Raw genomic sequence first — 113,497 nt, forward strand, 5'->3', positions numbered from 1 at the left:
TCGCCGCAGGCTCGGGTAATGCCCTGGCAGCGGGTTTTCAATGTCATGGGTTGCATCCTGCAAAAATGAGAAAAGGCCGCATGATGCGGCCTTGTCCGGGGTGCTGCGGGCGATCAGTGTTGCTCGGCCAGCTTGTGCTCCAGGTAGTGAATGTTCACTCCCCCTTTGCAGAAGCCTTCGTCGCGGGTCAGGTCGCGGTGCAGCGGGATGTTGGTCTTGATTCCGTCGACGACGATTTCGTCCAGCGCATTGCGCATGCGCGCCATGGCTTCGTCACGGGTTGCCCCGTAGGTGATCAGCTTGCCGATCAACGAATCGTAGTTCGGTGGAACCGCATAACCGCTGTACAGGTGCGAATCGACGCGTACGCCGTTGCCGCCTGGAGCATGGAAATGCTTGACCGTGCCTGGGCTCGGCATGAAGGTTTTCGGGTCTTCGGCGTTGATCCGGCATTCCAGTGAGTGACCGCGGATGACTACGTCGTCCTGGCTGATGGACAGCTTGTTGCCAGCGGCAATGCTGAGCATCTCCTTGACGATGTCGACACCGGTGACCATTTCCGATACCGGGTGCTCGACCTGTACGCGAGTGTTCATCTCGATGAAGTAGAAACGACCGTTCTCGTAGAGGAACTCGAAGGTGCCGGCACCGCGGTAGCCAATGTCGATGCACGCCTTGACGCAGCGGGCGAAGACTTCCTGGCGGGCGGTCTCGTCGATGCCTGGAGCCGGGGCCTCTTCGAGGACCTTCTGGTGACGGCGCTGCAGCGAGCAGTCGCGATCGCCCAGGTGGATGGCGTTGCCCTGGCCGTCGGACAGGACCTGGACTTCCACGTGACGTGGGTTGGTCAGGAACTTCTCCAGGTAGACCATCGGGTTACCGAACGCCGCGCCAGCTTCGGAGCGGGTCAGCTTCGCCGAGGCGATCAGGTCTTCTTCCTTGTGCACCACGCGCATGCCGCGACCACCACCGCCGCCGGCGGCCTTGATGATCACCGGGTAGCCGACTTCACGGCCGATGCGCAGCGCGGTCTCTTCGTCTTCGGGCAGTGGGCCGTCGGAACCTGGGACTGTCGGTACGCCGGCAGCGATCATGGCGTGCTTGGCGGACACCTTGTCGCCCATCAGGCGGATCGTCTCGGCTTTCGGGCCAATGAAGGCGAAGCCGGAGTTCTCCACCTGTTCGGCGAAGTCGGCGTTTTCCGCCAGGAAGCCGTAGCCAGGGTGGATCGCCGTGGCGCCAGTGACTTCAGCGGCCGCGATGATGGCCGGGATGTGCAGGTAGGACTGCGCAGCTTGCGCCGGGCCGATGCACACCGATTCGTCAGCCAGGCCCAGGTGCATCAGCTCCTTGTCGGCCTTGGAGTAGACGGCTACGGTCTTGATCCCCATTTCCTTGCAGGCACGCAGGATCCGCAGGGCGATTTCGCCGCGGTTGGCGATCAGGACTTTTTCCAACTTCGCAGGCTTCATCAAAGACTCTCCGCGGTTCAAACGATGGTGAACAGCGGTTGGTCGTACTCAACCGGCTGGCCGTCTTCGACAAGAATGGATTCGATCACACCGCTGGTTTCAGCTTCGATGTGGTTCATCATCTTCATCGCTTCGACGATGCACAGGGTGTCGCCTTTCTTCACGCTCTGGCCGACTTCAACGAAAGCAGGCGAGGTTGGCGAAGACTTGCGGTAGAAGGTACCGACCATCGGCGAGCGGGCCACGGTGCCGTTCAGGGCAGGTGCGGCGGCAGCGGCAGGTGCGGCAGCGGCAGCAGGAGCGGCGGCCGGGGCAGCCACTGGAGCAGCGGCCACAGGAGCCGGTGCGTAGTATTGCTGGGCTGGAGTCTTGCTGTGACGGCTGATGCGTACGGACTCTTCGCCTTCCTTGATCTCCAGCTCGTCGATGCCGGACTCTTCCAGCAGTTCGATCAGTTTCTTGACTTTACGGATATCCATGAATCATCAACTCCCAGGGGTCGGTCAGGGGCGTTTAACGCTTGTTGTTCAAGCTGTTGCCTGTCTTTCAAGCTGTTCCAGGGCGGCCTCCAGGGCCAGTCGGTAACCGCTGGCGCCAAGGCCGCAGATCACTCCTACAGCGACATCTGAAAAGTAGGAGTGATGGCGGAAAGGTTCGCGTTTGTGCACGTTGGACAAATGCACTTCGATGAATGGGATGCTCACCGCCAGCAACGCGTCACGTAATGCGACGCTTGTATGTGTAAAAGCTGCTGGATTGATCAGGATGAAGTCCACGCCCTCGTCTCGCGCGGCGTGGATACGCTCGATCAATTCGTACTCGGCATTGCTCTGCAAGTACTGCAGGTGATGCCCGGCGGCACGGGCCCGCTGCTCCAGGTCCTGGTTGATCTGGGCCAGGGTGGTTGCGCCATAGACCCCCGGTTCGCGGGTGCCGAGCAGATTCAGGTTGGGGCCGTGGAGAACCAGTAGGGTGGCCATCGGTTGTTCCTTGTTATCGGGGCGGTTGTCAGAACCCGGCGACTATGCCGGAAAGACTTTGTGACTGTCCAGTTCCCAGCAATAGCCAGCACGATGACCGATGTTTGCGCGAAATATATGACTGAGCAATGAAATCCAGTCATTTGCCTGCGCAATACGAGGCGGATGGGGGGATGGTGCCGGTTTCGCCGATGTTGGCGTGACCATGGTGGCCGTCGGGGGCTGCAGATCGTTGCGACCCCAAGGTAGCTGCTGGCCCCGAAGACCAGGTCGCAGCCCGTGGCCGCGGAGCCAGGGTCAGACGCGGAAGGCCTGGACCGCGGTATGCAGTTGTCCGCCCAGGTCCAGCAGGTTCTCGCCCTGGGCCCGGCCTTCGCCAATGCGCAGCAGATTGTCGCCTCCCAACTGATGGATACGCTCACTGTGGTCGCGGATCTCGCTGACGGCGCCACTTTGCTGGGCTGTGACGTCGGCGATCCGCACCGCGGTGTCGGCGATGGTCTGGATCGCCCCGACGATTTCGTCCAGGGCGCCGTCGGCAGCCTGGGCCTGGCTGGCGGTGGCTTCGGCATGCTCGACCTGCGCCCGCATGCCTTGTACCGATTGTTGGGCAGCGCTCTGCAGGCCGGCGATCAGGGTCTGGATCTCTGCCGTGGCGCCGGCGGTGCGCTGGGCCAGGGAGCGTACTTCCTCGGCGACCACGGCAAACCCCCGGCCCATTTCACCGGCCCGGGCCGCTTCGATGGCGGCGTTCAGGGCCAGCAGATTGGTCTGTTCGGCAATCGAGCGGATCACCGTCAGCACGCCGCCGATGGTGGCCGATTCCTGGGCCAGGTGCTCGATCATCTGTGCATTGCCCTGGACTTCCCCGACCAGTGCATGCAAGCCCGTGAGGCTCAGGCCGATGACTGTCTGGCCCTGCTGGACGGCCAGCCCGGCGCTGCGGCTGGCATCGGCGGCCTGGCTGGCATCGCCCGCTACTTGCTGGATCGTCGCTTCCAGCTCGCCAAGGGCGTCGCGGATCTGTGCGGTATCGCCCGCCTGGCGCTCGGCCCCGCTGTGCAGGCCGCTGCTCAGGTCGGCCAGGGCCCGGCTGCTGCCGGCTACCTGTTCGGCGTTCTGGCGAATGGTGCCTACCAGGTCCACCAGGTAGGCCCGCAGGCGGTTGAGGGATTCTTCGATGGCGTGCAGCTCACGGTTGGTCTTGCCCAGCTGGATCGGTTGGCTGAAATCACCCTGGGCCCAGGTCGATAGGGCAGGGGCGAGATTGGTCAGGACCCGTGCCAGCTTGCGCTGCAAAGTGTCGATCACCAGGGCGATCAGCAGGATCAGGCCGATCATCAGGCCTTGCATCAGGCGCACCTCGCCCTGGATCTGTCCATGCTGGGCGCGCACCTCAGGTTCCAGCTCGGCAATCGCCTGGCGCACGGCCGTGATCTTCAGCAGGGTGGCCGCACTCAGGTCGGCGCGCTTCTGGATCTGTTCGCGGGTTCGCGCCAGTTCGGCTGGGTAGCGATTGAGCAGGCTGTTGAGCTCGCGCTTGAGGCCGATGCCGGCGTCTTCAGCAGCGCTTTTCTGGGTGTTTTCCAGGCCCATCATGGCGGCGAAATCATCGGTGCTGGATTCGTTGCTGGCTGCCACGCCCAACAGCGGCAGGGCCTCGATCTGTTCGGCCTGGGCGCGGATGTTGTGCAACTCGCGCTCGACATCGGCCGCCAGTTCGCTGCGCCCGCTGCTGACCAGCTTGTCCCGGGCCAACGAGAGTTTGCCCAGGTGCTGCGAAGCGGCCAGCAGCAGGGGCAGGTAGGCATTGGCCTCGCCGGTCTTGGCACCGCTCGCGTATTGGCTCAGTTGTTCGAGACTGGCGCCCAGCTCGCGTTCGGCCTGCAACAACAGGGCCTGGGGATCGCCCGCCAGCTTGCCGGCGGCCAGCAGGTCGGTCTTGCTGAACTCGTCGAGGCTGGCCAGGCTCGGGCGCAGACTGTGTGCCAGTTGAGGGGGCAGCTCGGGCAGGGCACCTTGCAGGGCTTCGATGGCTTGGGTGGCGCTGCTCAGGCGCAGGGCGTCGCCGCTGGCCAGGTAATCCTCGATGTTGCGTGCGGCCTGGTTCTGGAACTGTTGGGACAGGCCCAGGTAGCGCTCCATCAAGAGGTAAGGGCGCTCCAGGGCACGTTGCGACCACCAGAGCGTCGCGCCCAGGGCCAGGCAGACGGCGACAAGCAATAGCGTATTGAGATTGGTCAGCAGCTTCAGGCGCATCGGGGCTCTACCAACGACTTAAATGGTAAGCGCCTGAATTTATTGCGTTTGTATTACAAGGTTATGACCGAATCGGTGGATTCGGATGAAAAGGTGGCACTTTGACTTGACTGCCGGGCGCTCTGCACCCGGTTGCGCCCGCTGTGCTTGGCACGGTACAGGGCCTCGTCTGCCTGGCTGGCCATCAACAGGCTATCGGAGCCCTCTTCCATCTCGACGACCCCGGCGCTGAAGGTGCACCACAGGTCCTGGGGCTGGGCCGGGTAGTGGATCTCGGCGAAGCGTTGGCGGATTTCGTCCAGTACCTTGCATGCCGCGTCCTGGTCGGTGTCGGGCATGACGATGGCGAACTCCTCGCCGCCGTAGCGGCCGATGAAGTCGGTCTTGCGCAGGCGCTGCTTGAGGAACAGCGCAAGGCTCTTGATGACCCGGTCGCCCATGGGGTGGCCATGGCTGTCGTTGACCCGCTTGAAGTGGTCGATGTCCAGCATGGCGAAGCTCAGCGGCTTGTTTTCGCGACGGGCGCGGAAGCAGCAGTCCTCCAGTAGTTGCAGGATATGGGTGTGGTTGTACAACCCGGTCAGGCTGTCACGGACCATCCTCGCCTTGAGATTGCGGGCCCTGGCAGCGCGGTTGCGTACCGTGGTGATCAGGTGGCGCGGCTTGATGGGCTTGGTGAGGAAGTCGTCACCGCCTTCGCTCATGGCGTCCAGTTGCTTGTCCAGGTCGTCCTCGGCGGACAGGTAGATGATCGGCACGCTGACGTAGCGGTCATTGTGGCGGATCACCTTGGCCAGCTCGGTGCCGGTACAGGCCGGCATGTACATGTCGAGGATGATCAGGTCCGGCTGGAAGTCCGCCAGTTCGGCCATGGCCTGGATCGGTTCGATCAGGGTGCGGGTGACGATCCCGGCGCTGTTGAGCAGGCGCTCGGTGTGCAGCGCCTGGGCCCGGGAGTCATCGATGATCAGCACTTTATAGGGTTCGTACTGGGCCACGCAGGTCAGCACCTCGATCTTCTCCAGCAGGCTGGAGGCTTCCAGGGTGCCGGTGAGGAACTCCTGGCCACCGGCGCGCACCGCGGCCAGGCGGGTCGGGGTATCGGTTTCGTGCAGGCTGAAGAACAACAGCGGCAACTTCTGCTCCAGGCCGACCTGGGCCTCGGCGGCCAGGGTCAGGCCCATGCCGGGACCGCAGAAGTCCACGTCGATGACGATGGCCGCCGGCAAGCGCTCCACCATGGACGAGCGAAAGGCGCCGATGCTGTCCAGGGATTGGGCGCTGAGGCCAAAGAATTCCAGCTGCTTGGCCAGGCGCTCGGCCCGGTCGTGATCCTGCAGCATCACGTAGATCGGCTTGCGCAGCGGCGGCAGGAAGGTCTGCTCCAGTTGGTCGCCATGGCGTAGCCCGGTGCGCGACAGGCGCTGCATCAAGCGATTGAGGTCGGTGATCAGGTGGCTGCTCAGGCGCCCGCGATTGGCGTCCACGGCTTCCAGCGATTGGCTGATGCTACGGGCCAGTTGCGTGTGTTCGGGCTGTTCGAAGCGCTCGGCGAAACGCAGCAGGCGCAGGTTGGCCTCGCAAAGCTCCGACATATCGGTGGATGACCACTCGCTGCGCTGCAGCCGCTGCCATATCTCAAGGATCTGACGTGCCTGATGAATTACCCGCTGGGCAAAGTGGTGCTTGAGGCGCTCACGGCTGGGGTCTTCTGGCTCGGTCATATCCTGACTACTAGTTAGGGTGCATGCTGAGATCGACTGGTGGCTCTATGCTAGCACCACTTTCGAGTCCCATGAGTGTCGTACGTCAATAATGTGCAAAGCGACGTGATCGGGTTTTGCACCGACTGCTCGCATAGGCTCTGGAGTGTGCTTCATTTATAGTGGCCGCCTGATTCGCAATCATTGCGCGGCGCGCATTTGCCGGGAGATTTCTCCCGCCAGGGCAAGGCACGATGGAGTAGGGTTGTGGTCGAACCGATGAACCCAAGTGATTGAAAGGATATAGCCATGCTGGATTGGAAGAACCGCGCAGACAGCGCGCCGGAACGTGCAGCCCAACCCAAGTCGGCGACGCGCAGTTATTTCGGTAGCCTGCTGTTCAGTCGTGCCCTGGCTACCTTGCTGGGCCTGTACCTGCTGGTCACCGGGGCCCTGGGCTGGTATTGGAGCCAGGAGCCCGCGCTGTTCCCCGTCCAGCAGAACGCCCAGCTCGCCGCCGAGAAGGACGGCCGGCAGATGGTGGTGGGCTACACCACCGTGGAAACCCTCAAGACCGTGGTCAGCACCCTGCTCGACAAGCCGGGCGGCTATATCTCCAACGACCGTTTTCCGCCGGGCATCTGGCTGGACAACATGCCCAGCTGGGAATACGGGGTCCTGGTCCAGGTTCGCGACCTGACCCGCGCCTTGCGCAAGGATTTCGCCCGGTCCCAGTCGCAGTCCGCCGAGGACGCTGACCTGGCCAAGGCCGAACCGCGTTTCAACTTCGACAACAAGAGCTGGATCCTGCCCTCCAGCGAGTCGGAATACCTGGAAGGCATCAACTCCCTGAGCCGCTACCAGGCCCGGTTGTCGGACCCCAACCAGAAGACCGCGCAGTTCTATGCCCGTGCCGACAACCTGAACAATTGGCTGGGTGACGTGGGTACGCGCCTGGGCTCGCTGTCCCAGCGGCTGTCGGCCAGCGTCGGGCGGGTCAAGCTCAATACCGCGCTGAAGACCGAAGTCCCGGCTCCGGGCCAGGTTCCGCAGGTGGGCGAGGAAATCGAAGAAACCCCATGGATGCAGATCGACAACGTGTTCTACGAGGCACGTGGCCAGGCCTGGGCGTTGTCGCACCTGCTGCGGGCGATCGAGGTGGACTTCGCCGACGTGCTGGCGAAGAAGAACGCCACGGTCAGCGTGCGCCAGATCATTCGCGAGCTGGAGGCGTCCCAGGAGACCGTCTGGAGCCCGATGATCCTCAACGGTAACGGCTTCGGTATCCTGGCCAACCACTCGCTGGTCATGGCCAACTATATTTCCCGAGCCAACGCAGCGGTCATCGACTTGCGCCAACTGCTCAACCAGGGCTGATCCATGGTCGCAACCACCAATGAGGCGGCGCACCGCGCCGCCTCCGATGCCGAACAGATCGCCTGGGTCGATGGCGAGGACCAACTGCTGGGCGCCATGGCCCGCTCGGAGCTGCGCGAGCGTGGCCTGATCGGTCGTGGTACCTACATCATGCTGTTCAATTCCGCTGGTGAGTTGTGCGTGCACCGGCGCACCTTGAGCAAGGCCATCTATCCAGGATATTGGGATGTCGCGGCTGGCGGCATGGTCCTGGCCACTGAGAGCTACGCCGAGTCGGCGGCCCGTGAGCTGGAAGAGGAGCTGGGGGTGAGTGGGGTCGAGCTGGCCGCCCACGACCACTTCTTCTTCGAGGACACGGACAACCGCCTGTGGTGCTCGGCCTTCTCCGCCGTATGGGACGGACCGCTGCGCCTGCAGCCGGAAGAGGTGCTGGAAGCGCGCTTCATTCCCCTGGACCAGGTGCTACGGGAAATCCACGAGAAGCCCTATTGCCCGGACTCCCTGGCCGCCTTGCAGCGCTATCTGGCACGACGTCGTTAAAGTTGCATAAATTGACGCCGATTGGCTCTTAGCAAGTCGGCTTTTTGCCGTTACACTGCGCGCCTTTTCAAGCTGAGCCAGCGCTATCCCCGCAAGGGACCTGGCCCAGTAGCGCTGCCCCTGCCTGAGTGGGGCTTCGCGGTCGGTGCACGGTCATGTGCCCCGACCAGTCTTTGTCCTCCCAAGAGGATTGCCGGTGGCCAAAAAAGCCGCATCCTTCGCCGCCCTTGGTGGCCTGGTGTTTTCCACCGACGCAGGTCGACATTGCCCGGACTGTAGCCAGCCGGTGGCCGCCTGTATCTGCAAACAAACCGTGATTCCGGCCGGTGATGGCATCGCCCGTGTGCGTCGCGAAAGCAAAGGTCGTGGCGGCAAGACGGTGACCACCATCACCGGCGTGCCCCTGGCCGAAGACGCCCTCAAGGAACTGGCCACGACGTTGAAGAAACGTTGCGGTACCGGTGGCGCCTTGAAGGACGGCGTCATCGAGATCCAGGGCGACCATGTCGAGCTACTCTTGGCGGAACTGGTCAAGCACGGTTTCAAGGCGAAGAAGTCCGGCGGCTAGCAGCCTCTGTGAAAACCACCTCTGACTGGATGCTGTCCTGATCGATTCAGGACCCTGGCGTCGTCTCCATGGTTTTCACAGAGCCTGTTCAAGAACGGTTTCTAAACTCAGCACTGCATGCGCGGTCTATAGCGCCTGCAGGCTAATCGTCATTTTCATTCTTTAGACTGCGCCGGCCCCGGATCGGGGCGGCGCTCTATGACTTCTTTATAGGGGACTTCGATGTCCGTACGACGCACACGTAAAGACGATGGCAGCCAATGGACAGTTGCGGACAGCCGCAGTGTTTATGGGATTCGCCATTGGGGGGCCGGATATTTCGCGATCAATGACGCCGGTCGCGTCGAAGTTCGCCCGAATGGTCCGAGCAGTTTGCCGATCGATCTGTTCGAACAGGTCCAGGAATTGCGCAAGAGCGGCTTGTCCCTGCCTTTGCTGGTGCGTTTCCCGGATATCCTCCAGGATCGCGTGCGCCAGCTGACCGGTGCCTTCGATGCCAACATCGCGCGCCTGGAATACCAGAGCAAATACACTGCCCTGTACCCGATCAAGGTCAACCAGCAGGAAGCGGTGATCGAGAACATCATCGCCACCCAGAATGTCTCGATCGGCCTGGAAGCCGGCTCCAAGCCCGAGTTGCTGGCGGTCCTGGCCCTGGCACCGAAGGGCGGCACCATCGTTTGCAACGGCTACAAGGACCGTGAGTTCATCCGTCTCGCGCTGATGGGCCAGAAGCTGGGCCACAACGTATTCATCGTCATCGAGAAAGAGTCCGAAGTGGGCCTGGTGATCGAAGAAGCGGCGTCGCTCAAGGTCAAGCCTCAAGTCGGTCTGCGGGTGCGCCTGTCGTCCCTGGCTTCGAGCAAGTGGGCCGACACCGGTGGCGAGAAATCCAAGTTCGGCTTGTCGGCAGCGCAGTTGCTGTCGGTGGTGGAACGCTTCCGTGATGCCGGGCTGGACCAGGGCATTCGCCTGCTGCACTTCCACATGGGGTCGCAGATCGCCAACCTGGCCGACTACCAGCACGGCTTCAAGGAAGCCATCCGCTACTACGGCGAGTTGCGCAACCTCGGCCTGCCGGTCGACCACATCGACGTCGGCGGCGGCCTGGGCGTGGACTACGACGGTACTCACTCGCGTAATGCCAGCTCGATCAACTACGACATGGACGACTACGCCGGCGTGGTGGTGGGCATGCTCAAGGAGTTCTGCGACGCGCAGAGCCTGCCGCATCCGCACATTTTCTCCGAGAGTGGCCGCTCGCTGACCGCCCATCACGCCATGCTGGTGGTGCAGGTGACCGACGTCGAGAAGCACAACGACGACGTGCCGGCCATCGAGAACAAGGACGAGTTGCCGGAAACCGTACAGTGGCTGGTGGACCTGCTGGGCCCGACCGACATCGAGATGGTCACCGAGACTTATTGGCGCGCCACCCACTACATGAGCGACGTGGCCGCGCAGTACGCCGACGGCAAGCTGACCCTGGCCGAGAAAGCCCTGGCCGAGCAGTGTTACTTCGCCGTGTGCCGGCGCCTGCACAATTCGCTCAAGGCCCGCCAGCGCTCCCACCGCCAGGTGCTGGACGAACTCAACGACAAGCTCGCCGACAAGTACATCTGCAACTTCTCGGTGTTCCAGAGCCTGCCGGACACCTGGGCCATCGGCCAGGTGCTGCCGATCCTGCCGCTGCATCGCCTGGACGAAGAGCCGCTGCGTCGCGCGGTACTGCAAGACCTGACCTGTGACTCCGACGGCAAGATCAAGCAGTACGTCGACGAGCAGAGCATCGAGACCAGCTTGCCGGTGCACTCGGTCAACGAGGGCGAGGACTACCTGCTGGGTATCTTCCTGGTGGGCGCCTACCAGGAAATCCTCGGCGACATGCACAACCTGTTCGGCGATACCGACTCGGTGAACATCTACCAGCGGGCCAATGGCAGCGTGTACCACGCCGGCATCGAGACCCACGACACCATCGAGGACATGCTGCGCTACGTGCACCTGTCGCCCGAAGAGCTGATGACCCACTACCGCGACAAGGTGGCCAGCGCCCGGATCAGTGCTGCCGAGCGCACCCAGTTCCTGGACGCCCTGCGCCTGGGCCTGACCCGCTCGTCCTACCTGTCGTCCTGACGCCGGGGCATCCCTGGTGATGCCTTCAGGCCAATGAAAAACGCCGTTTCCCTTGCCGGGGAAACGGCGTTTTTTCATGCCTGGCGCCTGGCGCTCAATGAGCCTTGGCGAACCAGCCGTTTGTCTGTTCCAGACGCCAAGCGAAGACGCCCAGAGTCAGGCTGCGTAACAGCATGAACAGCAGAAAGCTCAGCCACAGGCCATGATTGCCCAGGCCCTGCAGGGCCCAGGCGCAAGGCAACAGCAGGAGCACGGTGAGCAGCATGCCGTTGCGCATCTCCCGCGCTCGGGTCGCACCGATGAACAGCCCGTCCAGCAGGTAGCTCCAGACCGCGATCAACGGCAGTACGGCAAGGTAGGGCAGGTAGGTGAAGGCCGTCTGGCGTACGTCGGCGATATCCGTCTGCATCTCGATGAACAGGTGTCCCGCCAAGAGAAACAGCGCTGTGAACCCCAGGCTGGCCAGTAGCGACCAGCCTCCGGCGACCACCAGGGAACGGCGCAGGGCCCGATGATCACGGGCGCCGATGGCGTGGCCGCACAGGGCTTCCACCGCATGGGCCAGGCCATCCAGGGCATGGGCGGTGAGCAAGAGGCCGTTGAGCAGCAAGGCGTTGGCCGCCACCGTGGCATCGCCCAGGCGGGCGCCTTGTACGGTGATCAGGAAAAATACCGATTGCAGGGCCAGGCTGCGGATGAAGATGTCGCGATTCACCGCCAGCAGTGGGCGCCAGTTCTGCCAGCGCCGCAGGGCAGCCCAGGCGATCTGTCCTGGATAGGCGCGCAGAGCCGGGCGGGTCATGGCCAGGCCCACCAATGCCCCGGTCCACTCGGCGATCACCGAGGCCCGTGCCGATCCCGCGACGCCCCAATCCAGGCCGAGGACGAACCACAGGTTCAGGGCGATGTTCACCAGGTTGGTGCTGAGCAGGATGGCCAGCGGCGCCCGGGCGTTCTGGGTACCGAGGAACCAGCCCACCAGGGCGAAGCTGGCCAGGGCGGCAGGCAGGCCCAGCAGGCGGGTATGGAAGAAGGTCCGGGTCATCTGGTCCAGGTCTGCCGAGGGCTGCATCAGCTGCAGGGCGGCACCGCTGAGCGGCACGCCAATGATCCCCAGCAGCACCGCCAGGCCCAGGGCCAGCAGCAACCCCTGGAGCAGGACTTGCCGCAGCGCGGCACCGTCGCCGCGGCCGGCGGCCTGGGCGGCGAAGCCGGTGGCCCCCATGCGCAGGAAACCCATGGCCCAGGCCAGGAAGGTATAGAGGCTGGCACCCACCGCCACCGCCCCCAGTTGATGGGCGTGGGGCAGGTGGCCGATCACCGTGCTGTCCACCAGGGCGACCAGGGGCACGGAAATGTTCGACAGGATCATCGGCGCGGCCAGGGCCCAGACGCGACGATGGGTGGGGCGATGACGCCAATCGGTGATCAGGGGGGACATGCGGGCTCCTTGCGAGAGCCGGCATTGTAGCGTCGCTATACGGCGCCGCCGAGGCCCGGAAGGGGTGGGGCAATAACCTGCAGGGTCAATGGATGATCCAGCTCAGCAGCCAGAGGCCGATGACCAACCAGATGAGCCCGAGGATGATCGAGGCGCGCATGAAGGCGCGGATGGCCGAGTAGAGGAACATCAGGCCGATGAGCAGGGTGATGATGCTGATGATCGAGGTGTCCATGCCCAGCGCGCGGGACAGGCCGTCGACAAAGTTGCCGCCGGCGTGGGTCAGGGTATTGAACAACCCGCTGAGCAGGTCGACGATGAAGCGGATGACCGAGCCGATGGCCTGGCCAAGCCATTCGAAGAAGCTTTCTACCTGCATGTGCATATCCTGATGAAAGATGAGCCGGTCACCCGGGAGCAACCTTGGGCCGCCAACGAGGGCGACGAGTTCCCTATCAGCATAGAAGCTGTCGGGTGCCGCACATTCTGGAGCACCCCGCTTGCCGGCGAAAGCGCTCTTGCGTCCCACGGCCAACCCCCGGAAGCTATACGCCTTCAGGAGACCTCGATGAACCTAGACCAACTGACCCAACGCTTGCATGCCATTCGTGACCACAACGACTGGCGGCAATTTCACAGCCCCAAGAACCTGGCCATGGCGGCCAGTGTCGAGATGGCCGAACTGGTGGAGATCTTCCAGTGGCTGACCGAGGACCAGTCGCGGCAGCTGCCGGCGGACAAGCTGGCCCATGCCGGGCAGGAAGTGGGCGATATCGTCCTTTACCTGCTGTTGCTGTGCAGCGAACTGGGGCTGGACATGGATCAGGTGGTGCGCAGCAAGCTGGCGGACAGCGAACGGCGGTTCTGCTCATGAGCGACCGGCACTTCGACCAGTTGGCGACACGTTTCGCCGAGAAGATCTATGGCGGCGCCAAGGGGGCGATCCGTCTCGCGGTGCTCCAGGCCGATCTCAAGGAGGCCCTGCCCGAGCGCCCGTTGCGGGTGCTGGATATTGGTGCGGGCCTGGGGCACATGTCCTTGTGGCTGGCACAGCATGGGCACCAGGTGACGTTGGCCGAACCAGCCGCACCCATGCTCGATGGGGCCCGCCAGCGGTTTGCCGACGCCGGGCATCAGGCGACCTTCATCCAGGCGCCCTGGCAGGAGCTGCTGGGACAACTGACCGAACCCTATGACCTGGTGCTGTGCCATGCGGTGCTGGAGTGGTTGGCCGAACCCCACGCGATCCTGCCGGTACTGCATCAGTTGACGGCTGCCGGAGGCTGGTTGTCGCTGGCCTTCTACAACCGCGATGCGCTGGTCTATCGCAACTTGCTCAAGGGGCACTTTCGCAAGTTGCGCAAGAATGACATGGCGGGTGAAAAACAGAGCCTGACCCCGCAACAACCGCTTGATCCTCGCGAGCTGGCGGCGCAACTTGATGGCAAGTGGCGAGTCGAAACCCAAAGCGGGGTGCGGGTATTCCACGACTATATGCCCGTGGAGTTCCAGTCCCGTGCCGAGCTCACGGATCTGCTGGAGATGGAGCTGGCTCACCGCCGACACCCAAGTTTCGCCGGGCTTGGGCGTTATCTGCATTGGCTGTGCCGGCCGGTCTGACGGAGTACTCGATGAAACGCCGCCTGGGTTTGATCCTCTTGTGTTCGGGGCTCGCCGCCTGCCAGGGCAGCAACCCCTATGTCGCCAGTTCCAGGCCCTTGCCACCGGCGCCAGCCCAGGCGGCCGGTACCTTCGACCGCAGCGCCTATCCAGCACCGCCCCGGGACTATGGACGCTATCGCAGCTGGGCCTGGCTCAATGGTCGCTTGCCCGCGGGCACGGCCTGGGCCGACTCGGCGCAGGTCGCAGAAGCCGTCGGCGATGCCCTGGACCAGCGCGGCCTGCGTCCATTGCATGACAACCGGCCCGCCGACCTGTGGGTCAGCGCCGACCTGCACCTGGAGAAGCGCTTGCGCCAGGTTCAGGAGGACTACGGCTATGGCGGTGGTTATGGCTACAACCGCTACAACCGCTACGGACCGGGTTATGGCATGTATGGCAGTGCGCCCATAGTGCGCACTTATGAAGTGGAAGTCGTCGTGGTACGGGTCAACCTGTTCGATGCCGGCAATGGCCAGCCGGTATGGAGCGCCAGCGCCGAGACCAGCAGCCGAGGCACCCTGGGCGAGCGCGCCGATGCGCTGCGCGAAGCCGTGCACAAGGCCCTGGCTGCTTATCCTCCCAGTTAGTCCTTTACCTGGAGAAACGCCATGTTCCATCGAATTGCATTACTGGTGTGTATCGCCTTGCTCAGTGCCTGTGCCACCGACCAGGTCAATCACGACTTCGATGCCAGCAGGGATTTTGGCGCCTACCGCAGCTGGAGCTGGAAGGAGCCAGCCCTGCAATACCGTCCCAATGATCCGCGGATCGAAAGCGACCTGACCGAGCAGCGCATCCGCCAGGCCGTAGCCGAGCAGCTGGACCAGCGTGGCCTGCGCCCGGCACCGGCGGGCGGGCGCGCCGACCTGAACGTACAGGCCTACCTGATCGTCGAGGACCGCCAGCAGCAGGTCACCACCAACTACGGTGGTGGCTGGGGTGGCCCGTGGAATGGCTATTGGGGCGGTCCGATGTACAACGAGACACGCAACATCACCTACAAGGTGGCGACCATCCAGATCGACCTGCTCGATGGCAAGGACGGCAAGCTGGTGTGGCGCGGCAGCGACGAGCAACTGCTCAGCAGTTCGCCCAAGCCCGCCGATCGCAGTGCTGCTGTGCGTGCCACGGTGACGCATATCCTGCAGAACTATCCGCCACGCTAGTTCCTGCAAGGGCGCTCGATTCGCCCAGCCGCCGGGTCCGGGCGGCTGGGCGAATCGCCGTCAGTCAGCCAAGCTGGCACCCTGCCAGCGTCGCGGCAGGCTCTTGACTACACTGCTGGCATCGATGGAGATAGCGCTCGGCCTGCGCGCCGGTAAAGGAGTGCCTCGATGTCTCCCCTCAAGCGGTTTTCCGGTCCGGCTCGCCAGCGCGGGGCCATTGGCCTGATGGCAGCGGTCACCCTGGGCCTGGCGTTGCTGTTGATGTTGCTGGTGGTGGATAGCGGTCGGTTGTACCTGGAGCAGCGCCGGTTGCAGCGGGTTGCCGACACCGCGGCCCTGGAAGCCGTCAGCCGTGGCGGCACTTGCCAGGCGGGCCTGACGGCCGCTGCCTATGCCGGGCAGAGTGCGGCGCGCAACGGCTTCAGCGTGGCGCCGGGCAGTACCCTGGCCGCCAGCTGCGGGTTCCTGACGACCGGCGCCAACAACCTGCGCAGTTTCAATGTCGACCCTACGCAATCGGCCGCTGTGCGAGTGGTGGTCAGCAATACCGTGCCCATCAGCGTGGCGGCGGGTATTGTCGCGCTGTTTTCCCCGGGGCCGACCAACCTCACCACCCCGTTGAGCGCTACGGCGGTCGCCGCGGCGCCCTTGCCGACCGTGGCACAACTGAGCATCCAGAGCACCCTGGGGACGGTCAGTACCGCGCAGTCGAGCATTCTCAACCCATTGGTGGGAGGCCTGCTGGGAGGCAGCCTGACCCTCAGTGCGGCAGGCTGGAACGGCTTGCTCAATACCAACATCAACTTGCTCAGCTATCTGAACCAGTTGGCGATCAACCTCAATGTGGCGGCGGGCAACTACACCCAGTTGCTCAATACCACCACGACCCTGACTCAGCTGATCCAGGCGGCCATCACCGTGGTCCAGGCCAATGGCGCCACGGCCGACATACTCACGGCCCTGGGCAACCTGCAGATCGCCGCTCTGAATGCGGTACCGCTGAAGCTGGGGGACATCCTGCAATTGCAAACCGGACTGCCCACTACCGCCCTGGATGCCAGTGTGCAGTTGTTCCAGTTGCTGCAGGCGATGATCCAGCTGTCCAACAGCAATAGCGCGGTGGCGGCGACGGTGCCGATCAATGTCCTGGGCCTGGCCAACATCACCGTGAAAACCAAGGTCATCGAACCACCGCAGTTGTCCGCTATCGGCAACCCGGCACTGGCCAAGGCGAGCCCCCTGGGAGCCAATCGGATCTACGTGCGCACTGCGCAGATCCGAACCCTGGTGCAGATCAACCTGTCGCTGCCGCTGGTGTCGGGGCTGAGTTCGGCTGTGGGCAACCTGGTGGCGCCGCTGACGCCGGTATTGAACAGCCTATTGAGCTTGAACCTGGTGCAGACCCTGGGCTCGGCGTTATGCCTGCTGGGCGCTGGCTGCGAGCAGCTGTACCCCAATCTGGCGCCGTCCTCGGAGATCGATCTGAGCCTGGATGCCGGTGGCGCAGTCGCCTACGTCACTGACTACAGCTGTCCGGTGAGCAACAGTGGAAGCAAAAGCCTGACTGTCCACACCGTCAGTTCCATTGCCGATTTGAAGGTGGGGCAGATCGATCCGACCAATGCCTTCTCATCGTCCGCCGAGCCCACAGTGACTCCCTTGCCGCTGGTGGACCTGGGGATTCGTACCTGCTACCAGTTCCTGGTCCTGCCGGGCCGTTGCGATCCAGTGGTGCATTATGCCGGTGGCGGCATCGCCATCATGGTCGATTCCAGTGTCGGGCAAAGTTCCCAGGATCTGGTGTATACCAGCACGACGGTCCCCTATCCGATACCGCCCAACCTAAAGCAGCCCCCCAGCTACCAGACCGCTGCTCCCACCAGCAATATTGTCAACAGCCTCGCGGGTACCTTGGCGGGTATCAACCTGGTGGTCTACAAGCCGGTCAACAACACTCCGTTGGGCAGCATCGTCACTGGCCTGGCCTCGGCCATCAGCGGCGTGAGCAATCTACTCATGCCAGTGATTACCGGGTTGTTGAGTCCGTTGCTGGACCCGCTGCTGAACAACCTGCTATCGGCCCTTGGCATCAACCTCATGGATGTCGAGGTCGGTGCCAACATGACCTGTGGCGACACCGGCAAGGCCTACCTGGTGATCTGATCCGCCGGGACTATCGGTAGCTCGATGCAGAAGCGCGCGCCTTCCTGGCCGTTGCTGACACTGAGGTGGCCCCCCATGTTCTCGATGATGCCGTAGCTCACCGACAGCCCGAGCCCGGTGCCCACGCCCACGGGTTTGGTGGTGAAGAAGGGTTCGAAGATCCGCTCCAGCAACCGTGGGTCGATACCGCCCCCGTTGTCCTCGACCCACAGGCGTATCCGTTGCTCGTCGCGCTGGCCATGGATGGCGATCCAGGGCTTGAAGTCATTCTGGGCCTCGCGTTTTTCCAGCAGGGCGTCCCGGGCATTCACCAGCAGGTTGATCAGGACCTGTTCCAGCTGGTCGACGAAACCCATGACCTGGACCTCGAAGCCCAGTTCGCTGATCCGCAGGTCCAGGCCCTTGCCGCGCATGCCTTCGGCCATCAGCGACAGGGTGCCCTCGATGGCCTGGGCCGGATTGAAGGGTCTCTGCTCGACTTCCGAACGCCGGCCGAATACCCGCATGTGATCCACCACCCTCGCTGCCCGCTGGACCTGGGCATCGATGCGGTTGAGCTTGTCGGTCAGGTAGTCGATCTGGATATCGCCGTTACCCAGGCGCTTGAGGACGTTGACGATGGCCATGCGCATCACGTTCAGCGGCTGGTTGATCTCGTGGGCCAGCCCGGTGGCCATTTCCCCGAGGGTCGCCATCTTCGCGCTTTGCGTGAGCTGTTGCTGGGAGCGCCGGACTTCGGTGTTGTCGCGGCCTACGGCCTGGATCTCCAGCAGTTGCCCTTGCTCGTCGAACACTCCGCGATCGGACCACACCCACCAGGCATGTTCACGCCCGGGCAATTGCAGGCTGATTTCAGCGGTACTCACCGGGAACTCCGGGCTCAGCAGTTTGAGCCGGCGCTCGAAGCCTTCGCGCTGCTCGGCCGACAACCACTGCCCGAGGTTGCTGCCGGGCAGGTCCTGGGCAGCACATTCCAGGTAGGCCGCCAGCGGTCGGTTGCCAAAGGTCAGGGTCAGGTCCGGGCGGTAGCGGCAGATCATCGCTGGCGAGTCCTCCACCAGAATCCGATAACGCTCCTCGCTCTGGCGTACCTGCTCGGCGGCCAGGGTCGCCTCGGTGACATCCAGCCACAGGCCGACGGCCTCCACTGGCAAGCCCAGGTCGTTGCGCAGCAGCCTGGCCTCGTCCAGCACCCAATGGAAATTGCCTTGGCGGTCCTGCAGGCGGTAGCGGCTATGGACGCTGCCTTCGCGCAGCAACTGTCGGCAGCGTTGGAAGTACAGGTCGCGGTCATCGGGATGGATCCATTGCACCCACTGGCCGTCGTTGCAGTCCTCCAGGGTCCAGCCTAGCAGTGGTTGCAGACTGGCGCTGAAGAAGCTGGGCAACAGCGCCCCTTCGACATAACGCTGGACGTAGATCACTGCAGGCGAGCTGGCGATCAGGTTGTCCAGCCGGGCGTGGGCTGCCGCGGCCTGTTGTTGCTGGTTCTTGATATCGCTGATGTCCAGCATGAAGCCCACCAACCGCTGTTGCGCCCCGCGGCCCAGAGCCTGGCCCTGCAAGCGGTACCAGCGGGTGGCGACGCCTGGCTCGCTCTGGTGCAGGCGCACGCAGAGCAGCAGCGGCTTGCCCAGTTTCAGCTCCTGCAAGCGGCTGGCGAGTTCAGCGCGATCGGCTGGATGCATCAGCTCCAGCCAGGCCTCGACACCCAGGCGGGTATGCCCTTCGGGCAGGTCCAGGCTGGCGGCCAATTGACTGGCCAACTGGACCTCGGCGGTGTCCGCCAGTAGTTCCCACCAACCCGCGCCCAGCAGTCCCTGCAAGGCATCCAGGCGCTCCATCTGCAAGTGATTGCGGTACTCGCGCAAGCGCCCCAGCAAGGGGCCGGCCAAGGCTGCGGCCAGCATCAGCCAGTCGCGCTCGAGCAGGCCAGGGGCATGCTGCTGCACCGGGTAGTCGCCACACAGCAACCAGGCGGCGACGCCATGATCGTCGCGGTAGGGCACCAGGAGCCCCTCGCGGTGGGCGAAGATCCCTTGCAAGCGTGGGTGTTCGTTGAGCCCATGGATCTGGTTCAGGCGCAGTACGGTGTTGCCGCCCAGGCTGTCCAGGCCACTGCCCAGGGTCTGGCCGTCGTGCCAGAGCCGGGGCGCGTCATGGGCGTGATAGCAGCACTGGATCATCCAGCCCTGCTCCTGTTCGTCCAGCAAGGCCAGGCCGACGCAGGGTATGCGCCAGCAACGTGCGAGGTCGCCCAGTGCATCGTGCAGTACCTCTTGCAGGCGCGACATGGTGCACAGGCGCAATTGTTCGCTGACCTGGGCTGCCAGCACCTGGCATTGCTCGCGGTTGAGGGTTTGCTGGCGCTGCTGGACCAGGTCACCGATGTCCAGCAGATGCAGGAGCCATTGCTCGCCCTGTCGCTGGACTCCACCGCGCAAGTACAGGGTCTTGCCGGCCAGGCCACGCAGTTGCAGGTCCAGTACTTGCCCGCTCCAGTCTGCAGGGCGGCCTTCCAGGGCCTGGGTGCTACCGGGCACTACGTAGTCGACCAGGTCGCAAGGTTCGGCGCTGGGCGGCAACTGGGCCAGGGCATGGCGCAGTTGCCCACTGCTGGCGAGGATCCGTCCCTGCTCATCCAGCACCAGCAGCAAGCCGATGCCCTGGAGCGCCTCGACTGGCGGGCGTCCTTCGCTCGATTGTGACGGGCGCGCGAGGAAACGCCCGAAAAGCTTGTCGCCAGGGTTCAAAATTGCAGGCTCGACTGGACGCTGAGGTTGTCGGGCAGGTTGGGCACCGGGCCGATCACCGGCAAGACCAGCTGGGGCACTACCCGGGTCAGCTTGCTGGTGGAGTAGTTCACCGTCACCGTCAGCACGCCGCTGTTGTAGACCGAGGAGTAGTCGGTGCTGGTGAAGTTGAAAGGCGCCGGAATCCACCCGGTCTGGGCTTGCACCACGCTGTTGGCGATGTTCTGTACCGTGGTGCCATAGTTGGGCGTGTTGGGGTCGACCTTCAGGGCCTGGCGCAGAGCCTCGGCGGTGGCCTGGTGGAAGGATTGCATCATCAAGAGCGGCACGCTGTAGCTGACCAGGCCGTAGAACACCGCGAAAAAGATCACGAAGACCACCGCGAACTCGATCGCTACGGCGCCTTTCTGCTTTCTAGGGAGGCCCAGTTTCATGAGTGCGTCTACCCTGACAACCACTATGTCCATTGAGCATAGGATCATTCCGCTGAAAGGGACTGTTCTGGCTGATGCATTTCTTGGTTTTGTGGTTCTGGTTGGCAATTTGTGCGCTGCAGGACCTGCACCAGCGGCATATCGCCAATCCCCTGACCCTGGGGGCCGCATTGCTGGCGGCGCTGTACCTGTCATGGACGGGCAGTAGCTGGCTGGGGGGCTCAGTTTCCGAAGCCGGCTGGGCATTCGTGCTGGCCCTGCTGCTGACCCTGCCCGGTTACGCCATGGGCAAGATGGGGGCCGCGGATGTGAAGCTGATGGCGGCCCTGGGCCTGGCCTCCGATATCCCGCATCTGCTGGGGGCGTTCATTGGCGCGGGATTGTTCACGGCGTTGTGGTGGCTGCTGGTTTCCTGGCTCAAGGCACCACGGAAACAGGAGCTTGGCCCGCCTGCGCCAGAGGGTGCTTTGAACTCGTCAAAAAAATATCCATTTGCCCCTTTTGTCCTGGCCGGAATGGTCTTAACTGTCATCGTGCTCCATTAGTCGCCAGGCCGATTAATGCTATGTACATAGTCGGAAAGTAGGTCTAGGTTTTAGCTCAACGGCCTGGATTATGCGAGACATCACAAGGAGTGGCCGGTCGGCGCCGGGCCCGCACGGAGTAACACGTGAACAAGCTCACCTCACCGATGAAAGTGCTCGTGGTCGACGATCAACCGCTGATCGTCGAGGAGCTCTGCGAGTTCCTGGAAAGCAGCGGTTATCGCTGCGTGCCTTGTGAGTCCAGTCGCCAGGCGCTGGATAGCTTCAACAAGGACCCGGATATCTCCCTGGTGCTTTGCGACCTGCACATGCCTGGCCTGGACGGCATCCAGCTGGTGCAGGAGATGCAGCGGCTCGCAGGCAAGCAGCGGGTATTCGAAGCCATCATGCTCACCGGCCAGTCCGACAAGCAGGATGTGATCAAGGCCCTGCGTGCAGGCATCGCCGACTACTACCAGAAGCCCATCGACCTGGATGAGCTGCTTGAAGGCCTGCAGCGCCAGGAAGTGGCCCTGCAGGAGCGGCAGAAGAACCTGCAACTGGGGCAACTGAACCAGAAGCTGCAATTTCTCTCGGAGTCCATCGACGACCTCTACCAGGACCTGGACAAGGTTCGCCGCTCGCCTGAGGCCAGCCAGCCCCAGGATTCCTCGGGCGAGCAGGGCATCGATACCGACGCTATCGAGATCCCGGCGATCTTCAACCAGCTCTCGCCCCGGCAGTTGGATGTGGCCCGTCTGGTGGGCAAGGGCCAGACCAACTATCAGATCGCCTGCGAGCTGGGGATTACCGAGAACACCGTCAAGCTCTATGTGTCCCAGGTACTGCGCCTGACCCATATGCACAACCGCACGCAATTGGCCCTGGCCTTGTCGCCCAGCAGTTCGGGTTTACGCCAGCGGGTGACGGCGCACTGATCGCAAGAGGCGGTGACCGACGTGTCGCCGCCCGTGCGCCAGGCCTACTTCTTGACCTCCACCTTGCCTCCGGCATCCGGGTCGTAGAAATCCGGAATCTCGTACCGATACTTCTTCAGCCAGCGCTGCAATGCCAGCTCCCGCTCGGTGGGCGTTGCCGTTTGTGGTTGCGGCGAGGCCGCCAGGTTGCGGCTTTGCAGCAACAGCCAGCCTTCGGTTTCCTGCTGCTGGGGCGAGGCCGGGCCGGCATCGATGGCTTGCGCCAGCAATGGCAGCGCCAGCAGGAGGGGGCAGCAGAGCATGGACAGTTTCATCATCAGTGCTCCTGGGTGGAGGTGGCGGCAGCCTGTAGAGGGGGGGACCCGCTAGCGACCTGGGTACCCTTGGCCGTTGTCTTCGACGGCACCTTGAGTTCTTCGGCGCGTGCCTGGGCCTGGGCGAATTGCTGTGGTGTGAGGCCAGCCTGGCTGACCACTTCGGAAGCTTGTTTCCAGTTGTCCTGATAGAGCAGCAGGGTCACCAGGTTCATGGCGGCCAGGGGGTAGGATTGCTTGAGCTCGATGGCGGTGAGGAACTCGAAACGTGCGTCCTCAAGACGCAGTTGATTGAGGTAGACCACGCCCAGGTCGTTGCGGATCTTCTCGTCGGTGGGCGCCAGCTTCGAGGCCCGTTGCAGATGGGCCTGGGCCAGGCCGTTGTCGCCCCGGGCGGCCGCCAGCTGGCCCAAGCCGTGTTCGCCTTCGGCGGCCAGGCATGAATTGAGCAGGCTGCGATACAACGGCTCGGCTTCACTACGGCCCAGCAAACGGTAGACCCGTGCCTTGCGTACCCTGACTTCGGCGAGGTTCTCCGGCAGGTTTTGCAGGTTGGCCAGGCCTGCATGCAGCTTGCCGTCGTTGACCATTTCATCGGCCAGGTTCACCGCCAGTTCCTGCTCGGAACTGAGCTTGGCGCAACTGGTGGAGCTGGTCAGGGTGGCCCACGGCGCCTGGCCGTTGCTGGCGCATCCGCCGAGCAGCAACAGGCCGGCGACGACTATCAGTGCTTTCATCAGGTTCCCTCTAGGAAGCAAAGGCCCGGACAATGGCGGTGAAGCCCGGTCCGGCCAGGACGATCAACAAGGCGGGGAAGAGAAACAACATCATCACCACCGACATTTTGGCCGACATTTTCGAGATGTATTCCTGCAGGCGTGTCAGGCGCCGGTCGTCCAGCAACTGCTTGAGTGCCTGCAAGGACTTCATCGCGCCGCCACCCTGCAGGATCAGTTGCTGGAGAATCACACAGGTATCGGTGAACTCATCCACCGCCAGCAGGGTCGCGGTCTGGTTCAACTCCTGGCCCAGCTCCAGGCCCGAGTCGACCCGGGCCAGGATCAGGCGCAGTTCATGGGTCAGCTCCGGCAAAAGCTTCTGGGCTTCGCTGCCCAGCACCCGCAGGGCTTGTTCCACGGCCATGCCCGACTCGAACAGAATGCGCAGCAGCGGAATGAAAGTGGAGATCTCCAGGGCGATCTGTTTTTGCCGCCGCTGGGCCGCATAGGCCAGGGCGCGTTTGGGCAGCAGGTAACCGGCGCCGGCGGCGAGCATGGGCAGCAGCCATTTGTTCCCGGCCTGGGGGTAGGCCACTTCCTGGACGAACAGCACCAGGCAGACGGCCACCAGCGGCGTGGCCAGTTGCAGGGCGGCAAACAGCGAGCGCTGGTTGGCACGGCGCCAGCCCAGCCGATTGAGGAGGGTCTGGGTCTCGCTGTCCATGCTCACCGTGCGCTGGCCGAAGCGGCTCTCGCCCAGCTGGCGTAGCCAGCTGCGCAAGCGGCTGTCACGGGTCATGTGGCCTTGCAGCCGCTGGGCGACCTGGCGTTCGCGCCGACGTTGTTCCAGCAGCAGGTTGCCGAGCAGGAGCAGGGCCCCCAGGAACAGCAGTGCCGCTGCCAGTAGAAGCATCTCAGATACTCCTCAGCATGCGCCAAAGGGCCAGGCAGCCGAAGACCTGCAGGGCCACGGCGGCGATCAGCATCTTCTGTCCACCGGAGTCATGCCACATGCCAAGCATGTAGCTTGGATTGGTGAGCATGAAGTAACCCACCAGGAGCAATGGCAGAAGCCCCAGAACCCAGGCCGTCATGCGGGTTTCCCCGGTCATGGCGCTCAGTTGCCGCGCACCTTGCTCGCGCTCGCGGATCAGCTTGATGAGGTTCTCCAGCAGTTCGCTGGCGTTGCCGCCGTAGCGATGGTTGACCTTCAGCCCCAGGGCGAACATGCGCAGTTCATCCTGCTCGTAGAACTCGGCGAAGTCGCTGACTGCCTCCGGCAGGTTGACCCCCAGTTGCACGTTGCGCTGTATCCGGCCCATGGCTCCCTTGAGCGGGTCGTTGCTGGAGTCGATGGCTCCCAGTACCGCATCGGCCAAGGTGCGTCCGGACTTCAGGCTACGCACGCTGTGATCGAGCAAGGGGGGTAACTGTTCGATCATGCGCTTGAGCCGACGCTGGTACAGCCAACTGATGTACAGGCGCACCAGCAAGGGGGGCAGGAAGATCCCGGCAAGCAACCCGAACCACTGGGCCAGCCAATAGCCCAGCAACATGAGCATGGCCCACCCGGCCAGCCACAGCCCCAGGCGCTCGCCGGGCTGGCCGAGGCCGGCGCGGGCAAAGGCGCGTTCCAGGCCGCTCCATGAACTGCGCTGGGGGGCCGGGTCCGGCTGTCCCTGGGCAAGCCGCTGGAGCACCCGCTCACGCTCGGTCTTGCGCACCCCGTGATAGAACATCCAGCCGGACAACCCCAGCAGGAGCAGGCAGATCAAGGTAAGCAGCAGACCGATCATGGGCCACCTCGCCGGTTCAATTGACGCCCAGGCCGATCTCGCGGCGCAGTTTGTCTCCCGCCGGGTTCATGGCCTCGCGCAGGAACCCGAAACCGCTGCGCCGATCCAGGCGGAACAGGGTATTGGTGACATAGATGTCGTCGCGCAGGCCTACCACCTCCACGACTTCGCTGACACAGCGCCGGCCATCGGGCATGCGGGTCAACTGGATCACCACATCCAGGGCCGCGCAGATCATTTGCCGCAAGGTGCGCTCGGCCACATGACGCCCGGTCAGGCCCACCAGGGTCTCCAGTCGCAGCAAGGCATCCTGGGCATTGTTGGCGTGCACCGTGCTCATGGAGCCGTCGTGGCCGGTGTTCATCGCGGTCAGCACATCCAGCACTTCGACGCCGCGAATCTCGCCGAGGATGATGCGGTCCGGGCGCATCCGCAGGGCGTTGCGGATCAGGTCGCTGGCCTTGACCTCGCCATGGCCTTCGGCATTCGGCGGGCGGGTTTCCAGGCGGACCACATGGGGATGGCCCAGTTGCAGTTCGGCCACGTCCTCGATGGTGACCAGGCGTTCATAGGGATTGATCAGTTGGCTGAGAATGTTCAGCAAGGTGGTCTTGCCGGTGCCGGTACCGCCGCTGATGAGGATGTTGCAGCGCTTGCCCACCGCGTCCTGGAGAAACTCGAAGATCGCCAGGTCGATGGTCTGCATGGCGATCAGGTCGCTGCTCTTGAGCATGTCCTTGCGGAACTTGCGGATCGACAGGCAGGGGCCGTCCAGGGCAATGGGCGGGATGATCGCATTGACCCGGCTGCCATCGGGCAGGCGGGCATCGACCATCGGCGAGGATTCATCGAGGCGGCGGCCCAGGGGCGCAAGGATGCGTTGCATGACCCGCTCGACGTGATGCGCATCGATGAAGCGCAGGTCGCTCTGGTGCAGGACCCCGTCACGCTCGACGAAGACCCGATGCGGGCCGTTGACCAGGATCTCGGTCACCGCCGGGTCGCGCAGCAGCACTTCCAGGGGACCGAAACCGGTCAGCTCATCGACGATTTCTTCCGCCAGCCGCTCCATTTCATAGCGGGAAATGGCCAGGTGCATGCGCGCGATGTACTCCGCCACCTTGTCGGTGACGAACTGTGAAAGGTTCTGCCGCGAGCTTTCCAGCAGGTTTTTCCCCGACTCTTCGATGGCATCGATGATGTAGCGATGCAGGACCAGCTTCAGGCCCTCGTGGTCGCTGTTGCCGGTGCCCGAACGGTTTGGGGCACCAAAGAGTTTCTCGCCGCTCATCGGCCCCCCATGATTCGGTTGAGCCAGCCCGTCTTGGGCGCAGGCAGCCCCTGGGAACGCTTGGCCAAGCGTTCGCCCAGGGTTCGCAGGCTTTGCGTCAGGCTGTCGCGCGGCGCCAGTTCGAACAAGGTGACGCCCTGGTTCTTGGCATTCAGGCGCAGCTCTGGGCTGTAGGCCAGCACGGCGATCACCTCCAGGCCGAAGGTCTTGCCCAGGGTGTCGGAGTCCGGGGCCACGGCACGCAGGTAGCGGTCCACCAGAAGACGTGCGTGCTCAAGCTTCATGCCTTTTTCCCGCCAGCGGTTGAGCACCTCCAGGTTGCGCCGGCAGTCGAGAACGTTCTGGTCGGTGCACCAGATCAGCTTGTCGCAGTGGCTGACGAAGGTGCGCAGGGCTTCGCTGTCCGGCTGCCCGACGAGGTTCACCACAATGTGCTGGAAGTGCTGGCGCAGGGCGCTGAGCAGCATGTACAGCTCTGCCGCGCTGGTGTGTTCCAGGGGCTCGTCGTGGTTAGCGTAGGCGAGGATGCGCAGGCCGGCCTCGGCGCTGGTGAACGCACTGTCGATCAGGGTGGCATCCAGGCGACGCAGGTGGCGCAGGGCGTCGCCGAAGTGGAACGAGCTTTCCAGCCCCAGCAGGGCCAGGCTATCGCCCCGTGGCAGGCCCAGGTCCAGCAGCAGGGTCTGCTGCCCGCTCTTTTGCACCACCAGCGCCATATGCCCGGCCAGCAGCGCACCATCGCCGTCGCCCTGGACGCCATAAAGCACGGTCAGCCCGCCTAGCTGGGTATTGGGCGTGACCGCTGGCAGGCGCTTGCTCAGGCGTCGGACCAGCCCGGCGACTTCGCTGGAGCGCGAACCATAGGCGACAAAGTCCCTGGCGCCGGCGCGCATGGCATTGAGGACCAGCTGGTTGTCCATGCCATCGCCGAGGGCAACGATCGCCAGCATCGGCTTGGCCTCCAGGGCGCCTTCGATCAGCGCGGCCTGGGCCACCACATGCTCGCGGTCCAGGCCAATGAACACCAGGTTGGCGAAGGTCACGTCCACCAGGGCCAGCAGTTCGTCCAGGCTGCCGTCGGCCCCCACCACCTGGCCCAGGGGGGCAAGGGCGCCTTGCAGCCACTCCAGGTCGGTGCTGTTGCGGGTGATGGCAAGGAAGGTCTGGCTCAGGTTCTGGTTCATTGCGACAGCCCACTGCGCTTGTCGAAGTTGCCGTTCTCGAGAAGGAACATGCGGTAGAAGTTCGGATCGTAGTTGCGCAGGCGCTCACCGGGCAGGGAGGGCAGCTTGGCGTCGGCCGCCAGTGGCTGGACCAGGTGCGGAGTGACCACCATCAGCAACTCGCGCTCTTCGCGATTGATCGTGCTGTCGCGGAAAAACGCGCCGAGTACCGGTATGTCTCCCAGCCCCGGGAATTTGTTCACCTGGGAGCTGTTGCGAGTGCTGATCAAGCCACTGATGACGAAACTCTCGCCATCGGCCAGGGAGATGCTGGTGTCGGTGCGGCGGATGGTCAGGGCCGGTACCTGGGCCCCGGCGATGCTCACGACGTTGCTGTAGTCCAGCTCGCTGACCTCGGGGGCGACCTTCAGGGAGATGCGCTTGCGGTCGACGATCGTTGGCGTGAGGGTCAGGCGAATGCCGAACTCCTTGTACTCGATGGTCACGCTGTTGCTGCCGGTGCTGGGGACTGGAATGGGGATTTCACCGCCGGCGAGAAAGCTCGCGCTCTGGCCACTGAGGGCCACCAGGGAAGGGCGGGCCAAGGTATAGGCGAAACCACTGCCCTCCAGGGCGTTGATCAGGGCCAGTACCCGGCCATTGCCGATGCCGATGTTGAAGGAGTTGTTGTTCAGCGGAATGTTGGTGCGTGCGCCACCGAAGGTGGGGGGAGTGCCCGAGGAGGTGCCGCCGCTCGTTGGTGCAGTACCAGGCGAACCGAACAGGAAGTTGTGCCCGCGGCCGAAGATCGAGACGCTGGCCTCCTTGAGCTTGGTGCGGCTGACTTCGACGAAGCGGATATCGGTCTGTACCTGGCTGGGCATCAGCGGATCGTCGCTGTCCGGCAGGGTGGAACCGCTCATTTGGGTGCTGGCCCGGCCCTGGACGAACACCATGCTCTGGCGTGGGGTAGTGGAGCAGGAGGTCCAGACCATCAGGCTGGTAGCCCCCGCTCCCATGCCGGTGAGCAGGAAGGCCTTGTTGCCGGTGGCTTGGACGTCGGCGATCTTCGGATCGCCAACCGCCAGCCGAGTGATCGCCACCGCAGACTGCAGTTCCTGTTGCATGCCTTCGCCGACTTCCAGTACCGCCGGCAATGGTGGCAGGCCCGAGCACCCTGTTGCCGGGGCGGCCAGGACCTGGCCGCAAAACAACGGGCCCAGGCTCAAGGTCAGCAGTACGGTGAAGGTCGGGATGGAGCGACTGCGCATGTAGTACATCCTTGCTCGATCAGGGGGTCTGTTGGGTGACCTGGTTGCCGCGGATCACTTCCACCGCCGGCCGCGTGCCTGCGCCCGCGGCCCCTGGGCTGCGCGGTGCACTGCCCAGGGCCAGTTGGGTGAACTGGAACAGGTTGCTGTCGGCAGCATCCAGATGCTCGATCGCCTCTTCGCTACCGGCCCAGTAATGGGCCAGGCGCTGCTCTTCGCTGCTGCGTACCGCCAGGCGCAGGACGCCGACCTGGGTGGCCAGCATCATTCGGCTCAGGAGCTGTTCGGGGACGGCCAGGACCACGGTGCGAGCATTGATCCGACGCTGGTCCTGCTTGAGCTTTTCATCGTTGTTCAGGGCGGGCGAGGCGGGCTGGCCGTCGTTGGTCAGCCCGAGCTGATCGCCCACGGCCAGCACCCGCATGGCCGGCACCGCGATCTGCGCCGATTGTTGCGGGTTGGCACTGTCCTGGCGCAGGAACAGCAGCACATCGACGTAATCGCCCGGGCTCAGCTGCCCTGCCGCGCCGATCACCTCGTCCACCGCCACGGCCAGGGCGCGTTCGTCGCTGTGGATCATTCGGGCCAGGGCTCCGCCCGTGGCGAAGCTCTGCTCATTGAGCCAGGTCCCGGCACTCAATTGCCGCCATGGGGTGCGTCCCACCGCCTGGTTGATGGCACTCAGGCTGCCGGGCGGCGCGGTGCGCAGTTTTTCCAGCGCCAGATCCGTGGCGGCCAGGGGGACGAAAGGGGGTACGTCGTGCACCAGTACCACGACCGGTTGGCGGGTCTGGTCTTCGGTGCTGGACACGGTGGATTCGACGACATTGGGAGCGACTGGTTGTGCTTGCACGGGGGCGGGTTCGGGCTGGCGACTGAGCACCAGGCCCCAGTAACCGAAAAACACTGCAGCCATCAGTAGAAGCCCTGCCAGAGCCATGGTGACGCGACTGTTCATGAAGGCTCTCCCTTTCCTACTGCGCCACCGGCCCGTGATTCCAAACGCGTTAACTTCGCAATCAGGCAGCTATGAACATGCAACTATTTCGCTATGTGAAGGTAGTAGAGCTAGGACGAAATGCCATTAACTGGCCAAAAAATTGCGAACAAAAGTAGGAGGCTCTCAATTGTGGTTGTACTTTTGGCGTCTTCTTCCAATTAATACTTAGTGATTAATCAGTTCTTACAGTTGCTGGGTGGTGGTTTGTTGACAATGCTCAAATGGCATTGGGAGTTCTATCCCGGTGCCATTCCGTCGGCGCCGTCTGGCGCAAAGGAGAGCTAGGATGATCCTTCAATATTTGTGGCTCAGGGCGCGCCTGTTTTTTGACCGCACCGAAGGTGCCTCGGCCATCGAGTACGCGATCGTGGTCGCCATGGTCGCCGTGATGGTGGTGGCGTTCGTGACGCCGTTGGGTAACAGGGTACTTGCCATCTTCAACAACATCCTGATCGCCCTTGGAGGCGCTGCTGTCACCCGCCCTGTTCCGTGAACCGGCGGTCAACTGCATGGCTGTCTAGTGTTGCAACCCCTGGCGGAGGTGCATGATGCTGCTTGAGTATCTTTTACTTCGTGCTCGACTGTTGCTGGCCCGTACCGAGGGTGCCTCGGCTATCGAATATGCGATCGTGGTGGCCATGGTCGCGGTGGTCGCGGTGCTGTTCGTTACCCCGATGGGCGACCGGGTCATGGCGATCTTCAACAATATTCTCGTGGCCATGGGAGGTGCTACGGTCACACGACCTGTACCTTGAGGCCTGCGATTGCACCTGCAGCGAAGGCCGCCAAATAGCCCGTTCAAGGTAAGTTTCATGAACACTCCTCCCACCCTACGCCAGCAACTGCTTCTTGTGGACGACGAAGAAGATGCGCTGATGGAGCTCGCCGAGTTGCTGGAAGGCGAGGGTTTCTGCTGCTTCACCGCGACATCGGTGAAGCTGGCCTTGAATCATCTCACCCGCCACCCGGACATCGCGCTGGTCATCACTGACCTGCGCATGCCGGAGGAGAGCGGCATGTCGTTGATCAAGCGCCTGCGTGAACACACTTCGCGCCAGCACCTGCCGGTCATCGTCATGTCGGGGCATGCCGACATGGACGATGTCAGCGACTTGCTGCGCCTGCAGGTGCTGGACCTGTTTCGCAAGCCGATCTACCACGTGCGCTTGCTGGAAACCCTCAACAATCTATTCCCCGAGCCGCGGCTACAAGTCGTCGGTCCCTGACCCGCTTGCCGGTACAGCTCCCGCCTGGCGGCCTGCTGTTTTCCGGTAGCAGCAGTCCATGTTGCAGATGTTCCTCGCAGGTAAAAAAAGACCCGCCGAAGCGGGTCACAGTCACGCAACTGTTCAGAGTTGATAGCTGAAGCTCAGGCTATAGCGCGGCTTGCGGTTGTAGGTGTCCAGGGCTTCGTCGGACAGGGCCTTGGCGGCCTCCAGGGCGATGTTGTAGTGCTTGGTATCGCCAAAGCGCAGGCCGAAGGCCGCCGATGACAGGCTGCTGCCCTTGACCGGTAGCTCGTTGAACCAGGTCTTGGCCCGGTCCAGGACCACATAAGGTTGTACGACCCTGACCCAGGGACCCTCTCGGTTGAAGCTGTAGTTCACTTCATAGGCCACGCCCCAGCCCTTGTCGCCGGTGGTCTGGTCATCGGGATAGCCGCGTGCGAAGTTCTGTCCACCAAAGCTGGCCCGCTCACTGTCAGGCAGGTTGTCCCGGCTCCAGTACAGGGCCCCGGACAGCACGCCTTGCCAGTTGTCGAGAAAGCGATTGCTCTGGACCCCGGCCAGGCGCACGCGGAAGAAGTCCAGGTCATAGAGGTCGTTGTTGGTCTTGGCGCCCATGCTATCGAGGCCACGGTACAGGCCGGCACTGAGAATCCTCAGCTGGCGCTGGTCGGACTTGCTCCAGTCGCCTTCCAGGGCCAGGGCGCGGATGTCGGTCTTCACGTCCACGCTCTGCGGGCTGTTGACCACCTTGTAGCGAGTCTTGTCGTTCACTGCATACAGGCGTGTGCCGAGGGTGAGCATTTCATTGGGCGACGCGATGAAGGGGTGGCTGACACCGATGGAGAAGCGATCGTTCTCGCGATGGGGTTCGAGTTCCAGGCCATTGTCCAGCTGCACGTTGCTGTGGGGCTCACTGCGATAACGTGCACCGTAAAGGCTCAGTTGCGTGCCCTCCGAGCCCAGCAACTGGCTGTAGTCCAGGCGGTAGTAGTGCTCCTTGTCCTTGCCCGGGGGAAACAGGCCGCTGAGGGTGAGTTGTTCGCCCAGGGAGGTCTGCGAGTTGCTGGAGGCCCCCACTAGGGCCTGCAGGCCATTGCGATTGTCCTGGGTACTGTTGAGTGTGGTGGTGAAGGGCTTGCGGCTGGCGGTCGCCACCAGCCGGGTGGCGCCGTCGGTGGTGCCCGGTGGTGGCACCACGGCTTGCAGCGTCACCCCGGGCACGCGGCTCATCAGGGTGGTGTAGCGCTCGAAGGTCTTGCGGGTCAACGGGCGCTCGGCCTTGAGCTTGGCCACCAGCTTGTCCAGGTAGGCCGACACCGGACCGATGTCGCCCTGTAGCTGGTAGTCCTTGACATAGCCTTCCACCAGCACCACCCGCAGCACGCCTTTGTCGAAGCTCTGCTGTGGCATGAAGGCATAGGAGAGCAGGTAACCGTCGTCCTGGTAGCGCCGGGTGATGCTGCGAGTGGCCTCGATCAATTGGGCGAGAGTGGTTTCATGGCCGATCAGAGGCTGGTAGATCGTCGCCAGCTGTTCCAGTGGGTAGATGGTGCCGCCCTCGATCTGCACCTGTCGTACGGTGACCTTGGTGCCCATGGTCAGCGGTTGTTGTCCCTGGGGGGCAGGCTGTTCGGGGAGCTGCAGTTTCGGGGTTGCCGGGCGATAGGCATCCACTGGCAGGTTGGGCGTGGGCAGGTTACGGATGCTGTCGTTGCTGTTGAGAAAGCGGGGAAGAGAGTCGGCATAGGCGCTTGAACAGCACCCGAGTAACAACAAGCTGGCCAACGTACGCATAGGACACTCCATGGTCGAACTGCGGTGGTGCTGGGAGCTCCCGCCCTAAATCTTTCGCTCGGTGCTGGAACCGAGGTTGACGCTAGGTTGCAGTGCTCCTGATAACAAAAAGGCGAGAGACTCTTCTGAATCCCTCGCCTTCAACCAAGCGTAGGCGCTGTAGGTGGGGCCGTCGAATCGGCCAGGTGCAAATTATTTTGAGGTGCCGCCCAGGGCTCCGGTCAGGCCGCCGACGACACCGCCCAGGCCGGTAGCGGCGCTGCCGTTGGTGGTGCCGGTGGCACCCAGGCCGCCCAGCAGGCCGCCACTGGTAGTGCCTCCACTGGGGGTGCCGCCGGTTACCAGGCCACCCACCGAGGCCACGGTGCTGCCCACCGCGTTCACGGTACCGCCCAGCGCGGCGCCGACTTGGTTGCCTCCGGTGCCGCCAGCGATAGCGGTGCCTACGTTACTGACCGCTCCACCCACTTGGCCCAGCAGGCCGTTGACCGGAGTACCGAGGCCGGTGGCCGCTCCGACTTGCTGGGTCACGCCGCTTACTTGAGTCGTGACCGGGTTCAAGGCTGCACCGACATTGGCGCCGACGGTGGCCAGTGGTGCAGTGGCTGCCAGGTTGGGAGTACCGCTGCCGCCCAATGCACCACCGACCGAAGCCACCAGGCCGCCGCCCGAGGCACCGGTGACGCCACCGGCGCTGACGGTACCGTTGGTGTTGCCGGCATTCAGGCCGTTGCTCAGGTTGGCCACTGCGCCACCCACGGTTTCCAGCAGGCCAGTGTTGCCACCGACACCCCCTGTACCGCCTGTGCCGCTGCCCGAGGTGCTTACATAGCCACCAGCGGCCCCGACTGCGGTGCTGGCATTGCTCAAGGTGTTGCCCAGCAGGCCGGTCACGGGATTGCCATTGCCCGCACCGGAGACCTTGCCACCGGTGGTGTCGACTGCCTGGGCCACGCCATTGAGCAGGCCGCTGACGGGGGTACCCAGGCCTGTAGCGCTGCCGACCTTGCCTGTCAGGCCTTCTGCCAGGCTGACCACGGGCACCAGGACCTTGTTGCCCACATCGTTGGTCAGGGTGCCTAGCGGGCCGCTACTGGTGGCCGTGCTCAGGGTGTTGCCGAGCATGGTCACTTGGGTGCCGACGCCTCCCAGGGCCGGTGCGACCCGGCTGACCAGGCCTCCAACCACCGGCACGCTTTGGGTGGTGGTGGCCAGTTTGCCGCTGAGGTCGGTGACACCGGTGCCGACGTCACTGACGACGTTGCCAGCGGTGGCAGTCGTGGTACTCAGGGCGTTGGGATTGGTGCCGAGTGTGCCCAGGCCATTGGTCAAGCCGCTGCCGACGCTGTCCACCACATTACCGGCGGTGTTGGCGGCGCTTTGCACTATTCCTCCTACTACCGGGGTACTGCCCAGGGAATTGCCCACGCCGCTGACGCCGCTACCTACGCCACTGACAGTGGTACCCAGGTCCGACACCAGGCTGCTGGTCGTCAGGGGGGTGCCTGTGCTGCCAGTGCCACCGCCCGTACCGCCGGTTCCGCCACCCGTGCCTCCGGTGCCGCCGCCAGTACCGCCGGTTCCGCCACCGGTGCCTCCGGTGCCGCCGCCAGTACCGCCAGTGCCGCCACCTGTGCCTCCAGTGCCGCCACCAGTACCACCGGTTCCACCGTCAGTGCCTCCGGTGCCGCCGCCAGTACCACCGGTTCCACCATCAGTGCCACCAGTGCCACCACCGGTCCCGCCGGTTCCACCACCAGTACCGCCCGAGCCGCCATCTGTGCCGCCGCTTGCGGCCGGGGATGAGGAGCTGCTGCCACCGCTCTTGTGGCCGCCACCGCCGCTGCAGCCTGCCAGGCTGAGGGTCAGGATCATGGCCAGGGCTGTTGCTGTTTTCCAAGCGAATTGAGTTTTCATGTCAGTTATCCCTTGCACCCGATACAACGGTTGTTGTTTTCGATAGCTCTCCAGTTCTTGTGCTGGAGATGTTTTCGTCCGTTGTCTAGATGAAAGGCCCGGGAGTAACTTTGAACAATTATGAACTTGGTATTAATGACTTATTTTTTTGAGCACCAGGGCTGTTGTAAAGGATTAGTCTTAAAGTGTTTTTAATGATGTATTTTGTTTAAAAGCCATTTAAAACAACATGTTGTATTTTCCTAAAAAAATAAAAGCCCGCATAAAACGAAAGTTATATACACACAATTAATAGTCATCCTTGCGGTTCTTCAATACCCCTGAAGCCTGCTGTCTGGTGCTCACTACCGCCTGCTTGTGGGCTCGAAGGCCTGGCCTATAATGCGCGCCCTAAAAACTCCAGGAGCTTGTGATGCCCAATCCCGTCTGGTGGCTGTTGTGCTTGCCGTTTGTCGCGGGTGCCTTCCTTGCCTTGCAAGCCGGTATCAATGGCCAGTTGGCCAAACAGGTCGACAGCGTGCTGGCTGCGGCCATGATTTCCTTCTTTGTCGGCACGATGGCACTGCTGGCGCTGGTGCTGCTGCAACGTGAGGTGCCGTCGCTCAATGCCCTCAAGGGTTTGACCTGGTGGCACTTGTGCGGCGGCTTGTTGGGGGCGTTCTTCATCACCGTTGCGGCGTATACCGGGCCACGGATCGGGGCCTTGCTGTTCATGGCACTGGTATTGGCCGGCCAATTGAGCATGGCCCTGGCTGTGGACCACTTTGGCTGGGTGGGATTTCGTGAAGCGCCGATCAGCCTCGGCAAGATTGCCGGATTGCTGCTGATCGTTGCCGGGGTGGTGCTGATCCGCCGCGGCTGACGGAGTTCAGGCAATCGGTTGCCAACCTCCTTGCATGTGCTGCAACTCGCCCTTGCCCAGCAGTTGCAGTTCGCCGCTGGACCCGGCGGCACTGGCCAGGAGCCGGAGCGGCGAGGGCAGCAGCACGGGCTTGATGAAGCGCACCGTGATCTCAAGGTTCGCTGTGGGCAGATGTTCCTGCAACGCCGCCAGGGTTCGTGCCTCGCTCCATAGCCCATGGGCGATGGCCTGGGGAAAACCGAACAAGCGGGTGCTCCAGGCGCTCAAGTGAATGGGATTGTAGTTGCCGGATACCTTGGCATAGAGGCGACCGATATCGTGTTCGGCCGTCCAGTGATCGGTTTCCAGCAGCCCCTGGTGGCTGGGCAGGGATAAGCCCGGCGGTTCTCCTGCCAGCTTGATGCCCCGGCAGAGGAATCGGCTCCGGGCTTCCCAGAGCGGGCCCAGCAGGTCGTCGATGCTGGTCACCAGGTCGAAGCTCGCAACCAGGCGCTTGCCGATGACCGAGTTGGCGAAGGCGAAGTCGATTTAACGATCGGACATGGAACGCACTCCGCAAGCTGGGGTTCAAAGAGTGGACCGCGAATGGCCCCGGGGTGTTCGCTCAGAGGCTTTGTCCTGCCGCTACCAGGGGAATACCTACGCTGCGTTAGGGGGGCAGCGCAGTAGCACTTACAAAACAAGGCGCTTTCCGTGACTTGGCTACGTCGCGTTGCGAGCATCGGCGGCAGTTGCCGCCCAGGTGCTCTGCACGCTCAAGGCGTGGCAGGACCCGCAATACTGCAAGACCCGGCTGGGGCTCGATGCGCTGCTGGGCGATATCGATCGTTCGCGGCTCAACGTCAAGGGCCGTTCCCTGGCGGCCGGTCACCCCTTTGCCGCCACGGGCGGGCGCATCGTTGCCAACTTGGCGAAGTTGTTGAGCGTGGCTGGCGGGACAGGGGCGCGGGTTGATTTCGATCTGTGCCGCGGGAGGGCAGGGCGTGACGGCGATCATCGAGCGTTGAAGGGTGTTGGTCTGCTTATTGACTGCATTGTAGAGGGGCGTTGATCGGCAGCTCTTTCCCGGCGTGGGAGGATTGCCGTATAACGAGTGACTTTCGCGTGTTTGGTAACAAGGGAACCAGAATAAAAGCTGATGAAGACTCCAAAACGCATTGAACCGCTGATCGAAGACGGTCTGGTAGACGAGGTGCTGCGCCCACTCATGAGTGGTAAGGAAGCAGCTGTGTATGTGGTGCGCTGCGGGAAGGAGATACGTTGCGCCAAGGTCTACAAGGAGGCTAACAAGCGTAGTTTCCGCCAGGCGGCGGAGTATCAGGAAGGGCGCAAGGTGCGCAACAGCCGCCAGGCCCGGGCGATGGCCAAGGGCTCCAAGTATGGGCGCAAGGAAGCCGAGGAGGCCTGGCAGAACGCCGAGGTGGCCGCCCTGTTTCGCCTGGCCAATGCCGGGGTCCGGGTACCCAAGCCGTTCGACTTCCTCGAAGGCGTGCTGCTCATGGAACTGGTGGCCGACGAGTATGGCGATGCTGCGCCACGCCTGAACGATGTGGTGCTGGAGCCGGAGCAGGCGCGTGAATACCACGCCTTCCTGATTTCCCAGATCGTGCTGATGCTGTGTACCGGCCTGGTGCATGGCGACCTCTCCGAGTTCAACGTGCTGCTGGGGCCGGAAGGACCGGTGATCATCGACCTGCCCCAGGCCGTGGATGCTGCCGGTAACAACCATGCCTTCAGCATGCTCGAGCGCGATGTGGGCAACATGGCCGCCTACTTCGGGCGCTTTGCCCCGGAGCTCAAGCGCACCCGCTATGCCAAGGAAATGTGGGCGCTCTACGAGGCCGGCACCTTGCATCCGGACAGTGTGCTCACGGGCGAGTTCGCCGAGGCCCAGGAGCAGGCGGATGTCGGTAGCGTGATGCGTGAAATCGAAGCGGCGCGTTTCGACGAGGAGCGTCGCCGGGCCGCTCGTGCGGAGGACGAAAGACCGCCGGGCAAATCCGACGAGCCACCGCCTCCGCCCTGGATGCAGTGACCCATGAAAAATCCGGCCCAGGCCGGATTTTTCATTTCTGCAGACCACCTTGGCACCCTGTAGTCGCTGTCGAGCCTGCGAGGCTGCGCCAAGGCCCGCAGGACCTTCAGGACTCGATCTTGCGAGTGCTGCGCGCCTGTGCGGCAGCGGCTACACGAAGCATTTCACACTCAAGGCCCGCAGCAACTGCCGGAGGCCAGTTCCTTGAGGATCGGGCAGTCCGGGCGGTGGTCGCCATGGCAGTGCTCCACCAGGTCCTGCAGGGTGTCGCGCAGGCCTGCCAGCTCGCGGATCTTCTGGTTCAACTCATCGATGTGCTGGCGGGCCAGGGCCTTCACATCGGCGCTGGCCCGCTGGCGGTCCTGCCACAGGGTCAGCAACTTGCCCACTTCCTCCAGGGAAAAGCCCAGGTCCCGGGAGCGCTTGATGAATGCCAGGCTGTGCAGGTCGTCATTGCCGTACAGGCGATAGCCGCTGTCGCTGCGGTGGGCCGGCTTGAGCAGGCCGATGGACTCGTAGTAGCGGATCATCTTGGCGCTCAGGCCGCTCTTGCGCGCTGCTTGGCCGATGTTCATCCGGCGTTCTCCAGGTCTTTGGGTTTCCAGGTTTTCAACAGTAGCGCATTGCTCACCACACTGACGCTGGACAGGGCCATGGCGGCGCCGGCCAATACCGGGTTGAGCATGCCGAAGGCTGCGAGGGGGATGCCGATCAGGTTATAGACGAAGGCCCAGAACAGGTTCTGGCGGATCTTCGCGTAGGTCTTGCGGCTGATCTCCAGCGCGGCGGGAATCAAGCGCGGCTCGCCACGCATCAAGGTGATGCCGGCCGCGTGCATGGCCACGTCGGTGCCGCCGCCCATGGCGATACCGATATCCGCGGCGGCCAGGGCCGGAGCATCGTTGATGCCGTCGCCAACCATTGCCACTACGCCGCTTTTCTTCAGTTCGGCCACGGTGGCGGCCTTGTCGGCAGGCAGCACTTCGGCGTGCACGTCGCTGATGCCCAGGGCCTCGGCCACCACCCGAGCGCTGCCGCGGTTGTCACCGGTCAGCAGGTGGCTATCGATATGCCGGGCCTTGAGTTGCTGCACCGCTTGCAGGGCGCCGGGCTTGAGGGTGTCGCCAAAGGCGAACAGGCCCAGCACGCGCGGTTGGGCGCCCTGTTCGATCAACCAGGACAGGGTTCGTCCTTCATGTTCCCAGTCCTTGGCCACCTGGGCCAGGTCACCCGGGTTCAAGCCGCTTTCCTCCAGCAGGCGGCGATTGCCCAGGGCCAATGGGCGGCCGTCCAGGGTGCCGGCGATGCCGCGGCCGGTCAGGGCCTGGCTGGCGCTGACATCGGCCACTGGCAACTGGCGCTCCTCGCACAGGTCCAGCACGGCCTTGGCCAGGGGGTGTTCACTGCCGCGCTGCAGGGCACCGGCCAGTTGCAGCAGGGTGTCTTCGCTACCTTCCAGGGCCTGCAGGTGGGCGATACGAGGTGTACCCGAGGTCAGCGTGCCCGTCTTGTCGAAGACCACGGATGTCACCTCATGGGCCCGCTCCAGGGCTTCGGCATCCTTGATCAGGATGCCGTGGCGGGCCGCGACGCCGGTACCGGCCATGATCGCGGTGGGGGTGGCCAGGCCCAGGGCACAAGGACAGGCGATCACCAGTACGGCCACGGCATTGATCACGGCAGTTTCCAGGGGCGCACCGTACAGCCACCAACCCACCAGGGTGATCAGCGCCAGCACCAGCACGGTGGGCACGAACACCTGGCTGACCTTGTCCACCAGTTTCTGGATAGGCGCCTTGCCGGCCTGGGCGTCTTCCACCAGGCGGATGATCCGGGCCAGCACGGTTTCCGCGCCCAGGGCCTGGGTGCGCACCAGCAGGCGGCCTTCGCCGTTGATCGCACCGCCGGTGACTTTGTCGCCAGGCTGCTTGGGCACCGGCAGGCTTTCGCCGCTGATCAGGGCTTCGTCGGCATGGCTCTGGCCCTCGACGACTTCGCCGTCTACCGCAAAGCGCTCGCCGGGCTTGACCAGCACCAGGTCGCCCAGGCGCAGGGCGCTGATGGCCACTTCCTGTTCGCGGCCGTCGATCACCTGGATCGCCCGTTCCGGCCGCAAGGCTTCCAGGGCGCGGATGGCGCTGGCGGTCTGGCGCTTGGCGCGACTTTCCAGGTACTTGCCCAGCAGCACCAGGGCGATGACCACCGCCGAGGCCTCGAAGTACAGGTGCGGCATGCTGCCCGGCGTGGCGCTGGCCCATTCGTACAGGCTCAAGCCGTAGCCGGCGCTGGTGCCCAGGGCGACCAGCAGGTCCATGTTGCCGCTGCCGGCGCGTACGGCTTTCCAGGCCGCCACGTAGAAGCGTGCGCCGAAGATGAATTGCACTGGGGTGGCCAGGGCGAATTGGGCCCAGGCCGGTAGCATCCAGTGCAGGCCGAAGGGTTCTACCAGCATTGGCAATACCAGCGGCAGGGCCAGCAGGATGGCCAGTACCAGGCTCCAGCGCTCGCGGCGCAGGTGTTGCCCGGGATCGCCGTCATGGCGTTGCTCGGCCTGCCACAGGCTGGCGGAATAACCGGCTTTGGTTACGGCTTCGATCAACTGCGCCGGATCGACCTGGCCCAGCAGCTCGAGGTGGGCACGCTCGGTGGCCAGGTTGACGCTGGCGCTGCGTACTCCCGCCACCTTGTTCAAGGCGCGCTCCACGCGACCGGTGCAGGTGGCGCAGGTCATGCCGCCGATGCTCAGTTCCAGGCTCTGTACCGGCACGCTGTAGCCGGCGTTCTCCACGGCGGCCAGCAAGTCCGGGAGACTGCCGTCCGGTGCCTCGATACGGGCCTGTTCCGTGGCCAGGTTGACGCTCACCGCACGGGTTCCGGCGACCTTGCCCAGGGCGCGCTCCACGCGTCCGGCGCAGCTGGCGCAGGTCATGCCGGCGATCGGCAGGTTGAAGGTGATTGAATCGGACATCGGGAGCACTCCCTGTAGACAAGTGGCCACAGGATCAACCTTGCCATGCAGGCAAGGTCAAGGGGCATTGCAGGGGTGCTTCATTTTGTCCCAGGAGCGGGACGGGAAAGGCCTGGCGCCAAGGGCACCAGGCGGGCGGTCAGTATTCCAGGGCCGCGGGCTTGAGGTACATGCCCGAGGGGCTGGTGGCGATGCGGAACTTCAGTACGTCGCCGGCCTTGAGGCTGATCTCCTGGGTGTTCGGGGCCAGCATGCCGGCGCTGCATCCCGGTGCCTGGCTCGGCAGCAGTTTCAGGCTCAGCGCTACTTTGCCCGCAGGCAGGTTGAAGGACGTGCTCTGCTCCTGGAACAGTCGACCGGCGAGCTGGTCCTGGATATACAGGCCGATTTCGCAGGAGGTGGCAACCTCCAGTCGCTCCCTGGAAATGATCAGTACGCCGTAATCCTCTCCGGCGGCCAGTGCCGGTGGCGCTGCCGCGAAAAGGCCCAGCAGGCCGACGAGACTGAAAGTTGACCAGCGCATGGCTGAATCTCCGCTGTGATGACATTAATGGTGCAGCTTGGCCGAGCGCGGCGCTGATTTCCAGCCCGGCAGGTCGATCAGGAACTTGACCTTGCCATGGTGGCAAGGACAAGACTCTTGCCCAACCTCAATACAGGAGAAGCGCAATGCAAGTATTCAACGTTCAAGGCATGTCCTGCGGCCACTGCGTGCGAGCCATCACCCAGGCCCTGCAGAGCAAGGACCCTGCGGCCACGGTACGGGTGGACCTGGCGGCCAAGGAAGTGGGGGTCGAGAGCCGGTTGTCCAACGATGAGGTGATCAGCCTGATCAGCGAAGAAGGTTATGCAGTGCAGGTAGCTTGAGTCTTTTTAATCGTTAGCGACCTACCTGAATGTTCAAGGCGTCCAAGCGCGGATAAACTGTCGGACCGCTGACCCGACGTTCGTTTGGATGCCATGAACCTGCGCACTATCCTGATTCTCGGCGCCCTGAGCGCTTTCGGCCCATTGGCCATCGACTTCTATCTGCCGGCTTTCCCGGCGATGGCCCAGGCTTTCGGCACTGATGAAAAACATGTCCAGTTGACCCTGGCGGCCTACTTCCTGGGGTTGTCCATCGGTCAGTTGGCCTATGGGCCGCTGGCCGATCGTTTTGGCCGGCGCTTGCCGCTATTGGCCGGAGTCGGCTTGTTTACCCTGGCGTCGATGGCCTGTGCCTATGCGCCGAGCCTTGAATGGCTGATCGGCGCGCGGTTCGTCCAGGCCCTGGGTGGATGCGCCGGCATGGTGATTTCCCGCGCGGTGGTCAGCGACAAATGCGATGCCGTAGGGTCGGCCAAGGTGTTCTCGCAACTGATGCTGGTCATGGGGCTGGCACCGATCCTGGCACCGATGCTCGGTGGCCTGCTGGTCAATCTGCATGGCTGGCAATCGATCTTCATCATGCTCACGGTGTTCAGCGCGCTGTCCGGACTGGCCGTCGCCCTGGGCCTGCCGGAAAGCATGCCGGCGGATCGGCCGCGCCTGCCGTTGTCCGGTGCGCTGTACCAGTACGGCCTGCTACTCAAGGACCGGGTGTACCTGGGCCATGCCTTGACCGGCGGTATCGCCATTGCCGGCATGTTCTCCTACATCGCCGGTTCGCCCTTTGTCCTCATCAAGTTGTATGGCGTGCCGGCCGAGCACTTTGGCTGGTTCTTCGGCATCAATGCCGGTGGATTCATCCTGGTGGCCCAGGTCAATGCACGGCTGTTGGCCAAGCGCGGGCCGGCTTTCCTGTTGGCGCGCACCGTGTGGATCTATCTGGCGGCGGGCCTGACCCTGCTGGGTGTCAGTACCTTGCACACCGAGGCGCTGTGGCCACTGCTGGTGCCCCTGTTCGTGTGTATCGCGAGCCTGGGCTGCATCATTCCCAACGCCGCGGCCTGCGCCATGAATGGCCAGGGAGCCAGGGCCGGCAGCGCCTCGGCGCTGCTGGGGTGCCTGCAGTTCAGTGTCGCCGCGGGAGCGGCTTACCTGGTGGGGGTGTTGCACGATGGCAGCGCCACGCCAATGGCGATGGTCATCTGCCTATGTGGCGTGCTGGCCGTGAGCATGGCGGTCATGACCCGGCGTTTGCAGAATGCCCGGGCACTGAAGACCGCCGGGCTCTGAATCAACCGACGGCGCGCTGGGGCTGGGGAATCGAATGAGGTGCCTGCAGCCTGGCTTGCAGGGTCTGGGCGAAAGCCCGCGCCTCGGCTTCGCTGCGGAACGCTACCGCATGCTGGTCGAGACGCACCTGCCACTGGGAGCCTTGAGGGGTTGCCAATTCTTTTATCAGGATCTTCATTGCTGACCTCCTAACGGTAAAAGAGCGCGCTGCAAGGGACCCCAGTGTAGACCTGAATACGGTCATGAATATGACCGAAATCAATTCTCGGACTGGCGGCCGCCGCTGCGTTTTATCGCCGGCTGGAGGCCGCCCATTACGGCTCTAGAAACCTTCCAGGACGATCTTGCCCTTGGCCTTGCCGCTTTCCAGCAGCGCGTGGGCACGGCGCAGGTTGGCGGCGTCGATCCGGCCAAAATGTTCCCCGACCGTGGTCTTGAGGGTGCCAGCATCGATCAGCTCGGCGATCCGCGTCAGGATCACGTGTTGCTGTTGCATGTCGGGAGTCTCGAACAGCGAGCGGGTGTACATGAGTTCCCAGTGCAGCGACAGGCTCTTGCGCTTGAGCTTGGTCACATCGAAGCTCTGCGGGTCGTCGATCAGTCCCAGCTTGCCCTGTGGCGCCAGGGCTTCCACCAGTTGGTCCAGGTGAGCGTCGGTCTGGGTCAGGCTGGCCACGTGGGTCACCTGCTCGATGCCGATGCGCTTGAGCTCGGCGCTCAGTGGCTGGCTGTGATCCACCACGGCATGGGCGCCCAGCTCGCGCACCCAGGCCTGGGTCTGCTCGCGGGAGGCGGTGCCGACCACCTTGAGCCCGGTCAGTTGGCGCGCCAGCTGGGTGAGGATCGAACCGACGCCGCCAGCGGCGCCGACGATCAACAAGCTCTGGTCTTTGATCTGTGGGTCCTGGCTGACCTGCAAGCGATCGAACAGCAATTCCCAGGCGGTGATCGCCGTCAGCGGCAGGGCGGCGGCTTCGGCAAAGCCCAGGCTCTTGGGCATGTGGCCGACGATGCGTTCATCCACTACGTGCACTTCGCTGTTGGCCCCGGCGCGGGCGATGGAGCCGGCGTAGAACACCTGGTCGCCAGCCTTGAACAGGCTGACCTCGCTGCCCACGGCCTTGACCACTCCGGCCACGTCCCACCCCAGGACCTTGGCGGCCCCGCCTTCGGGCTGGACGTTGCGGCGCACCTTGGTGTCCACCGGGTTGACCGAGATGGCCTTGACCTCCACCAGCAGGTCGCGAGGGCCGGGGGTAGGCTCCGGCAGTTCAATGTCTTGTAGGGCGCGTGGATCGTCGATCGGCAGCGATTGGTAGTAGGCGATGGCTTTCATGATGGGTTCCTTGTAAGGCGATTGAAGAGGGTCAGGCGATCAGTTGCAGGCGCTTGAGTTCGAAGTGTTCGAGGGCATCGCGGGTATGTTCCAGGAAGGCCTGGAAGTGTGCGGTGCCGTTGTGCAGGTCCAGGGCCGCCTGGTTATCCCAGCGCTCCAGGACGTAGAAGGTGCCTGGCTGCTCGGCATCCTGGTGCAGTTGGTAATACTGGCAGCCGGCTTCAGCGCGGCTGGGCGCCACCAGGACACTGAGTTCGCGTTGCAACACGTGCTGCTGGCCAGGCCGGGCGACCAGGGTGGCAATGGCGGTGAAGGGCTCGGACATCGGGGTATTCCTCGGTGGAATTGGACGATGGAGAGATGATTGGCTATTTCTGTGCACGGTAAAACCGGCTAAAAGAGCAGTCTCTTTCAATGTTTTTTTGATAATCCGAGGCTGGCCGTGTTGCGATTCGATGATCTGCAGTTGTTCGTGCGTGCCGCCGACCTGGGCAGCCTGTCGGCGGCGGCCCGGGTCATGGACCTTTCGCCGGCGGTGGCCAGCGCTGCCCTCAAGCGCATTGAGCACCACCTCGGCGCACGCCTATTGGCTCGCTCCACCCGCAGCCTGCGTCTGACCGCCGAGGGCGAGGGTTTTCTCGAATACGCCCGCGCCGCCTTGGGCAACCTGGATGAAGGTCGGCGCCTGCTGGCCAGCGGGCAGGACCAGGTCAGTGGCGTGTTGCAGCTTTCCGCTCCCTCGGACTTTGGGCGCAATTTGCTGCTGCCCTGGCTCGACGAGTTCCAGCGCGAGCATCCCAAGCTCAGCGTGCGCCTGTTGCTGGGGGACAGGATTGCCGACCTGTTCCGCCAGCCAGTGGACATCGCCCTGCGCTACGGTGAACCGGAGGATTCCAGCCTGGTAGCCCTGCCGGTAGCCCCGGACAACCGCCGGGTGCTGTGCGCCGCTCCCGGCTACCTGGCGCGCCATGGCGAGCCGCGCCAACTGGAGCAGCTGGCCCAGCACAACTGTCTGTTGTACATGCTCGATAGCCGGGCCCACGATCTCTGGAGCTTTCATGACGGCAAGCGCGAGGTGAGCCTCAGCGTCAGTGGCGACCGCCTGAGCGACGATGCCGATGTGGTCCGGCGCTGGGCTTTGGCCGGGGCCGGGATCGTCTACAAGTCCTGGCTGGACGTGGCCGCCGATGTGCTGGAGGGGCGCCTGCAGGTGCTGCTGCCGGAGCTGACCTGCGAGCGGGCGTCGCTGAACCTGCTCTGCACCCATCGGGCGCACCTGAGCAAACCGGTGAAGCTGTTGCGCGATCTGCTGCAAAGACGCTGCGCCGAGATCAGCGCTCGCCGCCCGGTATAGCTCTGCCACGAATAGCACCCCCAGGACATAACCCTCCCACTGCATCGCCCAGCCATCCGGCGCTTCGCCCCTGGGCGTCGCTGGTGGATGCGGGCAGGTCGCCCTCGGCAATCAGCCCCGGTCTCGATCCCGCACACTCCGACGGTCAAGCATTCGACTGTGGGGGACGGGGCATGGGCATACAGAAGTACAGCGCTGCGGAGCGCCTGGAGCGGTTACCCATCAGCGGCTATCACCGGCTGATCTTCATCATCATCGCCTTGGCGTTCTTCTTCGACTCCATGGACCTGGCGATGATGACCTTCCTCCTGGGCTCGATCAAAGCCGAGTTCGGCTTGAGCTCGGCCCAGGCCGGCCTGCTGGCCAGCTCGAGTTTCTTCGGCATGGTGCTGGGGGCGTCACTATCGGGAATGCTCGCCGACCGTTTCGGTCGCAAGCCGGTGTTCCAGTGGAGCATCGTGCTTTGGGGCGTGGCCAGCTACCTGTGCTCCACGGCCCAGGATGTGGACAGCCTGACCCTGTTCCGGGTACTGCTGGGAATCGGCATGGGCATGGAGTTTCCCATCGCCCAGTCGATGCTCTCGGAGATGATCCCGGCGCAACGACGCGGACGCTACATCGCCTTGATGGATGGTTTCTGGCCCTTGGGTTTCGTCGCCGCCGGGGTGCTGTCGTACTTCCTCCTGCCGTTGATCGGCTGGCGCGACATCTTCCTGGTGCTGGCGATCCCAGCGGTGTTCGTGCTGGCGATCCGCTTCTTCATTCCCGAGTCGCCGCGCTGGCTGGAGCAGGCCGGGCGCCATGCCGATGCCGACCGGGTACTGCAAGGCATCGAGGACAAAGTGCGGGCATCCCTGGGCACCAGCCAGTTGCCCGAGCCAGTGCGCCTGCCACGCATAGAGAGCGCGCCAGGGCAGTTTTTCTCTGCGTTGCGCCAGATCTGGTCGCCGCAGTATCGCCAGCGCACGGTGATGATCTGGAGCCTGTGGTTCTTCGCCCTGCTGGGGTTCTATGGCCTGACCTCCTGGCTCAGCGCGTTGCTCCAGCAGTCCGGTTTCGCGGTGACCCAGTCGGTGTACTACACGGTGCTGATTTCCCTGGGCGGGATCCCGGGGTTCCTCATGGCCGCCTGGCTGGTGGAGCGCTGGGGGCGCAAGCCGGTGTGCATCGTCACCTTGCTCGGTGGCGGGATCATGGCCTTCTTGTATGGGCAAAGCGCGGTGTTCGGCGGCAATGCGAGCCTGCTGATCGGCACCGGGTTGCTGATGCAGTTCTTCCTGTTCGGCATGTGGGCGGTGCTCTACACCTACACCCCGGAGCTGTATCCGACCTCGGCCCGGGCCACGGGCTCGGGGTTCGCTTCGGCAGTTGGCCGTATCGGTTCGTTGCTGGGGCCCTTGGTGACGGGGCTGGTGTTGCCGGTCGCCGGGCAAGGGGGCGTGTTCGCCTTGGGGGCGGTGTGCTTCGTGGTCGCGGCGGCGGTGGTCTGGCGCTTCGGGATGGAGACCCGGGGCCGGACCCTGGAGGAATTGAGCGAGGTGTAGAGGGGGCGTTGCGTAGCCCCCGGCGCCCTTGCAAGAGGGCGCCGGGGAGGGTGCTGCCTGTGGCAGCGACTCTGGCAGGCTGGCCTTACGGCTTGACCAGGCGGGCGTCCAGGCTGTTCTGGGCCAGGCGCTGGGCTTGTTCCCGGGTCATGCCCAGGTCGGTGTACAAGGCATGGAAGTTCTCGGTGACGTAGCCGCCGAAGTAGGCCGGGTCATCGGAGTTGACCGTCACCTTCACGCCACGCTCGAGCATTTCCAGGATGTTGTGCTGGGACATGTGATCGAACACGCAGAGCTTGGTGTTGGACAGTGGGCAGACGGTCAGCGGAATCTGCTCGTCGATGATCCGCTGCATCAGCCGCTCGTCCTCGAAGGCCCGAACACCATGGTCGATGCGCTGGATCTTGAGCAGGTCCAGGGCTTCCCAGATGTACTCCGGCGGACCTTCTTCGCCAGCGTGGGCCACGGTCAGGAAACCCTCGGCGCGGGCCCGGTCGAACACCCGCTGGAACTTGCTCGGCGGATGCCCCATCTCGGAGCTGTCCAGGCCCACGGCGACGAAGGCTTCGCGAAACGGCAGGGCCTGGTCGAGGGTCTTCTGCGCTTCTTCTTCGCTCAGGTGGCGCAGGAAGCTGAGGATCAGGCCGCTGGTGATGCCCAGTTGCTGCTCGCCATCCTTCAGGGCGCTGGCGATGCCGTTGAGCACCACTTCGAAAGGCACGCCACGGTCGGTGTGGGTCTGCGGGTCGAAGAAGGGTTCGGTGTGGATCACGTTCTGTTCTTTGCAGCGCAGCAGGTAGGCCCAGGTCAGGTCGTAGAAGTCCTGGGAGGTGCGCAGCACGTCGGCGCCCTGGTAGTACAGGTCGAGGAACTCTTGCAGGTTGTTGAAGGCGTAGGCCTTGCGCAGGGTCTCGACGTCGCTCCAGGGCAGGGCGATCTTGTTGCGCTCGGCCAGGGCGAACAGCAGCTCGGGCTCCAGGGAACCTTCCAGGTGCAGGTGCAGTTCAGCCTTGGGCAAGGCGTTCAGCCAGTCATACATGGTGTTGTCTCATCAGGTGCGGGAGCGGCGAGAAGCCTGGTGCTGGACGGTGCCCTTCTGTGGGGCCTGGCCATTGGCTCGCGGTGCTCGCCGGGTGTGAAAAAGCCGCCATTCTACAGTGGCCGGCGCGAATGTCCGATAAAACCTGACCGAGGGCGAGGGGGCTTCACTTGCACTCAGGGGCGAGTATGTAACGAAACATTAGTGACTCGCGGCGGTCTTCAGCTCATCTTCTATGTCCGTTTTTATTTCCGTCAAAGGATTGCAATGCTCACTTCCCTCAAGCAAGAAAAGCTCCTGCTGCTTGCGCTACTGGCTGCCCTGGCCGCCTATCCCCTGGAACACCTCTTGCTCAACAGTGGCCAGGGCATCGCCCTGCTCGCTGGGCTGGTGCTCATCGGCTTCATCGTCGTGGCTTCGATGCGGGTGGCCCATCACGCCGAGCTGCTGGCGGAAAAGGTCGGCGACCCCTACGGCACCATGATCCTGACCCTGGCGGCGGTGCTGGTGGAGGTGGTGATCCTGGCGATCATGATGAGCAACGAGGCTTCGCCGACCCTGGTGCGCGACACCATCTACTCGGCGGTGATGCTGGACATCAACGGCATCCTCGGCCTGGCCGCGCTGATGGGCGGCATCAAGCATGGCGAGCAGCCTTACAACGACGATTCGGCACGGACCTACAGCGTGATGATCCTCACCGCCATGGGCGTGTCGATGGTGGTGCCGGAGTTCATTCCCGAAAGCGACTGGAAGGTCTACTCGGCCTTCACCATCGGCGCGATGGTGGTGCTCTACACCCTGTTCCTGCGCATGCAGGTCGGGCCTCATAGTTACTTCTTCAGCTACAGCTATCCGGAAAAACGCCGGGCCAAGGAAGACCAGGCGCAGCCCCATGCGGTCAACCTGGCCTGGAGCATCGGCATCCTGGTGTTCGGCGTGGTGGTGATCGGCGCCCTGGCCGAGGTGATGTCCAAGACCCTGGACCTGGGCCTGGAAGGCACCGGTGCACCACCGGTGATCACGGCGATCCTGGTGGCGGCGATTTCCGCTGCGCCGGAGATCCTCACCGCGTTGCGCGCAGCCCTGGCCAACCGCATGCAGTCGGTAGTCAACGTGGCCCTGGGCGCCTCCCTGTCGACGGTGATCCTGACGGTGCCGGTGATGGAGGCCATGGCCCTGTACACCGGCCAGCCGTTCCAGATGGCCATGACGCCGGTGCAGACGGTGATGGTGTTCATCACCCTGATTGTCAGCGCGATCAACCTCAACGATGGCGAAACCAACGCCATCGAAGGCATGACTCACTTCGTGCTGTTCGCCACCTTCATCATGCTCTCGCTGCTCGGGCTTTAAAGCGGCTGTGCCGACTGGATGGCGCAGCGAAAGCTGACACCGGGGGCATTCCAGGCCGCGAGTGCTCCCCAACGCCAACGACGCACGGTGCTGGCCGAAGGCGAGAAGGTCGGGTCGTTGGCAGACACGTTGTTCGCTCCACGTTGCGCCCGATAAATGCCGGTTTGCGGCCCCTGCGGGTTCTCCACGGGAGACTCGCGATAGTAGTGTTTGTCGTACCAATCGTTGACCCATTCGCTGGCATTGCCGGTGAGGTTGTAGAGGCCCAGGGGGTTGGGCACGAACCGGTCCACGGCGAAGGTCTGGTTGTCGTCGGGTGCCGGAAAGTTGCGGCCGTAGTCCAGGTTGCCGTTGTCGGTGGCGAACATCACCGGCTGGCCACGGTTGCGCGCCGCATATTCCCATTGGGCCTCGGTCGGAAGATCGACCGGATAACCACTGAGTTCTGCCAGCCAGCCGCAGTAATCCTTGGCTTCTTGCCAGTCTCGAGACGCCGGGGCGGGCAGGTTCTTTTGGTAGAGGTGCTGCATTTCGGCGCGGTTACGCAGGGCCGCGTCGAATGGCGGCTTGCCTTGCGCGAGGAAGAACAGATCGAAATCGCCCAGGGTGGTTTGCAGCGAGGACAGGTAATAGCTGCTCAATTTGACGGGGTGGACGAAGTCGTCATCGACCTCGAGGCTGATCCGCTCCATTTTCGCCGGGTCCACGCCGCAGGGCCATTGGCACAAGGCATGTGGGTCGAAGCCAGGGGGCCAACCGAAATCGCCCATCTGGAATTCGCCACCTTCAATCCGCACCATGTTGTCCAGCGAGCGGACGACCGTGCTCAGCACGGCAGCGCGGTTTTGCGCGGAGAGGTCCGGGTACTTGCGGTTGATGGTGGAAGCTATTTCGGCAACTTTTGCAGGTGGCAGTACTTTGCTGGCGGGACCTGCAACCTCCTGTTTACTACAGCCTGAAATCAGCAGCGCGACGCAAAGCGCCAGTCCGTGCTTGTGTCTCACGTAATGTCCCTATGACAGCTATTTTGAGGGCGCAAACTACCATGTTTCCCCAGGCTGATCCGGTTTGGAGCGCAGGCGAGGGATCTGCTCCCTCGCCGCTGGAGGCATGGATCAGGTATTGGCGATCAGTTGCCGGGCTGCCTGACTGTGATCGGCGATCAGGCCTTTGAGGTCCAGCCCTTCGACTTGGCCATCGAGCACCCGCCACTTGCCGCCAATCATCACTCGATCCGCCCGACCCGCACCGCACAACAGCAGTGCCGAAACCGGATCGTGGCTACCCGAGAAACGCAGTTCATCGAGCTTGAACAAGGCCAGGTCCGCCTGTTTGCCCACCGCCAGTTCACCGATGTCGGTGCGGCCCAGCAGGCTTGCCGAGCCCCGGGTCGCCCAGCCCAGAACGCGCTCCGGGGTGATCTTCTCGGCGCCGTAGCGCAAGCGCTGGATGTACAGCGCCTGGCGCGCTTCGAGGATCATGTTCGAGGCGTCATTGGACGCCGAGCCGTCCACGCCCAGGCCCAACGGCGCGCCAGCGTCGGTCAGCTCGATACTGGGGCAGATGCCGGACGCCAGGCGCATGTTCGAACTTGGGCAATGGCAGATGCCGGTACCGGCCTGCCCGAGGCGGGCGATTTCGTCCGGGTTGAAGTGGATGCCGTGGGCCAGCCAGGTGCGCGGGCCGAGCCAGCCGACGCTGTCCAGGTAGTCCACGGTGCGCAGGCCGAAGCGCTGCAGGCAGAAGTCTTCTTCGTCGAGGGTCTCGGCCAGGTGGGTGTGCAGGCGCACGTCCAGGGCCTCGGCCATTTCGGCGCTGGCGGCCATGATCTGCGGGGTCACCGAGAACGGCGAGCAGGGTGCCAGGGCGATCTGGATCTGCGCGCCAGCGCCACGTTCGTGGTACTGCTGAATCAGCCGTTGGCTGTCGTCGAGAATCACCTGGCCCTCCTGCACGGTCTGTTGCGGTGGCAGGCCGCCGTCCTTTTCGCCAAGGCTCATCGAACCGCGGGTGAGCATGGCGCGCATGCCCAGTTCACGCACGGCTTCGACTTGCACGTCGATGGCGTTTTCCAGGCCGTCGGGGAACAGGTAGTGATGGTCGGCGGCGGTGGTGCAGCCGGAGAGCAGCAGTTCGGCCAGCGCCACCTTGGTGGCCAGGGCGAGTTTTTCCGGGGTCAGGCGGGCCCAGACCGGGTACAGGGTCTTGAGCCAGGGGAACAACGGCTGGTTGACCACCGGGGCCCAGGCCCGGGTCAGGGTCTGGTAGAAGTGATGGTGAGTGTTGATCAGGCCCGGCAGCAGCACATGTTCGCGGGAATCGAAGACTTCCTGGCAGGGGCTTGCGGGCTGTTGGCCGAGGCCGAGGATCTCGACGATCAGGCCGTCTTGCAGCACCAGGCCGCCGCGGGCGTCCAGGGCGTTGCCGGTGAAGATGGCCAAGGGATTTTTTAACCAGATACGGGTCGCAGGCATGGTGGCCGGCTCCTCTGAAAGTGGGTTCAGGTTAGCCAGCTCAGTGTTGCCCTGTCTGCTGATCCAGGGTCGCCGTGGGGCGAGTGGCGCAGTCTAGCGAAAGTTTTGCCGGGGGACAAAACCGCTGTCCGGGGCCCGGCTCCAGAGCCTTTGCCGAAGGTGGCCGCAGGTTGTGGCGGCGGCCACCTGTTCCGGGGTTACCAGGGAATGGTCTCGCCCTTGTAGTTGATGAAGTGGTGGCCGCCCTTGCCGGTGTAGGCATTGACCTGGGCGATCAGGCCGCGAGTGCTGGTCAGCACGTCGATGTCGGCGCCTTCACCGCCCATGTCGGTCTTGACCCAGCCCGGGTGCAGCGAGAGCACGGTCAATGGTTGTTCGAGCAGGCTGACGAAGCTGTTGGTCATGGAGTTCAGGGCCGCCTTGCTGGCCTTGTACAGCGCCAGCTCGGGAGCGTCCGGCATGGTCACGCTGCCCAGTACCGAGCTCATGAACGCCAGGACGCCGGTATTGGGACGGATCTGCCCGATGAAACGCTGGGCCAGGTTGATCGGCGCCACGGCGTTGGTGAAGAACAGCTGGCCGACCTCGGCCTGGGTGGCCTGGCCCGGCAGTTGGTTGTCCGGGCCCTTGACCCCGGCGTTGACGAACAGCAGGTCGAACACCTGGCCCTTGAGTTTCTGGCTCAAGGCGAGCACGGCCTGCTGGTCGTCCATGTCCAGTTGTTCGATCTGCACCTTGCCCAGGGCTTGCAGGGCCTCGGCCTTGTGCGGGTTGCGCACGGTGGCGGTGACCTGCCAGCCGTCTTCGAGCAGGCGCTGGACCAGGCCGAGGCCCAGGCCCCGGGAGGCGCCGATGATCAGTGCGGTTTTTGCCGTGGACATAGTGAGGCTCCTTGGTGGATGAAGATCAGGGATTCAGTGGACAGGCTTGCCCGAGCCTTTGTTGCAGCTCGCGGCGCAAGTGGTCCAGTTCGTTGATGCGGGTTTCGATCAGGTTGAGCTTGTCTTGCAGCAATTGCGCAACGGCCTGGTCCGGCTTGGTGCTGCGCCACAGGGCACCGACGCTGCTGCTGATTTCCCCGAGGCTGAAGCCCAGGCGTTGCGCGGTCTTGATATAGAGCACCAGTTGGACCATGTCGGAAGGGTAGTCGCGATAGCCGTTGGCGCTGCGCTTTGGGGCGATCAGCCCGCGCTGCTCATAGAAGCGCAGGGTGTCGCGGCTGACGGCGCAGGCGCTGGCCAATTCTCCAATACGCATTAAGGGGGACTCGAAGGGGGTTGACCTTGGAGCATACTCCAGGCTTTAGCCTGCGCGCTCCTTGAATCCATGGAGCGATTGATGATGTGGACGAACGCGCAATACCGAAAATTGGTCCGGGCCAGCGGTTGGTACGACCTGTTGATGACGATGGCCTTTGTGACGCCCTGGAGCTTCCTGGCCTTGCATGGGCTGCTGGGGCAGTTGGCCCTGGCACTGAATCTGCCGGGGGACCTGCCGCCATTCCAGCCCATGCATATGCTGTTGGCCAACTTGATGGGATCGATCGTCTGCGTGTGGTCGCTGTTGCGGATTCGCGATCCACAACCGGCATTCGGTCGTTATGACGCGCTGGGACGCTTCCTGTTCGCCACCTGGATGGCGTATGCCCTGGCCCAGGGGGGCACGATGTTGATTGGTGTGTTCCTGTTCTTCGAGCTGGCCTGGGGTGTGGCCCAGTGGTTGCCAGTGCGCGCTGATAGCCATGGGGGCGAGTTCCCGCCGGTGCCTTCGCCGCAGTGAACCTGGGGTTGGATAAAAAGTGAGCAGTAGCGCTCAGGCCCTGTGCAACCTGCGGTACACGCAGCGTTGCACGGGTTATCCACAGCTTGCTCCACAGTATTTGTGTGCAAGAGCGAAACTTGGGCATAAGCCCGGCGGGGCTATCTTCCAAGTGCGATAAACCAAGCTAAGCCGCTGTTTTGCGTTGCAAAAAATTCTCTGGGCAGGGCTTTGGACGAAAAACGATCAATGCCGGTAAAGTCACGGTGCAAAAGGGCTGCAGCCTGGTGTACTCAGGTTATCCACAGCCGGGTGCACAGTAGATGTGGGCAATTGCCGTGGCCTGGCGCGGTTATGCACAAGCGCGAAGCCGGCGCTCAGCGTTGCAGCAGGATGCGTCCACGGCTCAGGTCGGCCAATTGTTGCTGCAGGGTGCCGATCTGTTCTTCGCCCAGGGCCAGTTGCAGTTCCACGCCGTTGGCGGTGAAGTCTTCCTGGACCAGCAGGCCGCCCAGCTCGGCGACTCGCAGCTTGACCAGGGCCAGTTCGCTGAAGCTGCAAGCGCAGCGCAACGGCACCCGGTTGACCAGGGCGATGCGTTCGGCGCCTTGCAGGCATTTGTTGGCGCCGCCGCCATAGGCCCGGGCCAGGCCTCCAGTGCCCAGCTGGATACCGCCGTACCAGCGGATCACCAGAACCGCTACCTGGTCGCAGTCCTGGGCTTCGATGGCGGCCAGGATCGGTCGTCCGGCCGTGCCGCCGGGTTCGCCGTCGTCGCTGCTGCGGTACTGGTCGGCCAGCTTCCAGGCCCAGCAATTGTGCGAGGCATCCGGGTCGCTGTGCGCCTGGATGAAGGCCTGGGCTTCGCTGGCGCTGGTGATGGGGGCGGCGAAGGTGATGAAGCGGCTTTTGCGAATTTCCTCGCGGTATTCGCAAAGGCCGGCCAGGGTAAAGGGCATGGGCTCAATCTTTCTGGGGGGAGGGCAGGCCGCAGCCTTTGAGGATGATACGCAGCAGGTTGTCGGTGGCGGCTTCCATGTCTTGCTTGGTCAGGCGGCTGCGGCCGGTGACGCGGCAGATCTGGCTGGCGAAGTCGGCATAGTGCTGGGTGCTGCCCCACAGCAGGAAGATCAGGTGCATCGGGTCCACCGGGTCCATCTTGCCGGCGTCGATCCAGGCCTGGAATACCCCGGCCCGGCCTTGGAACCAGGTGCGATAGTCCTGGCTGAAGTATTCGCTGAGGCATTCACCGCCGCTGATGATCTCCATGGCGAAGATGCGCGAGGCCTGTGGCTGGCGCCGGGAAAACTCCATCTTGGCGCGGATGTAGCGGGTCAGCGCCTCGGCGGGATCGTCCTCGGCGGTGAGGCTGTTGAAGGTGCTGTCCCACTGCTGGAGGATGTTGCTCAGGACCGCAATGTACAGACCCAGCTTGTTGTTGAAGTAGTAGTGCAGGTTGGCCTTGGGTAGACCGGCCTTCTGCGCGATGGCGTTCATGCTGGTGCCCTTGAAGCCGTGGCGGGCGAACTCGTCTTCGGCAGCCTGGATGATGGCTTCTTCATTCTTCTGCCGGATGCGGCTGGCGGGTTTGCCTGGAAGGTGAGCGCTGTGGGCGGGGACGTCAAAGGTCATGGGGGTTTCCGAGCGAGTCTGTGGGGACAGCCTGTGCGTTGATAGCGCACCGCACTGGAACAGACAAGCCTTGGTGCGACAAAAGCCGGGCAAGGCAGCTAATGCCAGTCGGTTGATCGAGTTGATCCTCTGTGGGAGCGAAGCTTGCTCGCGATGGTCCTCAACGGTAGTGCGTATCGACTGGATAAACGCAGCGCTCTGAAGTCCATCGCGGGCAAGCCTCGCCCCTACTCTTTCCTTAACTGATCGGCATTGGCTGGCTACCGGGTGGCCGCCAGGCTTTCCAGGAAACTTTCCAGGACCAGATGCGGGCGTCGTCCCTTGCGGGTGACTGTCGACAGGTTCAGGTCATAGAAGCGCGACTTGGGCTTCAAGGCCCGCAGCCGCCCCTGCTGTACCCATAGGCTGGCGTAGTGGTCCGGCAGGTAGCCGATGTAGCGCCCGGTGAGGATCAGGAAGGCCATGCCTTCGCGGTCGGAAGCGCTGGCGGTGCAGTTCAGCGCCTGGTAGCGGGCCTGGATCTCGGCTGGCAGGCGGAAGGTCGGGGCAATGGCCTCCTGGTCGTTGAGACGCTGGTCGTCCAGTTGCTTGTCATCCACATAGAACAGCGGGTGGCCGACCGCGCAGTACAACAGCGAACGTTCGTCGTACAAGGGTTGGTATTCCAGGCCGGACAGGGCGCTGGCCTGAGGTACGACCCCCACGTGCAGGCGGCCGTCGAGCACTCCTTGCTCGACCTCGCTGGGGGCGATCATGCGGATCTGGATCTGCACGTCCGGGCCGCGCTCCTTCAACTGCGCCAGGGCGTGGGTGATGCGCATGTGGGGCAGGGTCACCAGGTTGTCGGTGAGGCCGATGATCAGCTCGCCGCGCAAATGGCGGTGCAGGCCATTGACCTCGGTTCGAAAGCTTTCCAGGGCGCTGAGCAGTTGCAGGGTCGATTGATAGACCTCGCGGCCTTCTTCAGTCAGGGAAAAACCGGCGCGCCCGCGTTGGCACAGGCGCAGGCCGAGTCGTTGTTCCAGGTCGCTCATCTGTTGGCTGATGGCCGAGCGGCCGATGCCGAGTACGGTTTCCGCGGCGGAGAAGCCTCCGCTCTCCACCACGCTGCGAAAGATCCGCAAGAGGCGGATATCAAAGTCACTGACTTGTGCCAGAGGATCGGCTCGACGAAGGCTCATAGTTTAGTGGGGGGCTGACTGAAGGTTATTAAAGTTGGATTTCACCGACTTTATAGCCGTGGCAACGTAGCTGCAACAACGCTTCATTCCTACGCCGCTTCATTGCCCTGCGAGGTTTTGCCCATGAACATGCCGGAAAACGCTCAACAGTCCCTGGCCAGTCAGCTCAAGCTTGATGCTCACTGGATGCCCTACACCGCCAACCGCAATTTCCAGCGTGATCCGCGCTTGATCGTGGGCGCCGAAGGCAGTTGGCTGGTGGATGACAAGGGGCGCAAGGTCTATGACTCGTTATCCGGCCTGTGGACCTGTGGTGCGGGGCATTCGCGCAAGGAAATCCAGGAGGCGGTGAGCAAGCAGTTGGGCACCCTGGATTACTCGCCGGGTTTCCAGTACGGCCATCCGCTGTCGTTCCAGCTGGCGGAAAAGATCACCGCCTTGACTCCGGGCAACCTGAACCATGTGTTCTTCACCGATTCCGGCTCCGAGTGTGCTGACACCGCGGTGAAGATGGTGCGGGCCTACTGGCGCCTGAAGGGCCAGCCGACCAAGACCAAAATGATTGGTCGGGCCCGTGGTTATCATGGCGTGAACATCGCCGGCACCAGCCTGGGCGGGGTCAATGGCAACCGCAAGTTGTTTGGCCAGGCGATGATGGATGTCGACCACCTGCCGCATACCCTGCTCGCTAGCAACGCCTTCTCCCGTGGCATGCCGGAGCAGGGTGGTATTGCCCTGGCTGATGAGCTGTTGAAGCTGATCGAGCTGCATGATGCGTCTAACATCGCCGCGGTGTTTGTCGAGCCGCTGGCCGGTTCCGCGGGTGTGCTGGTACCGCCACAGGGTTATCTCAAGCGTCTGCGTGAGATCTGCGACCAGCACAATATCCTGCTGGTGTTCGATGAAGTGATCACCGGCTTCGGTCGTACCGGCGCGATGTTCGGCGCTGACAGCTTCGGCGTGACGCCGGACCTGATGTGCGTGGCCAAGCAAGTCACCAACGGTGCGATCCCGATGGGCGCGGTGATTGCCAGCTCCGAGATCTACCAGGCCTTCATGAATCAGGCGACTCCCGAGTACGCGGTGGAATTCCCCCACGGCTATACCTATTCGGCGCACCCGGTGGCGTGCGCGGCTGGCCTGGCGGCCCTGGACCTGCTGCAAAAGGAAAACCTGGTGCAGAGCGTGGCCGAGGTCGCGCCGCATTTCGAGCAGGCACTGCATGGCATCAAGGGCGCGAAGAACGTGATCGACATCCGGAACTTCGGCCTGGCGGGGGCGATCCAGATCGCGCCTCGTGATGGCGATGCGATCGTGCGGCCGTTCGAGGCTGGCATGGCCTTGTGGAAAGCCGGCTTCTACGTGCGCTTCGGTGGCGACACCCTGCAGTTCGGCCCGACCTTCAACAGCAAGCCCCAGGATCTCGACCGCTTGTTCGACGCGGTTGGCGAGGTGCTGAACAAGCTCGACTGATCCGATCCTTCTTATATAGCAGCCGGTGCGAAGTGGTTCGCGCCGGCTCCTTCCTTCTTCCCAGGAGTTCCCGCATGAGTCTGATTCCACACCTGATCCATGGCGAGCTGGTAAGCGACAGCGGTCGTAGCAGCGATGTCTTCAACCCGTCCACTGGCCAGGCGATTCACAAGGTACCGTTGGCCAGCCGCGAAACCATTCAACAGGCGATCGATTCCGCCAAGTCGGCATTTCCGGCTTGGCGCAACACGCCAGCGGCCAAGCGCGCCCAGGTGATGTTCCGGTTCAAGCAGTTGCTGGAGCAGAACGAGGCACGTATCGCCCAGTTGATCAGCGAAGAGCATGGCAAGACGCTGGAAGACGCCGCTGGTGAATTGAAGCGCGGTATCGAGAACGTCGAATACGCTTGTGCCGCACCTGAGATCCTCAAGGGCGAATACAGCCGGAATGTCGGCCCGAACATCGATGCCTGGTCCGACTTCCAGCCGCTGGGTGTGGTCGCCGGTATCACCCCGTTCAACTTCCCCGCCATGGTGCCGTTGTGGATGTACCCGCTGGCGATTGCCTGTGGCAACTGCTTCATCCTCAAGCCTTCCGAGCGTGATCCCAGCTCTACGCTGTTGATTGCCCAGTTGCTGCATGAGGCCGGGTTGCCCAAGGGTGTGCTGAACGTAGTGCATGGCGACAAGGCGGCGGTGGATGCGCTGATCGAGGCGCCGGAGGTCAAGGCCTTGAGTTTTGTCGGTTCGACGCCGATCGCCGAATACATCTATGCCGAAGGTACCAAGCGCGGCAAGCGCGTCCAGGCGCTGGGTGGGGCGAAGAACCATGCGGTGCTGATGCCGGATGCCGACCTTGATAATGCAGTCAGCGCACTGATGGGCGCGGCCTATGGTTCCTGTGGCGAGCGTTGCATGGCGATTTCGGTGGCGGTGTGCGTGGGTGACCAGGTGGCTGATGCCCTGGTGGCCAAGCTGGTGCCGCAGATCAAGGCGCTGAAGATCGGTGCCGGCACTTCGTGCGGTCTGGACATGGGGCCGCTGGTCACCGCCCAGGCAAAGGACAAGGTCAGCGGTTATGTAGAAGACGGCGTGGCTGCCGGTGCCCAACTGGTGGTGGATGGTCGTGGCCTGAGCGTGGCCGGCCACGAAGAGGGCTTCTTCCTGGGTGGCTGCCTGTTCGATCGTGTTACTCCGCAGATGCGCATCTATAAAGAAGAGATCTTCGGGCCGGTGTTGTGCATCGTGCGGGTCAACAGCCTGGAAGAGGCCATGCAACTGATCAACGATCATGAGTATGGCAATGGCACCTGCATCTTTACCCGTGACGGTGAAGCTGCGCGTTTGTTCTGCGACGAGATTGAAGTCGGCATGGTGGGGGTCAACGTACCGCTGCCGGTGCCGGTGGCCTACCACAGCTTCGGTGGCTGGAAGCGTTCGCTGTTTGGCGACCTGCATGCCTACGGCCCGGATGGTGTGCGTTTCTATACTCGGCGCAAGGCCATTACCCAGCGCTGGCCACAGCGGGCCAGCCATGAGGCTTCGCAATTCGCTTTCCCCAGCCTTTAAGTAAGGCTCTGCCAAGGCCGGCCCGGAAGGGCCGGCCTTGGCATTTATGGGCTTTTTTGACCGATGTGACAGAATTATGAAAATAAGTGTTGACGGCGAGTTTAATGTCTCTATAATTCGCCCCACTTCCGGCGCAGTCGAAACGGAAAACTCCTTGAGATTCAACGAGTTACCAAGATTTCGACAGCGGTCACGCTTCAGTTCATCGGAGCCCGAAAGGAGCTGATAAGGCAGCGAAAGTGGCCTTGTTAGCGTTTCGATCCTCTCGATCGAAAGCGGTTAAAAAGAGGTGTTGACAGCAGCGTGTAACGCTGTAGAATTCGCCTCCCGCTAACGAGAGATCGAAAGCGCAAGTGGTTGAAGTTACAAAGGAAACTTTGAAAACTTCTTAAAAAAATCACTTGACAGCAAATGAGGCTGCTGTAGAATGCGCGCCTCGGTTGAGACGAAAGATCTTAACCAACCGCTCTTTAACAACTGAATCAAGCAATTCGTGTGGGTGCTTGTGTAGTTAGACTGATAGTCAAAAAGATTATCAGCATCACAAGTGACCATTCGAGAAATCAAATAGTCATTTGAGATTGCTGGGCCAAGTTTAGGGTTTCTTAAAAACCCAAGCAGTATTGAACTGAAGAGTTTGATCATGGCTCAGATTGAACGCTGGCGGCAGGCCTAACACATGCAAGTCGAGCGGATGAAGTGAGCTTGCTCACGGATTCAGCGGCGGACGGGTGAGTAATGCCTAGGAATCTGCCTGGTAGTGGGGGATAACGTTTCGAAAGGAGCGCTAATACCGCATACGTCCTACGGGAGAAAGCAGGGGACCTTCGGGCCTTGCGCTATCAGATGAGCCTAGGTCGGATTAGCTAGTTGGTGAGGTAATGGCTCACCAAGGCTACGATCCGTAACTGGTCTGAGAGGATGATCAGTCACACTGGAACTGAGACACGGTCCAGACTCCTACGGGAGGCAGCAGTGGGGAATATTGGACAATGGGCGAAAGCCTGATCCAGCCATGCCGCGTGTGTGAAGAAGGTCTTCGGATTGTAAAGCACTTTAAGTTGGGAGGAAGGGCAGTAAGCTAATATCTTGCTGTTTTGACGTTACCGACAGAATAAGCACCGGCTAACTCTGTGCCAGCAGCCGCGGTAATACAGAGGGTGCAAGCGTTAATCGGAATTACTGGGCGTAAAGCGCGCGTAGGTGGTTTGTTAAGTTGGATGTGAAAGCCCCGGGCTCAACCTGGGAACTGCATCCAAAACTGGCAAGCTAGAGTATGGTAGAGGGTGGTGGAATTTCCTGTGTAGCGGTGAAATGCGTAGATATAGGAAGGAACACCAGTGGCGAAGGCGACCACCTGGACTGATACTGACACTGAGGTGCGAAAGCGTGGGGAGCAAACAGGATTAGATACCCTGGTAGTCCACGCCGTAAACGATGTCAACTAGCCGTTGGGGTCCTTGAGACTTTAGTGGCGCAGCTAACGCATTAAGTTGACCGCCTGGGGAGTACGGCCGCAAGGTTAAAACTCAAATGAATTGACGGGGGCCCGCACAAGCGGTGGAGCATGTGGTTTAATTCGAAGCAACGCGAAGAACCTTACCAGGCCTTGACATGCAGAGAACTTTCCAGAGATGGATTGGTGCCTTCGGGAACTCTGACACAGGTGCTGCATGGCTGTCGTCAGCTCGTGTCGTGAGATGTTGGGTTAAGTCCCGTAACGAGCGCAACCCTTGTCCTTAGTTACCAGCACGTTATGGTGGGCACTCTAAGGAGACTGCCGGTGACAAACCGGAGGAAGGTGGGGATGACGTCAAGTCATCATGGCCCTTACGGCCTGGGCTACACACGTGCTACAATGGTCGGTACAGAGGGTTGCCAAGCCGCGAGGTGGAGCTAATCCCACAAAACCGATCGTAGTCCGGATCGCAGTCTGCAACTCGACTGCGTGAAGTCGGAATCGCTAGTAATCGCGAATCAGAATGTCGCGGTGAATACGTTCCCGGGCCTTGTACACACCGCCCGTCACACCATGGGAGTGGGTTGCACCAGAAGTAGCTAGTCTAACCTTCGGGAGGACGGTTACCACGGTGTGATTCATGACTGGGGTGAAGTCGTAACAAGGTAGCCGTAGGGGAACCTGCGGCTGGATCACCTCCTTAATCGACGACATCAGCTGCTTCATAAGCTCCCACACGAATTGCTTGATTCATTGAAGAAGACGATAGAAGCAGCTTTAAGCTCCAAGCTGATAGCTCCAAGCTAACAGTTACAAGCTCGAAATTGGGTCTGTAGCTCAGTTGGTTAGAGCGCACCCCTGATAAGGGTGAGGTCGGCAGTTCGAATCTGCCCAGACCCACCAATTTTGTTATGGGGCCATAGCTCAGCTGGGAGAGCGCCTGCCTTGCACGCAGGAGGTCAGCGGTTCGATCCCGCTTGGCTCCACCATAAACTGCTTCTGAAAGCTTAGAAATGAGCATTCAAATCGAATGTTGATTTCTAGTCTTTTGATTAGATCGTTCTTTAAAAATTTGGGTATGTGATAGAAAGATAGACTGAACACTACTTTCACTGGTAGTGGATCAGGCTAAGGTAAAGTTTGTGAATAATTGCAAACTTTCGGCGAATGTCGTCTTCACAGTATAACCAGATTGCTTGGGGTTATATGGTCAAGTGAAGAAGCGCATACGGTGGATGCCTTGGCAGTCAGAGGCGATGAAAGACGTGGTAGCCTGCGATAAGCTTCGGGGAGTCGGCAAACAGACTTTGATCCGGAGATCTCTGAATGGGGGAACCCAGCCATCATAAGATGGTTATCTTACACTGAATACATAGGTGTAAGAGGCGAACCAGGGGAACTGAAACATCTAAGTACCCTGAGGAAAAGAAATCAACCGAGATTCCCTTAGTAGTGGCGAGCGAACGGGGACTAGCCCTTAAGCTTCTTTGATTTTAGCGGAACGCTCTGGAAAGTGCGGCCATAGTGGGTGATAGCCCTGTACGCGAAAGGATCTTAGAAGTGAAATCGAGTAGGACGGGGCACGAGAAACCTTGTCTGAATATGGGGGGACCATCCTCCAAGGCTAAATACTACTGACTGACCGATAGTGAACTAGTACCGTGAGGGAAAGGCGAAAAGAACCCCGGAGAGGGGAGTGAAATAGATCCTGAAACCGTATGCGTACAAGCAGTGGGAGCAGACTTTGTTCTGTGACTGCGTACCTTTTGTATAATGGGTCAGCGACTTATATTCAGTGGCAAGCTTAACCGAATAGGGGAGGCGTAGCGAAAGCGAGTCTTAATAGGGCGTTTAGTCGCTGGGTATAGACCCGAAACCGGGCGATCTATCCATGGGCAGGTTGAAGGTTAGGTAACACTGACTGGAGGACCGAACCGACTACCGTTGAAAAGTTAGCGGATGACCTGTGGATCGGAGTGAAAGGCTAATCAAGCTCGGAGATAGCTGGTTCTCCTCGAAAGCTATTTAGGTAGCGCCTCATGTATCACTGTAGGGGGTAGAGCACTGTTTCGGCTAGGGGGTCATCCCGACTTACCAAACCGATGCAAACTCCGAATACCTACAAGTGCCGAGCATGGGAGACACACGGCGGGTGCTAACGTCCGTCGTGAAAAGGGAAACAACCCAGACCGTCAGCTAAGGTCCCAAAGTTATGGTTAAGTGGGAAACGATGTGGGAAGGCTTAGACAGCTAGGAGGTTGGCTTAGAAGCAGCCACCCTTTAAAGAAAGCGTAATAGCTCACTAGTCGAGTCGGCCTGCGCGGAAGATGTAACGGGGCTCAAACCATACACCGAAGCTACGGGTATCACGTAAGTGATGCGGTAGAGGAGCGTTCTGTAAGCCTGTGAAGGTGAGTTGAGAAGCTTGCTGGAGGTATCAGAAGTGCGAATGCTGACATGAGTAACGACAATGCGAGTGAAAAACTCGCACGCCGAAAGACCAAGGTTTCCTGCGCAACGTTAATCGACGCAGGGTTAGTCGGTCCCTAAGGCGAGGCTGAAAAGCGTAGTCGATGGAAAACAGGTTAATATTCCTGTACTTCTAGTTATTGCGATGGAGGGACGGAGAAGGCTAGGCCAGCTTGGCGTTGGTTGTCCAAGTTTAAGGTGGTAGGCTGAGATCTTAGGTAAATCCGGGATCTTAAGGCCGAGAGCTGATGACGAGTTACCTTTTAGGTGACGAAGTGGTTGATGCCATGCTTCCAAGAAAAGCTTCTAAGCTTCAGATAACTAGGAACCGTACCCCAAACCGACACAGGTGGTTGGGTAGAGAATACCAAGGCGCTTGAGAGAACTCGGGTGAAGGAACTAGGCAAAATGGCACCGTAACTTCGGGAGAAGGTGCGCCGGTGAGGGTGAAGGACTTGCTCCGTAAGCCCATGCCGGTCGAAGATACCAGGCCGCTGCGACTGTTTATTAAAAACACAGCACTCTGCAAACACGAAAGTGGACGTATAGGGTGTGACGCCTGCCCGGTGCCGGAAGGTTAATTGATGGGGTTAGCGCAAGCGAAGCTCTTGATCGAAGCCCCGGTAAACGGCGGCCGTAACTATAACGGTCCTAAGGTAGCGAAATTCCTTGTCGGGTAAGTTCCGACCTGCACGAATGGCGTAACGATGGCGGCGCTGTCTCCACCCGAGACTCAGTGAAATTGAAATCGCTGTGAAGATGCAGTGTATCCGCGGCTAGACGGAAAGACCCCGTGAACCTTTACTATAGCTTTGCACTGGACTTTGAATTTGCTTGTGTAGGATAGGTGGGAGGCTTTGAAGCGTGGACGCCAGTCTGCGTGGAGCCATCCTTGAAATACCACCCTGGCAACTTTGAGGTTCTAACTCAGGTCCGTTATCCGGATCGAGGACAGTGTATGGTGGGTAGTTTGACTGGGGCGGTCTCCTCCTAAAGAGTAACGGAGGAGTACGAAGGTGCGCTCAGACCGGTCGGAAATCGGTCGCAGAGTATAAAGGCAAAAGCGCGCTTGACTGCGAGACAAACACGTCGAGCAGGTACGAAAGTAGGTCTTAGTGATCCGGTGGTTCTGTATGGAAGGGCCATCGCTCAACGGATAAAAGGTACTCCGGGGATAACAGGCTGATACCGCCCAAGAGTTCATATCGACGGCGGTGTTTGGCACCTCGATGTCGGCTCATCACATCCTGGGGCTGAAGCCGGTCCCAAGGGTATGGCTGTTCGCCATTTAAAGTGGTACGCGAGCTGGGTTTAGAACGTCGTGAGACAGTTCGGTCCCTATCTGCCGTGGACGTTTGAGATTTGAGAGGGGCTGCTCCTAGTACGAGAGGACCGGAGTGGACGAACCTCTGGTGTTCCGGTTGTCACGCCAGTGGCATTGCCGGGTAGCTATGTTCGGAAAAGATAACCGCTGAAAGCATCTAAGCGGGAAACTTGCCTCAAGATGAGATCTCACTGGGATCTTGAATCCCCTAAAGGGCCGTCGAAGACTACGACGTTGATAGGTTGGGTGTGTAAGCGCTGTGAGGCGTTGAGCTAACCAATACTAATTGCCCGTGAGGCTTGACCATATAACACCCAAGCAATTTGCTTAAGAAGCGAGTTGCGGTGTGTGAAGACGCACGAACCGAAAGTTTGCAGCACACAAACCTATTACATACCCATTCGCTGGAACGTTGCCCAAACAACGGCTCAGCTACAGAATTTCTTGACGACCATAGAGCATTGGAACCACCTGATCCCATCCCGAACTCAGCAGTGAAACGATGCATCGCCGATGGTAGTGTGGGGTTTCCCCATGTGAGAGTAGGTCATCGTCAAGATTAAATTCCGAAACCCCAATTGCGAAAGCAGTTGGGGTTTTGTCTTTGCGCGAACGAAAAGTTTCCACCGTTCACGCAGCTCTTTGATCGGTCCGGCTGCCAGCGTTCCGCGACAGTGCTAAGGTTCCGCCCTGGCTTTTTGCATTCTCCAAGGAAATCCTTTATGCCGGACGCCTCGTCCCTCAACCCTGGTTTCATGGTGGTTCATGGTAACCGCCTGGACGAGTTGCGCAGCCTGGTCGTCAGTTGGATGCGGCGCTACCCGCTAGCGCCCTTGGAGAATGAAATTGCCCTGGTTCAGAGCAATGGCATTGCCCAGTGGTTGAAGCTGGCCCTGGCCGAAGACCCCGAAGACGATGATTCCGGTGGCTGCGGCATAGCCGCAGCCATCGATGTACAGTTGCCCGGCAGCTTCATGTGGCAGCTGTATCGCCTGGTGCTGGGACGGGATGAAATTCCCCCCAAATCCCTGTTGGACAAGGCCCCGCTCACCTGGCGCCTGATGCGTCTATTGCCGGAGTTGATCGACGAGCCGCATTTCGAGCCTCTGCAACGTTTCCTGACCCATGACAGCGATCTGCGCAAACGCTACCAACTGGCCGAGCGCTTGGCTGACCTGTTCGACCAATACCAGGTATACCGGGCCGATTGGCTGGAGGACTGGGCCGCCGGGCGGCATCAGTTGCGCAACGTTCGAGGAGAGCCCAAGGCCTTGCCTCCCGCCAACTGCTGGCAAGCCGAGTTGTGGCGAGCGCTGCTCCTGGACGTGGGTACCGAAGGCATGGCCCAGAGCCGAGCAGGTGTGCACCAGCGCTTTATCGAGCGAATCAACAGCCTCGACTCCACCCCCCAGGGGCTGCCACCGCGAGTGATAGTGTTCGGGATCTCATCACTGCCGGCCCAGGCCCTGGAGGCCCTGGCAGGTTTGGCTCGCTTTAGCCAGGTACTGCTTTGCGTGCACAACCCTTGCCGCCACCACTGGGCTGACATCGTCGCCGACAAGGATCTGCTGCGGCATCAGTACAAGCGCCAGGCGCGCAAGACCGGCATGCCCCTGGCGCTCGACCCGCAAACCCTGCACCAGCATGCACACCCCCTATTGGCCGCCTGGGGCAAGCAAGGTCGTGACTACATCAATCTCTTGGACAGCTACGACGACCCCAACAGCTATCGCGCAGCCTTTCGCGATGGACGGATCGACCTGTTCAGCGAGACCCGCCCCCTCAGCATGCTCCAGCAATTGCAGGACGACATTCTCGAACTGCGCCCTCTCGATGAAACCCGCGAGCTATGGCCCGAGGTCGATCTCCAGCAGGACTCGTCGATCCGCTTCCACATTGCCCACAGTGCCCAGCGCGAGGTGGAGATTCTCCACGATCAGCTGTTGGCCCGCTTCAGCGCCGATCCCGAGCTGCGCCCTCGCGACGTGATTGTCATGGTTCCGGATATCGACAGTTACGCTCCGCATATACGCGCCGTATTCGGCCAACTGGAACGCGATGACCGACGCTTCATTCCCTACACCCTGACCGACCAGGGGCAACGTGGCCGCGATCCTCTGCTGATCGCCGTGGAACACTTGCTGAAACTGCCGGACAGCCGCTTCCCGGTCAGCGAGATTCTCGATCTGCTGGATGTCCCGGCCCTGCGCGCACGTTTCGGTGTCGACGAAGCCGACTTGCCGACCCTGCATCGCTGGATCGAAGGTGCTGGTATCCGCTGGGGCATGAATGCCGAACAGCGAGCCGAATTGGGGCTGCCCGAGGAGCTGGAGCAAAACAGCTGGCGTTTCGGTCTGCGGCGCATGCTGTTGGGGTATGCCGTTGGCCGTTCCGATGCCTGCGCCGGTATCGAGCCCTATGATGAGATCGGTGGCCTGGATGCCGCCCTGATAGGTCCGTTGGTGGCCTTGCTCGACGCCCTGCAACTGGCCCATGAGCAGCTGTGCCAACCTGCCGTGCCTGGTCAGTGGGGCGAACGCTTGCACCACCTGCTGGAGCAGTTCTTCCTGGCCAGTACCGAGCATGACGATTACCTGCTGGGCCAACTGGAAGACCTACGCGAAACCTGGCTGGAAACCTGTGAGTCGGTGGGCCTGCAGGATGAACTGCCTTTGACCGTGGTACGGGAGGCCTGGTTGGCGGGCCTCGACCAGGGGCGACTGTCCCAGCGCTTCCTGGCCGGCGCAGTGAACTTCTGTACCCTGATGCCAATGCGTGCCATCCCCTTCAAGCTGGTGTGCCTGCTGGGCATGAACGATGGCGACTACCCGCGGGCCCAGCCCCCCCTGGACTTCGACCTGATGGGCAGCGACTACCGCCCGGGCGACCGCTCTCGGCGTGAAGACGACCGCTACCTGCTGCTCGAAGCCTTGCTCTCGGCGCGTGACCAGCTCTACATCAGCTGGGTCGGCCGCAGCATCCGTGACAATAGCGAGCGCCCGGCCTCCGTGCTGATCGGCCAGTTGCGCGATCACCTGGCCAGTGGCTGGCGAGCGCTGGATACACCTGGCGCCCTACTGGAAGAAATGACCCAGGAGCATCCGCTGCAACCCTTCAGTGCCCGCTACTTTCATGACGACGATCCGCTGTTCAGCTACGCCCGGGAGTGGCAAGTGCTGCATCAGGCCCCACAGGAGCAGGACACGCTTGTGCGCCTGGAGCCCTATGCCCAGGACGAGCCCCTGAGTGTGGCCCAGTTGCAAGATTTCCTGCGCCACCCGGTACGGCATTTCTTCAGCCAGCGGCTCAAGGTGTTCTTCGAAGCGATGGAGGCGCCCTTGGCCGATGAAGAACCCTTCGTCCTTGATGCCCTGCAACGCTACAACCTGAGCGACAGCTTGCTGGAGGCTGCACTGGGCGACGCCCGGCAACCCGAGCATGCGCTACAGGCTCAGGCCCAGCGACTGCAGGCCAGCGGCTTGCTGCCCATGGCCGGTTTCGGTGAGTGCCTGCAACGGGAGTTGATGGAACCCCTGCCGGACTTGTTGCAGCGCTACCAGCAATTGCTGGCCCTATGGCCAACCCCGCTTGCCAGTGCACTGCCGGTGAGCCTGGACTTGCAAGGTGTCCGAGTGGAGGGGTGGTTAAGCGGTTTGCACCAGCGTGCGGATAATGGGCTGTTGGCCGTGACCGCCATTGCCAATGGCATCGGCTCCAGCAAGACCCGCAAGTGGCACCGACTGATCAAACCCTGGATCAATCACTTGCTGGCCTGTGCCAGTGGCTACTGCCTGACCACGGCACTGGTGGCGAGCGACGACAGCCTGCTGCTCGCCCCCCTCGAGCAAGAGGTGGCCCGCCAGGTCCTGGGCGAGATCTTGCAAGCCTGGCAGGCGGGCATGCGCCAACCCCTGCCCGTGGCCGTCAAGACGGCCTTTGCCTGGTTGGGGCAGAGCGATCCGGACAAGGCCGCCGCCGCGGCGCGCAAGGCCTATGACGGTGATGGGCAGAATAGCCAGGGCGAGCGCCGCGAAAGTCCGGCGCTGGCCCGCCAGTTTGCCGACTACAACGCATTGATCGCCGATGAAACCTTCAGCGGCTGGGCCCAAACGCTCTATCGCCCGCTACTCAACGCCCCATGGCGTTCAGCCCTCGGCGAGGAGGCCGGAGCATGACTGGACAACGCCCCCTGGCCCTGGCTTTTCCGCTGCACGGCAGCCAGCTGATCGAGGCCAGTGCCGGTACAGGCAAGACCTTCACCATTTCCGCGCTCTACCTGCGCCTGGTACTGGGCCATGGCGGTGAAGCCGAAGGTTTTGGCCGCGAGCTGCTGCCGCCACAGATCCTGGTGGTGACGTTCACCGACGCCGCGACCAAGGAACTGCGCGAGCGTATCCGCACCCGCCTGGCAGAGGCCGCACGCTTCTTGCGTGAAGAAATCCCGGCCCCGGACAGCCTGATAGAGCAGTTGCGCGAGCAATACCCCCCCGAGCAATGGGCCGCCTGTGCCAATCGCCTGGATATCGCAGCCCAGTGGATGGACGAGGCGGCGGTCTCCACCATCCACAGTTGGTGCCAGCGCATGCTGCGCGAACACGCTTTCGACAGCGGCAGCCTGTTCACCCAGACCCTGGAGACCGACCACAGCGACTTGCTGGGCCAGGTCCTGCGCGATTACTGGCGATTGTTCTGCTACCCCCTGCAAGGCGACGCACTGAACTGGGTGCGTAGCCATTGGGTGGGGCCGGCCGAGTTGCTGCCCCGGGTCCGGGCGATGTTCGGCAATGAGCGGCGCGGGCCGATGGAGCAGACGCCAGCCGAGTTGATCGAGGCCAGCCTGCAAGAGCGCCGCGAAGCCCTGGTGCAGATCAAGGCACCCTGGCGCCAATGGTCTGCGCAATTGCGGGATATCTGCCTGCAAGGGGTAGCCAGCAAGAGCGTCGATGGACGCAAGATGCAGGCGCGTTATTTCGAGCCCTGGTTCGACAAGATCGACGCGTGGGTCGATGACGAGAGCCTTGAGCAACTGGATATCGGCACCGGTTTCAGTCGCCTGACCCCAGAAGGCATGAGTGAGGCCTGGAAGAGCGACGCCCCAAGCCATCCCGGGCTTGAGGCGATGGCCGGACTTAAGGCCAGCCTGGAGGCCTTGCCCAGCCCGGATGCGGCGGTGCTGCAACATGCTGCGCAATGGGTCGGGGCACGCTTTGAGGAAGAGAAGCGCCGCCGTGCCGAGATGGGGTTCGACGACATGCTGCTGCGCCTCGATGGCGCCTTGCAGAGCGATGGCGGCGAGCGTTTGGCGAGCCTGATCCGCGAGCAGTTTCCGGTGGCCTTGATCGATGAGTTCCAGGATACCGATCCGGTGCAGTACCGCATCTTCGAGAGCATCTATCGCATCGAAGACAACGACCCGACGACCGGGCTGTTCCTGATCGGCGACCCCAAGCAAGCGATCTACGCCTTTCGCGGTGCCGATATCTATACCTACCTGCGGGCGCGCCAGGCCACCAGTGGCCGCCTGCATAGCCTGGGCACCAACTTCCGCTCCAGCCAGGCCATGGTCAGTGCGGTCAACCACGTGTTCCTGCATGCCGAGCAGCGCCAGCAAGGGCGAGGCGCTTTCCTGTTTCGCCAGCCCGATGGCCAGAACCCGGTGCCGTTCCTGGCCGTGGCGGCCCAGGACCGCAAGGAGCGCCTGCTGGTCGATGGCCAAGCCGTACCGGCACTGAATTTCTGGTTGCTGCCTTCGGAGCAACCGTTGTCCGCAGCCCAGTATCGCCAGCACCAGGCCGCGTCCTGTGCCAGTGCCATTGTCGGCCTGCTCAATGGCGGCCAGCAGGGCCGCAGTGGTTTTGCCCGCGGCCCGCAAGAGCTCGAAGGCCTGCTGCCGGCGGACATCGCCATCCTGGTACGCGACGGCAAGGAGGCCCAGGCCATCCGTGCCGAACTGGCCGCCCGCGGGGTGCGCAGCGTGTACCTCTCGGACAAGGACTCGGTGTTTGCCGCCCAGGAAGCCCGCGACCTGCTGGTGTGGCTCAAGGCTTGTGCCGAGCCGGACGTGGAGCGTCCGCTGCGTGCCGCCCTGGCGTCCTTGACACTGAACCTGCCCCTGGTGGAACTGGAGCGCTTGAACCAGGACGAATTGGCCTGGGAAGCGCGAGTCATGCAGTTCCGTGGCTATCGGGCGATCTGGCGGAGCCAGGGCGTGCTGCCGATGCTGCGCCGCCTGCTCCACGACTTCCAGTTGCCCCAGGCCCTGATGGCCCGCAGCGATGGCGAGCGGGTACTGACCAACCTCCTGCATCTGTCCGAATTGCTGCAGCAGAACGCCGCCGAGCTCGATGGCGAGCAGGCGCTGATCCGCCACCTCACCGAACACCTGGCCTTGTCCGGGCAAGCGGGCGAGGAGCAGATCCTGCGCCTGGAAAGCGATGAGCAATTGGTAAAGGTGGTCACCATCCACAAATCCAAGGGCCTGGAGTACCCCCTGGTGTTCCTGCCGTTCATTTGCTCCACCAAGCCGGTGGACGGCAGCCGCCTGCCGCTGCATTACCACGATGCCGCCGGCAAGCCCCAAGTCAGCCTGCGCCCTAGCGCAGAGCTGATCGCCCAGGCTGACGACGAGCGCCTGGCCGAGGACCTGCGGCTGCTCTATGTCGCCCTGACCCGGGCCCGGCATGCCTGCTGGCTGGGAGTCGCCGACCTCAAGCGCGGTAACCACAGCAACTCGATCCTGAATCTCTCGGCCCTGGGCTACCTGTTGGGCGGCGGCGCGCAGTTGAACGAGTCCATTGGCTTGCAGCGCTGGTTGCTGGATCTGCAGCAAGGCTGCGATGCCATCGCGGTGGCCGAGTTGCCGCCCGCCGATGACCAGCGTTTCTATCCGCCGCGCAACGAAGCCCGCCTGCTGGCTGCGCTGGCTCCCGTGCGCCGGGCCGCGGAGAACTGGTGGATCGCCTCCTATAGCGCCTTGCGGATCAGTGACACCCTGGGTGTGGGCAGCCAGGCCCCGGACGATCCCCAGGCACAAAAGTTGTTCGATGATGAACGCCTGGACCCCGAGGCGCCTCGGGAGGTCGTCGCCAGCAGTGGCGATATCCATCGTTTTCCCCGCGGGCCGAACCCCGGCACCTTCCTTCATGGCCTGCTGGAATGGGCGGGTGGCGAAGGCTTTCGTGCGTCCCCCGAAGCGATCACCGATGCGGTCGCCCGCCGTTGCAATCGCCGGGGCTGGGAAGGCTGGATCCCGACCCTCAGCGATTGGTTGCAGCAGGTGCTGCAAGTACCCTTGCCGGCGGGAGAGGGGCAGCCACCCGTGGTGCTCGGGCAGTTGGTCCAGTATCGGGTGGAGATGGAGTTCTGGTTCGCCAGCCACAAGGTCGATGTACTCAAGCTCGACGAACTGGTGCGCCAGCAGACGCACCAGGGGGCGCCCCGGGTGACTGCCGAGCCCGTGCTGCTCAATGGCATGTTCAAGGGCTTTATCGACCTGACCTTCGAGCACCACGGCCGCTACTACGTGGCCGACTACAAGTCCAACTGGCTGGGCGTCGATGACGCCGCCTACACCGAGCAGGCCATGGAACAATCGATCCTCGACAATCGCTATGACCTGCAGTACGTCCTGTACCTGCTGGCCCTGCACCGACAGTTGAAGGCCCGCCTGGCCGACTACGACTACGACCGGCACATGGGCGGGGCTTTGTACCTGTTCCTGCGGGGCACTCAGGCGGCCAGCCGGGGCCTGTACTTCACCCGCCCGCCGCGGCAGTTGATCGAGCGCCTGGACCTGATGTTCCAGGGCCAGGCCGAGCCGCCCAGGGTCGAACCTGCCTGGGAACAGGGAGTGCTGCTATGACCCCGGATCTGTTCGCCTCCCTGGACGAGCCGGAGCCGGCCTCCCAGGGCCAGGCCCCCTTGGGCCGTGCCGCTGACCTGCTGCAGTTGCTCGACCTATGGGTGGCGCGGGGGTGGCTGCGGGCCCTGGACAAGGCCTTCGTGGCCTTCCTCCATGAACTGGACCCGGAGTGCGACCCATTGGTGCTGATGGCCGCGGCCCTGAGCAGTCATCAACTGGGGCACGGACATGTCTGCCTGGACCTGTTCGAAACCCTCAAGGAGCCGGACTTCGCCCTGTCATTGCCCCCCGAAGGGGACGCGCAGAATGGCGCGCCGGCGCTGCCTTCCCAAGTCCTGGCCGGCCTTGAGGGCGCACACTGGTGCAAGGTCCTGGCCGGTAGCCGATTGGTCGCCCTGGCTGCGGACCACGGCGAGGGTGCGCGACAGCGGCCCCTGGTTCTGTCGGGCAAGCGCCTATACCTGCGGCGCTATTGGGCCTATGAGCGACGCATAGACAATGCCCTGCGCCAGCGCCTGGCACAGACCGAGGTAACCCCCGAGCATCTGGCCCGGCGCCTTGACGAGTTGTTCGGCGCAGCCAGGGCCAGTGGTCCGGTCGACTGGCAGAAACTCGCCTGTGCCCTGGCCACGCGAGGGGCCTTCAGCATCATCACCGGAGGCCCGGGCACCGGCAAGACCACCACGGTGGTCCGCCTGCTGGCCCTGCTCCAGGGGCCGGCAGTGGAGGTTCGCAAGCCCCTGCGCATCCGCCTGGCAGCCCCCACCGGCAAGGCCGCGGCGCGGTTGACGGAGTCGATCAGCCTGCAGGTGCGCTCCTTGTCGGTGGCCGATGAGGTGCGGGAAAAGATCCCCAGCGAAGTGACCACCGTGCACCGCCTGCTGGGCAATCGCCCGGGGACCCGGCACTTTCGCCACCATGCCGGCAATCGCTTGCCACTGGATGTGCTGGTCGTGGACGAGGCCTCGATGATCGATCTGGAAATGATGGCCAACCTGCTCGATGCCTTGCCCATCCATGCACGCCTGGTGCTGCTGGGGGACAAGGACCAGTTGGCCTCGGTGGAGGCTGGAGCCGTGCTGGGTGACTTGTGCCGGGATGCCGAGGCGGGCTGGTACAACCCGCAGACCCGCGCCTGGCTCGAGACGGTCAGTGGTGAAGACCTGGCCACCAGTGGCCTGCAGGAAGATCACGGGCACCAGCACCCCCTGGCGCAGCAGGTGGTGATGCTGCGTCACTCCCGGCGCTTTGGCGAAGGCAGTGGCATCGGCCAGCTGGCACGCTGGGTCAATCAGCAACAGGCCGACGAGGCCCGGCGCTTGCTGGCGGCCCGCAGCCATGGGGACTTGCATGGCCTGAGCCTCAAGGGTGAACAGGACCGGGCCCTGGAACGGCTGTTGCTCGAAGGCCACGGCGAAGGGCCGCAAGGCTATCGCCATTACCTGAATGTGCTGCGCAGCCAGCGTCCACCGGTTGGTACCGGCCTGGAAGACCGGCGTTGGACCGATTGGGCACGCAACGTCCTGCAGGCCTTCGACCGCTTCCAGCTGCTCTGTGCGGTACGCAAGGGGCCTTGGGGCGTCGAGAGTCTGAACCAGCGCATCACCCAGGCGCTGTTCAAGGCCCGGCTGATCGAAAGCGACCAGCAATGGTACGAGGGCCGTCCGGTCTTGATGACCCGCAATGACTATGGCCTGGGCCTGATGAATGGTGATATCGGCATTGCCCTGCGCTTGCCGGAACAGGACGGCGGCGAGGCGGGCCGCCAGGTGCTGCGCGTGGCCTTCCCGCGCAACGATGGCCAGGGCGGCGTGCGCCTGGTGCTGCCGAGCCGGCTCAACGACGTGGAAACCGTCTACGCCATGACCGTGCACAAGTCCCAGGGCTCGGAGTTCGCCCATACCGCGCTGATCCTGCCCGATGCATTGAATCCGGTACTGACCAAGGAGTTGATCTACACCGGCATCACCCGGGCCAAGGATTGGTTCAGCCTGATCGAACCCCGTGCCGGTGTCTTCGAGGAGGCGGTGCGACGGCGGGTCAAGCGCCTGAGCGGATTGATGCTGGAGCTGGACTGAGGCCGGGCTTCCAGGCATGGTTGCACCGCGTCGATCTCGCGGCATTTTCCAGGGCTGTGCTATCGTTGCGGCATCATCTTCGTGAAAATCAACGAGATTCCCTGCATGGACGTGGCTGTCTTGAGGACAGAGCGCATTTTGCGGTGGCGGCAGTACGTGCTGGCGACCATCCTTTGCCTGTTCAGCCTGTTGGCCATCGCACAGCCCGAGCCCTCGGCACCGGCCAGCCTGGCCGAACAGCGGGCCAAGGCAGTGACCCAAGTGGTGCTGGGCATCCTCAGCTATGCGCGCTGGCCGGTCGAGCCAGCGCAGTTGCGTCTTTGCGTGGTAGGTCCCACCGAATACACCGACGATCTGCTCAAGGGGGCCACCCAGGCTACCGGACGCCCGGTGCAGGTGCGTCGGTTACTGGCCAGTAACGCGACGATCGCCAGTGAGTGCGATTCGGTCTACGTCGGCAAGCTGGGGACTGAGCAGCGTACTCGCTTGTTCAGTTCGTTGACCGGGCAGCCGGTGCTGAGCATCAGCGAGGGGGGCGACCAATGCACCGTGGGCAGCCTGTTCTGCCTGCGAGTCAGCGACAGCCAGGTATCGTTCGAAGTCAATCTGGACTCAGTGGCGCGCAGTGGGGTGAAGATCCATCCCAGTGTGTTGCAGTTGTCCCGTCGGCGTCCGGCGGAGCCATGAAACTGTTCAAGTCCAACTCCCGCCCTACCTTGCGGTCGGTCATCGGTCGCGGCCATCTGATCGTTGCCCTGCTGGCGATCTCCATGGCCAGCCTGTCCCTGACCGGCCTTGGCGTACTGGCCCTGCGGGTGTATGCCGACCACAACCTGCACCTGATCGCCCGTTCCATCAGCTATACGGTGGAAGCTGCCGTGGTGTTCCACGATAACGTCGTGGCCACCGAGGCCCTGGCGCTGATCGCTTCCACCGAGGAGGTGGCCGACGCCAAGGTCTACGACAGCCAGGGGCAGTTGCTGGCCAGTTGGCAGCGTCCGGACAGTGGTTTCCTGACCAACCTGGAAATGCACATCGCCAGCACATTCCTGGAAAAACCCATCAGCGTGCCGATCTATCGCCAGGGCCAGGAGATCGGCAGCGTCAATGTCACCGGCCATGGCGGCAGCCTGTTGCGCTTCCTCTTCAGCGGGTTGGTGGGCATCGTGCTGTGCATCGCCCTGAGTGCCTGGGCCGCCCTGTACCTGGCACGCCGGCAACTGCGCGATATCACGGGCCCGCTACGCAGCCTGGCGGACGTGGCCCACGCGGCCCGACGCGAGCGAGCCTTCGACCAACGGGTGCCGCCGGCGCAAATCGCCGAGCTGGACAACCTGGGCAATGACTTCAACGCCCTGCTCGATGAACTGGAGGTCTGGCAGACTCACCTGCAGAGCGAGAATGAGACCTTGGCCCACCAGGCCAGCCATGACAGTTTGACCGGCCTGCCTAACCGGGCCTTCTTCGAGGGACGGCTGATCCGCGCCCTGCGCAGTGCCAACAAGCACAACGAACACATGGCGGTGCTGTTCCTGGACAGCGATCGGTTCAAGGAAATCAACGACAATTTTGGCCATGCCGCCGGGGATGCGGTGCTGGTGGCCGTGGCCACGCGGATTCGAGCGCAACTGCGCGAGGATGACCTGGTGGCGCGCCTGGGTGGCGATGAATTCGCGGTGTTGTTGACGCCCCTGCATCGGGTGGAGGATGCCCAGCGCATCGCCGACAAGATCATCAACAGCATGGAGATGCCGATCCAGTTGCCAGGTAGCCTGTCGATCCTGACATCGCTGAGCATCGGCATCGCCGTGTATCCGGAGCATGGCGCCACTCCGGGCAGTCTGTTGAATGCCGCCGACGCGGCCATGTACCAGGCCAAGCGAGGCGCGCGAGGCGGGCAGCACACAGTGGGGGCGGAGTCCCCCGTCGTCCAGGTTCAAAACAGGAGCTAACTCCCTTGTTCTCAATGACACAACGTTCGGTTCGACTTTTCGGTGCCCTGGTGTTCATGGCCTTGCTGGCCTTGACGGGCTGCCAGAGCGTGCCACCCAAGGGCCTGACCCCGAAGCAGATCGCGGTGCTGAAACAGGAGGGCTTCGAACTGACGGATGAAGGCTGGGCCTTCGGCCTGTCGGGCAAGGTGTTGTTCGGCAGTGATATAGAGAGCTTGAACCCGGCCAGCACCGAGATCGTCCAGCGCATCGGCAAGGCCTTGCTCAGTGTCGATATCCAGAAGGTGCGGGTCGACGGCCACACCGATGCCTCCGGCAAGGAGGCCTACAACACGCAGCTCTCCATGCGCCGGGCCAAGAGCGTGGTCAAGGTCCTGACCCAGGTTGGCATGCGCGAAGAGAACATCCAGTTGCGCGGCCTTGGCAGCAGCGAGCCGGTGGCCTCCAACAGCACCCCGGCCGGGCGTACCGAGAATCGTCGGGTGTCGATCGTGGTGATCGCCGACTGAGCGGCGATCCATCCAGTCGCGGCTGTAGTCCTACGGCCGCTTCGCCAGGCCGATCGGTGACCGATACGGCATGGCGGCACAAGGCTAGGGGGCACTGAACGACATGCTTCGAGTGTCCCCCATCAACAAGGGCTGGTTCTGCTCGGTCACCTCGCGGATGTAATCCCATAGCAGTGTGATGCGCTTGAGCTTGCGCAGGTCCTCGCGGCAGTACATCCAGAATTGCCGGGTCAGGTTGATTTCCTTGGGCAGCACCGGCAGCAAGCGTGGGTCCTGGGCCGCCAGGAAACACGGCAGGATCGCCAGCGAGCGGCCCTGCTGCGCCGCCACGTACTGGGCGATGACGCTGGTGCTGCGCAGGTGTGCGCTGGCCCCGGGGACCACGTTGGCCAGGTACAGCAGCTCGGAGCTGAAGGCCAGGTCGTCGACATAGCTGATGAACTGATGCTCGCCCAGGTCGCTGGGGCGGCGGATCGGCGGATGGCGATCGAGGTATTCCTGGGTGGCGTATAGCTGCAGGCGGTAGTCGCACAGCTTGCAGCACACGTAGGGCCCATGTTCCGGACGCTCCAGGGCAATGACGATGTCGGCTTCGCGCTTGGACAGGCTGATGAAGTGCGGCAGTGGCAGGATATCCACCGAAATCGCCGGGTAGGCGTCGAGGAAATGGCTGAGCTGCGGGGTGATGAAGAAGGTGCCGAAACCTTCGGTGCAGCCCATGCGCACATGCCCGGACAGCGCCACGCCGGAGCCCGAGACCTGCTCGCAGGCCATGTGCAGGGTGCTTTCGATCGACTCGGCATACCCCAGCAGGCGCTGGCCCTCGGCAGTCAGGACGAAGCCGTTGGTACGGGACTTTTCGAACAGCAGGGTGCCCAGGGCGGTTTCCAGCGAGCCGATGCGCCGTGACACCGTGGTGTAGTCCACCGCCAGGCGCTTGGCCGCGCTGCTGGCCTTGCGAGTACGCGCCACCTCCAGGAAAAACTTCAGGTCGTCCCAGTTCAGGGTGCTCAGCGAGGTGATGTTTTTTTGCATGATGGACCGGATTTTATGTGCGTTCTTATTAGAAGTTTGCACATCTATACTCCAAAAACAGTCCGATACCAACTCGCGACTCCCCTCTTTCAAGGCGCTGCAACGCCTTGGTTCCCTGCATAAGAACTCAAGAAGTCAGGAGACCCCATGAACGCTCCCCTCCAGTCCGGCGGCACTACCCTGCAGCAGGTCAAATTGCTGATCGACGGCCAATGGGTCCAGTCCCAGACCCAGGAATGGCATGACATCGTCAACCCGGCGACCCAGGAAGTCCTGGCCAAGGTGCCGTTTGCCACCGCTGCCGAAGTCGATGCCGCGATCGCTGCGGCCCAACGTGCCTTCCAGACCTGGAAGTTGACGCCGATCGGCGCGCGGATGCGCATCATGCTCAAGCTCCAGGCCTTGATCCGTGAGCACTCCAAACGCATTGCCCAGGTCTTGAGCGCCGAGCAGGGCAAGACCATCGCCGACGCCGAAGGTGACATCTTCCGCGGCCTGGAAGTGGTGGAGCATGCCTGCTCCATCGGCACCCTGCAGATGGGCGAGTTCGCCGAGAACGTCGCCGGCGGCGTGGACACCTACACCCTGCGCCAGCCTATCGGCGTATGCGCGGGGATCACCCCATTCAACTTCCCGGCGATGATTCCGCTGTGGATGTTCCCGATGGCCATCGTTTGCGGCAACACCTTCGTCCTCAAGCCTTCCGAGCAAGATCCGCTGTCCACCATGTTGCTGGTGGAGCTGGCGCTGGAGGCGGGAGTCCCGGCCGGCGTGCTCAACGTGGTCCATGGCGGCAAGGACGTGGTGGATGCCCTGTGCGTGCACCAGGACATCAAGGCCGTGTCCTTCGTCGGCTCCACCGCCGTCGGCACCCATGTCTATGACCTGGCGGGCAAGCACGGCAAGCGCGTGCAATCGATGATGGGCGCCAAGAACCACGCTGTGGTGCTGCCCGATGCCAACCGTACCCAGACGGTCAACGCCCTGGCCGGTGCGGCGTTCGGCGCGGCCGGCCAGCGGTGCATGGCCACCTCGGTAGCGGTGTTGGTGGGCAAGGCCCGCGAATGGCTGCCGGACATCAAGGAGGCCGCGAGCAAGCTCAAGGTCAACGCCGGTTGCGAGCCGGGTACCGATGTCGGCCCGGTGATCTCCAAGCGGGCCAAGGAGCGCGTGCTGGGCCTGATCGAAAGCGGTATCAAGGAAGGCGCCAAGCTGGAGCTGGACGGCCGTGACGTCAAGGTTCCGGGCTACGAGCAGGGCAATTTCGTTGGCCCGACCCTGTTCTCCGGGGTGACCACCGAGATGCAGATCTACACCCAGGAAATCTTCGGCCCGGTGCTGGTGGTGCTGGAGGTCGACACCCTCGACGAGGCCATCGCCCTGGTCAACGCCAACCCCTTCGGCAACGGCACCGGCCTGTTCACCCAGAGCGGCGCGGCGGCACGCAAGTTCCAGAGCGAAATCGACGTTGGCCAGGTGGGGATCAACATCCCGATCCCGGTGCCGGTACCGTTCTTCAGCTTCACCGGTTCGCGCGGTTCCAAGCTCGGCGACCTGGGTCCGTACGGCAAGCAAGTGGTGCAGTTCTACACTCAGACCAAGACCGTCACCAGCCGCTGGTTCGACGATGACAGCGTCAACGACGGTGTGAACACCACTATCAGCCTGCGTTGAGGAGCCTGACATGAACATTGCATTCATCGGCCTGGGCAACATGGGCGCGCCCATGGCCCGCAACCTGATCAAGGCCGGCCACCAGCTGAACCTGTTCGACCTGAACCAAAGCGTGCTGGCCGAGCTGGCGCAACTGGGCGGGCGCATTGCCGCCTCGCCGAAGGCCGCCGCCGAAGGCGCCGAACTGGTGATCACCATGCTGCCGGCCGCCGCCCATGTGCGTAGCGTCTGGCTGGGTGAGGACGGCGTGCTGGCGGGCATCGCCCGTGGCGTGCCAGCGGTGGACTGCAGCACCATCGACCCGCAGACCGCTCGCGATGTTGCCGCCGCTGCGGCGAAGCAGGGCGTGGCCATGGCCGACGCCCCGGTTTCCGGCGGCACAGGCGGCGCCCAGGCTGGCACCCTGACTTTCATGGTCGGCGCGGGTACCGAGCTGTTCGACGCCCTGCAGCCGGTACTGGCGCAGATGGGGCGAAACATCGTGCACTGCGGGGAAGTGGGCACTGGGCAGATCGCCAAGATCTGCAACAACCTGCTGCTGGGCATCTCGATGATCGGCGTCAGCGAAGCCATGGCCCTGGGCGATGCCCTGGGTATCGATACCAAGGTGCTGGCCGGGATCATCAACAGCTCCACCGGGCGGTGCTGGAGTTCCGACACCTACAACCCGTGGCCGGGAGTGATCGAGACCGCGCCCGCAGCGCGTGGCTACACCGGTGGTTTTGGTGCCGAGCTGATGCTCAAGGACCTGGGGTTGGCCACCGAGGCCGCCCGCCAGGCCCATCAGCCGGTGGTGCTGGGCGCGGTGGCCCAGCAGCTGTACCAGGCCATGAGCCAGCGCGGGGAAGGTGGCAAGGACTTCTCGGCCATCGTCAACAGCTACCGCAAGCCGCAGTAGCCCTTTGCGTGGCGGGGGCCAAGCCCTCGCCACGAATACCGTCTCATGATCGTAGCCCCCCGAGTGGGGGCGTTTCCGGGAATCCGCGTCGGGCGGCTTCCCGTTTTTTTTGCCCGCTCAGTTGGGCCGGCCAGCCGGAGTGCGTGGCGGCGGATTGAGGCGGGTGTCGAGGCCGAAGCGCTCCTGGATCACCACCTGGTACAACCCCTTGGCCAACAGCGGATTGATCAGGATGTTCCAGCTGTGGCGCGAGACCGAGGAAGGCACCAGTACGAAGGGATGCTCGGCCAGTAACTGGTCGGCGAATTGCTGCTGGCCGGCGCTGGGAATGCCCGGCACCAGCCAGTTGGGATTGGGCACGCTGCCTTCGTCCAGGCGGTAGATGGTCGACGGGTCGTGGATCAGCGCCCCGGTCAGCACATGGGGCACCTGGTCGAGCGCGGCAAAGCCCTTGTGCACGGCCACCTCGAGGATCGCCGTGGCAGGGTCGGCGCTGCCATATACGGCCTTGACCCCCTTGGAGTTCCAGCGCCCGCCGCACAGCTCGGCACCGATGCCGCTGTCCCAGCTGTCGGCGTGCTGCGCGGCGTCCAGGCGCCAGAAGTGAACGGCACTGCTGCCGGGAATGCTGATCACTGATAGACCCCGTATTCCAGGCGGGTGAGGAACTCATCCACCAGCTCGAATCCGATGGGGTTGGTCAGCAGGTCCACCGGCTTGTGGCCGTCCAGGGCCATCACCGGCTTGGCCATCCAGTCCTGGGCCTGTTCGCTGCTGCCGAAGACCTCCTGGGCCTTGGACAGCACCTGGGCGAAGCGTACCGCCCGGGCGCTCTGCTCCGGGTTCAGCGGTTCGTCGGGGGTCTTCAGGCGCCGGTGCAGGGTGCGCTCGGACAGGCCGATGATCTTGGCCAGGACCTGTTCGTCCTTGAGCATGGGGACCGAGGAGACGAACTTGACGATTGCCGTCAGCGGAATGCCTTCCTCGGTCAGGCGATAGATCGAGATACGGTCGTCGAACCGTGCCCGGCCACCGAGCAGGATGTCCGAGGTTCGATCCTTCAATACGGGCTTGCCGCGTCGTTTCACGGCGATGTCGCTACCGGTCAGTGCAACCATGGGCCTTACTCCTGCCTTTGCCATTTGGCAGGGATTATATAGACATTTGGCAAGCAGCGCTGAGCCGGGCGTCGGCGGCCCGGACTCGCCGCTGGCAGGCCTCAGGCGAAGACGAAGTACTTGCGTACCGTCTCCACGACTTCCCAGGTGCCCTTCATGCCGGGCTCGACCACGAAGATATCGCCGGCGCGCAAGTGGATGGGAGCCAGGCCGTCCGGGGTGATCACGCAATAGCCTTCCTGGAAGTGGCAGTACTCCCACTTCTCATAGGCCACCCGCCATTTGCCGGGAGTGCAGATCCAGGTGCCCATGATCTTGCTGCCATCTTCGCTGGTGTAGGCATTGAGGTTGACGGTGTGCGGGTCGCCTTCGAGTTTTTCCCACTTGCAGGCGTCCAGGACCGGCAGTGGATGGGTATCGCGCAGAACGGTAATGGGCTTGGGCATGCTGTGCTCCTGACAGATCGAGAACCAGAGGCCGCACCCTATAGCGCCCGGCGCCCATGGGGTTGTCTGTACTCGACACCGGGGTATCCAGAAGCGCTGCGGTCCTGCTCGCGATGACTGGCAAAGGGGGAGCCGGTGGCCTGCGGGCTTGAAAGATTCATCGGATAAACCAGGTTTTGTTAGCAGTTCTTGCGAAATACCTGAAGCTGACCGAGTTATTTCGCAAGAATCTTTACCGGCTTCGCTCGTATCATGCAGTCCGGACCGACCAAGAGCCATGCCCATGGAACATACACCCCGTTGGTGGGATATCAGCCCGCCCTTGAGCACCGCGACCCCGACCTGGCCGGGAGACACGCCATTCCAGGAAGAACGTGTCTGGCATTTCGGGCCCGAGTGTCCAGTGAACATCGGTCGGATCACCCTGTCGCCCCACACCGGCGCCCATGTCGATGCCCCGCTGCATTACCGCCCTGATGGCCTGCCTATTGGCGAGGTGCCGCTGGATGTCTACATGGGGCCGTGCCGGGTCCTGTATTGCCTGGAGAGCGGTCCGCTGGTGCAACCCGAGGACCTGCAGGGGCACCTGGACAACCTGCCCCAACGGGTACTGCTGCGGACCTATCGCCAGGCTCCGCTGGACACCTGGGACTCAGGCTTCACCGCTGTGGCCGAGGCCACCATCGAGCTGCTGGCCCGTCTCGGCGTGCGCCTTGTCGGTATCGACACCCCCTCCCTGGACCCCCAGCAGTCCAAGACCATGGATGCCCACAATGCGGTCGCCCGGCATGGCATGGCGATCCTCGAAGGGGTAGTGCTCGACGAGGTGCCTGAAGGCGACTACGAACTGATTGCCCTGCCACTGCGCTTTGCCCACCTGGACGCCAGTCCGGTGCGGGCGATCCTGCGCCCGTTGGCCGATTGATTCCTACAATAACTATGACGGCGGGCCATTCGTGCACCCTTGCCCAGGCAACGGTGTGGGGCCCAGCCGACCGAGACGAGGAGCCCACGCGATGAGCCAATGTCCTTTTTCAAGCAATCCACCGGATGAATGGCATAACGCCCAGCTGAATTTCTCCGACTCCATGAGCTACGGCGACTACCTGGACCTGGGGCGCATCCTCAGCGCCCAGCATCCGTTGTCGCCAGACCACAACGAGATGCTGTTCATCATCCAGCACCAGACCTCCGAGCTGTGGATGAAGCTGATGCTCCACGAACTCAAGGCCGCCCGTGAGCAGGTTCGCCAGAGCCAGCTGGCGCCGGCGTTCAAGATGCTGGCGCGGGTCTCGCGGATCTTCGACCAGTTGGTGCATGCCTGGGCGGTGCTGGCCACCATGACCCCTTCGGAATACAAGTCCATCCGCCCGTACCTGGGCCAGTCCTCGGGCTTCCAGTCGTTCCAGTACCGCGATATCGAATTCATCCTGGGCAACAAGAGTGCGGCGCTGTTGCGTCCCCATGCCCACCGTCCCGAGCTGCTGCAGGCGCTGCAGGAATCCATCGCCACTCCGTCGCTGTATGACGAGGCGATCGCCCTGATGGCCCGCAGCGGCCTGGACATCGATCCGCAGCGCCTGGCGCTGAACAGCACCAGCGCGACCCAGCACGATCCCTCGGTGGAAGCGGCCTGGCGCGAGGTATACGGTGATCCCTCGAAGTATTGGGACCTGTACCAGCTGGGCGAGAAGTTCATCGACCTGGAAGACTCCTTCCGTCAATGGCGCTTCCGCCATGTGACCACGGTGGAGCGGATCATCGGCTTCCAGCCGGGCACTGGTGGAACCGAGGGCGTGGGTTATCTGCGCAAGATGCTCGATACCGTGCTGTTCCCCGAGTTGTGGCGAGTGCGCTACCCGCAATGACCCAGACCAACGCCCCGCCAGCCGGGGCGTTTTCATTCCTGGCATCGCCCATTCGCTTCTCGTGCCTGTCCTGGCGCCTGCGACAGCGGCCAGGCAGGAGGTGACCGCAAAGGTGGCCGGCGCTAAAGTGGCTGCCCAAAATCGATGCTTTCACTTTCCTGGGCAGACCGCATGAGCCGTACCTTCGAACTTGAAACCCTGAACATGCGGCTCAACGACCCGGAGTTCCAGGCATTGGACCTGCATCAGCGCATCCAGCGGGCGCTGTGCGGGCTGATCCTCGATGGAGCCCTGGCGCCGGGGCTCAAGCTACCGGCGAGTCGGGTCCTGGCCAAGTCCCTGGGAGTATCGCGCGATACCGTGGAAAACGCCTACGTGCAGTTGCAGCGCGATGGCTTCATCGTCCGGCGCGAGGGCTCCGGCAGCTATGTCTGCCAGGCCATTGGCGCGCAGTTGCGCGGAGCGGCCCGCAGGCGCCTGCGCTTGCAGGAGCCGCCACGCAGCATCCGGGAGCCTGGGGGTGGCTTGAGTCGTCGGGGGCGGACGCTGTTCGAGCGCGGTGGGGTCGCGGACCAGCAGGTGGTCAAGGCCTTTGCCACCGGCTTGCCGGAAACCCGCAGTTTCCCGGTGCAGGTCTGGGAGCGCTTGCAACGCCAGGTGCTACAGGAGTACCGGGGCAATGTCTTGCTGCATGGCGACCCACAGGGGGCCGAGCCCTTGCGCAAAGCCATCGCCGCCTATCTGAACCTGGAGCGTGGAGCCAAGGTGCAGCCGGGGCAGATCCTGGTGTTGAGCAGCACCCGCCAGGCCTTGTTCCTGTGCGCGCAACTGCTGGTGGACGCTGGCAAGCCGATCCTGATGGAGAACCCGGGGTATTTTGGCGCCCGCAAGGCGTTCGAGGCCGCCGAGGTGCGCATCGTCCCCATCGATGTCGATGAACAGGGCTTGCGCACCGATCTGCTGCGGGCCGATCGCAGTGGTGCCCGCTGTGTCTATGTCACGCCATCGCATCAGTATCCCAGCGGGGTCACCCTGTCCCTGGAGCGCCGGCTGGAGTTGATCCGTTGGGCCGCCGAGCACGATCGCTGGATCATCGAGGACGACTACGACAGCGAGTTCCATTACGACGGCCTGCCGACCGCCTGTGTCCAGGGCCTGGACGCGTATCAGCGCACCCTGTACATCGGCACGTTCAGCAAGACCCTCTATCCCGGCCTGCGCATGGGCTACATGGTCCTGCCCGAGGAGTTGGTGGCCCCCTTCAGTGCGGCCCGCAGCATCATGGACGGCCATACCCCGCAGATTCTCCAGCTGACCCTGGCGCGGTTCATGGAGCAGGGGCACTACAACGCCCACGTGCGGGCCATGCGCAAGCTCTACGCGGGACGCAGGCAGGCCATGCTCGACGCCATTGGGCGGCATTTGCAAGGCATCGCCAGGGCCTTGCCGCCGCCGGGAGGCCTGCAGATTCCCTGCCTGTTGGAGCCGGGCTGGAGCGAGGAGCACACCCAGCGCCGGGCAGCGAGTATCGGCATGCAGTTACCCGGCCTTGGCCGGCTGTATGTCGGCGAGCACAGGGAACAGGGCTGGTTGCTGGGCTACGCCTCCTTGAGTGCCCATGAAATCGAAGCCGCGATGGAGCGCCTGGGACAGGTTCTGCGCAAGCCCTAGGGCAATTTTCAGGGCTGGGCGCTCGCGGTGTCGCGAGCCCCGGGCCGACCGTGCATCAGCCAGTGCGCGGCCAGGCCCGCCAGCAACCCCCAGAAGGCACCGCCGACGCCCAGCAGGCTGACATTGGCGACCGTGGCAAGAAAGGTGATCAAGGCTGTTTCCCGGGTCTTGGCATCGGCCATGGCATTGGCCAGGCTGCCACCGATGGCACCCAGCAGCGCCAGGCCGGCCAGGGTGCCGATGAAAGCCTTGGGCAACACCATGAACAGGCTCGCCAGCGTCACACCGAAAGTGCCCACCAGGATGTACAGCAGCCCGCAGGCGATACCGGCGAGGTAGCGCTTGCCCGGGTCCGGATGGGCGTCCGGGCCGGTGCAGATGGCCGCGGTGATAGCGGCCACGTTGAAGGCGTGGGCACCGAATGGCGCCATGATCAGCGAGCCCAGGCCGGTGACCGTCAGCAGCGGGTTGGCACTGGTCTTGAAACCGTCGTTGCGCAGCACCAGCATGCCAGGCATGTATTGCCCGGTCAGGGTAATGACGAACAGTGGCAGGGCCACGCCGAGCAGGGCCGGCAGAGAAAACTGCGGTGGGGTGAACAGCGGTGTGGCCAGGCTCAGTTGCACGCCAGCACCGTCGATCCGTTGCTGGACGATCAACAGCGCCAGGCCGATCCCGAGGATGCCGACTACGGCAAAGCGCGAGGTGAAGCGCCGCAGCAGTGCATAGGAACCCAGCAGCACGGTCACCAACAGGGGATCGACGCTGGCGCCGCCAAAGGCATTGATGCCGAACGGCAAGAGGATTCCGGCCAGCAGCCCGGCGGCGATCCCCTTGGGGATCAGCTGCACCAGCCGTTCGAAGGCCCCGCATGCACCCAGGATGATGAAGCCCAGGGCCGAAACCAGGTAGGCGCCGATCACCTCGGCGTAGGGGGTCACAGGCAGGACCGTGGCCAGGAAGGCCGCTCCGGGGGTCGACCAGGCCGTGATGACCGGTGCCCGATAGCGCAGGCTCAACCACAGGCCGCTGACTCCGACCCCTACCGACACTGCCCAGACCCAGGAGGCCGTCTGGGCTGGCGACAGGCGGGCCAGCTCGGCGGCCTGCAGCACCAGGACGAACGTTCCACCGTAGTTCACCAGCACCGAAATCAGCGCGGCCACGGTGGGTGAGAAAAAATCGGCAGGCCTGAGCCCCTCGGTCGTTCTATTCATGCGCCATTCTCCATCCAGGGTGAGCCCCGGTCCTGAAGCTCCGGGAGGCGCTGATTCTAGAGAGCTGGCGGAGGGTCGTTTCAGGCCGCTTGAGAGGGTTGGGGCAGACCACTTTGTGGTGCGCATGAAAAAGCCCGGCCTTGGATCCAGGGCCGGGCTTTCAGGTCTTGCAGGGGCCACCCGCTAACTTAGCGCAGGGCAGCCTGTTCGGTTTTTTTCGCCTGGCTCAGGCGGTAGAACACCCAGATCAGCAGGACCCAGACCGGGATCGCGTACACCGAGGCACGGATGCCCGGGATCATCAGCATCACGCCGATGATCATGACCATGAAGGCCAGGCACAGGTAGTTGCTCAGTGGCGACCAGAAGGCCTTGAAGGACGGCACCACGCCTTGCTCGGCCATGGCCTTGCGAAAGCGCAGGTGGGTCAGGCTGATCAGCGCCCAGTTGATCATCAGGGCCGCCACCACCAGGGCGAACAACAGCTCCAGGGCCTCATGGGGAGCCAGGTAGTTGACCAGCACGCAGAGCAAGGTGATCAGCGCGGAGATACCCAGGGCCAGGATCGGCACGCCTTGCTTGTTGAGCTTGGTTAACGCCTTGGGCGCATCGCCCTGCTCGGCCAAGCCGTAGAGCATGCGGCTGTTGCAGTACACGCCGCTGTTGTACACCGAGAGCGCGGCAGTCAGGACCACGAAGTTGAGGATCTGCGCGGCGGTATCGCTACCGATCAGCGAGAAGATCTTCACGAAGGGACTGCTGCTGTAGGCGTCGCCGCCGGAATTGAGGCTGACCAGCAACTCGTCCCACGGGTACAGGGAGAGCAGCACCGCCAGGGCTCCGACGTAGAAGATCAGTACCCGGTAGACCACCTGGTTGATGGCCTTGGGAATCACCTTGCGCGGCTCGCTGGCCTCGGCCGCGGTGATGCCCACCAGCTCCAGGCCGCCGAAGGAAAACATGATGAAGGCCATGGCCATCAACAGGCCGTTGCCGCCATTGGGGAAGAAGCCGCCGTGGGACCACAGGTTGCTCACCGAGGCCTGGGCCCCGCCACTGCCGCTGAAGAGCATGTAGCAGCCCAGCAGGATCATGCCGACGATGGCGACGACCTTGATGATGGCGAACCAGAACTCGGCTTCACCGAAGAACTTCACGTTCATCATGTTGATCAGGTTGACCAGCACGAAGAACACCGCCGCGCTGACCCAGGTAGGAACCTCCGGCCACCAGAACTGGATGTATTTACCTACCGCAGTGAGCTCGGCCATCCCCACCAGCACATACAGCACCCAGTAGTTCCAGCCGGCGAGGAAGCCGAAGTAGCCCCCCCAGTACTTATGGGCGAAATGGCTGAAGGAGCCGGCCACTGGCTCTTCGACGATCATCTCGCCCAGCTGGCGCATGATCAGGAAGGCGATGAAGCCAGCGATCGCGTACCCCAGGATCATCGAGGGCCCGGCGGACTTCAGGACCCCGGCCGAGCCGAGGAAGAGTCCGGTCCCGATCGCCCCGCCCAGGGCGATCAATTGGATATGGCGGTTTTTCAAGCCGCGCTTGAGTTCACCCTGCTTCAAGGTTTGATCCACTAACTTGCGCTCTCTTCTAGTTGTTATCAGGACCGACCCAGGGATTTAGGCGTCGGTCTCGGCATCGTGTCGACGGGATCAGATATTACTCTCGGTGAACCTCTCGTAATACAGCTGAACACGCCCAAGTCCCTGTTCTTGCTGCCAGGTGCGGATCGAATCGACCATCGGCGGTGGCCCGCAGACGTACATGTCGGCCTCGCCGCTGCGCAATTCCTCGGTATCGAAGTGCTCGGTGATGTAACCGCGCTTGCCGTTCCAGGTCGGGTCGCTGTCGCTGATCACCGGCGTGAAGCGAAACGCCGGCAGGCGCTCGCCGTAGGCGCGGATGCGCTCCAGCTCGCACAGGTCGGCACTCTGGCGCACGCCGTAGTACAGGTGGACCGGTTGCTGGCAGTCCTGCTCGACGATTTGCTCGAGCATTGCCAGCAGGGCCGAGAGTCCGGTGCCGCCCGCCACGAGGACCAGCGGACGGCTGACCTGGCGCAGATAGAACGCCCCCAGCGGCGCTTCCAGCTCCAAGGCGTCGCCCACCTGGCAGCGTTCGCGGATGTAGTTGCTCATCGTCCCATCGGGTAACAGGCGGATCAGGAACAGCAACTGATTGTCCGCCGCGGATCGGTTGGCGAAGGAGTAGGCGCGGCTGCAGTCGGTGCCGGGAATGCCGAGGCGGGCGTATTGGCCGGGCAGGAAGTCCAGCGGGGTCGGATTGCCGCCCAGGTCCAGGCGCAGGATCGCCGTGCTGTCCGAAACCTGGCGCACTTCCTGGACCGAGGCGCGGTAGCGCACCGGCTCGGCGGCATGGCACAGGCTGGAGTCGAAGTCGAAGTAGAACGCCGCATCGGATTGCACCCGGGTCTGGCAACTGAGCATCTTGCGTTGCGCAAGGTCCTGGGCCGACAGGGCTTCCTCGTCCACGTAATCCTGGCTGTACTGGCCCGACTCGCAACGCCCCTGGCAGGTGCCGCAGACCCCTTCGCGGCAGTCCAGGGGGATCTTGATGCCGTTGCGCAGGGCGGCGTCGAGCAGTATTTCATTGGCTTGCACCGGGAAGAACAGAGTCTTGCCGTCGGCGAAGCTGAACGCGACCTTGTGCGTCATGGGGAGTGTCCGTCGAGTCAGAGGTGATAGAAGTCGAGCACCGAGTTGATCGTGTCGTTGAGCAGCAGCACGTGCTTGCGCTGGATCAGCCAGCTGTCGCCGTGGGGGACGAGGTCATAGGTGGCATGACCGTAGAACTGCTCGGAAGTGGCCAGGCGGTAGAACAACGTGTGCCAGTTCAGGCGCACCTGCAGCTTTCCTTGCTCGCCTTCGGTGATGCGCAGGTTGCTGACCTGGTGCAGGGTGCGTGGCATCGGGATGGTGGAGGCCGCCTTGCCGGTACGCAGGCGGAAGACCCGGTCCTCCAGGCCTGAGCGGTTGGCATAGTAGATCAGCGACATGCCGCGCTTGGGGTCCTGGGTGTAGACATGCTCGGAGTCCCACTGGGGCAGGTGGAACACGCTGTCCTGGGCGAACAGTTGCAGGTAGGCGTCCCAGTCCTGGGCGTCGCACAGCTCGGACTTGCGATAGAAAAACTGCTCGACCTGGTATTGCAGTTGCGCATTCATGTTCATACCTCCCGCAGTTTCAGGGGTTGGCGCTGCAGGCCTTCGAGGAGGAAGCGCTGCCAATTCTCGTGCTGGTTGACGTACAGCCCCTCATGGGTGATCTCGGTACCGGTCATGGCCGGCGCGATGCCCAGGTTCCGGGTGTTGGCGGTCGGGCCGGTGGCCCAGCGGTGATGGCCGCGAGAAACGTCGCTCCAGCGCTCCAGGCGGGCCTGGAAGCCGCGCTGGGCCTCGCGAAACTCCACCAGGTCGTCAGGGGTGCCCATGCCCGAGACGTTGAAGAAGTCCTCGAACTGGCGAATGCGGTTTTCCCGGTCGGCGTCGCTCTCGCCCTTGACCCCGATGCACTGGCTGATGATCTCGGTCTTGTTCCAGGCCACGGGACGAATGATCCGCAACTGCGAGCTGATCTGGTCGAGGAAGAACAGGCTGGGGTAGATGTTCAGGTTGCGCAGGCGATGCATCATCCACTCGGCCCGGGCCTGGCCGTACTCCTCCACCAGGCGCGGCATGATGCTGGCGTAGCCGGAACGTACCGCCGGGTTGGGCATCTCGCTGAACAGCACGCTGTGGCCGTTGGCGAAGGCGAACCAGCCGTCGTCGGTGGCCGCATCGCCGGCCCCGAGCTTGCTGTAGTCCAGGGTGGCGCTGGCGGTGCCGTTCTCGCTGTTGACCTGCTGGCGATGCTGCACCGTGGCCACGTAGTTGTAGTGCACGGTGCTGACGTGATACCCGTCCAGGCCGTTCTCGTTCTGCAGTTTCCAGTTACCGTCGTAGGTGTAGGCGGACTTGCCTGGCAGCACCTCCAGCTCGCCGGTGGGCGATTGGGCGACCATCATGTCGAAGAAGATCCTGGCGTCACCGAGGAAGTCTTCCAGGGTGTCCGTGGCTGCGACATCCAGGCTGATGAACACGAAGCCCTTGTAGCTCTCGATACGGGCCTTTTTCAGGCCGCGGGTGGCCTTGTCGAAATCCTCGGCGTACTCGCCGGGGGCCTTGACCTTCACCAGGCGGCCGTCGCTCTTGTAGCACCAGGCATGGAAGGGACAAGTGAAGGTGGACTGGTTGCCCTTGCCGACCCGGGTCAGGGTGGTGCCGCGATGCTGGCAGGCGTTGACCAGCGCATTGAGCCGGCCCTCGCCGTCACGGGTGATGATCATCGGCTGGCGCCCGGCCCGCATCGTGACGAAGTCGTGGTTGTTGGGCAGTTCGCTTTCGTGACAGGCGTAGATCCAGTTCTTCTCGAAGATCAGTTCCATCTCCAGGTCGAACAGCTCGGGTTCGGTGAACATCTCCCGGGCGATGCGGAACACGCCATCGGCTGGGCGAAAATCCAGGCAGCTGTGGATGAACTCCTGCCATTGCTCGACGTTTCTTGCGCCACTCATGGGTCGGTACCTTTTTTATTCGGGCCAATCGGTACGATCATTAGAGTGAGTGCAGGGCGGGGGTGGCTATCCGCTTAGTCGACCAAGCGCATCCACAAAGTTGCCAGGGTGGCGGTAGCCGCTGCCGAGGGTGCGAGGCCGCGTCAGGGACCTTTCGGCCAGCTCCGCCATGGCCGCTACGCGCCCATGCGCAGGCAGCGGCAGCGGCTGCAGGGTGGGGACTTTCTACACGGTCGGCGCCAGCCGGTGAATGAAAGCGAGCAGGGTGGCGGGGAGGTTTATCCACTTAGTCGGCTATTGTTATCCACTGGGTTGGCAGCAGCACCGGTTGGCGCAAAACTTGCCCTGCCAAACAAGACGCGCCGTCAGAGCGCGCTAAAAAATATTGCCGTGAGTGTGCCGTGATGAATAGCAAGACTGATGGGCAGTTGCGCGATATTCGCGTCGATCACTACGACCTCGAGGGCGCCAGGAGCTGGATGTCGGGCATTTGCGGCCCGCACCGCCTGGAGACCGCGACGCCCGAGCGGATCCGTTTCCACCACAGTGCCCATGTGCTCAGGTCGCGGGCCACGACTCTGGGCATCATCGAGTACGGTACCGACGTGGTGGTGGATATCGAGGACATCGAGCGCTTCAGCAGCTACAGCCTGAGCCTGCCGTTGTGCGGCGAGCAGGAGTTGAGCAAGGACGGACGCCTGCTGCGCTCCGACAGCGACCATGGCGTGATCATCGCTCCCAACGAAAGCCAGGTGCTGGCCATCTCCGGCGATTGTCGCAAGTTGCAGGTGGTGATTCCCCGGCCGGCCATGAGCGAGGCCCTGGAAGCCTTGTTGCAGCGCCCGATCCTGGACCCGCTGCGTTTCGAGCCGGGCATGGACGCGCTCAATGGCGCGACGGCCTCCTGGTGGCGCATGGCCCGACATTTCATCGGCGAGTTGGCCCAGGGCAACGAGCTCTACGAGCAACTGGCCTTTACCCGGGAAATCGAGAGTTCGCTGATCAAGGGCCTGATCCTGGCCCAACCCAACAATTACTCCAGCGAGCTGCGCGAGGTGCTTGGGGTCAAGCTGCCGCATTACCTGGTACGGGCCCGCCAGTATTTGCAGGAGCATGCCCGCGAGGCGGTGCACCTGGAGGATCTGGAAGTGGCCGCCGGAGTCTCGCGCTACAAGCTGTTCGAGGCCTTTGGCAAATACTTCGCGCTATCGCCCATGGCCTACCTCAAGCGCCATCGGCTCAATGGCGTGCGCCAGGAGATTCTCGAACATGGTGCAGCGCGCAACATCTCCGAGATCGCCCTGGGCTGGGGCTTCACCCACCTGGGGCGGTTTTCCGCCGAGTACCGCAAGCTGTTCGACGAGTCCCCGAGCGCGACCGCCCAGCGCCATCCGAGTCGGTTTTAGTTCCGACAGGGCGCTTACTTGCGCTGCACCAGGTCCAGCAGGCCGTTCTGCTCCTTGATCTTCTGCAGGACGATCTCCGAGCGAATATCGGTGACCCCGGCGGCGCGGTTCAGGTGATTGACGATGAAATCCGAGAAGTGCTTGAGGTTGCGCGCCTGGACGCGCAACACATAGTTGCTGGCACCGGTGATCACATAGGCCGTCATCACCTCCGGCCACTGCTGGACCTTGGCGATGAAGGTCTCGTGCCAGCCCTCCACGTCATGGCGCAGGGACACATGGACAATGGCCTCCAGCTCGATCCCCAGGCGTTCGGCATTGAGCTGGGCGCGGTAGCCGCTGATGATGCCCTCGCTTTCGAGCATGCGCAGCCGACGCAGGCAGGCCGAGGGCGACAGGGCGACTTTCTCCGCCAGCTCCTGGTTGCTGATGCGCCCGTCCTGTTGCAGGTGATGCAGGATGCGCAGGTCGGTGGAGTCGAGCGTCATGGTTGGCATGAATCCATGTTTTTTATTGAAGGATTAGAATTTTATTCGAGATTAGTACGGGATCGCGCTGCTCTTTGCACGAAAATTCTTCTTGGCTTCGTTCATTATTTTCCGGGTTTATCCATTGCCTGCTCCGTTCGTTCCGTCGTGGAACGGGCAGGGCATCGACCAAGACAGGACTTCCAATGATCGACAAAAACCACTGCCTGCGTCTCGATGAACAAGACTCCCTGGCGCCGCTGCGCCGGCAGTTCGCCTTGCCTGAGGGGGTGATCTATCTCGATGGCAACTCCCTGGGCGCGCGCCCCGTGGCCTCCCTGGAGCGGGCTCGGCAAGTCATCGAGCAGGAGTGGGGCGATGGCCTGATCCGTAGTTGGAACAGCGCCGGCTGGCGCGACTTGTCCCAGCGTTTGGGCGATCGCCTGGCACCGTTGATCGGTGCCGATGCCGGGGAAGTGGTGATCACCGACACCACCTCGATCAACCTGTTCAAGGTCCTCAGCGCCGCCTTGCTGGTGCAGGCCGAACGCGCCCCCGAGCGCCGGGTGATCGTCTCCGAAAGCAGCAACTTCCCCACCGACCTGTACATCGCCGAAGGCCTGACCCAGCTGCTCCAGCAGGGCTATTCGCTGCGCCTGGTGGACAGCCCCGAGCAGGTGCCGGCGGCCATCGACCAGGACACCGCGGTGGTGATGCTCACCCACGTCAACTACAAGACCGGCCACATGCACGACATGCAGCAACTGACCGGGCTGATCCACGAGGCCGGCGCCCTGAGCATCTGGGACCTGGCCCACTCGGCTGGCGCGGTACCGGTGGAACTCAAGCGCTGCGGCGCCGACTACGCCATCGGCTGCACCTACAAGTACCTCAATGGCGGTCCTGGTTCCCAAGCGTTCGCCTGGGTCGCCCCGGCGCTGTGCGACCTGGTGACCCAGCCGCTGTCCGGTTGGTTCGGCCATGCCCGGCAGTTCGACATGGCCACCCGCTATGAACCCAGCAGTGGTATTGCCCGCTACCTGTGCGGCACCCAGCCGATCACCTCGCTGGCGATGGTCGAGTGCGGCCTGGAGATCTTCGAGCAGACCGACATGCAGAGCCTGCGGCGCAAGTCCCTGGCCCTGACCGACCTGTTCATCGAACTGGTCGAGCAACGCTGCGCCGGGCATGACCTGACGCTGGTGACCCCGCGTGAGCACGCCAAGCGTGGCAGTCATGTGAGCTTCGAGCATCCCGAGGGGTATGCGGTGATCCAGGCCCTGATCGCCCGGGGCGTGATCGGCGATTATCGCGAGCCGCGGATCATGCGTTTCGGCTTCACGCCGCTGTACACCACCTTCACTGAAGTGTGGGAGGCGGTGCAGATCCTTGGTGAAATCCTCGACGCCAAGACCTGGGCCCAAGCGCAGTTCCAGGTGCGCCACAGCGTGACCTGAAGACAACCTGTAGCCGCTGGCGCAGCCCTATCCTGCGCCAGCCACTGCAACACCCCGCGGCACAGGGACGAGCCGCCAGATCGATCAACGCGTGCACACAACAATAAAGAGGCACTGAACGTGACCACCACCAACAAGGGTTTCGAAGCGATTTCCAATCGCGAGCACGGCCTGAGGCGGCAGCTGACCGCCGGCCAGATGAGCATGATCGCCATTGGCGGCGCCATCGGTACCGGGCTGTTCATGGGCAGCGCCTACGCCATTGGTTATGCCGGGCCCAGCGTGCTGCTCAGCTACGCCATCGGTGCCTTGATCACCCTGCTGCTGATGGGCTGCCTGGCGGAAATGACCGTGGCCCATTCCACCTCCGGCTCCTTTGGCGCCTATGCCGAGTTCTATATCAGCCCCCTGGCCGGTTTCCTGGTGCGCTATGCCTATTGGGCGGCCATCGTCCTGGCCGTGGGCGCCGAGGTCACGGCCATCGCCATGTACATGAAGTACTGGTTCGCCAACGTGCCTGAGTGGGTCTGGATCATCTCGTTCTCCAGCGTGCTGATCCTGCTCAATGCCATCAGCGTGAAGACCTTCGGCAACTTCGAATACTGGTTCTCCACCATCAAGATCGCCGCCATCGTCGGCTTCATCATCCTGGCGGTGTATGTGGTGTTCGGCTCCGGCAACCCCGACTATGGCGTGCACAACTACAACGTCCACGGCGGCTTCTTCCCCAACGGCTTGCAGGGCATGTGGATCGCGGTGATCGTGTCGATCTTCAGCTACCTGAGCGTGGAGATGATCGCGGTGGCGGCCGGGGAGGCCCAGGACCCGCAACGGGCAGTGAAACAGGCGTTTCGCGCCACCATCGTGCGCCTGGTGGTGTTCTACCTGCTGACCCTGGCACTGATGCTGGCCATCGTGCCCTGGGTCCAGGCGGGCAAGGCCCAGAGCCCGTTCGTCACGGTGATGCAGACCATCGGCATTCCCGGGGCCACCGGAGTGATGAACTTCGTGATCCTGATCGCTGCGCTGTCGGCCATGAACAGCCAGCTCTATATCACCACCAGGATGATGTTCAGCCTGTCCCGCGCCGGTTATGCGCCCAAGTCCATGGGGGCCCTGAGCAAGACCGGGATTCCGCTCAATGCCCTGCTGCTGTCGAGCAGCGGTATCGCCCTGGCGACCCTGATCAACGTGTTCTACCCGGAAAGCTCGTTCGCCCTGATGATGGCGATCTCGATGTTCGGCGCGATCTTCACCTGGTTCATGATCTTCCTCACCCACTACTGCTTCCGGCGCTATCACCAGCGCCATGGCGAGCAGCCGCTGTCGTTTCGCATGCGCCTGTTTCCCTACAGCACCCTGCTCGGGTTGTTCCTGATGGGGGCCGTGATGATCACCACCTTTTTTACCGACGCCTTCAAGATGACCCTGGTGTTCGGGGTGCCCTTCCTGCTGGTGCTGAGCCTGGCCTACTGGTTGTTCTTCCGCAGGCCCAGGAGCACGGCCGCGTTGTCGCAAGTCTGATACGCCGCTTCCCGGGCGGCCCTAGAGGCTGCCCAAGGGACACTCATCGCGGGCCTGTTGCAGGCTGCTCTGGAAGGCGTCGAGGCGGGCATGCAGCTGTTGCAGCTCATCGATCTTGAGTTGCAGCTCGCGTTTCTTCTGCGCCAGGGCCGCCTGGGCCTGGTCCCAGGGAAAGGCCTGGCCCTGGTGGGCGGCGAATACCTGTTGCAGTTCCTTGAGCTTGAACCCCAACTGTTGCGCGCACTTGATGAACACCAGTTGCTCGACGCTCTGCGCGTCATAGAGTCGGTAGCGACCCTGGCGCGGGGCCTCGGGCAACAGGCCGATGGCCTCGTAGTGGCGGATGCTCTTGATGGTGGTGCCGGACAATTGCGCGGCTTGACCGATGTACATGGCGGCTTCCTTGTGCTGTACCGGGCAGGGTCGCCGGATGCCGCGCATTATCGAACAGTGTCAGCGCCTGGCAAGCTGTTCTGCTTGTTGCAGCCAATGGGTCCGGCTGAGGTCGCTGGCGCCCAGCACCGGGCCGAAGGTCAAGGTACGCCGTGTGCGAATACCACAAAAGGCCAGGGTGGTGCGGCGCATCTGGTGCAGCCCGGGCATGTGGTAGAACCAGCGGTAGTACCAGGGCGGGGTGTCCATGGTCACCAGCAAGTCGGCAGTGCGTCCCTTGAGCAGTTGTTCCGGGAAGGCCTTGCCGGGGCGGTACTTGAACGCGAAGCCGGGCAACAGCACCCGGTCGAGAAAACCCTTGAGCAAGGCCGGGATGCCGCCCCACCAGATCGGGAAGACCCAGGTCAGGTGCTCGGCCCAGAGGATATCGGCCTGGGCTCGCTGCAGGTCGTCTTCCAGTGGCTGGATTCGCCGATACCCCTCGTGCAGCACCGGGTCGAAGCGCAGGTCGCCCAGGTACAGGCTCCGTACTTCATGCCCGGCTTGCTGCGCCGCATGGATGTAGCGCTCGCTCAGTGCCGCGCAGAGGCTGGCGCGGGAAGCATGGCCGAGAATCACCAGAATGCGTTTGCTCATTACCTTGGTCCTTGGGGAAGAAGTGCCAAGGCTAAGGTCTGCCCCTAAGGGCAGAGTCAAGGCTTGTGCAAGGCCTGGCACAGGTCCTGGGCATAGAGCGGCAGGGTGGCGAAGTCACGGGCGCACAGGAGCAAGCGCCGCCGGGCCCAGGGCTCGCCCAGGGGGCGGGTCTGCAGGGCCAGTTGCCGGTTGCGCTCCAGGGCGGCCAGGGGCACCACGGCCAACCCGGCGCCGCGTGCCACCATGCGCAATGCCGCGTCGAAACCCTCGGTCCGAATCCGCAACTGCATGCGCAGGCCCAGGTGCAGGGCCTGCTCCTCAAGGTACACCGCCAGGGCGCTATGACTGGCCAGGCCGACATAGTCATAGGCCAGGGTGTCATCGAAGCTCGGTGCGGACTGCTGGCTCAGCGGGTGATCCATGGGCATCGCCAGGATCAGCGGATCATCGCGAAACGGCCGGACCTGCAGGCCCCGGGTGTCCACCGCATCGGAGACGATGCCCAGCTCTGCCGCGCCTTGGCGCAGGGCATGGGTGATGCGTTGGCTGGGCAACTCCAGGCAATCGATATCCACCTGAGGGCGCTCGCGCAGGAAGTCCGCCAGCAGTTCCGGCAAGTACTCGCTCAGGGCGCTGGTATTGCACAGCAGGCGCACCTGCCCCTTGACGCCCTTGGCGTACTCGGCGAGGTCCTGTTGCAGGTGTTCGGCATACAGCAGCAACGTCCGGGCGTGCTGGGCCAGGGCCTTGCCGGCCGGCGTCGGGCTGATGCCGCGCCGACCACGTTCGAGCAGGCCGATGCCCAGGCTGGCTTCCATGGCGCGGATCCGCGCGCTGGCCGCGGCCAGAGACAGGTGGCTGCGCTCGGCGCCAGCGGTGATATTGCCGGCGTCGAAGACATTCAGGTACAGGCGCAGGTCCACCAGGTCGAAATGCATGCGGGGCCTCCACAGCCAGGGCATCGAGGATCAGCCTCTTGTTTGGCAAGAGGCTGGCTCAGTATATGGCAGATTTTCAGCGCCGCCGGGCGAGAGCAGGATAGGCCCATGAATACCTCCCTCGCGTTTTATCAGGATCTGGGTCTTGGCCTGTCTTTATGGGTGCTCGGCATCTTCGTCATGGCCGGCATGGTCAAGGGTGTGATCGGCCTGGGCTTGCCCACGGTGGCGATGGGGCTCCTGGGGTTGGCTATGGCTCCGGCGCAGGCAGCAGCCTTGCTGATCATTCCGGCGACCCTGACCAACCTCTGGCAACTGGCGTTCGGTGGGCACCTGCCGGCCTTGCTCAGGCGTTTGTGGCCGCTGTTGCTGGCGATCGGCATCGGCACCTTGGGCGGCTCCCTGTGGTTGGGCATCGATGGCGGGCCGTGGGTGGTGCGAGGGTTGGGGGCGGCCTTGCTGCTCTATGCCCTGGCGGGCCTGTGCTTGCCGCAGCTGCACATCGCCCCGGCCCATGAGCGTTGGCTGGCGCCCTTGTGTGGATTGGCCACTGGCCTGGTTACTGCGATCACCGGGGTGTTCGTGATTCCGGCGGTGCCTTACCTGCAGGCGCTGGGCCTGGCGCGGGATTCCTTGGTCCAGGCCCTGGGCCTGTCGTTCACCGTCTCGACCCTGGCCCTGGCCGCCGGCCTCGCCTGGGGCGGCCACCTGGGTGGTGCGCAGCTGGGGGCCTCGTTGCTGGCGCTGGTCCCGGCGCTGCTGGGCATGTGGCTGGGCCAGTGGCTGCGCCAGCGCATCAGCGCGCCGTTGTTCAAACGGGTGTTCTTCATCGGCCTGGGCCTGCTGGGGGCCCACCTGCTGATCAGCGGATAGCAGAAGCCGGGCTGAGCATGTCGATGGCGCGGATCTCGAAGTCGCGCTCCAGGTACTCCATGCGCGCATCGCGGAACTGCTTCATGTGCGGCAGGTTGGAGTGCACGTCCAGCGCCTCCTGGGATTCCCAGACTTCGTAGAAGATGAACAGGCTGGGGTCCTGCTGGTCGCGCAGCATGTGGTACTCGATGCAGCCGGGTTCGGTGCGACTGGCGGCGACATAACCGAGGAACAGCGCTTCGAATTCGGCAGCCCGTTCGGGGCGCGTCTTGGCGTGGAGGATGAAGGCCTGGCGGGTCATGGAATGTGCTCGTGGCAAAGGAAGTTGCCAAGGATTCTAAGACAACAATAAAGGCTTGATTCGTGCCTTTACGGCAAATGTATTTTGAGCGCCAGGGGCTTATTCCCGCGCGAGCCCTTCACTAACCTGCCGCCCTCGTTTTCCACCCCAACGGCCTGGCGTCGCACGACGCCTGCAACGGGCCGTTCCCGCGACAGGGCCCGCTCATGAAAAAAGTACTGCTACTCAATGGCGCCAAGCAATTCGCCCACTCCGACGGCCGCTACAACACCACCTTGCACGAGACTGCACTGGCGGTGCTGGATCGCGGCGGCCTGGACGTCAAGGTCACCCACATCGACCAGGGCTACGACGCCCAGGAAGAAGTGGCGAAGTACCTCTGGGCCGACGTGATCGTCTACCAGATGCCTGCCTGGTGGATGGGCGAGCCCTGGATCGTCAAGAAGTACATTGACGAGGTCTTCACCCAGGGCCATGGCAGCCTGTATGCCAACGATGGCCGGACCCGTTCCGACGCTTCGCAGAAGTACGGCAGTGGCGGCCTGGTCCAGGGCAAGCAGTACATGCTCTCGCTGACCTGGAATGCACCGCAGCAGGCCTTCGACGACCCGAGCGATTTCTTCGAAGGCAAAGGGGTGGACGCGGTCTATTTCCCGTTCCACAAGGCCAACCAGTTCCTGGGCATGAGCCCCCTGCCGACCTTCCTCTGTGTCGATGTGATGAAGTGCCCGGCTGTTGAAAACGATGTCCGGCGCTACGAGCAGCATCTGCGCCAGGTGTTCGGTCTCGAGGCTCAAAGCCGCTAATATCGATAGGCCGTTCCTGTAGCCGCCGTGCGTCGCAGCCTGCGCAGGGGCTACAGCTACCAATCGATAGAGGGTTCTACGTGAAAGCCAGATCCGACGAGTTGCAGATCTTCGTCTGTGTCATCGAGTGCGGTTCGATCTCCGCCGCTGCCGAGCAGGTCGGGCAGACGCCATCGGCGGTCAGCCGCACCCTGTCGCGCCTGGAATCAAAGCTCGATACCACGCTGATCAACCGCACGACCCGGCGCATGGACCTGACCGAAGAGGGCAAGTATTTCTTCGAGCAGGCCAAGCTGATCCTCGATCAGATGGACCAACTCGAAGAGCGCCTGTCCTCCCGCCAGCAGACCCCCTCCGGGCGCCTGCGGATCAACGCCGCCTCGCCGTTCATGCTGCACGCCATCGTCCCCTACATCGCCGAGTTTCGTGGCCTGTACCCCGATATCCAGCTCGAGCTCAACAGCAACGACCTGATCATCGACCTCCTGGAGCAGAGCACCGATATCGCGATCCGCATCGGCACCCTGGCCGACTCGACCCTGCATGCCCGCTCCCTGGGTTGCAGCCCCTTGCGCATCCTGGCCAGCCCGGCCTACCTGGAGCGCCACGGCACCCCGCGCAGCGTCGCCGAGCTCAGCGAACACACGCTGTTGGGCTTCACCCAGACCGAAAGCCTCAACCATTGGCCGCTGCGCCATCCCCATGGCGACCGCTGGCAGATCCAGCCAGGCATCAGTGCCTCCAGCGGCGAGACCCTGCGCCATCTGGTACTGGAGGGGCAGGGCATTGCCTGCCTGTCGCACTTCATGACCATCGATGATATTCGCGCCGGGCGTCTGATACCGATCCTCAGCGAGTTCAACAGCGGTTATCGCCAGCCGATCAACGCCGTGTACTACCGTAACTCGCAGTTGGCCCTGCGTATCCAGTGCTTCCTGGATTTCATCCAGGGCAAGCTGGCCGACTACGCTGACCCGGGCTTCGAGGGCTGAGGTCCTGCTTCCCTGGCTGGGGATTCGTGATCCCTGCGCAAGAGTGATTTGGTCCAGCCCGGCTGTTTCGTCGAAGCAGGCGCGCCGATACTGGCGCCATCACTTATCCACCCAGGGAGTCTCTCCATGAACGTATTCGTTACCGGTGCCGCGGGTTTCATCGGCGGTTCCATCGCCACCGGCCTGGTCAAGGCCGGGCATCAGGTCACTGGCCTGGTGCGCAGTGCCGAGCAAGCCGCCGAGCTGACGGCCCTGGGCATCAAGCCCGTGGTAGGCAGCCTGGACGACAGCGTCCTGCTGAGCGAACAGGCCCGGGCCGCCGATGCGGTGATTAACGCTGCCAGCAGCGACCATCGTGGTGCGGTGGAAGTGTTGCTGGCCGCGCTCAAGGGCTCGAACAAGCCATTCCTGCACACCAGCGGTTCGAGCATCGTCGGCGACGCTTCCGGCGGCAAGGCCAGCGATACCGTCTACTACGAAGACCAGTTGCCGGAGCCCACCGTGGACAAGGCCGCCCGGGTGGCCATCGATAACCTGATCCTGGCGGCGGCCAAGGACGGGGTGAACTCGGCGGTGCTGTGCAACACCCTGATCTACGGCCACAGCCTGGGCGTCAAGCGTGACAGCGTGCAGCTGCCGCGCCTGCTCAAGCAAGCGCGCAAGAGCGGTGTGGTGCGTCATGTCGGGCCGGGGCAGAACATCTGGTCCAACGTGCATATCGAGGACGTGGTGGCGCTCTACGCCCTGGCCCTGACCGGCAACACCCCGGGCAGCTTCTACTTCGTCGAGAGCGGCGAGGCATCCTTCATCGACATGACCCGCGCCATGGCCCGCGCCCTGCACCTTGGCGAACCCGAGGACTGGCCGCTGCCTGCCGCCGAGGCCGAGTGGGGCTACGAGATGGCCAACTACGGCCTGGGCTCCAACAGCCGGGTACGCGGCAAGAAGGCCCGCGAGCTGCTGGGCTGGGCGCCGCAGCGGACGTCGGTGCTGGAGTGGATCGAGCACGAGATGGTCTGAGGAGCGGCTGCTCCACTGATCCATCTGCGACAAACGGCTGCCTGCGGGCGGCCGTTTTGCTGTGGGCGTTTGCCCACCGCGCGACAAAGCGCCTAAGGTTCGTCTGGTCTGAAAACAACGATAAGGACGGACTCCATGGGTATCTTGCCGTGCACGACCCTCACCCTGGGCCTGGCGCTCGCTGCCAGCGTTCCAGTCTTCGCCGCGCCCCTTGAGGGCGGCGCGGTGGCTGCACCCAACCAGTACGGCGCCGATGTCGCGGCGCAGATCCTCAAGAAGGGCGGCAACGCGGTGGACGCTGCGGTGGCTACGGCCTTCACCCTGGCCGTGACCTATCCCGAAGCCGGCAATATCGGCGGTGGCGGCTTCATGACGCTGTTCATCGACGGCAAGCCGTATTTCCTCGACTACCGGGAAACCGCGCCCAAGGCCGCGACCCGCGACATGTACCTGAATGACAAGGGTGAGGTGATCGAGAACCTCAGCCTGGTGGGCGCCCGCGCCGCCGGGGTGCCGGGCACCGTGATGGGCCTGTGGGAGGCCCACCAGAAGTTCGGCAAGCTGCCCTGGAGCGAACTCGTCACCCCGGCAGTGGCCTACGCCAGGAACGGCTTCAAGGTGGCGGACAAGCAGTACCAGTACCGCGAGGATGCCTTGAAGCTGTTTAACGGCAGCACCAACTTCGGTGATTATTTTGGCAGCATGCAACCCGGCCAGACCTTCCGTCAGCCGGAGTTGGCGGCGACCCTGGAACGCATCGCCGACCAGGGCGCCAAGGAGTTCTACAGCGGCAAGACCGCCGACTTGCTGGTGGCCCAGATGCAGGCCGACAAGGGCCTGATCACCAAGCAGGACCTGCAGGACTACAAGGTCCAGTGGCGCCAGCCGCTGCAGGTGAGTTTCCGTGGCAACGTGCTGTACACCGCGCCGCCGCCCAGTTCCGGCGGGGTCGCCCTGGCCCAGCTGATCGGCATCAAGGAAGAGCGCGCCGCCGACTTCAAGGGCGTCGAGCTCAATTCGGCCAAGTACATCCACCTGCTGGCGGAAATCGAGAAGCGAGTCTTCGCCGACCGTGCCGACTACCTGGGCGATCCGGCGTTTTCCGAGGTGCCGGTCAAGCCATTGACCGACCCGGCCTACCTCAAGCAGCGTGCGGCCCAGGTCAACCCCGACGCCATCTCGCCCACCGACAAGGTGCGCCCGGGGCTGGAACGGCACCAGACCACCCATTTCTCCATCGTCGATGCCCAGGGCAATGCGGTGAGCAATACCTACACCCTGAACTGGGACTACGGCAGCGGCGTGGTGGTCAAGGGCGCGGGGTTCCTGCTCAACGACGAGATGGACGACTTCAGCGCCAAGCCCGGCGTGGCCAATGCCTTCGGCGTGGTGGGCGGCGATGCCAATGCCATCGCCCCGGGCAAGCGCATGCTGTCGTCCATGAGCCCGAGCCTGGTGACCCGCGACGGCAAGGTCACCCTGGTCCTGGGCACTCCGGGCGGGTCGCGGATCTTCACCTCGATCTTCCAGGTGCTGAACAACCTCTACGACTTCCACCTGCCCCTGGAGAAAGCCGTGGCCGCGCAACGGGTGCATCACCAACTGCTGCCCAAGGACACGATCTACTACGACGCCTATGCGCCGCTCACCGGCCAGGTCGCCGATGAACTCAAGGCCATGGGCTACACCCTCGAGGACCAGGGCTGGGAGATGGGCGACATCCAGGCCATCCGGGTCAATGGTCCCCAGCTTGAAACCGCTTCCGACCCGCGCGGGCGTGGCGTAGGCAAAGTGGTCAAGTAACCGCTGCGCCCTTGCCTGGGCCGGTACGCCGGTTCCGGCAAGGGCTTGGTTGCGCGCCGACGGCCGGCTGGTCGGCGGCGTTTCGATTCCGTACCATTCCCGCCTGTTTTCCCCCGCCATTCCCCGGGCCCTGCGCGGCCCAACTATCAGGTCAATCATGAAAGCAAAACGTCTGCGTGCCGATGTCCTGGCCGGACTCACCACCTCCTTCGCCCTGCTGCCCGAATGCATCGCCTTCGCCCTGGTCGCTCACCTCAACCCGTTGATGGGCCTGTACGGCGCCTTCTTCATCTGCACCCTGACCGCGCTGTTCGGCGGCCGTCCGGGCATGGTCTCCGGCGCGGCCGGCTCCATGGCGGTGGTGATCGTCGCCCTGGTGGTGCAGCACGGGGTGCAGTACCTGCTGGCCACGGTGCTGCTGGGCGGGCTGGTGATGATCGCCTTCGGCCTGTTGCGCCTGGGCAAGCTGGTGCGCATGGTGCCGCACCCGGTGATGCTGGGCTTCGTCAACGGCCTGGCGATCGTCATCGCCCTGGCCCAGCTGGAGCATTTCAAGAGTGGCGAGCACTGGCTCAGCGGCCAGCCGCTGTACCTGATGGCCGGCCTGGTGGCGCTGACCATGGCCATCGTCTACCTGCTGCCACGCCTGACCCGGGCGGTGCCGCCGGCGCTGGTGGCGATCCTCGGCGTGGGCCTTCTGGTGTACGTGCTGGGACTGCCGACCCGCACCCTGGGGGACATGGCCCACATCGCCGGCGGCTTGCCGGCGCTGGCGCTGCCGGACGTGCCCTGGACCCTGGAAACCCTGGGCATCATCGCGCCCTATGCCTTCCTGATGGCCATGGTCGGCCTGCTGGAAACCCTGCTGACCCTGAACCTCACCGACGAGATCACCGAGACCCGCGGCTACACCAACCGCGAGTGCGTGGCCCTGGGTGCGGCGAACATGGTCTCCGGCGTCTTCGGCGGCATGGGCGGCTGCGCGATGATCGGCCAGACCGTGATCAACCTCAGTTCCGGTGGCCGTGGGCGCTTGTCCGGGGTCGTGGCCGGGGTGCTGATCCTGCTGTTCGTACTGTTCCTGTCGCCGCTGATCGAGCGCATTCCCCTGGCGGCGCTGGTGGGCGTGATGTTCGTGGTGTCGCAGCAGACCTTCGCCTGGGCCTCCTTGCGGGTGGTCAACAAGGTGCCGCTCAACGACGTGCTGGTGATCCTCGCGGTGACGGTGATCACCGTGTTCACCGACCTGGCCACCGCGGTCATGTGCGGCATCGTCATCGCCGCCCTCAACTTCGCCTGGCAGCAGGCCCGCGAGCTGTACGCCGACAGCCACCTGGAAGCCGACGGCAGCAAGCTCTACCACCTGCACGGCACCTTGTTCTTCGCTTCCACCACGCCGTTCCTCAACCAGTTCGACCCGGCCAACGACCCATCGCGGGTGACCATCGACTGCCGGCACCTGAGCTTCGTCGACTATTCGGCCATCGCCGCGCTCATGACCCTGCGCGAGCGCTATGCCAAGGCCGGCAAGCAGTTGCGGGTGCTGCACCTGTCCGAGCGCTGCAAGAAGCTGCTCAAGCGCGCCCGGGTCCAGCACGACTGACGGCCTGCGGGCGAGCCGCCGCGCTCGCCCGTCCGCCCGGCACGGGCATGAAAATACCCGGTGCCGATTTTCATCACCGGGGCTTTTGCATAGTCCTGCACGACAAAGCCTGCCTCTTTACGAAAATCAGTTTCATATGGTTTGAAATTCACTGCCTAAAGTGATTAAAAACTTTCATAACCATTCGAAACGACGCTGTTTTCAAGGAGGTATCCGTGGCTCCTGTATCGGCTTACGGACTGCTGGGTTACGCCGCAGTCGCCATCATCGCGTTGATCGTCCTGATCGCTCGCTACCGGCTCAATCCCTTTATCGTCATTACCCTGGTCTCGGTGGGCCTGGCGCTGGTGGCCGGCATGCCGGCCTCCGGGGTGGTGGCGGCCTATGAGGCCGGGGTCGGCAAGACCCTGGGGCATATCGCCCTGGTGGTAGCCCTGGGCACCATGCTCGGCAAGCTGATGGCCGAATCCGGTGGGGCCGAGCAGGTGGCGCGCACCCTGGTGGCCCGCTTCGGCGAGCGCAACGCCCACTGGGCCATGGTCTGCATCGCCTTCCTGGTGGGGCTGCCGCTGTTCTTCGAGGTGGGTTTCGTGTTGCTGGTGCCCATCGCCTTCACCGTGGCGCGGCGGGTCGGGGTATCGCTGCTGATGGTTGGCCTGCCGATGGTCGCCGGGCTGTCGGTGGTGCATGCCCTGGTGCCGCCGCACCCGGGGGCGATGCTGGCGGTGCAGGCCTACCAGGCGCCGGTGGGGCAGACCTTGCTGTACGCGATCCTGATCGGCGTGCCCACGGCGATCATCGCCGGCCCGGTGTATGCGCGACTGATCGTGCCGCACATCCAGTTGCCGGCGCACAACCCGCTGGAGCAGCAGTTCATCAACCGTGAACCGCGCGTGCGGCTGCCAAGCTTTCGCCTGACCCTGGGCACCATCCTGCTGCCGGTGGTGCTGATGCTGCTGGGCGGTTGGGCCAACCTGATTGCCGCCCCGGGTACCGGGCTCAACCAGTTCTTGTTGTTCATCGGCAACTCGGTGATCGCCCTGCTGATCGCCACCCTGGTGAGCTTCTGGACCCTGGGCCTGGCCCAGGGCCTGAACCGCGAGTCGATCCTCAGGTTCACCAACGAATGCCTGGCGCCGACTGCCGGCATCACCCTCCTGGTGGGGGCCGGTGGCGGCTTGAACCGGATCCTCATCGACTCCGGGGTGACCGAGCAGGTGACCGGCCTGGCCCATCAGTTCCAGTTGTCGCCGTTGTGGATGGGCTGGCTGTTCGCGGTGCTGATGCGGGTCGCCACCGGTTCGGCCACCGTGGCCCTGACCACCGCCTCGGGGGTGGTGGCGCCGGTGGCGGTCGGCCTGGGTTATCCCCACCCGGAACTGCTGGTGATCGCCACCGGCGCCGGCTCGGTGATCCTCTCCCACGTCAACGACGGCGGCTTCTGGCTGGTCAAGGAATACTTCAATATGAGCGTCATCCAGACCTTCAAGACCTGGACCGTGCTGGAGACCCTGATCTCGCTGATCGCCTTCGGCCTGACCCTGGTTCTCGCGGAGTTTCTCTAGATGGACATCCTTTACCAGATCCGCTCGCGCCTGGACGATCTCAGTACCGGGGAGGCGCGGATCGCCCGGCTGATGCTCGATGACGTGGGTTTCGCCGCCTCCGCCAGCCTCGAGGAGCTGGCCCGGCGGGCCGAGGTCAGCGCCGCGACCCTGTCGCGTTTCGCCCGCAGCGTCGGCTGCCGGGACTTGCGCCAGCTGCGCCTGCAACTGGCCCAGGCCAGCGGCGTGGGCAGCCGCTTCCTCGATCCGGGGGCGAGCACCGAGTCGTCCGGTTTCTACCGGCAGATCGTCGGCGATATCGAGTCGACGCTGCACCACCACCTGGCGGGTTTCGAGGGGGCGCAATTCGCCGATGCGGTGCGCCTGCTGGGCCGCGCGCGGATGATCCACGCCTTCGGCACCGGTGGCTGTTCAACCCTGTGCAGCGCCGAGTTGCAGGTGCGCCTGGTGCGCCTGGGCTACTGCATCGCCGCCTGCCATGACCCGGTGATGATGCGGGTGACCGCCGCCTCCCTGGGACCGCAACACGCAGTGATCGCCTGTTCCCTCAGCGGCCTCACCCCGGAACTGTTGGACGCGGTGACCCTGGCCCGCAGCTACGGCGCCGCCGTGCTCGCCATTACCTTGCCCGACTCGCCCCTGGCCGGGCTGGCGGACGTGCTGTTGCCACTGCACAGCGCCGAGACCTCGTTCATCTACAAACCCACCGCCGCCCGCTACGGCATGCTGCTGGCCATCGACGTGTTGGCCACGGAGCTGGCCCTGGCCATGCCCGACGACAATCAAGAGCGCCTGCGCAGGATCAAGCTGGCCCTGGACCATTACCGTGGCGGCGCCGACAGCCTGCCCCTGGGAGACTGACATGCGCTACGACACCCTGATCCGCAATGCCCTGGTCATCGACGGCAGCGACCGTCCCGGCTATCGCGCCGACCTGGCCATCCTCGACGGGCGCATCCAGCGCATCGGCGAACTGGCCGGCGCGCTCGCCGAGGTCGAGATCGATGCCGCCGGCCGCGTGCTGGCCCCGGGCTTCATCGACGTGCACACCCATGACGACACGGTGGTGATCCGCCAGCCGCAGATGCTGCCCAAGCTCAGCCAGGGGGTGACCACGGTGGTGGTGGGTAACTGCGGCATCAGCGCCGCGCCGGTGACCCTCAAGGGCGATCCGCCGGACCCGATGAACCTGCTGGGGCAGCGCGAGATGTTCGTCTACCCGCGTTTCGCCGACTACCGCGCGGCGGTGGATGCGGCCCGCCCGGCGGTGAATGTCGCGGCCCTGGTGGGGCATACCGCCCTGCGCAGCAACCACCTGGCGGACCTGTACCGCACGGCCACCGCTAGCGAAATCGCGGCCATGCGCGAGCAATTGCGCGACAGCCTGGAGCAGGGCGCCCTGGGCCTGTCCACCGGGCTGGCCTACGCCAGCGCCTTCTGCGCGAAAACCGATGAGGTGCGGCAATTGGCCGAGGAGTTGACGGCCTTCGGCGCGCTGTATGCCACGCATCTGCGCAGCGAGTTCGAGCCGGTGCTGGAGGCCATGGACGAAGCCTTTCTGATCGGCCGTTCGGCGCGGGCACCGGTGATCATCTCCCACCTCAAGTGCGCCGGCGCCGGCAACTGGGGGCGCAGCCCGCAACTGCTGGCGGCCCTGGAGCAGGCGGCGCAGGAGCATCCGGTGGGCTGCGATTGCTATCCCTATGCCGCCAGCTCCTCGACCCTGGACCTCAAGCAGGTCACCGATGCCTATCGCATCACCATCACCTGGTCCACACCGCATCCCGAGCAGGGCGGACGCGACCTGGCGCAGATCGCCGCCGACTGGGGCCTGGATCTGCAGGCCGCCGCCAAGCGCCTGCAACCGGCGGGAGCGGTGTACTACGGCATGGACGAAAGCGACGTGCGGCGCATCCTCGCCCACCCGCTGACGATGGTCGGCTCCGATGGCCTGCCGGAAGACCCGTTCCCCCATCCCCGGTTATGGGGCGCCTTTCCCCGGGTGCTGGGCCACTTCAGTCGCGACCTGGGGTTATTCCCGCTGCACACTGCGGTGCACAAGATGACCGGCCTGTCGGCGGCGCGCTTCGGCCTGCGCCAGCGCGGCGAGATCCGCGAAGGCTATTGGGCCGACCTGGTGCTGTTCGATCCCGAGCGGGTCCGGGACGTGGCCGATTTCCAGGAACCACGGCGCCCGGCCCAGGGGATCGACGGGGTCTGGGTCAATGGCGTGAGCAGTTATGCCGCCGGCCAGGCCAGCGAGCAGCGCCATGGGCGCTTCCTGCCCCGGGAGGGCGATTTGCGCCAGGGGTTCGGGACGCCAGGCTGATTTGTTGATCGCCGTCACAATGGTGGCGTATTGACATTAAAGAAAGCCCGCGTGGCGCCGAAGTGCTGGCAATCGGGGTCGCTCTCAGCGACCTGTTTCCAGTCAGGGAGTCACGCAATGAGCTTTGGCAAAACCACCCCCGTCCTGCGGATCTTCGATGAAGCCAAGGCCCGGGAGTTTTACCTGGACTTCCTGGGCTTCAGCCTCGATTGGCAGCATCGCTTCGAGACCGATCTGCCGCTGTACATGCAGGTCTCCCGGGGCGAGTGCGTGCTGCACCTGAGTGAGTACCATGGCGACTGCACCCCTGGTGCGGCACTGCGTATCGAAACCGATGAACTGGAAGCCTTCCAGCAAGGGTTGCTGGCCAAGCAGTATCCATTCTCCCACCCGCAGATCCAGGCCATGCCCTGGGGAAGCCAGGACATGACCATCAGCGATCCTTTCGGTAACCGGTTGGTATTCACCAATACCATCAGTGCCTGATGCGGGTCAGGCCTGTGTGGTGGGGAGGGCGGCCTGGCGAAATTGGCCCGGGGTCAGGCCGGTGCGGGTCTTGAAGCTGCGGTGGAACGAACGGGGTTCGGTGAAGCCCAGGCGATCGGCGATGTCGTGGATCGACAGCTCGCTGTGCCGTAGATAGTGCTCGGCCAACTCTTGGCGCAGGTCATCGAGAATCTGCTGGTAGGACGTTCCGTCCTTGAGCAATTGGCGCTGCAAGGTGCTTACCGATACCGACAGTTGCTCGGCCACTTGTTCCTTGCGCGGCAGGCCATCCTTGAGCAATTGGCGCAGGACGCCCTGCACCTGCAGCGCCACCGGTGCATCGGCCAACGAGGCCATCATCGCCTGGGCATGGTCTTCCAGGGTCTTGAGCAGGCGCGCATCGGCCTGGCGCAAGGGCAGTTGCAGGTAGTTCAGCGGCGCCACCAGGGCCGAGCAGGGCTGCTGGAACAGCACCGGGCAGCCCAATAGCGCTTCGTATTGCTCGACCTGGGCTGGCTCCGGCAGCGGGTGCTCGAACCACACGGCGCGCGGCGACAACTGCGAATCGGCGATCCAGCGGGCATACAGCAACCAGGAGGCGAGCACGTTTTCCACCAGGTGCCGGCGGATGTCCGGGCGCTGGTGGCGGCAGCTCCAGACCAGGCGTACCTCGTCGCCTGCCACCTCGGCGCGGCTGGTACCCATGTCCCCCACCAGTTTTTCGAACGGCATGATGCGCGCCATGGCTTCGCCCAGGGTCGCGCAGTTCATGGTGATGTAGCCCAGTACGTTCCAGGAGTTGGGTTTGACGAAACGTGCTGAATTGAGCCCGAACAAAGGGTCGCCCGAGTGCAGGCAGAAGTAGTCCAGCAGGCGTTCGTGGACCTCCACCGGCAGGCGCAGGCTGGTGTCGTTCAGTTGCTCGGCTTGCAAGCCGGCGGCTGCCAGCGCCGGTTCCGTGGCGATGCCCAGTTGCTCGGCATAGAGCAGGTACTTGAGCAGGGGCGGGACCGAGGTAAAACCGAGGCTGGGCATGATTGGGTTCCTGGCAACGAATCCTTCGGACAGCAGGATGCAGACCGGGAAAGGTAAGGGCAAACCGCGCGCGCTGTAAATGCCTGCTCACCCCGCCTCTTGTAGCCGCTGCCGCAGGCTGCGGCTACAGAAGTCGAGCATCCAGGCGTGGCGCACCTTGCGTGCGCCGGGTATCTGGCGTCCTGCACATGACCGCCAGCCTTGTTCAAAGGCGGCGGCCATGGGGCACAAGTCAGACGCGGAAGTGGCTGACCATCATTTGCAGTTGGCCGCCCAGGCGGGCCAACTCGACGCTGGAGGCAGCGGTTTCCTCGCTGGCGGCGGCGGTCTGTTCCGACACGTCGCGCACGTTGATGATGCTGCGGCTGATTTCCTCGGCCACGGCGCTCTGTTCTTCGGCCGCGGCGGCGATCTGCTGGTTCATCGACTGGATGTTGGACACCGTGCGGGTGATGTTTTCCAGGGAGGCACCGGCCTTGCGGGTCAGCTCGACGCTGCTGTCGGTCAGCACGCGGCTGTTTTGCATCACGGTCGCCACTTGCTGGGTGCCGTTCTGCAGGCCGGCCACCAGTTCCTCGATTTCCTCGGTGGACTTCTGGGTGCGCTGGGCCAGGGCCCGGACCTCGTCGGCGACCACGGCGAAACCGCGGCCGGCTTCACCGGCGCGGGCGGCTTCGATGGCGGCGTTCAGGGCCAGCAGGTTGGTCTGCTCGGCCACGGCCTTGATCACGTCCATGACGCTGCCGATCTTGTCGCTTTCCTGTTGCAGCACGGTCATGGCGTCAGTGGAACGCACCACTTCGCTGGCCAGGCGTTCGATCTGCTCGATGGCCTGGGCCACGACCTTATCGCCTTCGCGAGCTTCGCCGTCGGCAGCCGAAGCCGCTTGGGAAGCCTCTTCAGCGTTGCGCGCGACTTCCTGCACGGTGGCGGTCATCTCGTGCATGGCGGTGGCTACCTGGTCGGTCTCGACTTTCTGACTGTTGACCCCGGCGCTGGTTTCCTCGGTCACAGCCGACAATTCTTCGGCGGCGCTGGCGATCTGGGTCACGCCGTCGCGGATGCCACCAATCAGCTCGCGCAGGGTCACGCCCATGCGGGCGATACCTTGTTGCAGCACGCCCAGTTCGTCGCGCCGAGTGATGTGCATATCCTGGGTCAGGTCGCCGGAGGCAATGCGCTCGACAGCGGTCAGGGTTTCGCGCAGTGGGCGGGTGATCTGGCGGGTGATGATCACCGCGGCCAATACGCCCACCAGCAGCACCAGCAGGGTGCTGGTCAATTGCAGGCTGCGGGCCTGGGTGCTTTCGATGTCGCGGCGATCCAGTTGGATCTGATACAGGGCATCGCTGCGCTCGACGATATCGGCGCCCTGGTCGGTCATTTCCTTGCGTGCCTGCACGGCGCTGGTAAAGGCCACCTTGAAGTCCTGCAGCGAGCTGCGGTAGCCACTCAGGGCTGTTTCCAGCTGTTGCAGGGCATCACGCTGGGTGACGCTGAAATGGGCCTTGAGCTGATCCATTTCGGCAATCGCGGCGTTGAGCTCGGTGACGGCTTTCTGTTCGGTGTTCGGGTTGTTGGTGGTGACGTAGCCACGCACTTCATAGCGGGCCAGCTGGAAGGCTTCCTTGGCCTGGGTGATGGCCTGGAACTGCTCGAAGCGCTCGTTGCTCAGGGGAAGCTGCTTGACCCAGGTGTTGATTCCGTTGATCAGGTCATTGGCGCGTTCGGCGTTCTGGTTCATCGCCAGACGAGCAGCGTCGCCGGTGCGGTAGGCGTTGCGCATCTTGTTCAGCGAGTCCTGGTAGGCGGCGATGGTCGCGCCCAGGCCTTGCAGGAGCTTGATGTTTTCCGGGCTCTGGAACGAGGCCAGGAGCTTTTTCTGCTGGGCGCTGAAATCGTCCAGGGTGTTCTGCACGCCCTGGGCGGCAGTTTCGTCGCCGTTGGCCAGCATGTACTGCAGGCGGGTGACCCGCAGCTTGGTCAGGCCGATGTTCAACTGGGTGATGTCGCTCATCCAGTTGCTGCGGTCGATAAGACCGCCCAGGCTGGTCCAGCCGGTCAGTGCAAGAACGGTGGTCAGGGCCAGGACCAGGCCGAAGCCCAGGCCCAGCTTAAGGTTGACGCTGATGTTGGCAAACCAACTATTCATTGAATTCCTCCAGGAACGTAGCGCTTCTTGATCTCAGTTGGCCGGAAGATTGTTGTTCTTGGTGACCAGCAGGGTGTTTTGTAGGGGATGTATCGGCGGGATGTGCCATAGCTGAAACGATTTCGTCGGTATTGCGCCAAGACAATGTTTCAGGTTTTGACGGCTATTTTGCGGGATGAACCGCCGGTCCGTTGAGCT

General features: G+C 63.3%; 98 protein-coding genes, 2 tRNA genes, 3 rRNA genes and 3 pseudogenes (1 of these 106 running past the window's edge). 54 read left to right on the forward strand and 52 right to left on the reverse strand.

All coding sequences use genetic code 11. The features are described 5' to 3' along the window. From ATY02_RS04395 to ATY02_RS04420, 6 genes are all read right to left on the reverse strand, one after another. Positions 1 to 47, reverse strand: partial view of an EI24 domain-containing protein gene (locus ATY02_RS04395; RefSeq protein ID WP_068577173.1) — the start only. It extends 814 nt beyond the left edge of the window; only the first 47 of its 861 coding nucleotides appear in the window; it begins with the start codon at positions 45 to 47; its stop codon lies beyond the left edge, outside the window. A gap of 66 nt (positions 48 to 113) precedes the next feature. Continuing rightward, a complete protein-coding gene (accC, locus tag ATY02_RS04400; protein ID WP_068577172.1) occupies positions 114 to 1,472 on the reverse strand; it encodes an acetyl-CoA carboxylase biotin carboxylase subunit in 1,359 nt (452 codons plus the stop codon). A gap of 17 nt (positions 1,473 to 1,489) precedes the next feature. Further along, positions 1,490 to 1,951, reverse strand: coding sequence for an acetyl-CoA carboxylase biotin carboxyl carrier protein (accB, locus tag ATY02_RS04405; RefSeq protein WP_068577169.1), 462 nt, complete (start codon positions 1,949 to 1,951; stop codon positions 1,490 to 1,492). 48 nt (positions 1,952 to 1,999) lie between these two features. Beyond that, positions 2,000 to 2,452 carry a type II 3-dehydroquinate dehydratase gene (gene aroQ / locus ATY02_RS04410; RefSeq protein WP_068577167.1) on the reverse strand — a complete coding sequence of 151 codons (453 nt, stop codon included), beginning with the start codon at positions 2,450 to 2,452 and terminating at the stop codon, positions 2,000 to 2,002. Positions 2,453 to 2,749: 297 nt separating this feature from the next. Further along, positions 2,750 to 4,711 carry a methyl-accepting chemotaxis protein gene (locus tag ATY02_RS04415; RefSeq protein ID WP_068577166.1) on the reverse strand — a complete coding sequence of 654 codons (1,962 nt, stop codon included), beginning with the start codon at positions 4,709 to 4,711 and terminating at the stop codon, positions 2,750 to 2,752. 53 nt (positions 4,712 to 4,764) lie between these two features. Further along, on the reverse strand, positions 4,765 to 6,435 hold the full coding sequence (locus tag ATY02_RS04420) for a response regulator (RefSeq protein WP_068577164.1): 1,671 nt from the start codon (positions 6,433 to 6,435) through the stop codon (positions 4,765 to 4,767). Between the two features lie 288 nt (positions 6,436 to 6,723). Between ATY02_RS04420 and ATY02_RS04425 the strand changes: the two genes are divergently transcribed. The 4 genes from ATY02_RS04425 (at position 6,724) to speA (ending at position 11,035) form a co-directional block, all read left to right on the forward strand. After that, positions 6,724 to 7,791, forward strand: coding sequence for a DUF2333 family protein (locus ATY02_RS04425; RefSeq protein WP_068577163.1), 1,068 nt, complete (start codon positions 6,724 to 6,726; stop codon positions 7,789 to 7,791). Between the two features lie 3 nt (positions 7,792 to 7,794). Next, complete coding sequence (locus ATY02_RS04430; protein WP_068577162.1) at positions 7,795 to 8,331, forward strand: NUDIX hydrolase; 537 nt, start codon at positions 7,795 to 7,797, stop codon at positions 8,329 to 8,331. Positions 8,332 to 8,527: 196 nt separating this feature from the next. Then, the gene (locus tag ATY02_RS04435; protein ID WP_015634001.1) at positions 8,528 to 8,899 is read left to right on the forward strand and encodes a translation initiation factor Sui1; all 372 of its coding nucleotides are present in this window, start codon (positions 8,528 to 8,530) and stop codon (positions 8,897 to 8,899) included. Positions 8,900 to 9,121: 222 nt separating this feature from the next. Beyond that, positions 9,122 to 11,035 (forward strand): arginine decarboxylase, encoded by a 1,914-nt coding sequence (speA, locus tag ATY02_RS04440; RefSeq protein ID WP_068577161.1) that lies wholly within the window; start codon positions 9,122 to 9,124, stop codon positions 11,033 to 11,035. Positions 11,036 to 11,129: 94 nt separating this feature from the next. Here the strand turns inward: speA and ATY02_RS04445 are convergent, their stop codons facing one another. After that, on the reverse strand, positions 11,130 to 12,476 hold the full coding sequence (locus ATY02_RS04445; RefSeq protein ID WP_068577159.1) for an MATE family efflux transporter: 1,347 nt from the start codon (positions 12,474 to 12,476) through the stop codon (positions 11,130 to 11,132). Positions 12,477 to 12,561: 85 nt separating this feature from the next. After that, entirely contained in the window at positions 12,562 to 12,855 is a 294-nt protein-coding gene (locus ATY02_RS04450; RefSeq protein ID WP_068577157.1) for a hypothetical protein, read from the reverse strand. A 189-nt stretch (positions 12,856 to 13,044) separates the two neighbouring features. On the opposite strand from ATY02_RS04450, the gene ATY02_RS04455 reads away from it, so the two are divergent. The 5 genes from ATY02_RS04455 to ATY02_RS04475 all read left to right on the forward strand — a co-directional run bounded on the left by ATY02_RS04455 (position 13,045) and on the right by ATY02_RS04475 (position 17,467). Further along, a complete protein-coding gene (locus tag ATY02_RS04455) occupies positions 13,045 to 13,350 on the forward strand; it encodes a MazG-like family protein (protein WP_068577155.1) in 306 nt (101 codons plus the stop codon). Next, complete coding sequence (locus ATY02_RS04460) at positions 13,347 to 14,096, forward strand: methyltransferase (protein WP_068577153.1); 750 nt, start codon at positions 13,347 to 13,349, stop codon at positions 14,094 to 14,096. The genes ATY02_RS04455 and ATY02_RS04460 overlap by 4 nt, the downstream gene beginning before the upstream one ends. 11 nt (positions 14,097 to 14,107) lie before the next feature. After that, on the forward strand, positions 14,108 to 14,725 hold the full coding sequence (locus ATY02_RS04465) for a DUF4136 domain-containing protein (RefSeq protein WP_068577151.1): 618 nt from the start codon (positions 14,108 to 14,110) through the stop codon (positions 14,723 to 14,725). Between the two features lie 21 nt (positions 14,726 to 14,746). Beyond that, complete coding sequence (locus tag ATY02_RS04470; protein WP_068577149.1) at positions 14,747 to 15,304, forward strand: DUF4136 domain-containing protein; 558 nt, start codon at positions 14,747 to 14,749, stop codon at positions 15,302 to 15,304. Between the two features lie 168 nt (positions 15,305 to 15,472). After that, positions 15,473 to 17,467 (forward strand): pilus assembly protein TadG-related protein, encoded by a 1,995-nt coding sequence (locus tag ATY02_RS04475; protein ID WP_068577147.1) that lies wholly within the window; start codon positions 15,473 to 15,475, stop codon positions 17,465 to 17,467. On the opposite strand, the gene ATY02_RS04480 is transcribed toward ATY02_RS04475, so the two are convergent. Further along, entirely contained in the window at positions 17,452 to 20,220 is a 2,769-nt protein-coding gene (locus ATY02_RS04480) for a PAS domain-containing sensor histidine kinase (RefSeq protein WP_068577146.1), read from the reverse strand. The two genes, ATY02_RS04475 and ATY02_RS04480, sit on opposite strands and share 16 nt — an antisense overlap. Beyond that, entirely contained in the window at positions 20,217 to 20,654 is a 438-nt protein-coding gene (locus ATY02_RS04485; protein WP_068577145.1) for a TadE/TadG family type IV pilus assembly protein, read from the reverse strand. Before ATY02_RS04485 ends, ATY02_RS04480 begins: the two co-directional genes overlap by 4 nt. Positions 20,655 to 20,728: 74 nt before the next feature. On the opposite strand from ATY02_RS04485, the gene ATY02_RS04490 reads away from it, so the two are divergent. Both ATY02_RS04490 and ATY02_RS04495 read left to right on the forward strand, forming a co-directional pair. Further along, complete coding sequence (locus tag ATY02_RS04490) at positions 20,729 to 21,199, forward strand: prepilin peptidase (RefSeq protein ID WP_068577142.1); 471 nt, start codon at positions 20,729 to 20,731, stop codon at positions 21,197 to 21,199. A 125-nt stretch (positions 21,200 to 21,324) separates the two neighbouring features. After that, positions 21,325 to 22,116 (forward strand): response regulator transcription factor, encoded by a 792-nt coding sequence (locus tag ATY02_RS04495; protein ID WP_068577140.1) that lies wholly within the window; start codon positions 21,325 to 21,327, stop codon positions 22,114 to 22,116. 44 nt (positions 22,117 to 22,160) lie between these two features. Here ATY02_RS04495 and ATY02_RS04500 read toward each other — a convergent pair whose 3' ends face one another. The 8 genes from ATY02_RS04500 to cpaB are packed head-to-tail and all read right to left on the reverse strand — an operon-like array spanning position 22,161 to position 29,628. Next, positions 22,161 to 22,433: a DUF3613 domain-containing protein gene (locus ATY02_RS04500; protein ID WP_068577139.1), complete on the reverse strand. Its 273-nt coding sequence runs from the start codon at positions 22,431 to 22,433 to the stop codon at positions 22,161 to 22,163. Beyond that, positions 22,433 to 23,167: a hypothetical protein gene (locus ATY02_RS04505; protein WP_068577138.1), complete on the reverse strand. Its 735-nt coding sequence runs from the start codon at positions 23,165 to 23,167 to the stop codon at positions 22,433 to 22,435. The genes ATY02_RS04500 and ATY02_RS04505 overlap by 1 nt, the downstream gene beginning before the upstream one ends. A gap of 10 nt (positions 23,168 to 23,177) precedes the next feature. Then, positions 23,178 to 24,062 (reverse strand): type II secretion system F family protein, encoded by an 885-nt coding sequence (locus tag ATY02_RS04510; RefSeq protein WP_068577136.1) that lies wholly within the window; start codon positions 24,060 to 24,062, stop codon positions 23,178 to 23,180. Between the two features lies 1 nt (position 24,063). Next, positions 24,064 to 24,945 carry a type II secretion system F family protein gene (locus tag ATY02_RS04515; protein WP_068577135.1) on the reverse strand — a complete coding sequence of 294 codons (882 nt, stop codon included), beginning with the start codon at positions 24,943 to 24,945 and terminating at the stop codon, positions 24,064 to 24,066. Positions 24,946 to 24,961: 16 nt separating this feature from the next. Continuing rightward, a complete protein-coding gene (locus tag ATY02_RS04520) occupies positions 24,962 to 26,236 on the reverse strand; it encodes a CpaF family protein (RefSeq protein ID WP_068577132.1) in 1,275 nt (424 codons plus the stop codon). Continuing rightward, positions 26,233 to 27,420, reverse strand: a complete 1,188-nt coding sequence (locus ATY02_RS04525; protein ID WP_068577129.1) for an AAA family ATPase — start codon at positions 27,418 to 27,420, stop codon at positions 26,233 to 26,235. The genes ATY02_RS04520 and ATY02_RS04525 overlap by 4 nt, the downstream gene beginning before the upstream one ends. Continuing rightward, positions 27,417 to 28,670: a type II and III secretion system protein family protein gene (locus ATY02_RS04530; RefSeq protein ID WP_068577127.1), complete on the reverse strand. Its 1,254-nt coding sequence runs from the start codon at positions 28,668 to 28,670 to the stop codon at positions 27,417 to 27,419. The genes ATY02_RS04525 and ATY02_RS04530 overlap by 4 nt, the downstream gene beginning before the upstream one ends. 19 nt (positions 28,671 to 28,689) lie before the next feature. Beyond that, positions 28,690 to 29,628, reverse strand: a complete 939-nt coding sequence (cpaB, locus tag ATY02_RS04535; protein WP_068577125.1) for a Flp pilus assembly protein CpaB — start codon at positions 29,626 to 29,628, stop codon at positions 28,690 to 28,692. A gap of 328 nt (positions 29,629 to 29,956) precedes the next feature. Here cpaB and ATY02_RS04540 point away from each other — a divergent pair, with 328 nt between their 5' ends. The 3 genes from ATY02_RS04540 to ATY02_RS04550 are packed head-to-tail and all read left to right on the forward strand — an operon-like array spanning position 29,957 to position 30,896. Then, the gene (locus ATY02_RS04540) at positions 29,957 to 30,163 is read left to right on the forward strand and encodes a Flp family type IVb pilin (RefSeq protein WP_068577124.1); all 207 of its coding nucleotides are present in this window, start codon (positions 29,957 to 29,959) and stop codon (positions 30,161 to 30,163) included. Between the two features lie 55 nt (positions 30,164 to 30,218). After that, complete coding sequence (locus ATY02_RS04545) at positions 30,219 to 30,425, forward strand: Flp family type IVb pilin (protein ID WP_068577196.1); 207 nt, start codon at positions 30,219 to 30,221, stop codon at positions 30,423 to 30,425. Positions 30,426 to 30,482: 57 nt separating this feature from the next. Further along, the gene (locus ATY02_RS04550) at positions 30,483 to 30,896 is read left to right on the forward strand and encodes a response regulator (RefSeq protein WP_068577121.1); all 414 of its coding nucleotides are present in this window, start codon (positions 30,483 to 30,485) and stop codon (positions 30,894 to 30,896) included. Between the two features lie 123 nt (positions 30,897 to 31,019). On the opposite strand, the gene ATY02_RS04555 is transcribed toward ATY02_RS04550, so the two are convergent. Beyond that, positions 31,020 to 32,693: a ShlB/FhaC/HecB family hemolysin secretion/activation protein gene (locus ATY02_RS04555; protein WP_068577119.1), complete on the reverse strand. Its 1,674-nt coding sequence runs from the start codon at positions 32,691 to 32,693 to the stop codon at positions 31,020 to 31,022. Between the two features lie 192 nt (positions 32,694 to 32,885). After that, the gene (locus ATY02_RS04560) at positions 32,886 to 34,610 is read right to left on the reverse strand and encodes a collagen-like triple helix repeat-containing protein (protein WP_068577118.1); all 1,725 of its coding nucleotides are present in this window, start codon (positions 34,608 to 34,610) and stop codon (positions 32,886 to 32,888) included. A 412-nt stretch (positions 34,611 to 35,022) separates the two neighbouring features. Between ATY02_RS04560 and ATY02_RS04565 the strand changes: the two genes are divergently transcribed. After that, the gene (locus ATY02_RS04565) at positions 35,023 to 35,472 is read left to right on the forward strand and encodes a DMT family transporter (protein ID WP_068585498.1); all 450 of its coding nucleotides are present in this window, start codon (positions 35,023 to 35,025) and stop codon (positions 35,470 to 35,472) included. 6 nt (positions 35,473 to 35,478) lie between these two features. Here the strand turns inward: ATY02_RS04565 and ATY02_RS04570 are convergent. Further along, a pseudogene (locus tag ATY02_RS04570) lies at positions 35,479 to 35,955 on the reverse strand (MaoC/PaaZ C-terminal domain-containing protein); the annotation flags it as partial. A gap of 244 nt (positions 35,956 to 36,199) precedes the next feature. On the opposite strand from ATY02_RS04570, the pseudogene ATY02_RS04575 reads away from it, so the two are divergent. Together ATY02_RS04575 and ATY02_RS04580 are read left to right on the forward strand one after the other, a co-directional pair. After that, positions 36,200 to 36,479: pseudogene (locus tag ATY02_RS04575) on the forward strand (acetyl-CoA C-acyltransferase); the annotation flags it as partial. A 131-nt stretch (positions 36,480 to 36,610) separates the two neighbouring features. Further along, entirely contained in the window at positions 36,611 to 37,507 is an 897-nt protein-coding gene (locus tag ATY02_RS04580) for a PA4780 family RIO1-like protein kinase (RefSeq protein ID WP_068585493.1), read from the forward strand. 170 nt (positions 37,508 to 37,677) lie between these two features. On the opposite strand, the gene cueR is transcribed toward ATY02_RS04580, so the two are convergent. The 3 genes from cueR to ATY02_RS04595 form a co-directional block, all read right to left on the reverse strand. Next, complete coding sequence (cueR, locus tag ATY02_RS04585; RefSeq protein WP_068585490.1) at positions 37,678 to 38,082, reverse strand: Cu(I)-responsive transcriptional regulator; 405 nt, start codon at positions 38,080 to 38,082, stop codon at positions 37,678 to 37,680. Then, positions 38,079 to 40,475: a heavy metal translocating P-type ATPase gene (locus ATY02_RS04590; protein ID WP_068585487.1), complete on the reverse strand. Its 2,397-nt coding sequence runs from the start codon at positions 40,473 to 40,475 to the stop codon at positions 38,079 to 38,081. Before ATY02_RS04590 ends, cueR begins: the two co-directional genes overlap by 4 nt. 139 nt (positions 40,476 to 40,614) lie before the next feature. Next, positions 40,615 to 40,998 (reverse strand): hypothetical protein, encoded by a 384-nt coding sequence (locus ATY02_RS04595; RefSeq protein ID WP_068585484.1) that lies wholly within the window; start codon positions 40,996 to 40,998, stop codon positions 40,615 to 40,617. Positions 40,999 to 41,144: 146 nt separating this feature from the next. On the opposite strand from ATY02_RS04595, the gene ATY02_RS04600 reads away from it, so the two are divergent. Both ATY02_RS04600 and ATY02_RS04605 read left to right on the forward strand, forming a co-directional pair. Further along, positions 41,145 to 41,342 (forward strand): heavy-metal-associated domain-containing protein, encoded by a 198-nt coding sequence (locus ATY02_RS04600; protein WP_022642104.1) that lies wholly within the window; start codon positions 41,145 to 41,147, stop codon positions 41,340 to 41,342. Between the two features lie 93 nt (positions 41,343 to 41,435). Beyond that, positions 41,436 to 42,632, forward strand: coding sequence for a multidrug effflux MFS transporter (locus ATY02_RS04605; protein ID WP_068585481.1), 1,197 nt, complete (start codon positions 41,436 to 41,438; stop codon positions 42,630 to 42,632). A 1-nt stretch (position 42,633) separates the two neighbouring features. Here ATY02_RS04605 and ATY02_RS04610 read toward each other — a convergent pair whose 3' ends face one another. The 3 genes from ATY02_RS04610 to ATY02_RS04620 form a co-directional block, all read right to left on the reverse strand. Then, entirely contained in the window at positions 42,634 to 42,810 is a 177-nt protein-coding gene (locus ATY02_RS04610) for a hypothetical protein (protein ID WP_164487263.1), read from the reverse strand. A 144-nt stretch (positions 42,811 to 42,954) separates the two neighbouring features. Then, on the reverse strand, positions 42,955 to 43,968 hold the full coding sequence (locus ATY02_RS04615; protein ID WP_068585478.1) for a zinc-binding alcohol dehydrogenase family protein: 1,014 nt from the start codon (positions 43,966 to 43,968) through the stop codon (positions 42,955 to 42,957). A gap of 31 nt (positions 43,969 to 43,999) precedes the next feature. Continuing rightward, entirely contained in the window at positions 44,000 to 44,293 is a 294-nt protein-coding gene (locus ATY02_RS04620) for a putative quinol monooxygenase (protein WP_068585474.1), read from the reverse strand. 117 nt (positions 44,294 to 44,410) lie between these two features. Between ATY02_RS04620 and ATY02_RS04625 the strand changes: the two genes are divergently transcribed. Continuing rightward, positions 44,411 to 45,322: a LysR family transcriptional regulator gene (locus ATY02_RS04625; protein ID WP_068585471.1), complete on the forward strand. Its 912-nt coding sequence runs from the start codon at positions 44,411 to 44,413 to the stop codon at positions 45,320 to 45,322. Between the two features lie 173 nt (positions 45,323 to 45,495). After that, entirely contained in the window at positions 45,496 to 46,866 is a 1,371-nt protein-coding gene (locus tag ATY02_RS04630) for an MFS transporter (protein ID WP_068585470.1), read from the forward strand. Between the two features lie 85 nt (positions 46,867 to 46,951). Here the strand turns inward: ATY02_RS04630 and ATY02_RS04635 are convergent, their stop codons facing one another. Next, the gene (locus tag ATY02_RS04635; protein WP_053132184.1) at positions 46,952 to 47,905 is read right to left on the reverse strand and encodes an adenosine deaminase; all 954 of its coding nucleotides are present in this window, start codon (positions 47,903 to 47,905) and stop codon (positions 46,952 to 46,954) included. 267 nt (positions 47,906 to 48,172) lie between these two features. Between ATY02_RS04635 and ATY02_RS04640 the strand changes: the two genes are divergently transcribed. Further along, entirely contained in the window at positions 48,173 to 49,261 is a 1,089-nt protein-coding gene (locus ATY02_RS04640) for a calcium:proton antiporter (protein WP_068585467.1), read from the forward strand. Here the strand turns inward: ATY02_RS04640 and ATY02_RS04645 are convergent. From ATY02_RS04645 to ATY02_RS04660, 4 genes are all read right to left on the reverse strand, one after another. After that, positions 49,258 to 50,094, reverse strand: a complete 837-nt coding sequence (locus tag ATY02_RS04645) for a formylglycine-generating enzyme family protein (RefSeq protein WP_228022252.1) — start codon at positions 50,092 to 50,094, stop codon at positions 49,258 to 49,260. The two genes, ATY02_RS04640 and ATY02_RS04645, sit on opposite strands and share 4 nt — an antisense overlap. Positions 50,095 to 50,376: 282 nt before the next feature. Beyond that, the gene (locus tag ATY02_RS04650; protein ID WP_068585460.1) at positions 50,377 to 51,735 is read right to left on the reverse strand and encodes an 8-oxoguanine deaminase; all 1,359 of its coding nucleotides are present in this window, start codon (positions 51,733 to 51,735) and stop codon (positions 50,377 to 50,379) included. Between the two features lie 197 nt (positions 51,736 to 51,932). After that, positions 51,933 to 52,616 carry an SDR family oxidoreductase gene (locus ATY02_RS04655; protein WP_068585458.1) on the reverse strand — a complete coding sequence of 228 codons (684 nt, stop codon included), beginning with the start codon at positions 52,614 to 52,616 and terminating at the stop codon, positions 51,933 to 51,935. Between the two features lie 25 nt (positions 52,617 to 52,641). After that, on the reverse strand, positions 52,642 to 52,992 hold the full coding sequence (locus tag ATY02_RS04660) for a MerR family transcriptional regulator (protein ID WP_068585456.1): 351 nt from the start codon (positions 52,990 to 52,992) through the stop codon (positions 52,642 to 52,644). A gap of 84 nt (positions 52,993 to 53,076) precedes the next feature. Between ATY02_RS04660 and ATY02_RS04665 the strand changes: the two genes are divergently transcribed. Next, the gene (locus ATY02_RS04665; protein WP_068585501.1) at positions 53,077 to 53,514 is read left to right on the forward strand and encodes a hypothetical protein; all 438 of its coding nucleotides are present in this window, start codon (positions 53,077 to 53,079) and stop codon (positions 53,512 to 53,514) included. A gap of 356 nt (positions 53,515 to 53,870) precedes the next feature. Here ATY02_RS04665 and ATY02_RS04670 read toward each other — a convergent pair whose 3' ends face one another. The 3 genes from ATY02_RS04670 to ATY02_RS04680 form a co-directional block, all read right to left on the reverse strand. Then, a complete protein-coding gene (locus tag ATY02_RS04670) occupies positions 53,871 to 54,452 on the reverse strand; it encodes an IMPACT family protein (RefSeq protein WP_068585453.1) in 582 nt (193 codons plus the stop codon). 4 nt (positions 54,453 to 54,456) lie between these two features. After that, the gene (locus ATY02_RS04675) at positions 54,457 to 55,125 is read right to left on the reverse strand and encodes a TetR/AcrR family transcriptional regulator (RefSeq protein WP_068585449.1); all 669 of its coding nucleotides are present in this window, start codon (positions 55,123 to 55,125) and stop codon (positions 54,457 to 54,459) included. Positions 55,126 to 55,385: 260 nt separating this feature from the next. Beyond that, positions 55,386 to 56,306, reverse strand: a complete 921-nt coding sequence (locus tag ATY02_RS04680; protein WP_068585447.1) for a LysR family transcriptional regulator — start codon at positions 56,304 to 56,306, stop codon at positions 55,386 to 55,388. A gap of 123 nt (positions 56,307 to 56,429) precedes the next feature. Here ATY02_RS04680 and ATY02_RS04685 point away from each other — a divergent pair, with 123 nt between their 5' ends. The 13 genes from ATY02_RS04685 (at position 56,430) to ATY02_RS04745 (ending at position 76,999) form a co-directional block, all read left to right on the forward strand. Further along, positions 56,430 to 57,779, forward strand: a complete 1,350-nt coding sequence (locus ATY02_RS04685) for an aspartate aminotransferase family protein (RefSeq protein ID WP_068585443.1) — start codon at positions 56,430 to 56,432, stop codon at positions 57,777 to 57,779. Positions 57,780 to 57,853: 74 nt separating this feature from the next. After that, positions 57,854 to 59,347 carry a CoA-acylating methylmalonate-semialdehyde dehydrogenase gene (locus ATY02_RS04690; RefSeq protein WP_068585441.1) on the forward strand — a complete coding sequence of 498 codons (1,494 nt, stop codon included), beginning with the start codon at positions 57,854 to 57,856 and terminating at the stop codon, positions 59,345 to 59,347. Positions 59,348 to 59,972: 625 nt separating this feature from the next. Further along, positions 59,973 to 61,509, forward strand: a 16S ribosomal RNA gene (locus ATY02_RS04695). 123 nt (positions 61,510 to 61,632) lie between these two features. Next, positions 61,633 to 61,709, forward strand: a tRNA-Ile gene (locus ATY02_RS04700). Between the two features lie 10 nt (positions 61,710 to 61,719). After that, positions 61,720 to 61,795, forward strand: a tRNA-Ala gene (locus tag ATY02_RS04705). A gap of 219 nt (positions 61,796 to 62,014) precedes the next feature. Continuing rightward, positions 62,015 to 64,906 (forward strand): 23S ribosomal RNA (locus ATY02_RS04710). A gap of 136 nt (positions 64,907 to 65,042) precedes the next feature. Further along, positions 65,043 to 65,158: ribosomal RNA gene (gene rrf, locus ATY02_RS04715) — 5S ribosomal RNA — on the forward strand. Together the 16S, 23S and 5S rRNA genes with 2 tRNA genes alongside form the textbook arrangement of a ribosomal RNA operon. Positions 65,159 to 65,321: 163 nt before the next feature. Further along, positions 65,322 to 68,774 carry an exodeoxyribonuclease V subunit gamma gene (gene recC, locus ATY02_RS04720; protein WP_068577370.1) on the forward strand — a complete coding sequence of 1,151 codons (3,453 nt, stop codon included), beginning with the start codon at positions 65,322 to 65,324 and terminating at the stop codon, positions 68,772 to 68,774. Continuing rightward, positions 68,771 to 72,460, forward strand: coding sequence for an exodeoxyribonuclease V subunit beta (recB, locus tag ATY02_RS04725; protein ID WP_068577372.1), 3,690 nt, complete (start codon positions 68,771 to 68,773; stop codon positions 72,458 to 72,460). The genes recC and recB overlap by 4 nt, the downstream gene beginning before the upstream one ends. Further along, positions 72,457 to 74,538: an exodeoxyribonuclease V subunit alpha gene (gene recD, locus ATY02_RS04730; protein ID WP_068577375.1), complete on the forward strand. Its 2,082-nt coding sequence runs from the start codon at positions 72,457 to 72,459 to the stop codon at positions 74,536 to 74,538. The genes recB and recD overlap by 4 nt, the downstream gene beginning before the upstream one ends. A 105-nt stretch (positions 74,539 to 74,643) precedes the next feature. Beyond that, a complete protein-coding gene (locus ATY02_RS04735) occupies positions 74,644 to 75,225 on the forward strand; it encodes a YfiR family protein (protein WP_068577377.1) in 582 nt (193 codons plus the stop codon). Continuing rightward, a complete protein-coding gene (locus ATY02_RS04740; protein ID WP_068577379.1) occupies positions 75,222 to 76,490 on the forward strand; it encodes a diguanylate cyclase domain-containing protein in 1,269 nt (422 codons plus the stop codon). The genes ATY02_RS04735 and ATY02_RS04740 overlap by 4 nt, the downstream gene beginning before the upstream one ends. A gap of 14 nt (positions 76,491 to 76,504) precedes the next feature. Further along, a complete protein-coding gene (locus ATY02_RS04745; RefSeq protein ID WP_068577381.1) occupies positions 76,505 to 76,999 on the forward strand; it encodes an OmpA family protein in 495 nt (164 codons plus the stop codon). A gap of 84 nt (positions 77,000 to 77,083) precedes the next feature. On the opposite strand, the gene ATY02_RS04750 is transcribed toward ATY02_RS04745, so the two are convergent. Next, complete coding sequence (locus tag ATY02_RS04750; RefSeq protein ID WP_068577383.1) at positions 77,084 to 78,034, reverse strand: LysR family transcriptional regulator; 951 nt, start codon at positions 78,032 to 78,034, stop codon at positions 77,084 to 77,086. Positions 78,035 to 78,181: 147 nt separating this feature from the next. Between ATY02_RS04750 and ATY02_RS04755 the strand changes: the two genes are divergently transcribed. Next, complete coding sequence (locus ATY02_RS04755) at positions 78,182 to 79,708, forward strand: CoA-acylating methylmalonate-semialdehyde dehydrogenase (RefSeq protein WP_068577385.1); 1,527 nt, start codon at positions 78,182 to 78,184, stop codon at positions 79,706 to 79,708. A 10-nt stretch (positions 79,709 to 79,718) separates the two neighbouring features. Next, positions 79,719 to 80,606 carry a 3-hydroxyisobutyrate dehydrogenase gene (mmsB, locus tag ATY02_RS04760; protein WP_068577387.1) on the forward strand — a complete coding sequence of 296 codons (888 nt, stop codon included), beginning with the start codon at positions 79,719 to 79,721 and terminating at the stop codon, positions 80,604 to 80,606. A 117-nt stretch (positions 80,607 to 80,723) separates the two neighbouring features. On the opposite strand, the gene ATY02_RS04765 is transcribed toward mmsB, so the two are convergent. From ATY02_RS04765 to ATY02_RS04775, 3 genes are all read right to left on the reverse strand, one after another. After that, positions 80,724 to 81,242, reverse strand: a complete 519-nt coding sequence (locus tag ATY02_RS04765) for an RES family NAD+ phosphorylase (RefSeq protein ID WP_068577389.1) — start codon at positions 81,240 to 81,242, stop codon at positions 80,724 to 80,726. Further along, positions 81,239 to 81,724, reverse strand: a complete 486-nt coding sequence (locus ATY02_RS04770) for an antitoxin Xre/MbcA/ParS toxin-binding domain-containing protein (protein ID WP_083235739.1) — start codon at positions 81,722 to 81,724, stop codon at positions 81,239 to 81,241. Before ATY02_RS04770 ends, ATY02_RS04765 begins: the two co-directional genes overlap by 4 nt. 101 nt (positions 81,725 to 81,825) lie before the next feature. Continuing rightward, entirely contained in the window at positions 81,826 to 82,170 is a 345-nt protein-coding gene (locus ATY02_RS04775) for a cupin domain-containing protein (protein WP_068577391.1), read from the reverse strand. Between the two features lie 283 nt (positions 82,171 to 82,453). Here ATY02_RS04775 and kynB point away from each other — a divergent pair, with 283 nt between their 5' ends. The 3 genes from kynB to ATY02_RS04790 all read left to right on the forward strand — a co-directional run bounded on the left by kynB (position 82,454) and on the right by ATY02_RS04790 (position 85,709). Beyond that, entirely contained in the window at positions 82,454 to 83,095 is a 642-nt protein-coding gene (gene kynB / locus ATY02_RS04780; protein ID WP_068577392.1) for an arylformamidase, read from the forward strand. Positions 83,096 to 83,186: 91 nt separating this feature from the next. Next, the gene (gene kynA, locus ATY02_RS04785) at positions 83,187 to 84,038 is read left to right on the forward strand and encodes a tryptophan 2,3-dioxygenase (RefSeq protein ID WP_068577394.1); all 852 of its coding nucleotides are present in this window, start codon (positions 83,187 to 83,189) and stop codon (positions 84,036 to 84,038) included. 171 nt (positions 84,039 to 84,209) lie between these two features. Next, complete coding sequence (locus ATY02_RS04790; protein ID WP_068577396.1) at positions 84,210 to 85,709, forward strand: PLP-dependent aminotransferase family protein; 1,500 nt, start codon at positions 84,210 to 84,212, stop codon at positions 85,707 to 85,709. 8 nt (positions 85,710 to 85,717) lie between these two features. Here the strand turns inward: ATY02_RS04790 and ATY02_RS04795 are convergent, their stop codons facing one another. From ATY02_RS04795 to antA, 5 genes are all read right to left on the reverse strand, one after another. Further along, on the reverse strand, positions 85,718 to 86,926 hold the full coding sequence (locus ATY02_RS04795) for a benzoate/H(+) symporter BenE family transporter (protein WP_068577398.1): 1,209 nt from the start codon (positions 86,924 to 86,926) through the stop codon (positions 85,718 to 85,720). A gap of 188 nt (positions 86,927 to 87,114) precedes the next feature. Continuing rightward, on the reverse strand, positions 87,115 to 88,515 hold the full coding sequence (locus tag ATY02_RS04800) for an amino acid permease (protein WP_068577400.1): 1,401 nt from the start codon (positions 88,513 to 88,515) through the stop codon (positions 87,115 to 87,117). 78 nt (positions 88,516 to 88,593) lie between these two features. Beyond that, a complete protein-coding gene (gene antC / locus ATY02_RS04805) occupies positions 88,594 to 89,616 on the reverse strand; it encodes an anthranilate 1,2-dioxygenase electron transfer component AntC (protein ID WP_068577401.1) in 1,023 nt (340 codons plus the stop codon). 17 nt (positions 89,617 to 89,633) lie between these two features. Then, positions 89,634 to 90,125, reverse strand: coding sequence for an anthranilate 1,2-dioxygenase small subunit (gene antB, locus ATY02_RS04810; protein ID WP_068577404.1), 492 nt, complete (start codon positions 90,123 to 90,125; stop codon positions 89,634 to 89,636). A 2-nt stretch (positions 90,126 to 90,127) separates the two neighbouring features. Next, positions 90,128 to 91,513: an anthranilate 1,2-dioxygenase large subunit gene (gene antA / locus ATY02_RS04815; RefSeq protein ID WP_068577408.1), complete on the reverse strand. Its 1,386-nt coding sequence runs from the start codon at positions 91,511 to 91,513 to the stop codon at positions 90,128 to 90,130. 404 nt (positions 91,514 to 91,917) lie between these two features. Between antA and ATY02_RS04820 the strand changes: the two genes are divergently transcribed. Beyond that, the gene (locus ATY02_RS04820) at positions 91,918 to 92,919 is read left to right on the forward strand and encodes an AraC family transcriptional regulator (RefSeq protein ID WP_068577410.1); all 1,002 of its coding nucleotides are present in this window, start codon (positions 91,918 to 91,920) and stop codon (positions 92,917 to 92,919) included. A 14-nt stretch (positions 92,920 to 92,933) separates the two neighbouring features. Here the strand turns inward: ATY02_RS04820 and ATY02_RS04825 are convergent, their stop codons facing one another. Continuing rightward, complete coding sequence (locus ATY02_RS04825) at positions 92,934 to 93,407, reverse strand: Lrp/AsnC family transcriptional regulator (protein ID WP_068577412.1); 474 nt, start codon at positions 93,405 to 93,407, stop codon at positions 92,934 to 92,936. 185 nt (positions 93,408 to 93,592) lie between these two features. Between ATY02_RS04825 and kynU the strand changes: the two genes are divergently transcribed. Next, a complete protein-coding gene (gene kynU / locus ATY02_RS04830; protein WP_068577413.1) occupies positions 93,593 to 94,843 on the forward strand; it encodes a kynureninase in 1,251 nt (416 codons plus the stop codon). A gap of 120 nt (positions 94,844 to 94,963) precedes the next feature. Further along, positions 94,964 to 96,367, forward strand: a complete 1,404-nt coding sequence (locus ATY02_RS04835) for an amino acid permease (RefSeq protein ID WP_068577415.1) — start codon at positions 94,964 to 94,966, stop codon at positions 96,365 to 96,367. A 21-nt stretch (positions 96,368 to 96,388) separates the two neighbouring features. Here ATY02_RS04835 and ATY02_RS04840 read toward each other — a convergent pair whose 3' ends face one another. Genes ATY02_RS04840 through ATY02_RS04850 form a run of 3 tightly spaced genes read right to left on the reverse strand, consistent with a single transcriptional unit; the run spans position 96,389 to position 98,334 of the window. Beyond that, positions 96,389 to 96,760: a MerR family transcriptional regulator gene (locus ATY02_RS04840; RefSeq protein ID WP_068577417.1), complete on the reverse strand. Its 372-nt coding sequence runs from the start codon at positions 96,758 to 96,760 to the stop codon at positions 96,389 to 96,391. Between the two features lie 60 nt (positions 96,761 to 96,820). Beyond that, complete coding sequence (locus tag ATY02_RS04845; protein WP_068577419.1) at positions 96,821 to 97,396, reverse strand: NAD(P)H-dependent oxidoreductase; 576 nt, start codon at positions 97,394 to 97,396, stop codon at positions 96,821 to 96,823. Positions 97,397 to 97,452: 56 nt separating this feature from the next. After that, positions 97,453 to 98,334, reverse strand: a complete 882-nt coding sequence (locus ATY02_RS04850; RefSeq protein WP_068577421.1) for a LysR substrate-binding domain-containing protein — start codon at positions 98,332 to 98,334, stop codon at positions 97,453 to 97,455. 108 nt (positions 98,335 to 98,442) lie between these two features. Here ATY02_RS04850 and ATY02_RS04855 point away from each other — a divergent pair, with 108 nt between their 5' ends. Next, positions 98,443 to 99,207, forward strand: a complete 765-nt coding sequence (locus tag ATY02_RS04855) for a sulfite exporter TauE/SafE family protein (protein ID WP_068577423.1) — start codon at positions 98,443 to 98,445, stop codon at positions 99,205 to 99,207. Here the strand turns inward: ATY02_RS04855 and ATY02_RS04860 are convergent. Then, on the reverse strand, positions 99,197 to 99,508 hold the full coding sequence (locus ATY02_RS04860) for a putative quinol monooxygenase (RefSeq protein WP_068577424.1): 312 nt from the start codon (positions 99,506 to 99,508) through the stop codon (positions 99,197 to 99,199). The genes ATY02_RS04855 and ATY02_RS04860 overlap by 11 nt on opposite strands. 206 nt (positions 99,509 to 99,714) lie before the next feature. Between ATY02_RS04860 and ATY02_RS04865 the strand changes: the two genes are divergently transcribed. The 9 genes from ATY02_RS04865 to ATY02_RS04905 all read left to right on the forward strand — a co-directional run bounded on the left by ATY02_RS04865 (position 99,715) and on the right by ATY02_RS04905 (position 110,112). Further along, entirely contained in the window at positions 99,715 to 100,314 is a 600-nt protein-coding gene (locus ATY02_RS04865) for an NAD(P)H-dependent oxidoreductase (protein WP_068577426.1), read from the forward strand. Between the two features lie 80 nt (positions 100,315 to 100,394). After that, a complete protein-coding gene (locus ATY02_RS04870; RefSeq protein ID WP_068577428.1) occupies positions 100,395 to 101,306 on the forward strand; it encodes a LysR family transcriptional regulator in 912 nt (303 codons plus the stop codon). A 126-nt stretch (positions 101,307 to 101,432) separates the two neighbouring features. Then, positions 101,433 to 102,326 (forward strand): NAD-dependent epimerase/dehydratase family protein, encoded by an 894-nt coding sequence (locus ATY02_RS04875; protein WP_068577430.1) that lies wholly within the window; start codon positions 101,433 to 101,435, stop codon positions 102,324 to 102,326. A 135-nt stretch (positions 102,327 to 102,461) separates the two neighbouring features. Next, entirely contained in the window at positions 102,462 to 104,129 is a 1,668-nt protein-coding gene (gene ggt / locus ATY02_RS04880) for a gamma-glutamyltransferase (RefSeq protein WP_068577433.1), read from the forward strand. Between the two features lie 157 nt (positions 104,130 to 104,286). Further along, positions 104,287 to 105,732, forward strand: coding sequence for a SulP family inorganic anion transporter (locus ATY02_RS04885; RefSeq protein ID WP_022638954.1), 1,446 nt, complete (start codon positions 104,287 to 104,289; stop codon positions 105,730 to 105,732). 215 nt (positions 105,733 to 105,947) lie between these two features. Continuing rightward, on the forward strand, positions 105,948 to 107,297 hold the full coding sequence (locus ATY02_RS04890) for a gluconate:H+ symporter (RefSeq protein ID WP_053136819.1): 1,350 nt from the start codon (positions 105,948 to 105,950) through the stop codon (positions 107,295 to 107,297). After that, entirely contained in the window at positions 107,298 to 108,158 is an 861-nt protein-coding gene (locus ATY02_RS04895; RefSeq protein ID WP_068577434.1) for a MurR/RpiR family transcriptional regulator, read from the forward strand. Position 108,159: 1 nt separating this feature from the next. Continuing rightward, entirely contained in the window at positions 108,160 to 109,626 is a 1,467-nt protein-coding gene (locus tag ATY02_RS04900; protein WP_068577436.1) for an N-acyl-D-amino-acid deacylase family protein, read from the forward strand. Between the two features lie 117 nt (positions 109,627 to 109,743). Next, entirely contained in the window at positions 109,744 to 110,112 is a 369-nt protein-coding gene (locus ATY02_RS04905; RefSeq protein ID WP_068577438.1) for a glyoxalase superfamily protein, read from the forward strand. Positions 110,113 to 110,118: 6 nt separating this feature from the next. Here ATY02_RS04905 and ATY02_RS04910 read toward each other — a convergent pair whose 3' ends face one another. From ATY02_RS04910 to ATY02_RS36515, 3 genes and pseudogenes are all read right to left on the reverse strand, one after another. Next, positions 110,119 to 111,147 (reverse strand): AraC family transcriptional regulator ligand-binding domain-containing protein, encoded by a 1,029-nt coding sequence (locus ATY02_RS04910; protein WP_068577440.1) that lies wholly within the window; start codon positions 111,145 to 111,147, stop codon positions 110,119 to 110,121. A 232-nt stretch (positions 111,148 to 111,379) separates the two neighbouring features. Continuing rightward, on the reverse strand, positions 111,380 to 112,297 hold the full coding sequence (locus tag ATY02_RS36510) for a methyl-accepting chemotaxis protein (protein ID WP_416220673.1): 918 nt from the start codon (positions 112,295 to 112,297) through the stop codon (positions 111,380 to 111,382). Continuing rightward, positions 112,286 to 113,299 (reverse strand): annotated as a pseudogene (locus tag ATY02_RS36515) (methyl-accepting chemotaxis protein); the annotation flags it as partial. The pseudogene ATY02_RS36515 and the gene ATY02_RS36510, both read right to left, overlap by 12 nt. Positions 113,300 to 113,497: the final 198 nt, after the last annotated feature.

Origin of the sequence: Pseudomonas sp. BIOMIG1BAC, from assembly GCF_001705995.2 — a bacterium.
Lineage (GTDB): Bacteria > Pseudomonadota > Gammaproteobacteria > Pseudomonadales > Pseudomonadaceae > Aquipseudomonas > Aquipseudomonas sessilinigenes.

Bases quoted from the DNA above. Each gene is read 5' to 3' on its own strand.
- accC (WP_068577172.1), bottom strand. From the start codon at position 1,472: ATGAAGCCTGCGAAGTTGGAAAAAGTCCTGATCGCCAACCGCGGCGAA.
- accB (WP_068577169.1), bottom strand. From the start codon at position 1,951: ATGGATATCCGTAAAGTCAAGAAACTGATCGAACTGCTGGAAGAGTCC.
- aroQ (WP_068577167.1), bottom strand. From the start codon at position 2,452: ATGGCCACCCTACTGGTTCTCCACGGCCCCAACCTGAATCTGCTCGGC.
- ATY02_RS04415 (WP_068577166.1), bottom strand. From the start codon at position 4,711: ATGCGCCTGAAGCTGCTGACCAATCTCAATACGCTATTGCTTGTCGCC.
- ATY02_RS04420 (WP_068577164.1), bottom strand. From the start codon at position 6,435: ATGACCGAGCCAGAAGACCCCAGCCGTGAGCGCCTCAAGCACCACTTT.
- ATY02_RS04425 (WP_068577163.1), top strand. From the start codon at position 6,724: ATGCTGGATTGGAAGAACCGCGCAGACAGCGCGCCGGAACGTGCAGCC.
- ATY02_RS04430 (WP_068577162.1), top strand. From the start codon at position 7,795: ATGGTCGCAACCACCAATGAGGCGGCGCACCGCGCCGCCTCCGATGCC.
- speA (WP_068577161.1), top strand. From the start codon at position 9,122: ATGTCCGTACGACGCACACGTAAAGACGATGGCAGCCAATGGACAGTT.
- ATY02_RS04445 (WP_068577159.1), bottom strand. From the start codon at position 12,476: ATGTCCCCCCTGATCACCGATTGGCGTCATCGCCCCACCCATCGTCGC.
- ATY02_RS04450 (WP_068577157.1), bottom strand. From the start codon at position 12,855: ATGCAGGTAGAAAGCTTCTTCGAATGGCTTGGCCAGGCCATCGGCTCG.
- ATY02_RS04455 (WP_068577155.1), top strand. From the start codon at position 13,045: ATGAACCTAGACCAACTGACCCAACGCTTGCATGCCATTCGTGACCAC.
- ATY02_RS04460 (WP_068577153.1), top strand. From the start codon at position 13,347: ATGAGCGACCGGCACTTCGACCAGTTGGCGACACGTTTCGCCGAGAAG.
- ATY02_RS04465 (WP_068577151.1), top strand. From the start codon at position 14,108: ATGAAACGCCGCCTGGGTTTGATCCTCTTGTGTTCGGGGCTCGCCGCC.
- ATY02_RS04470 (WP_068577149.1), top strand. From the start codon at position 14,747: ATGTTCCATCGAATTGCATTACTGGTGTGTATCGCCTTGCTCAGTGCC.
- ATY02_RS04475 (WP_068577147.1), top strand. From the start codon at position 15,473: ATGTCTCCCCTCAAGCGGTTTTCCGGTCCGGCTCGCCAGCGCGGGGCC.
- ATY02_RS04485 (WP_068577145.1), bottom strand. From the start codon at position 20,654: ATGAAACTGGGCCTCCCTAGAAAGCAGAAAGGCGCCGTAGCGATCGAG.
- ATY02_RS04490 (WP_068577142.1), top strand. From the start codon at position 20,729: ATGCATTTCTTGGTTTTGTGGTTCTGGTTGGCAATTTGTGCGCTGCAG.
- ATY02_RS04500 (WP_068577139.1), bottom strand. From the start codon at position 22,433: ATGATGAAACTGTCCATGCTCTGCTGCCCCCTCCTGCTGGCGCTGCCA.
- ATY02_RS04505 (WP_068577138.1), bottom strand. From the start codon at position 23,167: ATGAAAGCACTGATAGTCGTCGCCGGCCTGTTGCTGCTCGGCGGATGC.
- ATY02_RS04510 (WP_068577136.1), bottom strand. From the start codon at position 24,062: ATGCTTCTACTGGCAGCGGCACTGCTGTTCCTGGGGGCCCTGCTCCTG.
- ATY02_RS04515 (WP_068577135.1), bottom strand. From the start codon at position 24,945: ATGATCGGTCTGCTGCTTACCTTGATCTGCCTGCTCCTGCTGGGGTTG.
- ATY02_RS04520 (WP_068577132.1), bottom strand. From the start codon at position 26,236: ATGAGCGGCGAGAAACTCTTTGGTGCCCCAAACCGTTCGGGCACCGGC.
- ATY02_RS04525 (WP_068577129.1), bottom strand. From the start codon at position 27,420: ATGAACCAGAACCTGAGCCAGACCTTCCTTGCCATCACCCGCAACAGC.
- ATY02_RS04530 (WP_068577127.1), bottom strand. From the start codon at position 28,670: ATGCGCAGTCGCTCCATCCCGACCTTCACCGTACTGCTGACCTTGAGC.
- cpaB (WP_068577125.1), bottom strand. From the start codon at position 29,628: ATGAACAGTCGCGTCACCATGGCTCTGGCAGGGCTTCTACTGATGGCT.
- ATY02_RS04540 (WP_068577124.1), top strand. From the start codon at position 29,957: ATGATCCTTCAATATTTGTGGCTCAGGGCGCGCCTGTTTTTTGACCGC.
- ATY02_RS04545 (WP_068577196.1), top strand. From the start codon at position 30,219: ATGCTGCTTGAGTATCTTTTACTTCGTGCTCGACTGTTGCTGGCCCGT.
- ATY02_RS04550 (WP_068577121.1), top strand. From the start codon at position 30,483: ATGAACACTCCTCCCACCCTACGCCAGCAACTGCTTCTTGTGGACGAC.
- ATY02_RS04555 (WP_068577119.1), bottom strand. From the start codon at position 32,693: ATGCGTACGTTGGCCAGCTTGTTGTTACTCGGGTGCTGTTCAAGCGCC.
- ATY02_RS04560 (WP_068577118.1), bottom strand. From the start codon at position 34,610: ATGAAAACTCAATTCGCTTGGAAAACAGCAACAGCCCTGGCCATGATC.
- ATY02_RS04565 (WP_068585498.1), top strand. From the start codon at position 35,023: ATGCCCAATCCCGTCTGGTGGCTGTTGTGCTTGCCGTTTGTCGCGGGT.
- ATY02_RS04580 (WP_068585493.1), top strand. From the start codon at position 36,611: ATGAAGACTCCAAAACGCATTGAACCGCTGATCGAAGACGGTCTGGTA.
- cueR (WP_068585490.1), bottom strand. From the start codon at position 38,082: ATGAACATCGGCCAAGCAGCGCGCAAGAGCGGCCTGAGCGCCAAGATG.
- ATY02_RS04590 (WP_068585487.1), bottom strand. From the start codon at position 40,475: ATGTCCGATTCAATCACCTTCAACCTGCCGATCGCCGGCATGACCTGC.
- ATY02_RS04595 (WP_068585484.1), bottom strand. From the start codon at position 40,998: ATGCGCTGGTCAACTTTCAGTCTCGTCGGCCTGCTGGGCCTTTTCGCG.
- ATY02_RS04600 (WP_022642104.1), top strand. From the start codon at position 41,145: ATGCAAGTATTCAACGTTCAAGGCATGTCCTGCGGCCACTGCGTGCGA.
- ATY02_RS04605 (WP_068585481.1), top strand. From the start codon at position 41,436: ATGAACCTGCGCACTATCCTGATTCTCGGCGCCCTGAGCGCTTTCGGC.
- ATY02_RS04610 (WP_164487263.1), bottom strand. From the start codon at position 42,810: ATGAAGATCCTGATAAAAGAATTGGCAACCCCTCAAGGCTCCCAGTGG.
- ATY02_RS04615 (WP_068585478.1), bottom strand. From the start codon at position 43,968: ATGAAAGCCATCGCCTACTACCAATCGCTGCCGATCGACGATCCACGC.
- ATY02_RS04620 (WP_068585474.1), bottom strand. From the start codon at position 44,293: ATGTCCGAGCCCTTCACCGCCATTGCCACCCTGGTCGCCCGGCCTGGC.
- ATY02_RS04630 (WP_068585470.1), top strand. From the start codon at position 45,496: ATGGGCATACAGAAGTACAGCGCTGCGGAGCGCCTGGAGCGGTTACCC.
- ATY02_RS04635 (WP_053132184.1), bottom strand. From the start codon at position 47,905: ATGTATGACTGGCTGAACGCCTTGCCCAAGGCTGAACTGCACCTGCAC.
- ATY02_RS04640 (WP_068585467.1), top strand. From the start codon at position 48,173: ATGCTCACTTCCCTCAAGCAAGAAAAGCTCCTGCTGCTTGCGCTACTG.
- ATY02_RS04650 (WP_068585460.1), bottom strand. From the start codon at position 51,735: ATGCCTGCGACCCGTATCTGGTTAAAAAATCCCTTGGCCATCTTCACC.
- ATY02_RS04655 (WP_068585458.1), bottom strand. From the start codon at position 52,616: ATGTCCACGGCAAAAACCGCACTGATCATCGGCGCCTCCCGGGGCCTG.
- ATY02_RS04660 (WP_068585456.1), bottom strand. From the start codon at position 52,992: ATGCGTATTGGAGAATTGGCCAGCGCCTGCGCCGTCAGCCGCGACACC.
- ATY02_RS04665 (WP_068585501.1), top strand. From the start codon at position 53,077: ATGTGGACGAACGCGCAATACCGAAAATTGGTCCGGGCCAGCGGTTGG.
- ATY02_RS04670 (WP_068585453.1), bottom strand. From the start codon at position 54,452: ATGCCCTTTACCCTGGCCGGCCTTTGCGAATACCGCGAGGAAATTCGC.
- ATY02_RS04675 (WP_068585449.1), bottom strand. From the start codon at position 55,125: ATGACCTTTGACGTCCCCGCCCACAGCGCTCACCTTCCAGGCAAACCC.
- ATY02_RS04680 (WP_068585447.1), bottom strand. From the start codon at position 56,306: ATGAGCCTTCGTCGAGCCGATCCTCTGGCACAAGTCAGTGACTTTGAT.
- ATY02_RS04685 (WP_068585443.1), top strand. From the start codon at position 56,430: ATGAACATGCCGGAAAACGCTCAACAGTCCCTGGCCAGTCAGCTCAAG.
- ATY02_RS04690 (WP_068585441.1), top strand. From the start codon at position 57,854: ATGAGTCTGATTCCACACCTGATCCATGGCGAGCTGGTAAGCGACAGC.
- recC (WP_068577370.1), top strand. From the start codon at position 65,322: ATGCCGGACGCCTCGTCCCTCAACCCTGGTTTCATGGTGGTTCATGGT.
- recB (WP_068577372.1), top strand. From the start codon at position 68,771: ATGACTGGACAACGCCCCCTGGCCCTGGCTTTTCCGCTGCACGGCAGC.
- recD (WP_068577375.1), top strand. From the start codon at position 72,457: ATGACCCCGGATCTGTTCGCCTCCCTGGACGAGCCGGAGCCGGCCTCC.
- ATY02_RS04735 (WP_068577377.1), top strand. From the start codon at position 74,644: ATGGACGTGGCTGTCTTGAGGACAGAGCGCATTTTGCGGTGGCGGCAG.
- ATY02_RS04740 (WP_068577379.1), top strand. From the start codon at position 75,222: ATGAAACTGTTCAAGTCCAACTCCCGCCCTACCTTGCGGTCGGTCATC.
- ATY02_RS04745 (WP_068577381.1), top strand. From the start codon at position 76,505: ATGACACAACGTTCGGTTCGACTTTTCGGTGCCCTGGTGTTCATGGCC.
- ATY02_RS04750 (WP_068577383.1), bottom strand. From the start codon at position 78,034: ATGCAAAAAAACATCACCTCGCTGAGCACCCTGAACTGGGACGACCTG.
- ATY02_RS04755 (WP_068577385.1), top strand. From the start codon at position 78,182: ATGAACGCTCCCCTCCAGTCCGGCGGCACTACCCTGCAGCAGGTCAAA.
- mmsB (WP_068577387.1), top strand. From the start codon at position 79,719: ATGAACATTGCATTCATCGGCCTGGGCAACATGGGCGCGCCCATGGCC.
- ATY02_RS04770 (WP_083235739.1), bottom strand. From the start codon at position 81,724: ATGGTTGCACTGACCGGTAGCGACATCGCCGTGAAACGACGCGGCAAG.
- ATY02_RS04775 (WP_068577391.1), bottom strand. From the start codon at position 82,170: ATGCCCAAGCCCATTACCGTTCTGCGCGATACCCATCCACTGCCGGTC.
- kynB (WP_068577392.1), top strand. From the start codon at position 82,454: ATGGAACATACACCCCGTTGGTGGGATATCAGCCCGCCCTTGAGCACC.
- kynA (WP_068577394.1), top strand. From the start codon at position 83,187: ATGAGCCAATGTCCTTTTTCAAGCAATCCACCGGATGAATGGCATAAC.
- ATY02_RS04790 (WP_068577396.1), top strand. From the start codon at position 84,210: ATGAGCCGTACCTTCGAACTTGAAACCCTGAACATGCGGCTCAACGAC.
- ATY02_RS04795 (WP_068577398.1), bottom strand. From the start codon at position 86,926: ATGAATAGAACGACCGAGGGGCTCAGGCCTGCCGATTTTTTCTCACCC.
- antC (WP_068577401.1), bottom strand. From the start codon at position 89,616: ATGACGCACAAGGTCGCGTTCAGCTTCGCCGACGGCAAGACTCTGTTC.
- antB (WP_068577404.1), bottom strand. From the start codon at position 90,125: ATGAATGCGCAACTGCAATACCAGGTCGAGCAGTTTTTCTATCGCAAG.
- antA (WP_068577408.1), bottom strand. From the start codon at position 91,513: ATGAGTGGCGCAAGAAACGTCGAGCAATGGCAGGAGTTCATCCACAGC.
- ATY02_RS04820 (WP_068577410.1), top strand. From the start codon at position 91,918: ATGAATAGCAAGACTGATGGGCAGTTGCGCGATATTCGCGTCGATCAC.
- ATY02_RS04825 (WP_068577412.1), bottom strand. From the start codon at position 93,407: ATGACGCTCGACTCCACCGACCTGCGCATCCTGCATCACCTGCAACAG.
- kynU (WP_068577413.1), top strand. From the start codon at position 93,593: ATGATCGACAAAAACCACTGCCTGCGTCTCGATGAACAAGACTCCCTG.
- ATY02_RS04840 (WP_068577417.1), bottom strand. From the start codon at position 96,760: ATGTACATCGGTCAAGCCGCGCAATTGTCCGGCACCACCATCAAGAGC.
- ATY02_RS04845 (WP_068577419.1), bottom strand. From the start codon at position 97,396: ATGAGCAAACGCATTCTGGTGATTCTCGGCCATGCTTCCCGCGCCAGC.
- ATY02_RS04850 (WP_068577421.1), bottom strand. From the start codon at position 98,334: ATGCATTTCGACCTGGTGGACCTGCGCCTGTACCTGAATGTCTTCGAC.
- ATY02_RS04855 (WP_068577423.1), top strand. From the start codon at position 98,443: ATGAATACCTCCCTCGCGTTTTATCAGGATCTGGGTCTTGGCCTGTCT.
- ATY02_RS04860 (WP_068577424.1), bottom strand. From the start codon at position 99,508: ATGACCCGCCAGGCCTTCATCCTCCACGCCAAGACGCGCCCCGAACGG.
- ATY02_RS04865 (WP_068577426.1), top strand. From the start codon at position 99,715: ATGAAAAAAGTACTGCTACTCAATGGCGCCAAGCAATTCGCCCACTCC.
- ATY02_RS04875 (WP_068577430.1), top strand. From the start codon at position 101,433: ATGAACGTATTCGTTACCGGTGCCGCGGGTTTCATCGGCGGTTCCATC.
- ggt (WP_068577433.1), top strand. From the start codon at position 102,462: ATGGGTATCTTGCCGTGCACGACCCTCACCCTGGGCCTGGCGCTCGCT.
- ATY02_RS04885 (WP_022638954.1), top strand. From the start codon at position 104,287: ATGAAAGCAAAACGTCTGCGTGCCGATGTCCTGGCCGGACTCACCACC.
- ATY02_RS04895 (WP_068577434.1), top strand. From the start codon at position 107,298: ATGGACATCCTTTACCAGATCCGCTCGCGCCTGGACGATCTCAGTACC.
- ATY02_RS04900 (WP_068577436.1), top strand. From the start codon at position 108,160: ATGCGCTACGACACCCTGATCCGCAATGCCCTGGTCATCGACGGCAGC.
- ATY02_RS04905 (WP_068577438.1), top strand. From the start codon at position 109,744: ATGAGCTTTGGCAAAACCACCCCCGTCCTGCGGATCTTCGATGAAGCC.
- ATY02_RS04910 (WP_068577440.1), bottom strand. From the start codon at position 111,147: ATGCCCAGCCTCGGTTTTACCTCGGTCCCGCCCCTGCTCAAGTACCTG.
- ATY02_RS36510 (WP_416220673.1), bottom strand. From the start codon at position 112,297: ATGCACATCACTCGGCGCGACGAACTGGGCGTGCTGCAACAAGGTATC.